This is a genomic window from Streptomyces sp. NPDC002888 (assembly GCF_042888465.1).
In the GTDB taxonomy this organism is placed as follows: domain Bacteria; phylum Actinomycetota; class Actinomycetes; order Streptomycetales; family Streptomycetaceae; genus Streptomyces.
Map to the genome: position 1 here is coordinate 115,344 of NZ_JBIAPU010000013.1, position 112,447 is coordinate 227,790.

Genomic DNA, 112,447 nt, shown 5'->3' on the forward strand with positions numbered 1-112,447 from the left:
TTGCGGCCGGCGATCATGGCGGCGTTCGCGGCGAGTTGGGTCGTGCCGTCCGTTGTCGGGCCGCTCGCCGCGGGTGTGGTGACCGAGCAACTCGGGTGGCGGTGGGTGTTCGTCGGGATTCCGGTTCTGGTGGTGTTCCCGCTCGCGCTTGCCCTGCCTCAGATACGGCGGCGGGCCGCGGGGCCCGTGGACGCAGGCCGGGAGGCCGGCGCCTTCGACCGGCGTCGGATTCGGCTCGCGCTCGCCATCTCCCTCGGCGCCGGGCTCCTGCAGTACGCAGCCCAGGACCTGCGGTGGGTCTCGCTCGTGCCCGGTGTCGTGGGCGCCGCGCTGCTCGTGCCGGCCGTGCTGGGGCTGTTGCCGCGGGGCACCTACCGGGCCGCGCGTGGTCTTCCGTCGGTCGTGCTGCTGAGGGGCGTGGCGGCGGGGTCCTTCATCGGTGCCGAGTCCTTCGTACCGCTGATGCTGGTCACCCAGCGGGGCCTCGCGCCGACGCTCGCCGGGCTCTCGCTCGCGGCGGGTGGAGCGACCTGGGCGCTGGCTTCGTGGGTGCAGTCACGCTCGCGGGTGGAGCCGTACCGGGAGCGCCTGATGACGGTGGGGATGCTGCTGGTGGCGGCGGCCATCGCCACCGCGCCCAGCGTGCTGCTGCCTGCCGTGCCCGTGTGGACGGTCGCCGTGGCGTGGGCGTTCGGGTGCTTCGGGATGGGGCTGGTGATCTCCTCCACCAGTGTGTTCCTGCTCCATCTGTCCGCCCCGGAGGAAGCCGGTACCAACTCCGCCGCCCTTCAGATTTCCGACGGACTCTCCAACATCCTGCTGCTCGCGGTCGGGGGTGCCGCCTTCGCCGCGCTCGGCGGCGGCGACGTCACTCACAGCGTCACCCACAGCGCCGCGGAGGCCGCCACCACCTCCCACCCCGCTGCCTTCGCGGTCGTGTTCCTGCCGATGGCGTCAGTCGCTCTCCTGGGGGCTTGGGTGACGACCCGACTGCGCGAACGGGAGAGCTGAACCGGGCGACCCCACTCCGGCCCCGGTCCCCGCCCGCTCCCGCAGCACCAGCCCCACGAACACCACCGCGATGGCGATGGCCACGCCGTGCGCGACCGCGACGACCGCCAGCGGCGAGTACGCCTCCAGCGCCGCGCCCACCGCGACCATGCCGACGCCGAAGCCGAGGCTCTCCACCGTGGCCGACAGCCCGAAGGCGTGCGTGCGCAGGGTGTCCGGCAGGGTCTGGAGGTGCGAGGTGTACGACACCTCGGTCAGGCCGTCGGCCGCGCCCGCCACCAGCGCCACCAGCACGGTCACCGCCCACGGCAGCCCGGCGAAGGCCAGGATGAACCCGGCGGACATCGCGATCGTGCCGAACCCGAAGCCCAGCGCGCCCACGGCCCGGCCCGAGCGGCGCGTCCAGCGCTGGATCACCTGCTGGACCAGGACGTTGCCGACCGCCCACACGCACCAGAAGACGCTCACGAACACCGCCGGGCTGTCGGTGTCCAGCTCGGTCGAGTACACGGGCAGCGCCGCGTTGTGGGAGGACGAGCCCAGCGCGTCCACCGCCCGCAGCAGCACCATCAGGCCGAGCACGGGGGCGGCGGCCAGGGCCACGACGGCACGGGGCACCCGACGCCGCTCACGGACCTCGCCGTCGTCCCCCGACGCCGCCGGCTTCCCCGAGGACGCGGGCAACTGCGCCACCGCCACCGCGCACACCAGGAACGTCACCATGTCCACCAGGAACGCCGCCGTGTACCCGAGCAGCGACACCACGACACCGGCCGACGCGAACCCGGCCACCATGGCCAGCGAACGCCAGCTCACCATCAGCGAGTTGGCCCACGTACGGCGCTCCTTTGCCACCATCTCCGGGATGACCGAGCTGCGCAGCGCGACCACGAACACCGTGCCCGTGACCCCGCCCACCGCCGAGACGACGAACAGCGTGGCCGTGCGCAGCCCGTCGGGCACCGTCACCAGGACCACCAGCACCGCCGCCTGCACCACGTTCACCCAGAACATGACGCCCCGCGCCGACCACCTCGCCAGCACGGGACCGACGACCAGCCCCGCCACGAACCCCGCCGCGAGCCGTACGGCCATGAACGCGCCGACGGCCACGGCCCGTTCGGTGACGGCGTACACGTACAGGTTCAGCGCCACCATGTTCAGGTAGGTGCCGTACGAGGAGAGCGCGTAGCCCCCGATCAGGATCCGGTACCTGCGTTCACTCGTCACTCCCGAACGCTAGGCGGGCCGTCGCTGCCTCGTCCATGCGATCTTTGGACAGCTTCGCCGCCCCCGGCCGGCTTCGGCTGTGACGTGTGTGACGTGAATCCCACCTCCCCCGGGCCGGGCGTTGTTCGCGCGTTGACGCCCGCGCACCGCCGGTAGGGTGGCCCGGTTGTCATACGTAGCCGACCCCACCCCCGAGCCGCCCGACCCCCGTACGGAGACCGTGACTACCACCGCCGCTTCCTCCACCTCCCACTCCCACCACCTCTCGCCCGCCTTCCCGGGCCGGGCCCCGTGGGGTACCGCCAGCAAGCTGCGCGCCTGGCAGCAGGGGGCGATGGAGAAGTACATCCAGGAGCAGCCGCGTGACTTCCTCGCCGTCGCCACGCCCGGCGCCGGAAAGACGACCTTCGCGCTGACGCTGGCGTCCTGGCTGCTGCACCACCACGTCGTGCAGCAGGTGACCGTCGTCGCGCCCACCGAGCACCTGAAGAAGCAGTGGGCGGAGGCCGCCGCGCGGATAGGGATCAAGCTGGACCCGGAGTACAGCGCGGGCCCGCTCGGCAAGGACTACCACGGCGTCGCCGTGACCTACGCGGGCGTCGGCGTCCGGCCGATGCTGCACCGCAACCGGTCCGAGCAGCGCAAGACCCTCGTCATCCTCGACGAGATCCACCACGCCGGTGACTCGAAGTCCTGGGGCGAGGCCTGCCTGGAGGCGTTCGAGCCCGCCACGCGCCGACTCGCCCTCACCGGCACGCCCTTCCGCTCCGACACCAACCCCATCCCCTTCGTGACGTACGAAGAGGGCAACGACGGCATCCGGCGGTCCGCCGCCGACTACACCTACGGCTACGGCAACGCGCTCGCCGACCACGTCGTCCGGCCGGTCATTTTCCTGAGTTACAGCGGCAACATGCGCTGGCGCACCAAGGCCGGGGACGAGATCGCCGCCCGGCTCGGCGAGCCCATGACCAAGGACGCGGTCAGCCAGGCCTGGCGTACGGCGCTGGATCCGCGCGGCGAGTGGATGCCCAGCGTGCTGCGGGCCGCCGACCAGCGGCTGACGGAGGTCAGGAAGGCCATCCCGGACGCGGGGGCCCTTGTCATCGCCTCCGACCAGGACTCCGCCCGCGCCTACGCCAAGCTGATCCGCGAGATCACCGGCAACAAGGCGACCCTCGTCCTCTCCGACGACGCCGGCGCGTCCCAGCGGATCGACGACTTCAGTGGCAACAACGACCGGTGGATGGTCGCCGTCCGCATGGTGTCCGAGGGCGTCGACGTGCCCCGGCTCGCGGTCGGGGTGTACGCCACCACCATCTCCACGCCGCTCTTCTTCGCCCAGGCCGTCGGCCGTTTCGTACGGTCCCGGCGGCGCGGCGAGACCGCCTCCGTCTTCCTGCCGACCGTCCCCGACCTCCTCACCTTCGCCAACGAGATGGAGGTCGAGCGCGACCACGCCCTCGACAAGCCGAAGAAGGAGGGCGAGGAGGACCCGTACGCCGAGTCCGAGAAGGAGATGGAGGAGGCGAACCAGGAGCAGGACGAGGACACCGGCGAGCAGGAGCAGTTCTCCTTCGAGGCGCTGGAGTCCGAGGCCGTCTTCGACCGGGTCCTCTACGACGGCGCCGAGTTCGGCATGCAGGCCCACCCAGGGAGCGAGGAGGAGCAGGACTACCTCGGCATTCCCGGCCTCCTCGAACCCGACCAGGTACAGCTGCTGCTCCAGAAGCGGCAGGCCAAGCAGATCGCGCACAGCAAGAAGAAGCCGGACGCCGAGGCCGACCTGCTGGAAGTGCCCGCCGAGCGGCGGCCGGTCGTCTCGCACAAGGAGATGATGGAGCTGCGCAAGCAGCTCAACACGATGGTCGGCGCGTACGTCCACCAGAGCGGCAAGCCGCACGGCGTGATCCACACCGAGCTGCGCCGCGTGTGCGGTGGACCGCCGAGCGCGGAGGCGACGGCGGGGCAGCTGCGGCAGCGGATCGCCAAGGTGCAGGAGTGGGCGACGCGGATGAAGTGACGCCGGGGGCGCGAGCACACCGGCGCACCAGCGCACAGCACGCGGTCACACGCCGTACGTATCGGGACAAACGACGGTAGTCCCTCCCGGCCACTGCCCGGATTCTGGACGGAGCCTTCCGCTCAGCGAACCTGCTTCGCTACTGTCCCGCTACGCACACGCCCCGTGGCAGCGCCGCCGCGGAGCGCAGCCGTGAAGCGACTCGGCCCGGGCGAACCGGGGCCGCAGACCGATCGGCGGCCTCTGAAGCGCGTCGCTGACGGGACTCGGCGACGCATCGTTCGCGAGGGGGCTTGCCGACCTCACCACTTGGAGGAGTGGGCGTCGTGACCGCGGAGACCTCTCAGACGCTCGACCGGGGCCTACGGGTCCTCAAGCTGCTGGCCGACACGGACCATGGGCTGACCGTCACCGAGCTATCCAACAAACTGGGCGTGAACCGGACCGTGGTGTACCGGTTGCTCGCCACCCTTGAACAGCACGCACTCGTACGGCGTGATCTGGGCGGCCGAGCCCGGGTCGGCCTCGGGGTGCTGCGACTGGGCCGACAGGTGCATCCACTGGTGCGGGAGGCCGCGTTGCCGGCGCTGCGTTCGCTGGCGGAGGACATAGGGGCGACGGCACATCTGACGCTGGTGGACGGGGCGGAGGCGTTGGCCGTCGCCGTTGTCGAGCCGTCCTGGACGGATTACCACGTGGCGTATCGGGCGGGGTTCCGGCATCCACTGGACCGGGGAGCGGCGGGGCGGGCGATTCTCGATGCGCGGCAGCGGCCTTCGCAGGAGCCGGGGTACACGTTGACGCACGGGGAACTGGAGGCGGGGGCCAGTGGGGCGGCGGCGCCGTTGCTGGGGGTCACCGGTGTGGAGGGGAGTGTGGGGGTCGTGATGTTGGCTGATGCGGTGCCGGAGAGGGTGGGGCCGCGGGTTGTGGATGCGGCGCGGGAGGTGGCGGAGGCGTTGCGCTGAGCGCTGCGCTGAGCTGGTGCCGCGGGCTGGTGCTGGCGGGGGGCGGGTCGCGCAGCCCGGCGCTTACTGGGTGCCGCCTGCGCCCACCCTCCCTCACTCTCGGCTTCGCTCGAGCGGGGGGACCCCCATCGCCCCCAGGAGGCACGCATGCCCGCAGGGTGCGGGCGTATGGCTGAAACGCCCCCTCCGTTAGATTGATTCCGTGCTCTCTCGTCTCACGCGTCCCCAGGCTCTCGCCGTCTGTGCTGTGCCCTTCGTGGCGCTGGTTGCCACGGCGGCCTTCGTGCCGTTGCCGTTTTCGGTGGCGGAGCCGGGGATGACGGCGAACGTGCTCGGGGCGAACCAGGGGGAGCAGGTGATCACGATCTCCGGTGCGCCGACGCGGAAGACCAGCGGGCAGTTGCGGATGACGACGATCGAGGCGACCTCGCCGGACGCGGACGTCTCGCTGGGTGATGTGATCGACGGCTGGTTCCGTTCCGACCAGGCGATCATGCCGCGCGACTCGGTGTACCCCAGCGGCAAGAACACCAAGGAGATCGAGCAGCACAACACCGCGCAGATGAAGGAGTCCCAGGACACCGCGACCGAGGCCGCGCTCGACTACCTGGACCTCGACGGCAAGAACGTCAAGGTCACGCTGAAGCTCGCCGACGTCGGCGGCCCCAGCGCCGGACTGCTGTTCACGCTCGGCATCATCGACAAGCTCGACGGCGACGGCAGCGGCGGCGATCTCACCGGTGGCCGCAACATCGCCGGTACGGGGACGATCGACGCCGACGGGAAGGTGGGCGCGGTCGGGGGCGTGGCGCTGAAGACGCAGGCCGCCCGCCGGGACGGCGCGACCGTCTTCCTCGTACCGAAGGACGAGTGCTCCGACGCCCGGTCCGACCTGCCGAAGGGGCTGCGCCTGGTCCCGGTGACCACGCTGAAGAGCGCGGTCGACGCCCTCGTGTCCCTGGAGAAGGGCAAGGGCTCCGTACCGAGCTGCTAGCTCCGGAGTCAGGCGGGAGTTCCTTACTTCACGAACCCCTCCTCCTTCAGCCAGTCCAACGCCACCTGGTGCGGATCCTCCCCGTCGACGTCCACCTTCGCGTTCAGCTGCTGCGCCACCCTGTTGTTGAGCTTCTTGGTGATCGGGTTCAGGACCTCGGCGATCGCCGGCCACTTCTTCAGGGTCTTGGTGTTGATCTCGGGGGCCGCGTTGTAGTTGGGGAAGAACTTCTTGTCGTCGTCCATCACCACCAGGTCCATGGAGGTGATCCGCCCGTCGGTGGTGAACACCTCCCCGTAGACGCAGCTCCCCTTCGCGGCCTGTGTGTAGATGATCCCGGTGTCCATCTGGGTGATCCGGCCCGTCGGCAGGTTCATCCCGTACGCCTTCTGCATGCCCGGCAGGCCGTCCGCGCGGTTGGCGAACTCGCCCTCCACGCACAGCGTCACCGCCTTGGGGTCCCGCTGGGACAGCTCGGCCACGTCGGACAGCGTCTTCGTGCCGTACTTCTTGTAGTTGGCCTGGTTCATCGCCAGCGCGTACGTGTTGTTGAGCCGGGACGGCGGCAGCCAGGTCAGCCCGTTCTTCAGGTCGGCGTCGCGCACCGCCTCCCACTGCCGGTACGGGTCGGCGATGGGTTCGCTGTTGCCCTGGTACGTGATCCAGGCGGTGCCCGTGTACTCGTACATGGCGTCCGCGTCGCCCTTGAGGACCGCCTCGCGTCCGCCGATGGAGCCCTGGATGCCGGTGCGGTCCAGGACGTCCGCGCCGGCCGCCTGGAAGGCGATGCCCATGATCGCGCCCATGATGAGGCTCTCGGTGAACGACTTGGACGTCACGGTGAGATGGGCGCCCTCAAGCGGCTTGCCCCGCCCGATCGAGCCGGGTTGGACGTCGTCGACCATGGGGGAGCCGCTGGTCAGCCCGCAGCCGGACAGCAGCACCAGAGCCGCCGCCGGCCATGCGAGCCGCCTCACCTGTCCACCTCCAGCCCCCGCGGCCGCAGCAGCACCTCGGCCAGTGAGGCCAGCCAGTCGACGAGCAGCGCCAGGGCGACGGTGAGGACCGAGCCCAGCACCAGTACCGGCATCCGCTGGTTGGTGATGCCGGCGGTGATCAGCACGCCCAGGCCGCCGCCCCCTCCGAAGGTCGCCAGGGTCGCGGTGCCGACGTTCAGGACGAGAGCTGTGCGCACGCCCGCCAGGATCAGCGGGACGGCCAGCGGGAGTTCGACCTTCCTGAGCACGCCCGTGGGGGACATGCCGATGCCCCGCGCCGCCTCGAGCAGTGTGGGGTCGTTCGCCTTCAGGCCCGCGATGGTGTTCGACAGCACGGGCAGCACGGCGTAGGCGATCATGCCGATCAGGGCCGACCTGCGGCCGATGCCCAGCCAGATCACCAGCAGGGCGAGCAGACCGATCGCCGGGGCCGCCTGGCCCATGTTGGCGAAGGTCATCGCGATCGGGGTCGCCTTCCGCAGCGACCCGCGGGTCAGCAGGATGCCCAGCGGAATGGCGATGATCAGCACGAAGAAGGTCGAGATCACGGTGAGCTGGACGTGCTGCCACAACGCCTTGGACACCTGGCCGTTCGACAGCGCGTTCTCGGAGATCTGGTCCAGGTCCGCCTGCCGGAACCACAGCCAGGTCGCGAGCAGCAGGGCCACCAGGAACAGGGGCAGGAACGTCAGCTTCTGCCAGGTGATCCGTCTGCGCGCCGGGCCCGGCGGAGGAGGGGGCTCCTCCTCTTCCTGGTAGGCCGGATCCTCCGTCGCACGGTCCTGAAGCTCGGGGACGGTCACGCCTTCTCCTCCCCGCCGACACCCTCCTGCTCCGCGTGCGTCTGTGCGGCCCGCAGCTCCTCCAGCGCGTGCCGGTGCTCGGCGGCCTCCAGCCGGTCTGCCTCCATCAGCCCGTGCACCGAGTTCATGAGCGTCTCCACGTCGACGACCCCGGTGTACTCCCCGCGCCGCCCGGTGACCGGGACACGCCCCGCGCTGTCCGTGAGCACCGCCTCCAGCGCGTCCCGCAGGGTCGCGTCCCGGGTCACCGTGCCGGTCACCAGCGTGCCCGCCCGTGCCAGCGAGCCCCTGGCGCGCATCAGGTCGCCGCGCCGCAGCCACTTGTAGGGCCGGCCGCGCCGGTCGAGGAGCAGGATCTCGTTCGTCAGGCTGTCCCGGAGCCGGCTGAAGAACTCCTGGAGCGGGTCGTCGATGGTCACCGTCGCGTAGTCGGTGATCTCCACGTCCCGTACACGGGTGAGGTTGAGCCTCTTGAGGGCGGCGCCCGCGCCGACGAACCCGGACACGAAGTCGTCCGCCGGGTTGGTGAGGATCGCCTCCGGGGTGTCGAACTGCGCGATGTGCGAGTGCTCGCGCAGCACGGCGATCCGGTCGCCCAGCTTGATCGCCTCGTCGAAGTCGTGGGTGACGAACACGATCGTCTTGTGCAGCTCGTGCTGGAGGCGGATCAACTCGTCCTGGAGGTGGTCGCGGGTGATCGGGTCGACGGCCCCGAACGGCTCGTCCATCAGCAGCACCGGCGGATCGGCCGCGAGCGCCCGGGCCACGCCCACGCGCTGCTGCTGGCCGCCGGAGAGCTGGCGGGGGTAGCGGCCGTGGAACTCGCCGGGGTCGAGCCCGACGAGGTCCAGCATCTCCTCGACCCGCGCGGCGATCCGGTCCTTCGGCCAGCCGACCATCCTCGGGACCAGCGCGATGTTCTGCGCCACGGTCATGTGCGGGAAGAGCCCGGAGGACTGGATCGCGTAGCCGACCTTGCGGCGCAGCTTCACCGGGTCGATGTGGGTGACGTCCTCGCCGTCGATGCGGATGCGGCCGCCGGTCGGCTCGATCAGCCGGTTGATCATCTTCAGGGTGGTCGACTTGCCGCACCCGGACGGGCCGACGAACACGACCGTCTCACCCGCCCCGATCTCCATGTTCACGTTGTCGACGGCCGGGCTCGGGTTGCCCGGGTATCTCTTGGAGAGGTTCTCCAGCTCGATCGTGGCGCCCGTCGCGGTCGTCTCAGGCACGGATCCCCCTCGGAATGGTCAGCCGGCCGATGAGGACGTAAGCGGCGTCGAACAGCAGCGCCAGCACGACGATGCCGAGGGTGCCCGCGAGGACCTGGTTGAGCGCGTTCGCGCTGCCCAGGGAGGCGAGTCCGCGGAAGATCTCGTTGCCGAGGCCAGGCCCGGAGGCGTAGGCGGCGATGGCCGCGATGCCCATCAGCATCTGGGTCGCGACCCGGATCCCGGTCAGGATCGGCGGCCACGCCAGCGGCAGCTCGACCCGCGCCAGCCGCGCCGGCCGGGACATCCCGATGCCGTTGGCCGCGTCCACCAGCGAGGGATCGACGCCCCGCAGGCCCACGATCGAGTTCCGCACGACCGGCAGCAGCCCGTACAGCGTCAGCGCGATGACGGTGGGCGGCACACCGAGGCCCACGACCGGGATCAGCAGACCGATCATGGCCAGCGAGGGGATGGTGAGGAAGGTGGCCGTGGTCGTGGTGGCGAGGTTGCCGGCCCACTCGCTGCGGTAGGTCACCACACCGATCAGCACGCCGATCGCGGTGGCCAGGACCATGCACTGGAAGACGACGCTGGCGTGCTGGTAGGCGTCGGTGAGCAGCTGCTGGTGCCGGTTGCCCAGGTACTCCCAGAAGTTCACACGCGCTCACCCCGCTCCGCCGCGGCCCGCTACGTCGTCCTCGCCGAGTCCTCCTACGACGGCTCGCTCCCCTCCGGGGCGCTACAGCCTGGGACGAGAGACCGATCGTGCTCAGCCCTTCGGGCCTGCGCTCGGTCGGCCTCTCGTCCCAGGCGCGCCCCTTCGGCTCACTCGCGAAGCGCCGCCTGCTCCACCAGCGGGATGATCCGCAGCGGAACGGGGTTCTCCATCACGATCGCGGTGGAGGCCCGGACGATCCCATCAAAACCGACGACCAGGTCGATGACCCGCTGGAGATCGGCGTTCGAGCGGGCCACCAGGCGGCACAGCATGTCCCCGCTGCCGGTGGTCGTGTGCAGCTCCAGCACCTCAGGCACAGTCGCCAAGTGCGCCCGTACGTCGGCCCCTTGCCCCTGCCGGATCTGGAGCGTCGCGAACGCGGTCACGGGGTAGCCGAGCGCCGCCGGGTCCACCTCGGGCCCGAACCCGCGGATGACTCCATTCGACTGAAGCCGGTCGAGCCGCGCCTGCACGGTCCCGCGGGCCACCCCGAGCCGCCGCGACATCTCCAGGACACCCACGCGTGGCTCACGCGCCAGCAGCACGATGATCCGGCCGTCCAGCTGATCGATCGCCACGGCACCCTCCAGAGATGGTCATCATGTACAGAAAGCCCGGCATTATCGGTTCTTCACTGAGCAGGTTGCCCAGCGAATCCACGAACTATTGCGCACCTTGCCGCCCGGCGCGACGCTTTCGTCATGACCCAGACCACACACCACACTCCCGACACCGCCCGGCAGGCAGACCCCTTCCCGGTCAAGGGAATGGACGCGGTCGTCTTCGCCGTGGGCAACGCCAAACAGGCGGCGCACTACTACTCCACGGCCTTCGGCATGCGGCTGGTCGCGTACTCCGGACCGGAGAACGGCAGCCGCGAGACCGCTTCGTACGTCCTGGAGAACGGCTCCGCCCGCTTCGTGTTCACCTCGGTCATCAGGCCCACCACCCCCTGGGGCCGCTTCCTGGCCGAGCACGTGGCCGAGCACGGCGACGGCGTCGTCGACCTCGCCATCGAGGTGCCGGACGCCCGCCGCGCGTACGCCTACGCGATCGAGCACGGCGCCCGCTCCGTCGCCGCGCCGTACGAGCTGAAGGACGAGCACGGCACGGTCGTCCTCGCGGCCATCGCCACCTACGGCACCACCCGGCACACCCTCGTCGACCGCAGCAACTACGACGGCCCCTACCTGCCCGGCCACGTCGCCGCCGCCCCGCTGGTCGAGCCGCCCGCCCACCGCACCTTCCAGGCCGTCGACCACTGCGTCGGCAACGTCGAACTCGGCCACATGAACGAGTGGGTGGAGTTCTACAACAACGTCATGGGCTTCACGAACATGAAGGAGTTCGTGGGCGACGACATCGCCACCGAGTACAGCGCGCTGATGTCGAAGGTCGTCGCCGACGGCACGCTCAAGGTCAAGTTCCCGATCAACGAGCCAGCCCTCGCCAAGAAGAAGTCCCAGATCGACGAGTACCTGGAGTTCTACGGCGGTGCGGGCGTCCAGCACATCGCGCTCAACACCAACGACATCGTCCAGACGGTACGGACCATGCGGGCCGCCGGCGTGCAGTTCCTGGACACGCCCGACTCGTACTACGACACCCTCGGCGAGTGGGTCGGCGACACCCGCGTCCCCGTCGAGACCCTGCGCGAACTGAAGATCCTCGCCGACCGCGACGAGGACGGCTACCTGCTGCAGATCTTCACCAAGCCGGTCCAGGACCGGCCGACGGTGTTCTTCGAGCTCATCGAACGCCACGGCTCGATGGGCTTCGGAAAGGGCAACTTCAAGGCCCTGTTCGAAGCGATCGAACGCGAGCAGGCGAAGCGCGGCAACCTGTAAACAGGCGGTCACTCCTCCTCGGGCTCCGTCCCCTCCGCCGTCTCCTCTTCCGCCTCCGGCTCCTTCTCCGTCTCCTCCTCGTCGTCCACCACCGGCACGTCCGTCCACGGCGGCTCACCCAGGTCCGCCAGCGCCGTCCGTGCCGCGGGCGCGCCCAGCAGCGAGAAGTACGGGTTGATCCGCAGCGCCTCCTCCAGGTGTCTGCGGGCCGGCCCGTCCAGCCGCAACCGCCGCTCGATCATGCCCCGGTGGTACATGTACAGCGCGCTGCGCACCATGCCCCCGTGCGCCTTGTCCGTCGCCACCGTCGCGAAACGCAGTGCCTCCTCGCTCTCCCCGGCCCGGTGCAGCGCCCACCCCAGCGCGTCCGCCACCTCGATCCCCGGCTGGCGCGCCCACTCCTCCCGCAGCAGCCGCACCGCCGTCCGCGGGTCGCCGTGGTCCGCCTCGAACACCCCGAGGACCAGATCCCCGTCCACCCCGACCGCCGCGTCCTGCCGGACCCGGTCCCGCAGCAGGTCGTACTGCACCTTCGCCGCCTGCGTCAGCCCCAGCGACTCGTACAGCTCACCCAGCTCCAGCGCGTAACCCGGCACCGGCTGCTTGGCGAGCGCCACCCGGTACGCGCTCAGCGCCTCCGACGTCCGCCCCAGCGCCGCCAGCGCCCGCCCCTGCCCCGCCTGCGCGGCCCGCTGGTCCGGGTCGAGCCGCACCGCCTCCTCGAAGTGCCGCAGGGCGACCTCCCGCTCACCTCGCTCCCACGCCAGCTGCCCGGCCCGCTCCAGCCACGCCGCCCGCTCGGCCGGCGCCTGCGCTCCCGCCACCGCGTCGGACAGCGCGGCCGCCGCGTCCTCCCGCCGGCCCTGGTCCCGGTAGACAGCCGCGGCCCGCGCCAGGACGGCCGGCCCGGAACGCAGGCCGAGCAGCCGGTCCAACGCCCGCTTCGCCCCTTGGTGGTCACCCAGTCCCGTGTACGCGTCGATCAGCGGGGGATACGACGTCCACCGCTTCGGGTCCGCCTTCAGCGCGGCCTCGCCCAGGACCCGCGCCGAACGGAAGTCCCGGCACGCGTCGGCCAGCGCCGCCATGGCGTCCAGCGCCTCGGGGTTGCGCGCCGGGCCCACCCTCAGCGACGTCCGCAGCGCCCGCTCCGCCTTCGGGTAGTACGCGGCGGCGTCGGCGGTCCGCCGGCCCTGCTCGACGTACGCCGCCCCGAGCACCGCCCACGACCGCGCGTCCCGGGGATGCTTGCGCAGGTGCGCCTCCCGCTGACCGATCAGCACCGCCAGGTCGGGCAGCGCCGCCGGCACCCCGGCCCGTACCGCCGAACCCGCCATCGCGCCCGGAGCCGGCCCCACCGGCCCGCCGACCTGCCGTCCCCCGAACGGGAACACCATCACGCCGCCCACCACGGCGCCACCCGCGAGCAGGCCGACCAGCACCCGCCTGAGAACCCGCCCGCGCCCCTGCCTCACCGCGCCCACTTCGTTCTCCATGGCGCTCACTGTGCGTCAGTACGACGAGCACACCGCGACGGCCCAAGGGTGCCGCGGACGGGGTTCACACCGATGGCCCCGGGTGCGAGGCTGTGATCATGAGCCGTAGGGAAGCACCCCCCACCGAAGACACGGCGGTGACGGGCAACCTCGTCGACCGTCTGCTGAGCGGCCTGCCCGCCGAGGCGGTCCTCACCGACCCCGACGTCACCGCCTCCTACGCCAACGACATGGCCAGCTTCTGCCCGGCAGGCAGCCCCGAGGTGGTTGTCCTGCCGCGCACGGTCGAACACGTCCAGCACGTCATGCGCGTCGCGACCGAGCTGCGCGTCCCGGTCGTCCCGCAGGGCGCCCGCACCGGCCTGTCGGGCGCCGCGAACGCCTCCGACGGCTGCATCGTGCTGTCGCTCACCAAGATGGACCGCATCCTGGAGATCAACCCGGTCGACCGCATCGCCGTCGTCGAACCGGGCGTCGTCAACGCCACCCTCTCCCGCAAGGTGGCCGAGCACGGCCTCGCCTACCCTCCCGACCCCTCCAGCTGGGAGATGTGCACCATCGGCGGCAACATCGGCACCGCCTCCGGCGGGCTGTGCTGCGTGAAGTACGGGGTGACGGCCGAATACGTCCTCGGCCTCGACGTGGTACTGGCCGACGGCCGGCTGATGTCCACCGGCCGCCGCACCGCGAAGGGCGTCGCCGGGTACGACCTCACCCGCCTCTTCGTCGGCTCCGAGGGCTCCCTCGGCATCATCGTGGGAGCCACCCTGGCCCTCAGGCCGCAGCCGCCCGGGCAGCTGGTGCTGGCCGCCGAGTTCGCCTCCGGCGCCGCCGCCTGCGACGCGGTGTGCAGGATCATGGCGGGCGGACACGTCCCGTCCCTCCTCGAACTGATGGACCGTACGACGGTCAAGGCCGTCAACGAGCTGACGCACATGGGCCTGCCCGAGACCACCGAGGCCCTGCTGCTCGCCGCCTTCGACACCACCGACCCGGCCGCCGACCTCGCCGCCGTCGGCGCGCTGTGCGAGGCCGCCGGCGCCACCCAGGTCGTACCGGCCGAGGACGCGGCCGAGTCCGAACTGCTCCTGCAGGCACGGCGGTCGTCGCTGGTCGCCCTCGAGGCGGTCAAGGGCACCACGATGATCGACGACGTGTGCGTGCCCCGCTCGCGGCTCGGCGACATGCTCGAAGGGGTCGAGCGCATCGCCGAGAAGCACCAGTTGACCATCGGCGTCGTCGCCCACGCGGGTGACGGCAACACGCACCCCACCGTCTGCTTCGACGCCCAGGATCCCGACGAGTCCCGGCGCGCCCGCGAGTCCTTCGACGAGATCATGGCGCTCGGCCTGGAACTCGGCGGCACCATCACCGGCGAGCACGGCGTGGGCGTCCTGAAGAAGGAGTGGCTGGCGCGCGAGATCGGCCCGGTGGGCGTGGAGATGCAGCGGGCCGTCAAGCACGTCTTCGACCCGCTGGGCATCCTCAACCCGGGCAAGCTGTTCTGACTCACCGCGCGAGCAGCTGGGCCAGCGCGTCGTCCATCCCCAGCTGCTCGCCCTCGCTCCCCGGCGGCACCACCCGCAGCGTCCTCTCCAGCCAGGCCGACACCTGTGCGGCGGGTGCCTGAAGGAGGGCGTCACCGTCGGGTGAACTCAGCGCCATCAGGACGACGCTGCGCCCGTCCACCTTCGTCGGCCACACCCGCACGTCCCCGTTCCCGCACGGCCGGAACACCCCTTCCACCAGGAGCTCACGGGCGAACGTCCACTCCACCGGGTGGTCGGTGTTGATGTGGAAGGTGACGTGGACGGCGAAGGGGTCGTCGCTGCGGTAGCTCAGCCGGGCCGGAACCGGGACGCTGCGCTCCGGCGACAGGACGAGTCTGATCTCCAACTCGCGTTCCACCACGGTGTGCTGCATGGTCGTACGTCCTCTCTCCCGTGGCCCTGTGGGCGGGCCCGTACCGAGGGAGAGAGGGCTCGGCACCGGGCATTACGCGGGTTCGCGGAACTTTTTCCGCGCCACTTTCTTCCGTTGAGGTTCCGAGGAGGTTCCGCTTGGGGTTCCACTCGTGTGAAGTACGTGTACGAGGTTGCCCGGAAAGGAGTGGGTAGGACAGGACCGGCGTTGGCGTGTGCGCCGGGATGATAGATGTGGAGCCCTCCAAACGACCCCCGAGCAGATACGGGACGACGGACATGAGCGCCCCAACCCCGGCCCCCGGCGACGACAGGCCCCGCGAAGGGTATTACCCGGACCCGTCCATTCCTGGATACGTCCGGTACTGGAACGGTGCCTCCTGGGTGCCGGGCACCAGCCGTCCGGCCCCGTCGGACGGCGAACCGCTCGGGCCGCCGGCCTCCGTGGAGGAGACCGGCCCGCACTTCTTCGACGAGGACCCGCAGCAGCCGCCGGCCGCGGGCGGCGATCAGCAGTACGGCAGCCGTCCCGAACCGGCGTCCGCGTGGGGCGCCAACCGCTCCCGGCAGTCCGGCTTCGGCGGCGACCAGGACCGGCGGGTGTCGTGGGGGTCACCGCAGGGGGCCGACCCCAGGGTGCCGGCCGACACCCCGTCCCAGCCCGACGGCCACTTGGCCCACGCGGACGGCACGGCGACGATCCCACCCCAGGACCCCGAACCGGCCCCGGACTCCGGCGACCTGGCCTCCGGCGGCACCTTCGTCTTCCGCCGTCCCGACACCGGCACCGCCCCCTCCCGTGACGACGGCACCATGACCTTCCGGCCCCAGGGGCTGCGCGGGGGTCAGCAGGGCGGGGCGTCGGCGGCACCCCAGGGGGACGCGGCAGGCTTCGGCGGACAGGGTGCGGCCGGGGCCGCGGGGGCCGGCGGTGGGGCCGGGGCCGCTTCCGGTCCGGGGTTCGGTGCGGGCAAGGCGGCGGCTGAACGGGCGGCGCAGGCGCAGGCTCAGGCGGGGCCCGACGCGGGTGCTCAGGCGGGCCCGGCCGTCGGCGTCCCACCTGCCGCGGGGGCCCAGTCCGCAGCCGCCGCCTCCGCTCCCTTCGCCCTCTCCGGCCCGCAGCAGGCCACCCCGGCCGTCCCCGCGCAGTCCACCCCGAGCGCCGCCCCACAGGGCGCCGGCATCCCTGCGCAGTCCACCCCCGCCCAGGCGGCCGCCGCCCCCGTCTCCTCCTCCACGCCCCCCATGGCCGCGGGCGTCGGTGGTGGGCAGCAGTCCTGGGCGCAGCAGGTGCACCGGCTGGCGGGGGCGGGTGAGGACGAGCAGCCGGTGACGCCCTGGAAGCCGCCCGTGGAGGACCTGTTCCAGGCGGCCGCGCGCCGGCAGGCGGCGGCCCGTCCCGCGGGGATGGGCAGGAGGCTCCTCGCCCGGCTCGTCGACACCGTCGTCCTCGGGGCCGTCACCGCCGCGGCCGCCCTGCCGCTCGGCGTCAAGGCGCTCGACCACGTCAACGAGAAGATCGACGAGGCCAAGCTCTCCGGCCGCACCGTCACGGTCTGGCTGCTCGACGGCACGACGTCGACCTACCTCGGCATCGTCCTCGCCGTCCTGCTCGTCTTCGGCGTCCTCTACGAGGCGCTGCCCACCGCCAAGTGGGGCCGCACCCTGGGCAAGAAGCTGCTCGGTCTGGAGGTGCGGGACATCGAGGCGCACGAGCCGCCGACATTCGGCGGTGCCCTGCGCCGCTGGCTCGTCTACAGCGTCCCCGGCCTGCTCGGCATCGGTGTCCTCGGAGTCGCGTGGTGCCTGTTCGACCGGCCGTGGCACCAGTGCTGGCACGACAAGGCCGCCCGCACCTTCGTGGCGGGCCGCACCTGAGCGAGTCAATACTCCGGACGGCGGCCCGCCGGATGCGGAGACGGAGGGTTCGCGGTGCACTCGGGCCATGACCACCGAACCGCCTCCCGGCTCCGGAGACCAGCCACCGGAGGACGATCGCTTCAGGAAGCGGCCCCCGCAGGGCGAGGGCGCCGGTTCGCCGTACGACGGCCCGTACGGCGGGGGGCCGCCGCCTCCGCCGCACGGCGAGGGCCCGGGCGGCCCCTACGGCGAGGGCCAGGGCGGCCCCCACGGCGGTGGCCCGTACCCGGGCGATCCGCTCGCCGGCATGCCCCCGCTGGCCGACAGCGGCAAGCGCACGCTCGCGCGCATCATCGACATGATCCTCGTCGGCATCGTGGTCTGGCTGGTCACCTGGGGGTTCGACGTCCACGAGTGGGAGGTGGACAGCGACCGGATCGAGGTCGGCAAGTCCCTCGCGCAGTCCCTGATCGCCGCCGTGCTCTACGTCACCTACGACACCTTCCTGATCAGCAGGTCGGGGCAGACGCTGGGCAAGAAGTGGCTGGGCATGCGGGTCGCGAACCTCGACAACGGCTCCACCCCCTCCGTGCAGACCTCACTGGTGCGCGCGTTGGTGCTGTGGCTGCCCTTCGCGTTCTGCTGCGCCTGCGTCTGGACCATCATCGCGGGCGGCTGGAGCTTCTTCGACAAGCCCTACAAGCAGGGGCTGCACGACAAGGCGGCGAAGACCGTGGTGGTCACGACCTGAGGGTGGAGGAAGCCTCGCGCACTGGCTTTGTCGCGCCCGCCGCGACCGAGGCCGCCACGGGCTGCTGTGCCGGAGCCGGGGCGGGGGCCACGGCCGGCGGTGTCTGCTTCGGCACGGGCACCGTCATGGCGACGAGGAGCCCGAGGGCGAGTGCCGCCACGGCGATGACCGCGATCCCCGCGCCCGAACTCGTCTGCGACAGCAGCAGCATGGCGAGTGTCGAGAAGATCACGGTGCACGAACCGTAGGCGATCTGTGCGGCAGTCGGACGCGGCATGGCAATCGTGTCCTCGAAGTGGGGGTAGCAAATCTATTCGCCTGCATGCCCGAACCGGGCGAACACTAAGCGTGACCTAACCAACAGTACTGGTGCACAGGGGGCGCACGGAGTCACGGCGTCCAACACGTGGACGAACCCGCGCGCCTGCCATGTGAAGGTCGCGTGTCCGCAATACGAACACCAGCTCCTAATAATGCACTTGTCCTGCTCAAGTCAAGGTCTGTCTTTTCTCGCCAACCAGTAGTCAAATGTCGTCACTTGACTACACGCGTATAACCGCGCGCGGACTTCCATGACCGGGATTCCCCCCTCCGCGCGAACGGACGCGTCAGGGGAGGACAGCAAGTGACCAGCAGAACCTGGACCTTCAGGGCCGCCGCGACGGTTGTCGCGCTCGCGGCGGCCTCGGCGACGTTCTCGACGTTCGCCGTGGCACAGGCCGCCGACGACACGTCGGCGCGGACCCCCGCAGCGGACCGGCACGACCCACAGCCGGCCAAGATGAAGGAACACGACTTCGACGGGCCGCTGAGCAAGACTCAGGAGGCCCAGCGGGAAGAGGCCCTGAAGCAGGTCATATCCGGCAAGGCCAAGGTCAAGGACCGCGAGGGCTCGAAGGTCGTCCAGCTCAAGAGCACCAAGGGCGACAGCAAGTACGTCGAGCTCGGCCGCGAGAAGACCGACAAGATCTTCACGATCCTCGTGGAGTTCGGCAACAAGGTCGACAGCCGCTACGGCGGCACCGCCGGCCCGCTGCACAACAAGATCGCCAAGCCGGACCGCAAGAAGGACAACAGCACCGCCTGGCAGGCGGACTACGACCAGAAGCACTTCCAGGACCTGTACTTCGGCGCCGGCAAGAACACCGAGTCGCTGAAGAAGTACTACGAGAAGCAGTCCTCGGGCCGCTACTCGGTCGACGGCGAAGTGACCGACTGGGTCAAGGTCCCCTACAACGAGGCCCGCTACGGCTCCAACGACGCCTCCACCGGCGCCTGGTACGCGGTGCAGGACGGCGTCAACGCCTGGGTCGCCCAGCGCAAGGCGGCCGGCGACACCCCCGCCAAGATCAAGAAAGAGCTCGCGGCGTTCGACCAGTGGGACCGTTACGACTTCGACGGCGACGGCGACTTCAACGAGCCCGACGGCTACATCGACCACTTCCAGATCGTGCACGCCGGTGAGGACGAGTCCGCCGGCGGCGGCGCACAGGGCGAGGACGCCATCTGGGCGCACCGCTGGTACGCCTTCGGCACCGACGCCGGCACCACCGGCCCGTCCACCAACAAGCTCGGCGGCACCCAGATCGGCAAGACCGGCATCTGGGTCGGCGACTACACCATCCAGCCGGAGAACGGCGGACTCGGCGTCTACGCCCACGAGTACGGCCACGACCTCGGCCTGCCCGACGAGTACGACACCTCCGGCGGCGGTGACAACTCCACCGGCTTCTGGACCCTGATGTCGTCCGGTTCCTGGCTCGGCACGGGCAAGGAGACCATCGGCGACCTGCCCGGCGACATGAACGCCTGGGACAAGCTCCAGCTCGGCTGGCTCGACTACGACGTCGCCAAGGCCGGCGTGCGGTCCAACCACAAGCTGGGCGTCGCGGAGTACAACACCAAGAACCCGCAGGCCCTCGTGGTCACGCTGCCGGACAAGACGGTCACCACCAAGGTCGTCACCCCGGCGCAGGGCGCCACCCAGTGGTGGAGCGGCAGCGGCAACGACCTGCGCAACTCCCTGTCCCGCTCGGTCGACCTGACCGGCAAGACCACCGCGAGCCTCACCCTCGACGGCTGGTGGGACATCGAGAAGGACTTCGACTACCTCTACGCCGAGGTCTCCACCGACGGCGGCGCCAACTGGACGCCGGTCGACGGCAAGCTGGCCGACGGCAGCGCCATCACCCGTGACGGCAGCGGCAAGCCCGCCCTCACCGGCACGGTGGACGCCTACCAGAAGCTGACGTACTCGCTGGACGCCTACGCGGGCAAGAAGGTCGACCTGCGTTTCCGCTACCAGACCGACGGCGGTGTGGCCCAGCAGGGCTTCGCGGCCGACGAGATCACCGTCACCGCGAACGGCTCGACCGTCTTCTCCGACAACGCCGAGTCCCAGGACGCGGCCTGGACGGCGAACGGCTTCACCCGCATCGGCGCGTCCATCACGGACGACTACCCGCAGTACTACATCGCCGAGAACCGCCAGTACGTGTCGTACGACAAGACCCTCAAGGTCGGCCCGTACAACTTCGGCTTCTCGACGACCCGTCCGTCCTGGGTCGAGCACTACCCGTACCAGAACGGCCTGTTGATCTGGAAGTGGGACACCTCGCAGGCGGACGACAACACCAGCCAGCACCCCGGCACGGGCCTGATCCTTCCGGTCGACGCCCACCCGCAGGCGCTGAAGTGGTCCGACGGCACGTTCATGCCGAGCCGGATCCAGTCCTTCGACTCGACCTTCAGCCGCTTCGCGACCGACGCGTTCACGCTGCACAAGGCGGACGTCGCGACGAAGGTCAAGTCGCGGATCGGCATCCCGGTCTTCGACGACGGCACGTCGACGTACTACGACCCGAAGACCCCGCTCGCCGGCGTCAAGGTCACTGACACCAACACCAGGATCAAGATCGCCCAGGAGCCCGCGGACGGCTCGACGATGACGCTCCAGGTTGGACCTTCGTCCAAGTAGTTGACGTTTTAGCAGGTCAGAAGCGTATCGGCGGCGACCCCCTGGCGGGTTGCCGCCGATCGTGTTTAGGTGCGTCCTGTGGTTTTCTTATTGACACCGACGCACACGGGGGCGTGACCGCATGGCCGCAGGAGGCTTTTGCAAGCTGCCGAACGGCATGGTGGTGGTGGCACTCAACCTGCCCAGCCCCGCCGCCGACGGCTTCGCCGGGAGCACCGCTCCCGGGGGAGTGCGCGTGCTCGTCCACGCGCACAACCGCGCCCGGGCCCTGACCAGGCTCCGCAACCTCGGCATGCGCGCCATCTACCTGCGGGGCAACGCCGCCCCGCCGACCCCGGACGAGATCACGGCCGTCCTGCACCACCCCGACGGCCTGATATGGCGCACCGCCCCCGACAACGGGGTCACGGTCATCGAGCTGTGGCGCCCGATCCGCTCCCTGCTGAGGAGGCCCACGGCCCAGGCATGAGCCCCGTGAGCTCCCGGTGAGCCCCCTGCGGAGCGGCTACACCACGGGCTTCCCGGAGAGCTCCACCCCGGCCCCGCGCAGTTCCCCCAGGGCCCGCTCGGTGGTCTCCTCGGCCACTCCGGCGGTGAGGTCCAGCAGGACCTGGGTGCGGAAGCCCTCGCGGGCCGCGTCCAGGGCGGTGGCCTTCACACAGTGGTCCGTCGCTATGCCTACGACGTCCACCTCGTCGATCTCCCGGGCGCGCAGCCAGTCGCCCAGCTTCACCCCGTTCTCGTCGGCGCCCTCGAACCCGCTGTAGGCGGCCGCGTACGCCCCCTTGTCGAAGACGGCGTCGATCGCGCCGGACGCGACCGCGGGAGCGAAGTTCGGGTGGAACCCCACGCCCTCCGTGCCGGCGACGCAGTGTGCGGGCCAGGAGTGGACGAAGTCGGGGTTGTCGGCGAAGTGGCCGCCGGGCGCGATGTGGTGGTCGCGGGTGGCGACCACGTGCCGGTAGCCGGCGGGCGCCTGCCCGATCAGCTCGGTGATGGCGGCGGCGACGTCGGCACCCCCGGCCACCGCGAGACTGCCCCCCTCGCAGAAGTCGTTCTGCACGTCTACGACGATCAAGGCGCGGCGCATGGTCGGTGTCCTTCGACTATGGGATCTCGGCGATGAGGCTGCGGGCCCGGCCGCAAGCTTTTGAGCCTACGGACTTCCGGGGCGGTACGGGAGAGGGCGTCAAGGGGGCGTACGCGGGCACGTGGTCTAGCTACCCGACCGGCCCGGGACGTACTCCGTCGGAAGGACGGGTTCCCCGCGCGAGAGCTGGGTTGCCGAGAGCGGCAGGCCGGCGAGGGCGGCCGTGTGCCGGTCGCGGACGACGTCCAGCGGCTCGCGTGCGACGACCTCGCCGCCCTTGACCAGCTCGACCAGGAGCTGCCGGTCGCCAAGCTCGGGGGGCACCGCTCCGGTACCGACGACCTCGGCCTCCGCCACTCCGTACGCGTCCGGCCGCCGCGCGGCCCACTTGCGGCCGCCGATGGAGGTCTTGCCGCCGGTCGACTTCTTCGCCACCGGGACCAGCGGGGCCTTCGGGTCGGCCGACTCGGCCCGGGCGACCAGCTTGTAGACCATCGAGCAGGTCGGGTGCCCGGACCCGGTCACCAGCTGCGTACCGACGCCGTACGCGTCCACGGGCGCGGCGGCCAGCGAGGCGATCGCGTACTCGTCCAGGTCGGACGTCACGATGATCTTCGTGTCGGTGGCGCCCAGCTCGTCCAGCTGCTGGCGCACCCGGTGCGCGACGAGGAGCAGGTCGCCGGAGTCGATGCGGACAGCGCCCAGCTCGGGCCCGGCCACCTCGACGGCCAGCCGGACGGCCTCGGCGACGTCGTAGGTGTCCACGAGCAGGGTCGTGCCCCGGCCCAGCGAGTCGACCTGGGCGACGAAGGCGTCCCGCTCGGTGTCGTGCAGCAGGGTGAAGGCGTGGGCGGACGTGCCGACCGTCGGGATGCCGTAGCGGAAGCCCGCGGCCAGGTCGGAGGTGGTGGCGAAGCCGCCGACGTACGCGGCGCGGGAGGCGGCCACGGCGGCCAGCTCGTGGGTGCGGCGGGCGCCCATCTCGATCAGCGGCCGCTCCCCGGCGGCCGAGGACATGCGGGAGGCGGCGGCGGCGATCGCCGAGTCGTGGTTGAGGACGGAAAGGATCACGGTCTCCAGGAGCACGCACTCCGCGAAGGAGCCCTCGACCCGCATGATCGGGGAGCCGGGGAAGTACACCTCGCCCTCGGGGTAACCCCAGATGTCACCCGAGAAGCGGTACGAGGCCAGCCAGTTCAGGGTCTCCTCGTCCACGATCTGCCGTTCGCGCAGGAAGCCGAGGACGCCGGCGTCGAAACGGAAGTTCTCCACGGCGTCCAGGACACGCCCGGTGCCCGCGACGACGCCGTAGCGCCGGCCCTCCGGCAGCCGCCGGGTGAAGACCTCGAACACCGACCGCCGCCCGGCGGTGCCCGCCTTCAGCGCGGCCTGCAGCATCGTCAGCTCGTACTGGTCCGTGAAGAGCGCCGTAGAGGGAACGTCCACCGGCAGCCCAAGGTCCGCTGTGTTCATGGCAACTGATCGTACTCCCTTTTCGTCGGTGTGACGATTTCTGGGATGCGTGGCAGCATGGCCATGTGACGTCACCCGCACCCCTGGAGATCGAACGTACCGAGTCGGCGGAGGAGGTCTTCGCCGTACCCGAGCCGGACGTCCCGTGGGTCACCATCGTCCACAACGACCCGGTCAACCTCATGAGCTATGTGACGTACGTCTTCCAGACGTACTTCGGCTACACCAAGGACAAGGCCACCAAGCTCATGCTCGACGTCCACCACAAGGGCCGGGCGGTCGTCTCCAGCGGCTCGCGCGAGGAGATGGAACGCGACGTGCAGGCCATGCACGGCTACGGCCTGTGGGCCACCCTCCAGCAGGACCGGAAATGACCCGACCCCGCCCGCAGGACCGGAAGTAGCGACAGCCCCTGATGCCAGGAACCTTCGAACCGCTCCCCGGCGGCGGCGCGGCCGTCGCCCTCGACGACGTCGAGATCTCCATCATCCGGTCGCTGGCCGTCCAGCTCCTGGAGCTCATCGGCCCAGGACCCGCCGAGGACGCCCCCGACGACCCGCTCGCCGAGCTCTTCGCCGAGGGCCCGAGCGAACCGCCCGCCGATCCGGTCCTGCGCCGGCTCTTCCCGGACGCCTACAGCGACCCGGAGGGCACCCCGGGCCCCCAGCAGGCCGAGGAGGAGCGGGCGCACTCCGCCGAGTTCCGCCGCTACACCGAGAACGACCTGCGCGCCGGCAAGCGCGACAACGCCCTCGCCGTGATCCGCTCCCTGGACGGGCTGGCGTCGGCGGCGGGGGAGGGCGGGGCGGTCCTGAAGCTGTCGCCCGCCGAGGCCCAGCAGTGGCTCAGTGCCCTCAACGACCTGCGTCTGGCGATCGGCTCCCGCCTGGAGATCACCGACGATGACGACACCGATCTGCTCTACCGGCTCCCGGACGAGGACCCGCGCAAGCCGATGGTCATGGCGTACCTGTGGCTGGGCGGGCTCCAGGAGACACTGATCGCGACGCTTCTGACCTGATATGTGACGGTTCTGTGTTCGCTCAGAGGACGCTCAAATCCGGATAACGATCACGTCACCGTAGCGACGTTCTTTGACCCCTACGGGTCCTCTTTGCCCACTTCTCCCTGTGTGCTGCGCCACACGCCACGCAGGCGATCACCATTGCGGCCGTGATAAATCTTCACGACCGCCCGGCCGACACCACCCGAATGTTCGGCCGGGTGCGCCACCGAGCCGACGGATCGTCGGCCAGGCACGAGCGGGCTCGCGAAACCCGCTCAACTCCATCAATCCGGGGGGATCGAGACCCGATCCGAGGCCGACGAGAGGCCCGGGTCGGCATGGAGAAAGGCGCACCACACATGACCTCAGCGCAGGTCGACAAGGACACCACCCCCGAAGAGGGGTACGAGCGCGGACTCGGCAGCCGCCAGGTCCAGATGATCGCGATCGGCGGCGCCATCGGCGTCGGCCTCTTCCTGGGCGCCGGGGCGAACATCGCCAAGGCCGGTCCCAGCCTCATCTTCATGTACGCCCTCGCGGGCGTGATCATCTTCTTCATCATGCGGGCGCTCGGCGAGCTTCTGCTCTACCGCCCCGTCTCGGGCTCCTTCGCCGAGTACTCGCGCGAATTCCTCGGCCCGTTCTTCGGCTACTTCACCGGCTGGACGTACTGGCTGATGTGGGTCGTCACCGGCATGGCGGAACTCACCGCCGCCGCGATCTACGTCAACTACTGGTTCCCGGCCATCCCCCAGTGGGTGACAGCCCTGGTCTTCCTGGTGATCCTCTTCGGGGTGAACCTGATCTCCGTGAAGCTCTTCGGCGAGCTGGAGTTCTGGTTCTCGATGGTCAAGGTCACCGCCCTCATCGGCATGATCGTCATCGGCCTCGGCGTGCTCACCTTCGGCTTCAGCTCCGCCGGCGACACCGCCGCCGTCTCCAACCTCTGGGCCTTCGACGGCTTCTTCCCCAAGGGCGTCGGCTCGTCCCTGATGACCCTCCAGGGCGTCATGTTCGCCTACCTCGCCGTCGAACTGGTCGGCGTCACGGCCGGCGAGTCCGAGGACCCCGAGAAGACCCTGCCCAAGGCGATCAACACCCTGCCCTGGCGCATCGCGCTCTTCTACGTCGGCGCCCTCACCGTCATCCTCTGCGTGGTGAAGTGGACCGAGTTCGCGCCGGGCGTCAGCCCCTTCGTCGCCGCCTTCGCCAAGATCGGCATCCCGGCGGGCGCCGGCATCGTCAACTTCGTGGTGCTGACCGCGGCCCTGTCCTCCTGCAACTCCGGCATGTACTCCACCGGCCGCATGCTGCGCAACCTGGCCGACAGCGGCGAGGCCCCCGCGGTCTTCAAGAAGCTGTCCGCGTCCAAGACCCCGGCCTTCGGCATCACGGTCTCGGTCCTCTTCATGGGCATCGGCGTGGTCCTGAACTACATCGTCCCGGAGAAGGCCTTCGGCTACGTCACCTCCGTCGCCACCGCGGCCGGCATCTGGACCTGGCTGATGATCCTCGTCAGCCACGTCCTCTACCGCCGCGCCGTCGACGCCGGCCGCCTGCCCGCCTCCTCCTTCCCGGCACCGGGCGGCGCGAAGTGCTCGTACGTCGCCATCGTCTTCCTGCTCTTCGTCACCGGCCTCATCGCCTACGACGCCGACTCGCGCGTCTGTCTGTACGTCATGGCCGGCTGGGCCGCCGCCCTCGCCATCGGCTGGTTCGCCCTCAAGACGCGCAACCCGCAGGTCGCCCAGCGCCGCGACCCGGAGCTCGAGAAGGTCGGCTGACCAGGCCGGCCCACGGACAGGACGTCCAGCCGTAGGGAGTTCTCGTGGCACCCCCTCCGGCTGCCGCTCAGGACGTCCGGCATATGGGCCGCCCCGTACCATCCCTCGGTACGGGGCGGCCCTCATGCTTATCCTGACCAGCATGCTGACCATCACCCAGGCCCTCTACGACCAGATCGTCGCCCACGCGCGCGAGGACCACCCCGACGAGGCGTGCGGCGTCGTCGCGGGCCCGGCGGGCTCCGGCCGCCCCGAGCGCTTCATCCCCATGCTGAACGCGGCCCGCTCGCCCACCTTCTACGAGTTCGACTCGCAGGACCTCCTCAAGCTCTACCGCGAGATGGACGACCGCGACGAGGAGCCGGTGGTCATCTACCACTCCCACACCGCGACCGAGGCCTACCCCTCCCGCACCGACATCTCCTACGCCAACGAACCCGGCGCCCACTACGTCCTGGTCTCCACCGCGGACACCGACTCGGCCGGCGAGTTCCAGTTCCGCTCCTTCAGCATCGTCGAGGGCGTGGTGACCGAGGAGGACGTCAAGGTCGTCGAGGCATACTGACCGTCGTACGCACATCGTCGTACGCACGGACAACTCGCCGTATCGGAGAAGGTGTTGACGCGACGGCCCAACGGACAGCGCCCCACGCTCGAGGACGTCGCACGCCAGTCGGGAGTGTCGAAGTCCACCGTGTCACGGGTGATCAACGCCGAGCCCAAGGTGCGCGCCGAGGTCGTCGAACGCGTCCGCGAAGTGATCGCCGAGCTCGGCTACGTGCCCAACCAGGCCGCCCGCCAGCTGGTCACCCGCCGCACGAACGCCGTCGCCCTCGTCGCCACCCAGCCGCAGGACCGGCTCTTCCTCGACCCCTTCTTCGACTGCCTCCTACGCGGCATCCGCCGGGAACTCGGCCGGCACAACGCCCAGCCGGTCCTGCTGTTCCTCGACGATCCCGACGACTACGCCCGCGTCGCCGACTACCTCGGCGGCGGCCATGTCGACGGCGCCCTGCTGTTCTCCCTGCGCCCCGGCGACCGGCTGCCCGAGATGATCGACCGGGTCGGCCTGCCCGCCGTCTTCGGCGGCCGCCCGCTCCCCGGCGAGGCCGACACCGGGCGCCGCCACCCCTACGTCGACGGCGACAACCGCGGCGGGGCCCGGCAGGCCGTCCAGCACCTCGTCTCGCTCGGCCGCACCCGCATCGCGACCGTCACCGGCCCCTACGACCAGGAGAACTCCGCCGCCCAGCGGCTCGCCGGCTACCAGGACGTCCTCCCCGACACCTCGTCCCACCTCGTCGAGCGCGCCGACTACACCCGCCAGGGCGCCGCCGACGCCATGGCAGCGCTGCTCGACCGCCGCCCCGACCTCGACGCCGTCTTCGTCGCCTCGGACCTCATGGCCTCCGGCGCCCTGCAGACACTGCGGGAGCGCGGGCGCCGGGTCCCCGACGACGTGGCCGTCGTCGGCTTCGACGACCTGGCCGACATCGCCGAGTCGACCGACCCGCCCCTGACCACCGTCCACCAGGACGTCGAGGAGATGGGCCACCTGATGGCCCGGCTGCTCTTCGACCGCACCACCGGGACCGCCGCGACGGACGTGGCCTCCGTGGTCGTACCGACCAGGCTGGTGCGACGCGCGTCCGCCTGACCCACAGGGCCCCGCTGGCCCGGCTGAACAGTACGGTCTCACTCCACGGCCGGAATCCGTCCGCCATGTGGGATCACATTCCGGAAGCCGGACCGGGAATCGATACGATGAGCCCATGGTTTTCCACGACGTGAGCGACAAGACGCCGGAGCCCTTGTGGGCGTCGCTGCTCGTCGCGCGGCTGCACGTCGACCTGTGCAGGCTCGCCAGCGCCATCTGTTGACGCCGGCCCTGCCGCCGTACGGCCCGTGAGCCGCGGCGCGACACACTGCATAACCCGCTGTACCTGCGCTGGCGCGCGCCCACCGACCCGACACCATCCGACAGGAGCCCTGAGCCATGGCCATCGAGGTCCGCATCCCCACCATCCTCCGCCAGTACACCGACGGTCAGAAGGCGGTGGAGGGCAACGGCGACACCCTCGCCGAGCTGTTCGCCGACCTCGAGACCCGGCACGTGGGCGTCCAGGCCCGCATCGTGGACGGCGACCAGCTGCGCCGCTTCGTCAACGTCTACCTGAACGACGAGGACGTCCGCTTCCTCGACGGCATCAACACCAAGCTGTCCGACGGCGACAACGTGACGATCCTGCCGGCCGTGGCCGGCGGTATGGCCTGATCACCCATGCGCTACGACTCCCCGCTGGCCGCGGTGGGCAACACCCCTCTGGTGCGCCTGCCGCGGCTGTCGCCGTCCCCCGAGGTCCGCATCTGGGCCAAGCTGGAGGACCGCAACCCGACCGGCTCGGTCAAGGACCGCCCGGCCCTGCACATGATCGAGCAGGCCGAGAAGGACGGCCGCCTGACGCCCGGCTGCACCATCCTGGAGCCGACCAGCGGCAACACCGGCATCTCCCTCGCCATGGCGGCCAAGCTCAAGGGCTACAGCATCGTGTGCGTGATGCCCGAGAACACCTCCCAGGAACGCCGCGACCTGCTCGCCATGTGGGGCGCCGAGATCATCTCCTCCCCGGCCGCGGGCGGCTCCAACACCGCCGTACGCGTCGCCAAGGAGCTCTCCGCCGAGCACCCCGACTGGGTGATGCTCTACCAGTACGGCAACCCCGACAACGCGGGCGCCCACTACGCCACGACCGGCCCGGAGATCCTCACCGACCTCCCCTCGGTCACCCACTTCGTCGCGGGCCTCGGCACCACCGGCACCCTCATGGGCGTCGGCCGCTACCTGCGCGAACACAAACCGGACGTCAAGATCGTCGCCGCCGAACCCCGCTACGACGACCTGGTCTACGGCCTGCGCAACCTCGACGAGGGCTTCGTCCCCGAGCTGTACGACGCCTCCGTCCTCACCACCCGCTTCTCCGTCGGCTCCGCGGACGCCGTCACCCGCACCCGTGAGCTGCTCCAGCAGGAGGGCATCTTCGCGGGCGTCTCCACCGGCGCCGCCCTGCACGCCGCGATCGGCGTCGGCAACAAGGCCGTGAAGGCGGGCGAGAGCGCCGACATCGTGTTCGTCGTCGCCGACGGCGGCTGGAAGTACCTCTCCACGGGCGTCTACACGGCGGCCACCACGGAGGAAGCGATCGAGACCCTCCAGGGCCAGCTCTGGGCGTGAGCCCGGGTCACCTCGTCAGGTGACGGACCTGGTCCCACAGGACCGGGTCCACCACACCCACCCGGCGACGGAAGTCACCCACCGGGACCCGGCGCAGCTCGTCCGTCTCCAAAAAGCTCGCCCGGCCCTGCGCGTCGCCCACGGCGCCCGGCGGCAGCGGGATCACCCCGGCCCGGCCACTGTGGTTCTTGCTGGTGATCTTCGCGACGGTCGCATGCCGACCCCGCACCACCAGCACCAGACACGGCCGGTCCTTGGCCCCCGGACCATCCTCGAACGGCACGTTCGCCCACCAGATCTCCGCCGGCTGCGGCCGCCCGGAAGGCCGCCGCTCGGGCCGCCCCGGCGGCCGTGTCCTGCGCCCCTCGGGACGCCGCCCACGCCCCCACCCGTCGACGAGCGTGGCGACCACCGCGAGCAGTACCACCGCCGCGACCGCGAGCCACCAGGACGTGTTCATAGCGGACGACGTTACAAGATGCCCCGAACCGGTGACAGCACAGGTGAGTTCGCCCACAACAGCCCTAGGCGGAGGAGCGACCGGGGGTTTTGCGCCTTACGCTCGACGGACCGCACGACCCCCGACGCCCCTTCTCTCGTTTCCCCGCCAGCGGAGGTTTCTGTTCCATGAAGCTCACCGTCGTCGGCTGCTCGGGGTCGTTCCCGTCCGCGGAATCGGCCTGCTCGAGCTACCTCCTAGAGGCCGACGGCTTCCGGCTGCTCCTCGACATGGGCAACGGCGCCCTGGGCGAGCTGCAGCGCCACTGCGGTCTCTACGACCTCGACGCGATCTTCCTCAGCCATCTGCACGCCGACCACTGCATCGACATGTGCGCCTACTTCGTGGCGCGCTACTACCGGCACGACGGCGGACGCTGCGACCCCCTACCGGTCTACGGCCCGGAGGGCACCGAACACCGTCTGACCACCGCCTACGCCGACACCCCCTCGGCCTCCTCGATGAGCGAGGTCTTCGACTTCCACACCGTGAAGCCCTCCACCTTCGAGATCGGCCCGTTCACGGTGCACACGGAACGCGTGGCCCACCCGGTGGAGGCGTACGGCATCCGCGTCGAGCACGGCGGGAAGGTGCTGACGTACTCCGGCGACACCGGCGTCAGCGCGCACCTCGACGAACTCGCCCGCGACGCCGACCTGTTCCTGTGCGAGGCCGCGTTCACGCACGGCAAGGAGAACATCCCCGACCTGCACCTCAACGGCCGCGAGGCCGGCGAGACGGCCCGCCGCGCGGGCGCGAGACGCCTGGTCCTCACCCACATCCCCCCGTGGACCGACCCCGAGGTCAACCTCGCCGACGCCCGCGCGACGTACGACGGCCCGGTCGAACTGGCGGTGCCGAGGGTGTCGTACGCGGTCTAGCTCTCCATGCGTGCACGAAGGCCCCGGAACCTTCTCGGTTCCGGGGCCTTCGTGCACGTCGTACGGAGCGGGACTCACGCCTTGGTGAGATCCTCGACCTCCTCTTCGGGCTCGCGGCCCGGGGTGGGGAGGTTGAACTTGGTGATCGCGAAGCGGAAGAGGACGTAGTAGATCGCGCCGAAGACCAGGCCGACGGGGATCAGCAGCCAGGGCTTGGTGGAGATGCCCCAGTTGATGAAGACATCGGTGAAGCCGGCCGAGAAGCTGAAGCCCATGTGCATGCCCAGCGCCCACGTCACGGCCATCGAGATCGCGGTGAGGACGGCGTGGATCGCGTACAGCACCGGGGCGATGAACATGAACGAGAACTCGATCGGCTCGGTCACACCCGTGAAGAACGAGGTCAGGGCCAGCGACGTCATCATGCCCAGCACGGCCTTGCGGCGCTCGGGACGGGCGGAGTGCGCGATGGCGAGGGCGGCGGCCGGCAGGCCGAACATCATGATCGGGAAGAAGCCGGTCATGAACAGACCGGCGCTCGGGTCACCGGCGAAGAAGCGCGGCAGGTCGCCGTGGAAGACGGTGCCCGCGGAGTTGGTGAAGTCGCCGATCTGGAACCAGGCCACCGAGTTCACGAACTGATGCATGCCGATCGGGATCAGCGCGCGGTTGATCAGACCGAAGAGGGCCGCGCCGAAGGAACCGAGGCCGGTCATCCACTCGCCGAAGTTGGTGATGACGTCACCGATGGGCTGCCAGCCGAGGACGACCAGGACACCGAGGGCCGTGCCGACGACAGAAGTGATGATCGGCACGAGCCGGCGGCCGTTGAAGAAGCCGAGCCAGTCGACGAGCTGCTTACGGTGGTAGCGCTGCCACAGCACCGCCGTCAGCAGACCGAGGATGATGCCGCCGAGCACGCCGGGATTCTGGAAGGTCGCGGCCGTGGCGGCCTCGTTGCCCTTCTGCCAGAAGCCGCCGAACGGGGTGACGGGCGTGTAGGTGGCGCCCTCGTGGCCGTCCTTGATCGGGAACTGGTGAATCACCGCGTAGTAGGTGAGGAAGCCGACCACGGCGGCCAGTGCCGTCGAGCCGTCGGCCTTCTTGGCGAAGCCGATGGCCACGCCTATGCAGAACAGCAGGGGGAGCCCGAGGGAGCTGTCCAGCAGGGCGCCGCCGGCTCCGGCGAACACCTTCGCGACATCGGCGGGGATGTGGAACTTCTCCTGGACGTCCGCCTGGCCGGCCCGCAGCAGGAGGCCCGCCGCCGGCAACACGGCGATCGGGAGCTGCAGGCTGCGGCCGACCTTCTGCAGGCCCTGGAACAGACCGGAACCCCGCTTCTTTGCGGGGGCCGCCGTTGCGGTGGCGGTGCTCATACGTCCTCCATCGGTGGTGGTCTACACCACTGAGTGGTGTAGACCTGTTTGTAGCACGATGAAGGCGGGATAAGGAACCCACTGATTCCGCTACCGAAGCGCTACCCGCCGTGGCCTGTCCCGAACGCTCGACGGGGCCGGGCTTGGCGACCGTCCGCCGGGTGGTGTAGACCAGTTTTGGACGGTTCCGTTGTCGTGACGTCAGCTTCGGCACGGACGGCATGAACGCTCGCGAAGACGGGCCGACTGTGGGTTACTGCGACCAAGCGGTTCGGATCAGGGAGAAGGAACATGGCCAGCAAGGCTGAGAAGATCGTCGCCGGGCTCGGCGGCATCGACAACATCGAAGAGGTCGAAGGCTGCATCACCCGCCTGCGCACCGAGGTCGTCGACGCCGGCAAGGTCGACGAGGCCGCCCTGAAGGCCGCCGGCGCCCACGGGGTCGTCAAGATGGGCACCGCGATCCAGGTCGTCATCGGCACGGACGCCGACCCGATCGCCGCGGAGATCGAAGACATGATGTGACATCCCGGGTCACCCGGGATCACCCGCGGTCACTCGCGGTCACCCGGGTCGCCCTGGCGCTCGTCGGCTGAGGCCTTTCCCCACCGTGGGAGAGGCCTCTCCCCTTGTGCGGCTAGGCTCAGAGCCATGTCTCGAATCGACGGCCGCACCCCCGAACAACTCCGCCCGGTCACCATCGAACGCGGCTGGAGCAAGCACGCCGAGGGCTCCGTCCTCGTCTCCTTCGGCGACACGAAGGTCTTCTGCACCGCCTCCGTCACCGAAGGCGTCCCCCGCTGGCGCAAGGGCAGCGGCGAGGGCTGGGTCACCGCGGAGTACTCCATGCTGCCCCGCGCCACCAACACCCGCGGCGACCGCGAATCCGTCCGCGGCAAGATCGGCGGCCGCACCCACGAGATCAGCCGCCTCATCGGACGCTCCCTGCGCGCCGTCATCGACTACAAGGCACTCGGCGAGAACACCATCGTCCTCGACTGCGACGTCCTCCAGGCGGACGGCGGCACCCGCACGGCGGCCATCACCGGCGCCTACGTGGCACTCGCCGACGCGGTCTCCTGGGCCCAGGGCAAGAAGCTGATCAAGGCGAACCGCCAGCCCCTGACCGGCACGGTGTCGGCGGTCTCCGTCGGCATCGTCGGCGGACTGCCCCTGCTGGACCTCTGCTACGAGGAAGACGTACGCGCCGAAACGGACATGAACGTCGTCTGCACCGGCGACGGCCGCTTCGTCGAGGTCCAGGGCACGGCGGAAGCCGAGCCGTTCGCCCGCGAGGAGCTCAACTCCCTCCTCGACCTGGCCGTTTCCGGCTGCACCGAGCTGGCCGCACTCCAGCACAAGGCCCTTGACGCGGCCCTCGAAAGGTAAAGAAGGTAAAGGGCGCGCCAAAAGAAGTGATCGGCGGCGGGCAACCACGCCGACCGCCACCACGTCTCCAGGAGTACGGGCGCACGGCTCACCGCCGTGCGCCCGGCCATTACAAGGGGCCCCGACCGGGCCCGAACGAGGGAGGGACCGTTCCATGGCCGCGAGCCGTCGACGCGGACGCCGCACCGCCGCCGTTGCCGCCACCCTGGCGGCCGTCGCACTCACCGCCGGTCTCACCACCGGCTGCGACGCCGTCAGCAAGGCACTCGACTGCGTCCAGACCGCCGACGCGATCGCCGACAGCGTCACGGACCTCCAGCAGGCCGTCAACAACGCGGCCAACGACCCGACGCAGCTGGAGGAGTCCCTCACCTCCATCGACAACAACCTCGACCAGATCGGCGACAAGACCGACAACGCCGACGTCAACAAGGCGGTCGACGACCTCGGCAAGGCCGTCGACAACGTCCGCGCATCGGTCGACAACGGCGACAAGACCCCCGACCTCACCCCGATCACGGACGCGGCGGGCGAACTGACGAAGGTGTGCACGCCGTAGGGCTTGTCTCAGGGAAGACGGGCTGTGGGTCGGGCCGGCCGGTCGGGATACTGGACGCATGACCCGCCTGATCCTCGCCACCCGTAACGCCGGAAAGATCACCGAGCTTCGGACGATCCTCGCCGACGCAGGTCTGCCGCACGACCTCGTCGGCGCGGACGCGTTCCCCGACATCCCGGACGTCAAAGAGACGGGAGTCACCTTCGCCGAGAACGCGCTCCTCAAGGCCCACGCCCTCGCCCAGGCCACGGGCCTCCCGGCGGTCGCAGACGACTCGGGCCTGTGCGTCGACGTCCTGAACGGCGCCCCCGGCATCTTCTCCGCCCGCTGGTCCGGCAAGCACGGCGATGACCGCGCCAACCTGGAACTGCTGCTGGCCCAGCTCTCCGACATCGCCGACGAACACCGCGCCGCCCACTTCGCCTGCGCGGCGGCGTTGGCGTTGCCCGACGGCCGACAGGAGGTGGTCGAGGGCCGCCTGCACGGCACCCTCCGCCACACCCCCGTCGGCACCAACGGCTTCGGCTACGACCCGATCCTCCAGCCGGAGGGCGACACCCGCACGTGCGCGCAACTGACCCCGGACGAGAAGAACGCGATCAGCCATCGGGGGCAGGCGTTCCGGGCGCTGGTGCCGGTGGTGCGGCAGCTGTTGGGCTGAGACGGCACGGTGAAGGGCGCCGAACTCATCAGTGCGGCGCCCTCTCGCTGGGTGGGCCCGGTGGGACTCGAACCCACGACACACCGCACCTAAAGCGGCGCCCTCTTGGCCAGCTGGGGTACGGGCCCAGGAGGCTTACTGTACTGTGCCTGGCTCGGCGGCGAGGCAATGACGTCCTCGCGCCTGCGGTTTGAGAAGGTGTCTGTCTGACTGTGGCATGACGGGCACAGGTACCTCAGGTTGTTCCGCCGGTTGTCCAGGCGGTCACCATTGACGTGATCGATCTCCAGGACGAGCCTTCTGCCTTGCCATGTGTCTCCTGTACCGCACTCCCCGCAAACATGCGGTACACCGAGGTCATCCAGGGCCCGCCTGAGCATGTGTGTCTTGGTGCGAGGGCTTCCCGGAGCGAGGAGCACCAAGATCTCGACCGACGTTCTGCGGTTCGGGGAACGGGTGCCGCGAAAGTGGCCTTGTCCTGTGAAGTGGGTGGTCGACAGCCCATGGAACTCGATGCTGCGCTTCACGAGTGCCCGAGCTGCACCGGTGTTGCTCCGGCCAAGGGCGGCCAGGACTCCGGTCAGGCTTGCGGCGGCCTCTACGACAGGTGCCAGTTCTTCACGCGGATGAGTGCCGGGGCCGTATCTGCGCCCTCCGGTGAAGTGCGAGGTATCGATCCCGAACTTGTCCAGCTTCTTTCTGATGTGACCGTACGGGCTGTCGCGCGGGGGAAAGCCCATGTATTCCAGCATCTCTTTGATGCTGTGAGAACGGGCGGCAGCTTCCCGCAGGAGGTCCTCCGGGTAGCTGCGCCGCTCACGTTCCGGCAGTGGTTCCTCGCGGAAGTGCGAGATGTCGATGCCGTAGTGCTGGAGCCGCTGGCTGAGATAGCGGCGAGGGCCGCTGCCCATCGGCACGCCCAGCTCACGCATCAGGTCGACCAAGCTCGTGGCTGTGGCGGCAGCCCGAGTCAGTACGTCGCACGTGAATTCCGGCTTGGTCATGCGGTCCTCCTGCGCCTGCGACCTCGGTATGTATCCGTTACCGCATGGCAGTTGGGGCACAGCAGCTGCAGGTTCTCCGGGCGGTTGTCCCACCAGTCGCCGTTGACGTGGTCGACCTCCAGCCGAAGGGGCTTGCTGTTCCACTGGGGGCCGGTGTCGCACACTGCGCAGGCTTCCTCGACTCCGGTTCGGAGCAGGTGCTGTCGTAGCCGTTTCCCAGGGATTCTGCCGTCCTCTGGTGCTCCCAGGGTGAGTGGATTGCCACGCGAACCCTTTGGCCTGCCTCGTCGCACCGTGAAGTGAGATGTGTCGATGCCGAGCGTTGTGATGCGGCGGCTGATGTGGGTGTGGTTGCCCCCCACCGGGCTGATTCCAAGGCGGCGGACCACTTCCTTGATGCTGGTCGAGGCGGCCACGGCCTCTTGGAGCTGCGCTGTGCTGTGGCGTACCCACTGGGTGGGGAAGTGTGAAACGTCCACACTCGCATCCGCCATCTTCTGGCGCAGATAGCGTCTGCTGCCCGGCGTTGGCGTCCCTCCACACCATCGCACGGCGTCGTCCCAGTTCGTTGTCGTACGAGCTGCCTCGTGGAGCAGTTCATGGGTGTACCTGGCCCCCACCGTTCCCCTCCGCCTCCGGTCACACGTTCGTGACCTCGTACGGAATAACGAAGCGGTTATCGGACAGTCGCGCCCGAAAAGCGTGAAGCGGCTCACACCAGGACACCCCGGTGTGAGCCGCTCCCCTGCGGTGCGGCAAACGCGGCCTCAGGCCCCAAGGTCCTTGATGATCTTGGCGACATGGCCCGTCGCGCGGACGTTGTACAGGGCGCGTTCGACCTTGCCCTGTTCGTCGACCACGATGGTGGAGCGGATGACGCCCATGTAGGTCTTGCCGTAGTTCATCTTCTCGCCGAAGGCGCCGTACGCGTCGAGGACCGTCTTGTCGGGGTCGGCGAGGAGGGTGACCTTGAGGGACTCCTTCTCGCGGAACTTGGCGAGCTTCTCGGGCTTGTCGGGGGAGATGCCGATGACGTCGTAGCCGGCGCCGGCGAGGAGGTCGAGGTTGTCGGTGAAGTCGCACGCCTGCTTGGTGCAGCCGGGGGTCAGGGCCGCCGGGTAGAAGTAGACGATGACCTTGCGGCCCTTGTGGTCGGCCAGCGACACCTCGTTGCCGTCGGCGTCGGACAGGGTGAACGCGGGGGCCTCGTCCCCGGGCTGAAGTCGCTCGGACATCGGTGTCGTCTCCTCGTGTGCGCGGCTGGGCGGTATCGGTCCGAGCCTAACGGGGGGTCCTGACGGCGCGAGCGGGCATGAAGCTGACAGACTGTCCAGAACAGCATCAGCAGACCTTCGGAGGCCGTACGGTGGCGGACACGTCGGACACCAGAACCCCGGCGCAGATCGAGGCGGACATCAAGCGTCGCCGCGAGGTGCTGGCCGAGACGCTCGACGAGATCGGGGTGCGGGTGCACCCGAAGACCATCGTCGGGGACGCGAAGGCCAAGGTGGCGGCCAACATCGATCACACGGTCGGGCGGGCGTATGTGCAGGTCAACCGGGCTGTGACTCAGGCGCGGGCGCAGTTCGTGGACGAGGAGGGCGGGCCCCGCCTGGAGCGGGTCGTGCCTGTCGCGCTCGCCGTGGTCGGTGTGGTCACGCTGCTCGCCCTGAGTACGCGGCGCCGCAGGGGCTGACCCGGCGGCGTACGGATCCGTTTCAGGCAGGTAGGTTCAGAGGCGTGAGCGCCAACAGAAACGACCACAGCACCCACCAGGACAAGCTGCCCATCCGGATGCTGCACGACCGTGTACTCGTGCGGCAGGAAGCCGGTGAGGGCGAGCGGCGTTCCGGCGGCGGCATCCTGATCCCCGCCACGGCGGCCGTGGGCCGTCGGCTGGCCTGGGCGGAGGTCGTGGCGGTGGGGCAGAACGTACGGACCGTGGAGCCGGGCGACCGGGTTCTGTACGACCCGGAGGACCGCGCCGAGGTGGAGGTGCGTGGCGTCGCGTACGTGCTCATGCGTGAGCGTGATCTGCATGCCGTGGCCGCCGACCGCTTCGAGGGGTCGGAGGACTCGACCGGGTTGTACCTGTAGAGCAACGCGCAGCGCATGTCATAGCGAAAAGGGCTGGTGGCCATCGCCACCAGCCCTTTCTTGTGCCTGCCGGTCAACCCGGGTGCCGTTCTCACTCCCTGCGCGTCGGCAAGAACGGGTTGTCGCCGTTCGACGTTCCCGTCGTGGTGCCGTTGCCCGCGGTCGTGCCGGTGGTCGTCCCCGCGTCGGTGGTGCCGCCGTCGGTCGTGCCGTCGGTGGTTCCGCCGTCCTGCGTGCCGCCCGTGGTGGGTGTGCCGGCGGTGGTGCCGCCGTCCTGGGTGCCGCCGGTCGTGGGCGTCGCGGGCGTGGTGTTGCCGGTGGTGCCGCCGTTCGTCTGGCCCTGGGTCCGGCCTTCGGTCCGGCCGTCGGGGTCCTCGTCGCCGGAGGGCTCGTCCTCGTCCTCCTCCTCGCTCGTGCTCGGGTCGGGGCTGGTTCGGGCCGGGGGTTCCTGGATCTGGTCGGCGCCCTCCTCCAGGACCAGGTCGAAGTCGGTGACCGGCTTGCCCTTGAGGGCGGTCTTGGTGAACTGGGCCCAGATGTCGGCGGGCGCGCCGCCGCCGTTGATGCGGGGCAGGCCCAGCGCGTTGTAGAGCGGCTTGTGGGCGGCCGTGACGGGGTCCTGGCCCATGACGGAGACGACGGTCACCAGGTCGGGCGTGTAGCCGGCGAACCAGGCGGCGGTGTCCTTTTCGGCGGTGCCGGTCTTGCCGGCGGCGGGGCGGCCGGCGGCCTGTGCGCCGGTCGCGGTGCCGTTCTGGACGACGCTGCGCAGGATCGAGGTCGTGGTGTCGGCGGCCTCGCGGCTGACGGCTTGGCGGGTGCTGCGCTTAGGCAGCTCCACCACGTTCTTGCCTTCCTTGGTGATCTTCTCGATCAGGGTGTATGTGCCGTGCTTGCCGTGGTTGGCGAGTGTCGCGTATGCCTCCGCCATGTCGAGGACGCTGGCGGTGGCGGTGCCCAGGGCGATGGAGGGGTAGGGGTTGAGGTCCTTGGTGTTCGCGGGGATGCCGAGGTCGATGGCGGTCTCCCGGACCTTCTCCGAGCCGACGTCGACCGCCATCTGTGCGTACACCGAGTTGACGGACTTGTCGGTGGCGGTGCGCACCGAGGTGTCGCCGTAGGAGTACTGGTCCTCGTTCTCGGGGGCGTAGGTGCCGCCGCTCCAGCCCTGGACGGGGCGCTTGTTGGTGCCGTCGTAGATCGTGTTCGGGGTGATGGTGCGGCCGTCCTGGGTGACGGAGCCGTTCTGGACGGCGGAGGTGAACACGAAGGGCTTGAAGGTGGAGCCGACCTGGAAGTCTCCGCGGGTGGCGTTGTTCGTGTACTGCTTGACGTAGTCGACGCCGCCGTACAGAGCGACGATCTTGCCGGTCTTGGGGTCGACGGAGGCGCCGCCGGCGCGGACGTAGTTGTCGACCTTGCGGTTCTTCTTGTCCAGTTTGGACATCAGTTGGTCGTTGACGGCGTCGACGAAGGCGTTCTGCTTGCTCTTCTGGATGCTGGTGGTGATGCGGTAGCCGCCGGACTTGAGCTCGTCCGCGGTGAGGATCTTGTTCTTGCTGAGGTCGTCCTTGATGGCTTCGACGAGGTAGCCGCGCTGGCCGGACAGGCCGATGGAGACGGTCTGTTCCTTCGGCATGGGGAACTTCATGCCGGCGCGCTTGGACTCGGTGAGCCAGCCCTTCTTGACCATGCCGTCGAGGACGTAGTTCCAGCGGGCCTCGGCTGCGGCCTTGTTCTGCGGGTGGGCGACGATGTCGTACTCGCTGGGCGCGTTGAGCAGGGCGGCGAGGTAGGCGCCCTGGGCCGGGGTGAGGTCGATGGCGTCGACGCCGTAGTAGGCCTGGGCGGCGGCCTGGAGGCCGTAGGCGTTGCGGCCGAAGTAGCTGGTGTTGAGGTAGCCCTGGAGGATCTGGTTCTTGCTCTGGGTGCGGTCGAGCTTGATCGCGATGAAGAACTCCTTCACCTTGCGGGTGACGGTCTGTTCCTGCGCGAGGTAGTAGTTCTTGACGTACTGCTGGGTGATGGTGGAGCCGGACTGTTTGCCCTTGCCGGTGGCCGTGTTCCAGCCGGCGCGCAGCATCGCCTTGGGGTCGATGGCGGACTCGGTGTAGAAGTCGCGGTCCTCGGCGGCGAGGACGGCGTGCTGGGCGTCCTTGGAGATCTGCGGGAGGGTGACGTTCTCGCGGTTGAGCTCGCCGTCGCGGGCGATCTCGCTGCCGTCCGCGTAGAGGTAGACGTTGCTCTGCATGGTGGCGAGGGCGTTGGCCGGCGGGATCTTGACCATCGAGTAGCCGAGGAAGAACAGGCCGGCGAGGAGCAGTGTGCCGAGGACGAAGGTGGCGAGCACCATGCGCCAGGTCGGGATGATGCGGCGCCAGCCGGTGCGCTTGGGTCGCTTTGCCTTCTTGCCGTCCCCCTCGGGCTCGCTCGGTGCCCAGCCCTCTGTCGGCTGCTGCGGCTGCGGCTCGTCACTCATCTCGTGCACGGACTCCTGTTTCGCGTCGTACGTTCCCGTACGCCCTCGTACGCCTTCTGCGCCCCTGGTTGAAGACTGTCGCACCATGCGTTCCGTTCCCGGCAATCGGCACGTGTTGTGCTCGGAATGGGCCCGGAAAGGTCCCGGAAAGGTCCCGGAAAAGGCGTGGCACGCCATGTCACCTGCGGGCTAGGCTCCTGCGCTTCGGTGTCGGGCAGGCTTCGGGCGGGCGAGGAGGGCGGTTGCCGTGGGTTCGGCGCGGTTGTACGCGGCCGTCGCGGCGGGTGGTTTCCGACGGTACGCGACGTATCGGGCGGCGACTGCCGCCGGGGTGTTCACCAACACGGTCTTCGGCCTGATCCTCGTCTACACGTATCTCGCCCTGTGGGACGAGCGGCCGCATCTGGGCGGTTACGACCAGGCGCAGGCTGTCACCTACGTGTGGCTGGGGCAGGCGTTGTACTCGACGCTGGCCGTCCAGGGCGGCGGCTTCGAGAATGATCTCATGGAACGCATTCGCACCGGGGAGGTCGCCATCGACCTGTACCGGCCGGCGGATCTCCAACTGTGGTGGCTGGCGGGCGACTTGGGGCGGGCGCTGTTCCAGCTGCTGGGGCGGGGTGTGGTCCCCTTCGGTTTCGGGATGCTGGTCTTCCCGATGGCGCTGCCGGGCGACTGGCTGACCTGGGTGGCGTTCCTGGTCGCGGTGGTGCTCGGGATGGTCGTCAGTTTCGCGATCCGGTATCTGGTGGCGCTGAGCGCGTTCTGGCTGATGGACGGCACGGGCGTGACGCAGACGCTGATGATCACCGGGTTGTTCTGCTCGGGGATGATGCTGCCGCTGAACGTGTTTCCGGGGGTGCTCGGGGAGGTCGTACGGGCGTTGCCGTGGTCGGCGCTGCTTCAGATGCCCGCCGACGTCCTCATGGGTGAGGCGGCTCCGCTGGGTACGTACGTCTTTCAGGTGACCTGGGCGGCGGTGCTGCTGACGGCGGGGCGTCTGCTGCAGTCGGCGGCGACGCGGCGGGTGGTGGTGCAGGGTGGGTGAGAGCAGCCGGCTCGCCGAAGGGCTGCGGGCCTACCGGTTGATCGCCGCGATGTGGATCCGCTCGACGATGGCCTACCGCGTCTCCTTCGTCCTGACCGCGCTCGGTGGTCTGGTCGTGACGGGGCTCGACTTTGTGGCGATCTTGTTGATGTTCTCGCGGATCGACGCGCTCGGCGGCTACTCGCTGCCCGAGGTCGCCTTCCTCTACGGCCTGTCCGCGACGGCGTTCGGCTTCGCGGACCTGGCGATCGGCTCGATGGACCGGCTGGGCAAGCGGGTACGCGACGGCACTCTGGACACGCTGTTGGTGCGGCCGGCGCCGGTGCTCGCGCAGGTCGCCGCGGACCGCTTCGCGCTGCGCCGGGTCGCCCGGATCACCCAGGGCGTGCTGGTGCTGGGTTACGGGCTCGCCGGGTGCGACATCGCGTGGACGCCGCTGAAGGTGCTGCTGATGCCGGTGATGCTGGCCAGTGGCGCGGTGATCTTCTGCGCGGTGTTCGTGGCGGGCGCGGCCTTCCAGTTCGTGGCGCAGGACGCGTCGGAGGTGCAGAACGCGTTCACGTACGGCGGGACGACGATGCTTCAGTACCCGCCGAGCGTGTTCGGCAAGGAACTGGTGCGTGGGGTGACCTTCGTGCTGCCGCTGGCCTTCGTCAACTGGGTGCCCGCGGCGTACGTGCTGGGGCGGTCGTACCCGCTCGGCCTGCCGGAATGGGCGGCGTTCGCGCCTCCGCTGGTGGCGGGGGTGTGCTGTGCGCTGGCGGGGGTGGCGTGGCGGGCGGGGCTGCGGTCGTATCGGAGTACGGGGAGTTAGGACATATGGACGAGGCTTTCATCGAGGTGGACCGGGTCGAGAAGGTCTTCGACGTCCGCAAGAAGAGCGGGTTCCTGAAGCGGGAGCGGCGGCAGGTGCGGGCGGTCGACTCGCTGTCCTTCACCGTGGCGCGCGGCGAGATGGTCGGCTATATCGGCCCCAACGGCGCGGGCAAGTCGACGACCGTGAAGATGCTCACCGGGATCCTGACGCCGAGCGGTGGCCGGGTGCGGGTGGCGGGCATCGATCCGTCCCGTGAGCGCACCCGTCTCGCGCACCGCATCGGGGTGGTGTTCGGGCAGCGTACGACCCTGTGGTGGGACCTGCCGCTGATCGACTCCTACCGGCTGATGCACCGTATGTACCGCATTCCCGACGGCCGTTACCGCGAGAACCTCGACCGGCTCGTGGAACTCCTCGCCCTGGGCGAGCTGTTGGACGTGCCGGTACGGCAGCTCTCCCTCGGCCAGCGGATGCGCGGCGACATCGCGGCGGCTCTGCTGCATGATCCCGAGGTGCTGTACCTCGACGAGCCGACGATCGGCCTGGACGTGGTCTCCAAGGCCAGGGTGCGGGAGTTCCTGCGGGAGTTGAACACCGAGCGCGGCACGACGGTGCTGCTGACCACCCACGACCTCCAGGACATCGAGCAGTTGTGCTCGCGCGTGATGGTCATCGACCACGGCCGGATGATGTACGACGGGCCGCTCGCGGGGCTGCACGAGGCGGGGGAGAGCGAGCGGACGCTGGTGGTGGACCTGGAGCGGGAACTGCCGCCCATCGAGGCGCCGGCGCCCGCGCGCGTGGTGCGGGTGGAGGGGCCGCGGCAGTGGCTGGCGTTCCCGGCGTCGCAGTCGGCGGCGCCGCTGGTGGCGCGGATCGCTGAGGCGTATCCGCTGGTGGATCTGTCGGTGCGGGAGCCGGACATCGAGGCCGTGATCGCCAAAATGTACGCGGAGCGAGCGAGCGCGTAGTGCCCTGCGGCGGGAACTCGTAGGCTGCTGTACATGACCGACAACACTCCGGAACTGCGGGCCTCCGACGCCGATCGTGAGCGAGTCGCCGAGGTCCTGCGGGACGCCCTCGCGGAGGGGCGGCTCGACATGGCGGAGTTCGAGGAGCGGCTGGACGCGACGTACCAGGCGCGTACGTACGGTGAGCTGGCGCCGATCACGCGTGATCTGCCGGCCGCGGGGGTCGTGCCGCCGTCCGTGTCCCTGGCGAAGGAGCCGGAGGGCGGGGCCGGTTGGGGTCGGCGGATCGTGGGCGGCGAGGGGTCGTCGACGTGGGCGGTGGCCGTCATGTCGGGGTTTCAGCGCAAGGGGCGCTGGACCGTGCCGAGGCGGTTCAACTGCTTCGCCTTCTGGGGTGGCGGGGAGATCGATCTGCGCGAGGCGAACTTCGCCGGCGGCGATGTGGAGATCAACTGCGTCGCGATCATGGGCGGCGTGAACATCGTCGTGCCGCCCGGGGTCGAGGTCGTGGTGCGGGGGATCGGTGTGATGGGGGGCTTCGACCACCGTGAGGTGGGCGTGCCGGGGGAGCCGGGGGCGCCTCGGGTGGTCGTGACCGGGTTCGCCTTCTGGGGCGGGGTCGGGGTCGAGCGCAAGCGGACGAAGGCGGAGCGGCGGCAGGAGAAGCTGGACCGCAAGGCCGCGATGAGAGAGCTGCACGAGTCCTTCCACGAGGACATCCAGGAGGCCCACCGCAAGATGCTGGACGGGCATCGGGACGTGATGCGGGAGCGGCGCGAGGACCGTCGCGAGAAGCGGCGCGAGGACCGTCGCGAGGAACGCCGGGACAGGTACCGCCACCGGGAGTACTGACCCGGCGTTGCCGCCGGGCAGAGGGGCGTCGCGCGGCCCGGCGCCGACGGGTTGCCGCCCGCGCCCACCCTCCCCCACTCTCGGCTTCGCTCGAGCGGGGGACCCCCATTGCCCCAGGCGGCACGCATGCCCGCGGCTCGCGACGATGCCGTCCATCCCGCGGGCAGTCGTGCCGCTGGGGCGGCACGGGTGGGCGCGGACGGTGCCCTGACAGCGCCGGGCTGCGCGACCTCTGCCCAGCGGCAACCCGCCCGCACTGACATCGCTACCGCTTGGCGCGGAGCGTTACAGCTCTGCCGGGGCCGAGCCCTTCAGTGCGGGCAGGTTGAAGACTTCGGCCATGCGGGCGTAGCCCTCGTCGCTGGGGTGGAGGTGGTCGCCGGAGTCGTAGTCGGGGCGGGAGCGGCGGGGGTTGTAGGGGTCGCGGAGGGCCTTGTCGAAGTCGGCGACCGCGTCGAAGACGTCGCCGTCGCGGATCGCGGCGTTGATCTCCTGGCGGACGGCCTCGCGGGCCGGGGTGTAGCCGCGGTGGCCCTGGAAGGGCATGAGGGTCGCGCCGACGACCTTGATGCCGCGGGCGTGGGCCTGCCTGACCATGAGGCGCAGACCGGTGAGGATCCGGTCGGGATCGGCGAGCCGGCGGTTGCGCAGGATGTCGTTGACGCCGAGGTCGATGACGACGACCTTGACGTTGGTCCGGCCGAGCACGTCACGGCTGAAACGCTTGAGCCCGCTGGGGTTGTCGGCGGGCCGCCCCCGCCCGTCGGTGAGGATCTGGTTGCCGCTGATGCCCTCGTTGACGACGCTGTAGCGCGGCACGTCCTGCCGCTGCTCGACCGCCGCGCGCAGCCGGTCCGCGAGAACGTCGGGCCAGCGGCGGTTGGCGCCCAGGGTGGAGGTCACGCCGTCGGTGATGGAGTCGCCGAAGACGACGACCGTGCCGTCGGACTCGTTGCTGAGCACGTCCAGCGCGGTGAGGTACCGCCAGTACTCGGCGTGTGCGGTGTACGCGGTGGCGTCGGCGTCCTCCGTGCGGTCGCCCTCGGCCAGGTAGGACAGCTGACGGGCGTGCGGGTGGTAGGTCACCGGCCCGGACGGGGTGGGGGAGTAGGTGGTCACCAGCACGTCGGTGTCGCGCGGGATGAGCACGGTCACCATGTCGCTGATCACCTGGTCGCCGGCCGGGATGACGACCACGGGGTTGCCGCCGAAGGTGAGGCGCCGCATGGTCTCCGCGGCCGCCGAGGCGGTGTTGTCGGCGGCGGCGACGGCGACGGAGGCGTGCGTGATGGTCAGCGGCCGGGTGCCGTAGAGGTTGGACAGCGTGATGCGGGCACTCGTACCGCCGACGCTCGTGTGGACGACGTTGCGGACCGAGCGGCCCGCCAGGCCGTTCACCTCGGTGCCGGGTTCGGCCCCCACGGGGGACGCGGACCAGGTGCCGACCCAGACGCCGGTCGAGGCGGGGGCGGCGGAGTTGTGGGGAGTGCGGGGTGCGGCGAGGGTGTCCTCGCTGTTGCCGTCGTCCGCTGCGACCCCGACGTATATCGCGGCGGACAGGGCCACGATCACGGCGATGATCGCGGACAGCAGGGCATAACCGTGACGCTTGGTCATGCGGGTGTGCGTCTCCTAGAGGAGGGGAGCCCAGGGCTCCGAAAGTGATCACCTCATGATGCGACACGAGGCGGAGGGAGGATTGAGCAGGACCCCCCATTGGGCCCCCGGTACACAGACGCTGGGAACTCTCGTTCTGTTCCAGGAGTAAGGCAGGAAGGGACAATGTGTGCGGAATAACGTGACGGGTGGAGCGGATGAAGCGTATGAATCCGAGTGAACCGGACGTGGTGGGAGCGGGGCGGCCGGGATCGCCCGCGCGCACGATGACCGTTTTCAGCGCCGCAGACGAGGAGAAGCAGCGCGGTGTGCGCCGGATGAAGCTCACCGCCGCCGGGCTGCTGCTGTTCGTGGCGGTGGTGTACGTCCTCGCGGAGTGGGCCGGCCACCAGGGCGCGGGCCCCTGGGCGGGATACGTCGCCGCGGCGGCCGAGGCCGGCATGGTCGGCGCGCTCGCCGACTGGTTCGCGGTCACCGCCCTCTTCCGTCACCCGCTCGGCCTGCCCATCCCGCACACCGCGATCATCCCGAACAAGAAGGACCAGCTGGGCGTCTCGCTCGGCGAGTTCGTCGGCGAGAACTTCCTCTCCGAGGACGTCGTACGGCAGCGGCTGCGGGCCGTGGGCATCGGCAGCCGCCTCGGCGCGTGGCTGGCGGAGCCGGAGCACGCGGACCGGGTCACCGCGGAGCTGTCGACCGCGCTCAGGGGCGCGCTGACGGTCCTGCGCGACTCGGACGTGCAGGCGGTGGTCGGCGAGGCGATCACCCGCCGTGCCAATGCGCAGGAGATCGGGCCCGGCATCGGCAAGATGCTGGAGAAGATCGTCCTCGACGGGGGCCACAAACGGGCCGTCGACCTGATCGTCTCCCGCGCGCACGACTGGCTGGTGCTGCACGGAGACTCCGTGATGGACGCCGTGCAGGGCGGCGCGCCCGGCTGGACCCCGCGGTTCGTGGACCGGAAGGTCGGCGAGCGCGTCTACAAGGAGCTGCTGCGCTTCTGCGCGGAGATGCGCGACATGCCCTCCCACCCCGCCCGCGGCGCCCTCGACCGCTTCCTCACCGACTTCGCCTCCGACCTTCAGTCCGACACGGAGACGCGCGCGCGGGTCGAGCGGCTCAAGGGCGAGGTGCTGGGCCGCGGCGAGGTCCAGGACCTCATCGCCTCCGCCTGGACCGCCGTACGATCCATGATCGTCTCGGCGGCCGAGGACGAGCGCAGCGAGCTCCGCCTGCGCGCGCGGGCCTCGTTCCTCTCCCTCGGCACCCGCATGGCCACCGAGCCCAAGGTCCAGAGCAAGGTCGACAGCTGGGTCGAGGGTGCGGCCGTCCACGTCGTGACCACCTACCGCAAGGAGATCACCTCCCTCATCACCGACACCGTCGCCGGCTGGGACGCCGAACACACCACCCGCAAGATCGAGGCCAACATCGGCCGCGACCTCCAGTTCATCCGCATCAACGGCACGGTCGTCGGCTCACTGGCGGGCCTGTTGATCTACACGGTGGCGCGGGTGCTGGGAGCGTAGGCCCGCTGCCCGAGGGCACTCGCCCGGGGTTCCGCTCAGTGAGGAGGGAGCCCCATGACAACCGCTGACGCCGCGACCGGCAGTACGGTGACCACGAACATCCCCGCCCGCCTGGACCGCCTTCCGTGGTCCCGCTGGCACTGGACGATCGTCTTCGGACTCGGCACCGTATGGATCCTCGACGGCCTGGAGGTCACGGTCGTCGGCAACATCGCGAGCCGTCTTTCGGAGCCCGGCAGCGGACTGCCGATCACATCCGGGCAGGTCACCGGCATCGCGGCCGCGCTGTACGTGGCGGGTGCCTGTGTCGGCGCCCTCTTCTGGGGCCGCCTGACGGACATCTGGGGCCGCAAGAAGCTCTTCATGGTCACCCTCGCGGTGTACCTCGGGGCCACCGCCCTGACCGCGGTCTCCTTCGACACCTGGTGGTTCCTGCTCTTCCGCTTCCTCACCGGTTTCGGTATCGGCGGCGAGTACGCGGCCATCAACTCCGCCATCGACGAGCTGATCCCCGCCCAGTACCGCGGCCGCGTCGACCTGATGATCAACGGCAGTTTCTGGCTGGGCGCGGTCGGCGGTTCGCTGCTGTCGATCGTCGCGCTGAACACGGACGTCTTCGCGGCCGACGTGGGCTGGCGGCTGACGTTCGCCCTGGGCGCCGTACTGGCCCTGGTGATCCTCCTCGTACGACGGCACGTCCCCGAGAGCCCGCGCTGGCTGATGATCCATGGCCGTGACGGCGAGGCGGAACGGATCGTGTCCTCGATCGAGCGGAGGGTGGAGGAGGAGAAGGGCGAGCCGCTGCCGCGGGCGGAGGACGAGATCACCATCCACCAGCGCCGCAGTGTCACGTTCCTGGAGATCGGCCGCACGGTCTTCTCCGACTACCGCAGGCGGGCCGTCCTCGGCTTCGCCCTCTTCATCGGCCAGGCGTTCCTCTACAACGCGATCACCTTCGGCTTCGGCGCGATCCTCACCACGTTCTTCGACGTGCCGAGCGGCCACACCGGCTACTACTTCGCCGTCATCGCCGTCGGCAACTTCGTCGGCCCGCTGCTGCTCGGCAAGCTCTTCGACACCGTCGGCCGCCGGGTGATGATCTCGTCGACGTACCTCCTCTCCGGCCTGCTGCTCTTCGGCACGGCCTGGCTGTTCGACCGCGGCTCGCTGAGCGCAGGGACGCTGACGGCCTGCTGGTGCGCGGTGCTGTTCTTCGCCTCGGCGGGCGCCTCCAGCGCGTACCTGACCGTCTCCGAGGTCTTCCCGATGGAGACGCGCGCGATGTCCATCGCCTTCTTCTACGCCCTCGGCACCGCCGCCGGCGGCACCAGCGGCCCCCTGCTGTTCGCCGACCTCACCGGCACGGGCAAGGTCGGCGACACGGTCCTCGCCTTCCAGATCGGCGCGACGCTGATGTGCGTGGCCGGAGTGGTGGCCGCGCTGCTGGCCGTGAACGCGGAGCGGCGCTCCCTGGAGGACGTCGCCAAGCCGCTGACGGCGGCGGCGACGAAGGCGAAGTCGAGGTCGAGGTCGAAGTCGGCGACGGCGCGGGAGAAGGGGGACTCGAGGACGGCGACGGCCTGACCCCGACAGAGCCCTGACCCGACAGGGCCCTGACCCCGACAGAGCCCTGACCCGACAGGGCCCTGACCCCGACAGAGCCCTGACCCGACAGCGCCCGCCTTCTGACAGAGCAAGGGGTGCCCCCTTGGGCGGAGGGGGCACCCCTTGCGGTCTACTGCGACTCGCGCTGTCCCCGGCCGCGCCGCCGCAGCAACAGCAGCCCCCCGGCGAGGGCGGTGATCCCCGTGGCGGCGGTCCAGCCGACGACGTCGGCGGATCCGGTGGCCGCGAGGTCACCGCCCTTCGAGCCGCCCTTCGAGCCATCCGTCGAGCCGCCCTGCGCGGCGGCGGCCGAAGCGGCCGGCGTGGACGCGCTCTGCGGCCGCGGATCCGAAGCGCCCGGTGCCGAGGACGGCGCCGAGGCCGCCGGACGCGGCGCCGCCGACGTGTCCTTCGCCTTGTCCCGCGTGAACGCCAGCGTCCCGAAGCCGAGCTGGTCGTAGCCGCCGCTGTTGGGCCCGTAGTCCCCGCCGCCGCCCTCGGGCGCGGCCTTGGCGGCGGCGCGGGTGAGGTACGACGCCGAGAGGCCCCGGCGCTTGGTGTAGTGGTTGGCGATCATCGCCCAGATGGGACGCGTCATCGCCGGGTCGACGCCGGCGGCGTCGGAGGCGGTCTCCGTCCCCGACCAGCCGCCGATCGCACCCTTGCGGCGCGTGTTGGCGGTGTACGACACGTCACCGCCGAGGCTCCACTTGGCGACGTACTGGGCGCCCTTGAGGAAGCGGCTGTCGTCGTAGCCGTAGAGGTCGATGCCCTGGTTCCAGGCCATCTCGCAGACGGTGCCCATCAGGCCGACGCCGAGCAGCGCGTGCCCCTGGTCGCGGCCGGCCTCCAGCCACTCGCCGAGCCCGTCGTCGTGTACGACGGGGATGGCGTTCTTGACCGCGCCGAGCCCGGCGCCGTGCTTGAAGTACTCCACCGCCTGGTCGACCTTGGCGCTGTCGTCGCAGAAGATGCCGACGGCGAGGACGCAGGCGAGGGCCGTCAGGTCCCAGTTGGGCCAGTAGTTGGTGACGACGGCGTTGTTGTGGTCGGTGAGGAAGGACTCGCTGAGCGGGGCGAAGACGTCGCGCAGCACCTTCTGGGTGCGGGCGAGTTCGAAGCCGTCGTGGTCGCGGACGAGTTCGGCGGCGTTGGCGAACTGGTAGCCGTACAGCCCGGCCGCGAGGAACCGGTCGGCGGAGCCCTCGATCGACGTGAGCTTCGCCGACCAGGCGTTGAGGATCGCGACGGCGGTGTCGGCGTGCGCGGTGTCGCCGCTGATGTGGAAGCGCAGGGCGTTCTGGTAGGCCGCGTGGATGTCGTTGTAGAGGCCCACGTAGTTCTGCGGGCTGCCCGCACCCCGGTACACCGTCGCCTGCGGATTGGGCGCCCAGCCGCTCTGCGCGTGCCGGTTGGCGGTCAGCTTGGCGAACCCGGCCGTGTAGGGCGCGGCGCCCGCCTTCACCTTGGCGGCCATACGGGCCAGGTCGTCGTGGGTGTGCAGCAGGCCGGGGTGCGCGTAGGCGGAGCCGGCCGCTGCGGCGGGGGTGGGAGAGACGGCCGTACCGATGCCGACCGCTCCGGCTGCCGCGCCCGCGGCCTTCATCATGCTTCGGCGGCTGATCTGTCGTGTCACGTCTTCGTACCTCAGCGTCGTAAGTCGCGTACCTGTGGAGGGGGACGGTGAGGAGACGTGCGGGAGTGGGGGCGGATAACAAAAACTGAGGACCCGTCGAATGTGGTGAACGTGCCGGGGCATCTCACGCCCCGGTGGTGGACCCCGGCCGGATGATCATCAGGACCGTCACCGTTGCCCACAGCAGGTTGAACATCCCGGTGAACATGGCCAGTCGTACGGTCGCCTCGCGCGTCCCGCCTCCTTCCAGGAGCGCGCCCTGGCGGGGCAGGACCAGGGCGACGAGGACGAGCGCGGCGAGCGCGGTCAGCCCGATCGACACGATCAGCCAGGTGTCGCCGAGCACGCCCATCGCGCTCGCCGTGCCGAAGCCGAAGACGGGGCGGCGTGGTGCTCGGGCCCGCAGGTCGGGCAACGGCGTGGTGCTCACGCCCGCCGTTCGGGCAACGGCGTGGTGCTCACGCCCGCCGGTCGGCCACCGCCCATGACGCGAGGGCGACGGCGCCCGCCACACCGAAGACCGACGGCCAGGCGCCCACCTTCTTGGCCAGCGGGTGGGACCCGGCGAAGGCGGCGACGTAGGCGGCGGTCAGCGCGCCCGCGGCCTTCCCACCGGCCCGCTGCCGCCACTGCTGCGCGGCCGCGGCCCCCGCGACGGCCAGGACAACCCCGCCGAGCTGCCGCTTCCTGGTCCAGCGGGCCACACCGTACCCGCCGACGAGCCCGCCCGCGGCGATCACCGAGCTGGGAACCTTCGCCATGTCTGTCTCCTCGTTCCTCGTGATGACGCCGAGGCTAACGCCCGGACGACCTGCCCCTTCAAGGGACCCGAGCCGTAGGGCTTCGGCGCGCGCCGAGGGCACATCCGGCCGAGGCGAGGGCGAGCCCGAAGGCGGCGGGGTTGACGTATCCGGGGACGTCACCGGTGTCGTAGCTCCCGCCGTCACTCGTCTCGCAGACGAACCCGAGGGGCACGAAGTCCACGGTGTAGTCGACGATCTCGATCCCTTGCTGGTGCCGCTCCCACCACCCGGGCGTACGACAGGACTGGGGCGGCGCCGAGTCCGTGCCGCCGTCCTCCGCCGTCAGCACCGCCCCGCTGACGATGAGCAGCCCCCACGCGTACACGGCGACGGCGGCGGCCCCGGTGAGCGCGGCGAGGACGCGGAGCCCGGTCGCCGCCCCGGCACGGCGTACGCCGGTCCGTGCCAGTTGCCCGAACCCGAATCCGGTGAGGCCGAAGGCGGTGACGGCCGCGGCGATGACGAGCAGCAGGAGCAGGTACAACATCGCGTCGCGCCCCCCGGTTTGCGAACGATCGGTTGATCGTCGAGCGGTCCGCCGAGTCCAACACGCCAGGCCCGCCCCACCTGTGGTGGAGCCCACAGTTCCGGCAACAGGAGTGTCACAGCCGGTGCCACGGCAATTCGCTGGCGGTGACCGGCCGCCGGGGGAGAACCTGATGACTCTCACCCAGCCTCTCCGTAGCCTCTCCGTACGACGGGAAGAAACAGGCCAGTTGACGACCACGACCACCGCCCACCTCACCACCCCCGACGGCACCCGCATCGCCTACCGCGACCACACCCCGCCGGCGGGCCCCGAGCGCCGGCCCCCCGTCCTCCTCCTCCACGGCCTGGCGGGACACATGGCCGAATGGGACGCCCTGATCCCGCGCCTCCTGGCGGACGGCCACCGCGTGGTGGCGTACGACGCCCGAGGCCACGGCGAGAGCACGCGCGTGCCGGATGACATGACGAGAGCGGCGGCGGTACGGGACGCCGTAACCCTGATCGACGCCCTGTCCCTGCGGGGCGTGATCCTCGTGGGCCAGTCCCTGGGCGGCCTGACGGCCCTGCTGACGGCGGCGGCCCACCCGTCCCGGGTCGAGGCCCTGATCGTGGTGGAGGCGGGCCCGGCCGGCCGCAATCCGAACCTCCCCGCCGACATGGCGTCGTGGCTGGACAGCTGGCCGGCCCCCTTCAAGACCCTGGCCGACGCGACAATCTTCTTCGGTCACGAGGCCTGGGCGAGGGGCCTGGACTGGCGGGTGGACGGCGGTTGGGCGCGCGTGGACCGGGCCACGATGCTCGCGGCGGTGGCGGAACTGGCGACGGACGACTACTGGGCGCAGTGGTCGCGGATCACCCGCCCCACGTTGGTGATCCGGGGCGAGAACGGCACGATGCCGGAGCGGGAGGCGGCGCAGATGCGGGCCCGCCGCCCCTCCACGCAGGTCACGGTCGTGGCGAACGCGGCCCACGACGTCCACCTGGACCAGCCGGACGTGCTGTACGAGGCGATCGCCGGGTTCGTGAGCGGGGAGGAAGACGGCACGGTGAACGAGGACGAGCCGCCGGAGCACGCGAGATTCGCGACGTACGTGAGGGAGCTGCGGCAGGTGACGGCCGCCGAGGAAGTCGCCCTGATCCGCGGGATCCTCACGGACCCGGACCAGGTGATGGCCCGGTCGGCCGTACTCCGTCACCTGGACGAACGGGCGACGGCTCTGCACCTGGCCCCGGCCTACGCGCCCTGGGCGGAGTCGATGACGCAAGCGACGGCCGACCACCCCTTCCTGACGACCCGCCTGCGCGAATGGACCCTGCTCAGGTCCCTCGCCCTCGCCCACCCCTGGGCCCCGCAGTCGCTCACGCAGGCCTCCGACTGGCTGCAACGCAAGGTCGCCGAGACGTCGTCACAGCCCGAGGCGCTGTCACTCCTCGCCGAGCAGGGCCGCACCAAGCGCGTCCGGCACACGGCCAGGACCCGTCTGCTCGACCTCAACCGCAGCCGAGGCTGAAACCCTCGGCGTGGCGATCCAGGCTCCTAAGGCCGCCGCAGCAGCCCCCTCTCCATGGCCACCACCACCGCCCGCGTCCGGTCGTTCACGTCGAGCTTGGCGAACATGCGCAGCAGATGGGTCTTGACCGTGGCCTCCGTGATGACGAGGCGTCTGCCGATCTCGGCGTTGGTCAGCCCGTCGGCGACCGCGTCGAGGACGTCGGTCTCGCGTGGGGTCAGCGGCTCCTGGGCCGGGCGCCGCATGCGTGCGATCAGCCTTTCGGCCACGCGGGGCGCGAGGACGGTCTCGCCGCGTGCCGCCGAGCGGATCGCGTCGGCGAGCTGTTCACGGGTGGTGTCCTTGAGGAGATAGCCGATCGCGCCGGCCTCCACCCCGCGTTCGATGTCCTGGTCGGTGTCGTACGTCGTCAGGATCAGGACCCGGGTGCGCGGGTGCCGGGCGACGATCTCGGTGGTCGTCCCCACCCCGTCGAGCACCGGCATCCGCAGGTCGACGAGCGCGACATCGGGCTCGTACCGCTCGACGAGTTCGAGCGCCGCCCTGCCGTCCCCGGCCTCTCCGACGATCTCGATGCCGTCCTCTCCGGCGAGCAGCGCGACCACGCCCGCCCGCATCACGGTGTGGTCGTCCACGACGACCACCCGGATTCGTCCGCCGCTCATTCCGCCCCCTCGTTCCCCTGGTCCGTGTCCATGGGCATGCCCAGCGGAATCATCGCCAGGACCCGTGTGCCGTCGCCGACCGAGCTGGTCACCGTCAGCCGGCCGCCCAGCTCCGCCAGGCGTTTGCGCATCCCGTCCAGGCCGAAGCCGGTCGACTCCTCCGGGACGAATCCGGCGCCGTCGTCGGTGACCTCCAGCTCCACCCCGTACGGCCTCCGGGTAAGGATCACACCGACCGTCGACGCGCGGGCGTGCTTGCGGACGTTGGCCAGGGACTCCTGGGTGCAGCGCAGCAGCGCGATCCGGGTCTGCTGGTCGCACGCCACGTCCGCCAGGTCGGCGACCACCGTGATCGCCGTGTCCTCCGCGAAGCGGTCGAGGATGCGGCGCAGCGTCACGCCCACGGACCCGGCCGCCGCCCCGCCCTGCCGCTGCGCCTGTGCCTGCGCCTGCGCCTGTGCCGAGCCCACCAGTTCCCGCGCCTCGGCGAGGTTCTCGCGGGCCGTCGACTCGATCGAGCGCAACTGCCGGGCGCTGCGCGCCGGATCGGAGGCGAGCCCCGCCCGGACCGCCTCCGCGAGCACGACGATCGACGCGAACCCCTGCGCGAGCGTGTCGTGGATGTCCCGTGCCATCCGCTCCCGTTCGTCCGCCGCGCCCTGCCGCTGGTGCGCCTCGGACAGTTCCGCCTGGGTCCGCTCCAACTCGGAGATCAGCCGGGCCCGTTCGGTGCTCTGCGCGACCACCGAGTGCGCCCACAGCCCGATCAGGACGCCCACGGCCACGACGATCAGCGTGGACATCAGCGTCTCGCTGAAGAACTCCAGCGACGAGTCCCGCCGCGACCAGGTCCCCGCCAATGTGGCGACGGTCGCCGCCCCCAGGAACCCCATCGAGGCCCGGGGAGTCCGCCCGAACATCCAGTAGTGCGGCAGCGTCACCATGAACAGCGCCGCGTAGCTGCTGCGCAGATACGCGATCCCACCGAGCGCGAGCACCAGCACGGAGAGATACACGTGCGGCCGTACGACGGGGTTGTCCGGGAACCGGTCGAGCAACGCGTAACAGAGCACCACACAGCCGAGCAGCGCCAGCGCCCCGTACTTGCTCCCGCCGGGCCGGTCCATCGCGGCGAGCCCGACGGCCATCGCGGCGAACAGCACCCAGCACACCGCGTTCCAGCGGCGCAGCGAAGCGGCCCAGAAGGCGTCGGCGGAGGGCCCGGCGAGAGCGGTCATACCGATCAACGTACGTCGACCACGGGCTGCTCGTGGGCCGCACGGCCCAGCTCGTCCGCAGCGCCCCGCGGTGCACGTGACGGCCACCAGGTCGCCTCGCCCAGCAGCAGCATGGCCGACGGCAGCACCATGATCCGCACGACGAACGCGTCGAGGAGCACGGCCGCGGCCAGGACGAAACCGATCTGCTTCATCTCGATGATGTGCAGGAAGACGAAGCTCACGAACACGGTCGTCATCACGACCGCGGCACTGGTCACCACGCTCGCCGACGTGCGGATCCCGTCGAGCACCGCCTGCCGCGTCGGTACGCCCGCGAGCACGGCCTCCCTGATCCGGCTGACCACGAACACCTGGTAGTCCATGGAGAGTCCGAAGAGGATCACGAAGAGGAAGAGCGGGACACGCGACCCGATCGAGCCGGTGGAGTGGAAGTCCAGCAGCCCCTCGGCCCAGGTCCCCTGGAAGACGAGGACGAGCAGCCCGAGCGCGGCCGCCGCCGACAACACGTTCAGTGCGACGCCGACCAGACCGAGCACCACGGAACGGAAGGCGTACACGGTCATCGCGAACGTCACCAGCAGCAACGCCCCGAGCACGAGCGGCAGTTTGCCGTTCTGGTGGGCCGGATAGTCGGCGTAGCGGGCGACGTCACCGCTCACGCCGTACTCGGCGCCCTCGACCCGGCCGACGGTGGCGGGCAGATAGTCGTGACGCAGGTGGTCGAGGGAGTCGTACGCCTCGTCGGAGTTGCCGAGATACGGCACCTTCAGCCGCAGGACGCTGATCCGCCCGTCGGTCGAGGTGCGGATCGTCGAACCGTCGGCGAACAGCGGGTCCCGGTCGGCGAGTTCGGCGATCCTGCGCAGTGCCCCGGTGACCTCCCCGGTGCGCGAGGCGTCGGCGCGTACGACGATGTCGTGGGTGACCCGATGCTCGGGGAACGCCTCGTTGAGGCGGTCGTACACCCGCATCGCGGGGATCTCGCGGGAGTGGGTGTCGCGGCTCATCTCCGTGATCTTCAGCCCGGCCAGCGGAAGGACGAGGGCGAGCAGGGCGAGAACCGAGACGCAGAGCGTGGCGAGGGGGTGCCGGGCGGCGGGCTTGAGCAGTGCCGTCCAGATCCGGCCGCCGTCCTGCCTGCGCGTCCGCCGGGCCGGCTTCCCGCGTTCCGCACGGCGCCGGGCCCTGCGTTCGGCGCGCTTGCCGAGCGCGGCCAGCAGCGCGGGCAGCGCCGTCAGGGAGCTGGCCACGGCGACCAGGACGACCACGATGGTGCCGGTGGCGAGCGAGGAGAAGATCACGTCGGAGGCGAGGTACAGCGTCGCGGTGGAGGCGACGACCGCCATCCCCGACACCACGACGGCCCGGCCCGACGTGGCCGCCACGATCTCCGTCAGGGCCTCGGTACTCAGCCGGCCCCCGCTGCGGGCCCGCTCCTCCCGCTCCCGCTTCAGATAGAAGAGCGTGTAGTCCACTCCGACCGCGAGACCGATCATCAGGATGACGTTCGTGCCGACCCCGGCGTCGGGGGAGACGTGCGAGACCACCATCGACAGCCCGATCGCCGCCGCGATCGACGACAGCGCGAGCACCAGCGGCACCGCGGCCATCACGACCGAACCGAAGACGACGAACAGCGTGACCAGCGTGACCGGAAGCGTGATCTTCTCGGACAGCGCGAGGTCGTCACCGCGCTGCTGCTCGACCCCCTTGCTGATGGAAGGGGAGCCGGTCTCCTGGAGCAGCAGCCCGGGGTTGGCCTTCTGGACGGCCGCGGTCTGCTCCGTCAGCGCGTCGACCTTGTCCTTCGCGTCCCGCTCCTCGCCCTTCAGGGCCACCTCGACCATGAGGATCCGCCCGTCGCCGGACCACTGCGGCGCGGCCACGTCGGCGACGTCGGGCAGTGACGTCATCCGGGCGGCGAGGTCCCGAGCGGCGCCTTCGGCGGCCTGCTTGTCGAGCGGGTTCTCCGACCGCGCGGAGATCAGTACCTGCTGGGTGGAAAGGCGCTCCAGATGCCCCTCGGCCGCCATGGCCTCGGCCCGTCCCGCCTCGCCGACCCGGTAGTCCGCGGTCCTGGCGCTGTTGGTGCCGACGGCCCCTCCGACCACCAGGCACAGCACCACGAACACCAGCCATCCGATAACCGCCCGCCAAGGGTGCCGGGCGCTCCAGCGCGCCATGCGCACAGTGAGTGAGTTCATGCGCAGAAGCCTTGTTGAGCAAAGCAGTTGCCGGACAGAGGCGTCCGACTGAACCCGCCGTCAACCGATCGGTGGACCCGCACCCCGCTTGGTGGGGTGCCGTTGACGAGCGGCGAACCAGGTGACAAGTAACCCGACAATAGCCTTCGGATCGAAGGGGGCGAGCTCACCGCACGGTCGCGGGCTCGGCCCGCGGACCCGGGAACTCGCTGGCCTGGAGGGCGGCGAAGTCGGCGTGGGCCGCCTCGACGGCCTCGGGATATGCCTCGTGCTCAGGCCCTGTTCTCCGACCGCGCCGCCGCGCGAGCGGCACGGCGAGCCGGGCTGGGCGTCACACTTCGGACAGGCATGCTGTTCGACGTCGTCCGCGTCCGACCGGGCGGCGCGCGCGACGGCGGCTTGCTAGCCGCGGACGGCGCGCGGGGGAGGGTCAGCGGGTGCGTTCGTAGTGGCGACGTGCTTTTTCGCGGTTGCCGCAGACGGCCATCGAGCACCAGCGGGCACGGTTGGCGCGGCTGCGGTCGAGCAGGAACAGCCGGCACTCAACGTTGGCGCAGGGGCGTAGTCGGCCGGGCATTTGCTTCTCGGTGGCAGCCCAGGCGAGAACCACCTCGACGGCCAGCCGGGCGTGCGGGGGAGTCTTGACCATCCACTGAAGACCATCCGAAGTGATCTCCGGGATCTGGTGGACCCCTTCGAGCAGCGGCCTCAACGCGGCGGGCGAGCTTTCTCCGCGCACCATGTCCCGCAGGATGTCCCGCGTCTCGCGCAGCAGCGCCAGTTCCGCGAGGCTGCCTTCACCGCCGTGCTCCCGCGCCCAGCGTCTACCTCCGGCCGGGTCGCCGAGCGTGTCCCGTTCCTCGCCGTTGACCAGTGGCCTGCTGTTGAGCAGGTCCAGCAGCGTGTCCATCGGATGCCACTCCCTCTCTAACCAGATCGAGTCGTTTGACAGGTTAGCTCACTCCGTGCTTGCATGACGAGGAACTGGCCGGATCAAACATTCGAAGGGGTTAGAAATGGGCTCGGTGCACCACCGGACCGCCACTGTCGACGGCCATGAGATCTTCTACCGCGAAGCCGGCCCCGCCGACGCCCCCGCGATCGTCCTGCTGCACGGCTACCCGACCAGCTCGTTCATGTTCCGCGAGCTCATTCCGCTGCTGGCCGACGACTACCACGTCATCGCGCCGGATCACCTCGGCTTCGGCCACTCCGACGCCCCCCTTGTAGGGGAGTTCACCTACACCTTCGACGCCCTCGCCGAACTCACCTCCGGACTGCTCGACCAACTGGGCCTGGACCGCTACGCCCTCTACGTCCAGGACTACGGCGCCCCCATCGGATGGCGCCTCGCGCTCCAGCACCCCGAACGGATCTCCGCCCTCGTCACCCAGAACGGCAACGGCTACGAGGACGGTTTCGTCGAGTCGTTCTGGACCGACGTCTGGGCCTACGGGGCGAGCCCCGGCCCCGACACCGAACCCGCCGTCCGTGCCGCGCTGAATGTCGACGCCATCCGCTGGCAGTACGTGCACGGCGTGCCCGACCCGAGCCTGGTCAGCCCGGACACCTGGGAGCACGACTTCGCCCTCGTCTCCCGCGAGGGCAACGACGAGGTCCAGCTGGCGCTGTTCCGCGACTACCAGAACAACCGCCCGCTCTACCCGCTGCTGCACGAATTCCTGCGCACCAGCGAGGTCCCGGTGCTCGCCGTGTGGGGCCGCAACGACGAAATCTTCGGCCCGGCGGGCGCGCGGGCCTTCGCCCGCGACGCCAAGGACGCGGAGGTGCACCTGGTCAACGGCGGTCACTTCCTTCTGGAGAGCCACCTGGACGTCGTCGCGGGTTACCTGCGCGGCTTCCTCGGGCGGGTGTTGGGATGAGTAGGGTCGGGGGTTGGAAACGGAGCCTTCGCAGGCCATCGCGCCAGTCCCCGACCCTACTGAGCCGCACGTCGTACTACGGCGAGGTACGGCTGAACACGGGCAGCCGCCTCCAACTCGCGGTACCCCGCCCCCACCGACCCCGAGCCGGAACCAGAGCCGGCCGCGGCCTGAACGCAAGCGCACACCACTCGGTCCCTCGCCACGTCGACGGCGAGGGGCCGACCATCGATCCGAGAGCTACCGGCGGGCTACTTGTCATCTGGTTCGCCGCTCGTTAACGGCTCCCCTTGGTGTGGGCTTTGCCGGGATGGCGAACGCTTGACGTGGGCTTTGCCCGACAGGGCCCATCGTTCGTCTGATCTTCGCTCACGTCGCGCGGCCGGGTCCCCCCGCACACACTTAGGGTTACGGCGCCCACCCCCCGTACGCCCGTCGCTTCTGTCCGGAGGACAGTTATGACCGCCGTCAAGGCACCCAAGCGCGACAGACGTCCCCTCGCCGCTCTGGCCGGGGCTGTAGCCCTCACCGCCGCATCGATCGGGCTGTGGGCCGCCACGGCCACCACCGCCCAGGCAGCCTCCCTCCCCACCCCCGACCACGTGGTGGTCGTGGTGATGGAGAACCACGCCTACTCGCAGGTGATCGGCAGCTCCAGCGCCCCCTACATCAACAACACCCTGAAGGCGGGTGGCGCCAACCTCACGCAGTCCTTCGGCCTCACCCACCCCAGCGAGCCGAACTACTACATGCTGTTCTCCGGCTCCAACCAGGGCCGCACCGACGACAGCTGCGTCTCGGTCGGCTCCCTCTCCGCCCCCAACCTCGCCTCCGAGCTGATCGCCGCCGGCAAGACCTGGGCGAGCTACAACGAGTCGCTGCCCAGCCAGGGTTCCACGACCTGCAGCAGCGGCAACTACGCGCAGAAGCACAACCCGTGGTTCGGCTTCTCCAACGTGCCCACGAGCACCGCGAAGACGATGACGCAGTTCCCGACCGACTACACCACCCTGCCGAAGGTCTCCTTCGTCACCCCGAACCTGTGCAGCGACATGCACGACTGCTCGGTCTCCACGGGCGACACCTGGATCAAGAACAACCTCGGCGCCTACGCCACCTGGGCCCAGACCCACAACAGCATCCTCGCCGTCACCTTCGACGAGGACAACAAGCTGTCCGGCAACCGCATCCCCACCGTCTTCTACGGGCAGCACGTCACCCCCGGCAGCTCCAGCTCCACCACCTACAACCACTACAACGTGCTGCGCACCGTGGAGGACCTGGCGGGTCTGAGCGCGCACGCGGGCAACGCCTCCTCGGCCGCCGACATCAGCGGCATCTGGAACTGACGCCTGTGTATCTCGCGGACTCCCGCGGCACGAAGGCCGCCGTCGTCCCGGACTCCGGTCCGGTGCGGCGGTCGGCCGCCGTGCCCGGCACGGTGCTGGCACTGGGCGCGGTCAGCCTGATCACGGACGTCTCCTCCGAGATGGTCACGGCCGTGCTGCCCCTCTACGTGGTCACGGCCCTCGGCCTGTCCCCCCTCGGCTTCGGACTCCTGGACGGCATCAACAACGGCGTCGGAGCCCTGGTCCGGCTGGCGGGCGGCCACCTCGCCGACCGCGGAGGCCGCCGCCACAAGGTCGTGGCGGGCGTCGGCTACGGCCTGTCGGCGCTGTGCAAACCCCTCCTGCTCCTGGCCCACACCCTCCCCCTCATCAGTGCCGTACTCGCGGCCGACCGCACCGGCAAGGGCCTGCGCACCGCCCCCCGGGACGCGATGATCTCCCTGGCCACCGAACCCGAGCACCGGGGACGGGCGTTCGGCGTGCACCGCGCCATGGACACCACCGGCGCGCTCCTCGGCCCCCTCGTCGCCTTCGCCGTACTGCGCGCCACCGTCGACGGCTACGACGCCGTCTTCGCGGTCAGCGGCTGCGTGGCCGCACTCGGAGTCCTGGTGCTGGTGCTGTTCGTGCCGCGCCACATCGCCCCGGCCGATGTCGTACGGCTGCCCGAACCCGAGGCACCCCGGCCCGCGCTGCGTGACTCCCTCGGACTGCTGCGCCGCCCGGAGCTGCGCCGGCTCACCCTGTGCGCGACCCTGCTGGGCCTCACCACCGTCAGCGACTCGTTCCTGTACCTGCTGCTCCAGCGCGAGGGGAACCTGCCCGCCCACCTGTTCCCGCTCCTGCCGCTCGGCACGGCCGCCGTCTTCCTCCTCCTCGCCGTCCCGCTCGGCGCACTCGCCGACCGCGTCAACCGCCGCCGCCTGTTCCTCGCCGGCCACGTCGTCCTGCTGCTGGGCTACGGCCTGGTGCTCTCCCCCTGGCACGGTGTCCCCGCGGTCATCGCCGTCCTGGTGCTGCACGGCACCTTCTACGCGGCCACCGACGGCGTACTCGCGGCCGCCACGGCAGGAGCGGTCCCCGCCCGGCACCAGGGCGCCGGCCAGGCCCTGGTGGGGACCGGCCAGGCGCTGGCCCGCTTCGCCTGCTCGCTCGCCTTCGGCGCGGCCTGGAGCCTGTGGGGCGGACGAACGGCCCTCGCGGTGACCGCCGCCGCACTGGCCGTCAGTGCGCTGGTGGCCACATACCTGCTCCGTACGACCGACGAGGTGCTGCCCGCATGACGAGAAGATCCCGCCTGCTGATCCTCCTCCTCGCTGTCGTGCTGCTCGGAGCGGTCGGCACGGGAGCGGTGCTGCACGCGGCCCACCGCTCGGGCATGCGCGACGAACAGCAGGCGGACGGCCCGAAGGTAAGGGCAGGTACGGTCTCACTGCGGGTCTCTGGGCGCCAGTTGCTGTTCCGCAACCTGGCATGGGGCCCGCACAGGGACGAGATCGCCACAGTGCCCGCCGGTGATCCGCAGGGACCGCGCACGGCGTCCGGCGTCAAGTGCCTGCGCTTCCACGCGGCAGCCGGAACCGCCATCTGCCTCCAGGCCGTCCACGGCGCCCTGGAGGACACCTACCGGGCGGTGGTACTCGACTCCCACCTCCACGAACTCCACCACTTCCCGGCCGCGGGCATCCCCACCCGGGCCCGCGTCTCGCCCTCCGGCCACCTGGTCGCCTGGACCGTCTTCGTCAGCGGCGACTCCTACGCCGGCACCGACTTCTCCACCCGCACCGCCATCGTCGACACCCGCACCTGGACGATCGACGACAACCTGGAGACCTTCCACATCACCAAGGACGGCCACCCCTACCACGCCGCCGACACCAACATCTGGGGCGTCACCTTCGCCGACGACACCCGTTTCTATGCCACGCTGGCGACGGCCGGCCACACCTACCTGGTCCGAGGCGACGTCAAGGCCCGCACCCTCACCACCCTCCACGCCAACGTCGAATGCCCGTCGCTCTCTCCGGACGGCACCCGCATCGCGTACAAGAAACGCGTCAAGGGAGCCTCCCCGGACGCCCCCTGGCGCCTGTACGTCCTGAACCTCCGCACCATGAAGGAAACGGCAACGGCCGAGCACCGCAACATCGACGACCAGGCCCTGTGGTCCGACAACTCCACCCTGGTCTACGCCCTCCCGGGCGACTACGGCTCGGACCTGTGGACGGTCCCGGCGAACGGCACGGGCACGGCACGCCGGTTGACGCCCTCGGCTGTGGCTCCGGCCTACCTGGGGTGACAGGGAGGGGCGTCCGGAGCGCCCGTGCCCTGCCCGTGCCCTGCCCGTGCTCGTGCGCCTGCTACCTGGCGAGCTCGGCCGGCTCCTCCAGCCGCGTCAGCTTCTGCGGGTTGGCCACCGCGTGGATCCGGGTGACCCGCCCGTTCTCCACCACGAGGCTCACCGCGGCCAGTCGACCGTCGGCCTCGATCCGGCCCGCAGGCGCGCCGTTGAGCCACACGGCCGACACCACCCGGCCCGGGCGCGCGAGCAACGCCGCCACGAGTTCAGCCCCGTGGACGGGAGCCGGGGCGGCCGCCGCGACCCCGCCGCCGTCGGCGATCAGGACCACGTCCGGCGCCAGAACCTCCATCAGCTCCTGCACCTGCCCGGTGCGCAACGCGGACAGGAACCGCTCCACCACCGTGTGCTGCTCCGACCGGCTCACCTGCATACGGGGCCGCCGGGCCGCCACGTGCTCGCGTGCTCGTCGCGCGATCTGCCGTACCGCGGCCGCGGACTTGTCGACGGCCTCGGCGATCTCGCCGTACGGCATCTCGAAGACCTCGCGGAGCACGAACACCGCCCGCTCCGTCGGCCCGAGCGTTTCCAGCACGGTCAGCAGCGCGATCGAGACGCTCTCCGCGAGTTCGACGTCCTCGGCGACATCAGGGCTGGTCAGCAGCGGCTCCGGCAGCCACTCGCCGACGTAGTCCTCGCGGCTGCGCGACAACGTCCGCAGCCGGTTGAGCGCCTGCCGCGTGACGATCCGCACCAGGTAGGCCCGCGGGTCACGCACCTGCGAGCGGTCGGCATCGGCCCACCGCAGCCAGGACTCCTGCAGCACGTCCTCCGCGTCGGCCGCCGACCCGAGCATCTCGTAGGCGACGGTGAACAGCAGGCTGCGGTGGGCCACGAACGGGTCGTCGATCATGCCGTCGGTCACGCCGTCGACGCCGCGCGGGACGTGCCAGGACGCTCGGCCAGCGGAATCTCGCAGGCATCGGAGAAGCCCTGCGACTCGACGCCGTTCGCCACGTTGGCCCTGGTCGCCAGGTTCACATAGGCGATGTACGCGGTGAGCTCGACCATCGCGGCCGGGCCGAGCCGCTCGAGCAGGCCTGCGTACTGTTCGTCGGTGACGGTCAGGGGCGTGTTCGTCATGGCCTCGGCGTACCCCATCACGTCCCGCTCCAGCGAGGTGAACACCTCCGACTCCCGCCAGCGCGGCACCTGGCTCGCCTTGACCAGGTCCAGCTTCTCGTTCTGCGCCTGGAAGTAGCCGACGTCGAGGCACCAGCTGCAGCCGACCTGTGCCGCGACAGCCATGTGCGCGAACGACTTCAGACTCGCGTCCGCCGCATCCCACGCGCCCACCTTGCCGCCGAACTCCAGGTTGTCCTGGGCGAGCTGGGGGCTGTGCCACAGCACCTCGACGTTCTCGGGCACCGCACCGAGCTGCTTGACCATGTTTTCCTTGAGCTCGGCAGGGAGCTCGGCCTTCGGGAGACGAAGCGTCACGGCATTCTCCTTGTACGTATATCGGTTTGACTGTTCGGCATGAAGACACCGCCGCCCCCGCGGATGTGACAACAAGGCTCGGCACCGGTCCGGTTGCCGACGCGCCGGCCGTTCACAGGACGCCTGCGGCGAGACGGCGTATGCGTACCGGTGGCCAGGGCCCCAGGGACACACAGCCGGCACCCCGATCCGCCGTTGGCTCAAGCCGTGATCAGCCCGTTTCCAGCGCTTCTGCCCGCCTCGTCAGCTCTTCAGCGATGCCGTCCCAGTCCGGCCCGTGCAGCCACAGGCTCTTCGCGGCCTCCCGCATCAGCCCCGGTTCGTCCGGTCGCTGCAAGAGCACCAGCCGATACGCCAGATTGCGGACCCAGACCGGCAGCCGGCCGTCCACCATGTGCGGGCACAGCTCACGCAGCATGGCGAGGATCGAATCCGCGTCAGCGAAGGTCAACTCCTCGACGAAGTAGTGCTCCCGGTGCTCGAGGCCGCACTCCGGCGTGGGCCGGTACTCGTCTCCGTACAGACACCGGGCGTGCTCCGTCAGAGTGCTGTGCATGTCCTTGAGCCTACGGAATCCGGCACTAGGAGACGGGCGCATCGACAATGCGGCGGTACTCCGCCTCGGCCCATGCTGACAGACCGTGGGCGCCGCGCGCCCCGGACAGGGATTGCGCCTGTTCGAGCTGGGCCAGGCCATCCAGCCTGCGTTCGGACGACGCGGCCAGCGCGATGCCGGCCTTGATGCGCGCGAGTGCCTCGTAGAGCGGCATACGGCAGCTGTGGAACCCCTCGGCGGCCTCCTGTGCGAACCGCGCCGCAACCGTGGTGTCCTGCCGGGCGAGGTGGAGCTCGGCGCGGGAGAGCGCGATGAAGGCCCGCTGGTGGTGTGGCCCGTCAGGACTGGCCGCCAAGACCGCCCGATCCGTCCAGGAGCCGGCGGCGGCGAGGTCGTCCCTGGCCAGCTCCGCGCTGGTCAGCAGCCCGAACCACAGGGCGCGCGTGGGAGCTTCGAACCTGGGCAGATCAGGGCCGCCGCCCGCGCGGGTGACCGTGCGGACGCAGCCGTCCGGGTCACCGTTGAAGAGCATGGCCTGGCCGAGGATCCCGAGCGCGACCGACCTGACCCGTCCGGGCTCGGAGTCATCGGCCGTGTGCAGCGAGGTCACCAGCTTCTCGAAGAGGGAATCGGCTGTGGCGTAGTCCCCTCGCCACAGGCGAGTCGCGGCGAGCACACCGGCGGCGAAGGAGGATGCCTCCTCGCTGCCGACCATCGACGCGGCTTCCAGCGCCTCCTCCGCGCATCTGCTCGCTTCGTCCAGGTTTCCCAGGAGCAGGTGGACGTGTGCGGAGGCGGCGAACAGGTCGCTGAGCAACAGGCTGTTGCCCGTACGGCGGGACAACTCGAGTCCCTGGTCGAGATGGTGCAGGGCCGAGTCGTAGCGGGCGTGCAGCAGTTCCGTCCAGCCGATCATGGAAAGGGCCTCGATGTACTCCGGCTGCTCGCTCCGCGCTCCGCTGAGGGACTCGAGCAGTCGGGTGAGGTGGGAGCGGGAGCGGGCGTGTTCGCCGGTCGAAGCGTACGCAAGTGCCAGCAGCCCTCGGGCCATGGCGAGCCGCGGGGGGTCTCCCGCTCTCTCCGCCGAGGCAAGTGCCCGTTCGCTCCAGCGGACCGCTGTGGAGAACTCGTCCGTGCGCTGTGCGATGGCGGTGAGCGCCATCTCCAGCTCCGCGATGTCATGATCCGACCGGCCGTCCCGGTCCTCCAACTCCACGAGCAGCAGGCGCATTGCCTGCTGGTAGTCGCCGAGCATCCACTCCATCGTGGCTTGGGAGACGACGACTCGGACCCGCAGGTCCCCCGCCTGAGGAGGCAGCAGCGAGGCCGTGGCACGCAGCAGGTCACGACTTTCTCGCAGCCGTCCGGCCGCGCCGAGCGCGCTGGCCCTCTGGAACCACAGTTCCGGCCTGAGGCGGCCCTCGTCACCCAGCAGCCGGAGGGCTTCCTCCGTCCACTGCGCGGCGGTCGCCGGAGCGATGGTCAGCACGTCGCGGGCAGCCCCCGCCAGCAGCTCCGCGGCCTTCTCGTCACCCGGATGCGCCGATCGCTGGACGTGCGAGGCCTGGGCGGCCGACGAGGCCCCGCGCGCCGCCAGGCACCGCGCGGCGCGGCCATGCGCGCTGATCAGCCAGCCGGCGCCCGCTCCTTCGTAGACGGCGGCACGCACGAGCGGATGGCGGAACCCGAACTGGCCCGGGGCTCCCATGGGCCGCACCAGGTCGTGTGCGGTGAGTTCGTCGAGGGCTGCCAGAGTGAGGGCCTGATCGGACCCGGCGACGTCCGCGACCATCGTGGCCGAGAAGGAGTCGCCGAGAACCGCGGCCCCCCGCGCGCAGAGCCGCGCCGGCTCCGACAGACCCTGTAACTCCGCCAGGAGCGAGTCCCGCACGGGGCGGGGCACGTCTCTCATGGAGGCTGCCGGATCCAACGGGACGGACGCCGCGAGCTGCTCGCAGGGCATCCGGGTCAGCGCTTCCAGGTAGAACGGATTGCCGCCGCTGACGTCATACAGCTGCCGCCAGCGCCCTGGGCCCATGTCGGCTGCGAACAGCCGCGCCGCGTCCGTGGACGACAGGGGACTCAGCTCCACCCGGGACACGCGGCTGTCCGCCCCGGCCCGGGTCAGGGCTGCCGACAGACGAGGCGGAATCTGCCGAGGACGGTGGGCAAGCGCGAGCAGCACCCGTACCTTCGGCGGATGCCGTATCAGGTGGTCGATCAACTCGGCGGTCGCGTCGTCCGCCCAGTGCAGATCGTCCAGGCTGAGTACGAGCCCCTGGCCGGCCCCGCCCACGGCTTCCAGCAACGACCGCACCGCCCGGTGGAGCCAGTACCGCTCAGCCCGCACCGGCCCCGCCGCCACGCGGTCGTCCCACAATGCGGGAAAGACGGCGGCGAGTTGACGCACGGCCGCCTTCGGCAACGCGTCCACAGGGTTCTCGCGCGGGGCCGCGGAAGCGAGGTGGTCGTCCAGCGCGTCCACGAAGGCGCCGTACGGAGCCTGATCGAACTGCACGCTGCGCCCGGTCAGCACCAGCAGCCCACGCCGCCTCGCCCGCTCGCCGAGTTCGGCGAGCAGCCGCGTCTTGCCGATACCCGGTTCGCCGGCGAGCTCCACCACGTGTGCCTGCACGCCGGACTCACCGGTGGTCACGTCCTCGAGGGCGCGGTCGAGCATCGCCACCTCTTCGGTACGTCCCACCAGCCGGCCCAGCTGGCCCAGCCGACCCAGTCGGCCGCCCGTCGCGGGACGCGTCTCAACGGCGGCGGGCACCGCTGGGGGGCGGGCGCCTCCCGAACCCTCGTCCCGGTCGGCCCGGCCGGGGGCGGTGTCCTCACCGCGAAGGATCGCCTGATGCAGCCGCTGCACCTCGGGTCCCGGCTCGGTGCCGAGTTCCTCGGCCAGCCGCTCCCGTAGGGCGGCGAAACGGGCCAGGGCTTCCGGGCCGCGTCCGCAGATGTGCAGCGCCCTCATCAACGCTGCGGCGAGCGGCTCGACCAGCGGGTGCTCGGCGACCAGATCGGGCAGCCGACCGACCACCGCCGCATGGTTGCCCGCTTCCAGCTCGCAGTGGGCCCAGGCGACCAGCGCGGCGATGTACTCCTGCTTCCAGCTGTCCCGGGCCCGGGCCGCCCAGGGCCCGGGCAGCCCGGCCATGGGTTCTCCCCGCCACAACGCGCATGCCTGACGCAGCGCCAACGCGCGTTCCCCGTCCGTGCGGGCAAATCCGCGGGCTTGCTCGACCAGATGCCGGAACCGATGCAGGTCCACCTGGTCCGGGGCCACGTCGAGCAGGTATCCGTCGGCGCGGCGCAGGACACGCGGTGACGCGGTGAGGTCGCCGTGCTCAGGAACCGGGGCGCCCGGCTTCACCTCCAGGAGCCGACGGATCCGGGCGATGTGCGCATAGAGCGAGGCGCGGGCCTCGGCGGGCGGACGCTCACCCCACAGCCGGTCGACCAGCGCGTCGACCGGGACCGGCCGCCCGGCATCCGCCAGCAGGAAGGCGAGCACGGCCCGCCGCTGCGGCGGGCCGGGCTCCACGGCACGGCCGGCCACCCGCAGCTCCAACGGGCCCAGCAGTCGAAAATCCGTCATGCCAACCCGTCTGATCGGTCCACTCCACCACCTCGGGTGCGGATCCATCACAGCAGGCGTGTGCGGGGTGGACAAGCTTTCGACAAGGTCGTCACCAGGTCGGCTCGCCAGCATCGACACGAGAACGGGGGCTTCGAAGAGCTACGGGGCCTTCAAGGAGCTAAGGAGAGCACACGCATGAACATGATCAAGAACGGCAAGAAGAAGATCGCCGTCGGCGCCGCCCTCACCGTGGCCACGGCCGGCTTGGTCACGGTCGGCCTGGGCACTCCGGCCAGTGCCGTCACGTGCAACAAGACGGTCAACGCGAATGTGTCCGGGGGACAGGCCAGCTGGTCCACCAGCTGTTCCGCCGGCAAGATGCGCATCGCCGGGTGGGTGAAGGACACCAGGGCCGACGGGAAGTGCGCCCAGGTGAAGGCCATGTACTCGGGCGGCACGCAGTGGAGCGCCAAGGCCTGCCCGGCGGACACCGACAACCCGACCCACATCAGGTACTTCGACTTCAACGGCGCGGGCAGCGACGTGCCGGTCTACCTGTTCACCGTCTGAGACGACCGCGATGCGGGGCCGGACGTAAACCGGCCCACGACGGACGGTGTGGACGGCAGCCCCGCTGACTCCGGCGCAGGAGTCACCGCCTGATCTCCGCACAGATCAAGGGGTGCGCTGACGTGTGGCCCACTCGGCAGAGCCGGCAGGACCTTGGTGATTCGGGTCAGCCGTCTCCGCCGGGTGGGTTCGGTTCGGCCGGACTGAGGGGACGCCCTCCCACGGAGAAGCACTACCGCCGGCGAGGTGAGTCAGCTACGTCGCCCCAGGCCGTTCGGATCAGCGGCCGACCGCGATGCCGGTACGCACGAGGCGGCTGCCGAACGGCCGCAGACATTGAGGGAGGCTGCTCAGTGCCGTGGCCGGCGGCGGCCATGGCGGGTTGACCGGGATCTCCCGACTCCGCCTTCGTGGGTATTGTTCGTCGCGGGGGCGACGGGGCGAAGTGCCTGCTACGAAGGGGGAGTTGTGGCGACACGAGGTGAACGCAACCGGCTGGTCGCGACGGAGGACGGGCACCGCGTCACGCCCGCTGAACTGTTCTTCGACCTCGTCTTCGTGTACGCGATCACGCAGGTCACCGCGTTGATGGCGGGCAATCCGACCGCGCTGCGGCTGCTCGGCGGGATGGTCGTGCTCGCGCTGCTGTGGTGGTGCTGGTGCTGCTTCGCCTGGCTCGGCAACGTCGTCCGGGCCGACTCCGGCGCGATGTTCACGGTGCTGGTGTCGGTGATGGCGGTCGTCCTGGTCGTCTCCCTCACGGTCCCGGAGGTCTACGACGACGTACCCGGCGGCCTCCCGGCACCCCTCCTCTTCGTCTTCTGCTACGGCGCGGTCCGCGTCCTGCACCTGGCGACGTACTGGATCTCCAGCCCCGGCGACGACGCCCTGCGCACGACCCTGCGCCGCACGGCCCTGCTCTCGGTGGCCCCGCCGTTCGCCCTGCTCCTGCTGGGCGCGGCCTTCGAGGGCGCACCGCAGATTCTGATCTGGCTGACCGCGGTCGCGATCGACTACCTGAGTATCTACGTCACGGGCAGGACGGGCTGGCGCGTCTTGTCCCCCGGCCACTTCGCCGAACGCCACGGCCTGATCGTCATCATCGCCCTGGGCGAGTCGATCGTCGCGATCGGCGTGGGCGTGACGGGCTTCGCGGTGAGCGCCCCGGTGGTGGCCGCCGCCGCCGCGGGCCTGCTCGTCTCGGCGGGTCTCTGGCGCCTGTACTTCCGCGAGGTGAGCGCGGCCGCCGAGCACCGTCTGGCGGAGCTGACCGGCGACGACCGCACGGTGTTCGCCCGCGACACCTACACCTTCCTGCACCTTCCGCTCGTGGCCGGAGTGGTCATCACGGCCCTCGGTATGAAGAAGACCCTCCATCAGGTCGCCGACACGGACCACTACGACCTGGCCGAGCCCCTGCACGGCCTGACGGCCTGGGCTCCGGCGGGCGGAGTGGGCCTGTTCCTCCTGGCCTGCGCAGCGATCCTCCTGCGCACCGCGGGCCACCGCTCCCCGGTCCTGCTCACGGGCGGGGTGGCCTGCCTCGCGGTGGGCCCTCTCGTCGCCATGGTCCCGGCGCTCCTGGCGCTGGGCATGCTGGCGGGGGCGGTGACCGGGACGCTGGTGCTGCACGGGCGGACCGGCCACGCCGGCGGCGGACAGGCCACAGGGGCGTCGGTGGTCTCGATCCGGCTCAGGCGGGGATCCGCACACGAGCACGAGGACCACGCGGCTGCCGACGAACGCGCCGGCGAGTGACGTTCCTTGCGCGGGACCGCCGGCCCCGCAAGGTGTTCCTCGAACGTCCGCCGCGAGCACTCCGTAACTGAGCAGGTGAACGGCCGTACGCGTAGAGCCAACACCACGGGCCTGCCGACCAGGATCAATTGCCACTCCAGTGATCCAATGCTGTCGAGATCAGGTCCTTTGCGTCGTCCCCGTAGCAGGCGGCGCTGCTGATGGCCTCGAATGCCTTGTCGTGGAGGGCGAGTTCGGCGGGGTCGGTGATCGTCCCTGGCTGCCGGCGCGGGCAGCCTGCTGGGAGCGAATCGGGCCACCCCTCGGATCACCCTGTGCGGTGAGGCGAGTTATGTGAGCATCGCTTGTCCGCCTTGAGGATCAATTGCCTCGGACCGTCGCGGAGGAAGTCTCCTGCTTCTCGGCGTCGGCGAAGAGGAGGGTGGGCTCGGCGAGGATGTCACGGCCGGCCTCGCTCTTGTAGATCTCATCGACGCTGCCGAACCGGGCCTCGGAGTAGTCAAGTTCGAGGAGAGCGGCGGCCTGTCGCACGGATGCCTCGTCGGGACCTTCGATCTCGACGAAGGTGGGGAGGTCGGGCCAGGTGTCGAAGTCGAAGGCGACCTCACCCAGGCGCCACTCCTCTCGGTAGTTCTCCTGGTAGCGGACCTCGGTGAGTCCGAGCCGGCGGAGGATGTCGGCCGTGGCGTGCAGGTCGGTGACCTCGGTCTCGATCTCGGTCGTGCCGTCGATCGTGGTGGCGTCGGTGACCTGCTTGAGCGTGAGCGTCGACCGGGTGCCCTCGTCCCGCAGGCGAAGCCACGCGCCGCCGTCGAGGGCGTCGTTGTCGAAGATCTTCCGGGTGAGGAGGGTGCGCGGGAACGCCTGGACGGCACCGAGGGCAGTGAGCTTGTTCTGAAGGTCGGCGACGTCGATGGCCAGGAACTTCGCCTCGTACTCGTGCTTCATGAGTCCTTCTTTCCGTATCGGTGGTGAGGGGCGGGCGTTCGGGCCGCGAGGAACAGGCCCATGCGGTGGGTGTGGTCATGAGGTCGGCCGATGTGCGCCCGCTCGATGAACTCGTTCGTGCGCAGCGTGAGCAGCACGTCCCAGTCGCCGATGAACTGGTGTCGCAGGCGCTCGGGGGACGTGTAGTGCTCGACCAGGTGGTGGCGCTTCTCGACGGGCATCATGAACTCCGCGCCGAACAGCCCGCCCGGGCGGACCAGGCGCTGCATGCGATCGACGAACTCGGCGAGCGGGCGGTGGTGGTTGGCACTGTAGTGCCACGAGCAGCTCGTCCAGATCGCGTCGCACGGGGCGGCCGGCGGCGCGCTCTGCAGGAAGTCCTCCTCCACAACGTGCACTTGGTTGTAGAGCTCGTCGAGTTTGAGCCTGTCGATCAGGCCCATCGCGTGGGCTCGCGTGTCACCCGGGAGACTGACCTCGCCACCGTGCAGGGCGAGCGCGTCGCGTTCGATGGCGATGACGCGGTACCCGGCGGCGGCGAGCGGCAGGACGAACCTGCCGTCGCTCGCGCCGACCACCGCGACGGTGGCGTCAGGGGCGACCCGCTCCCTCAGGGCGGCGAGGAACTGGGGGAAGAAGGTGAGGGTGTGCTCCCACAGGCTCTGTGTCTGCACGGGAGTGCTCCTTGCGTGTCGGTGGCGAGGACCGCCTGGAGGACCTCGTCGGGGCTGAGGTCCGTGGTGTCCACGCGGTGCATCGGGAACGGGGCGTAGGCCTCCGTCACCCGTTCCGAGACGGTCTCGACGAGGACGTCCCAGCGGGAGACCGGCTTGTCCCGCGACGAGAGGCGGCGTCGGCGCTCGTCCTCGGCGCAGACAAGGTGGTAAGTGACGGGCTGGGGCAGGCCGGGCGGCAACGTGATGCCGAGGCCGGCGCCGAGGGCGCGGTGGTTGGCCAGGCATCGGGCGAAGTAGCTCTCCACGACTACGGGGACGCCGGCCGCCAAGTGGCGCCGTATCTCGTCGGCCGCGGTGAACAGTGCGGAGAGGTAGAAACACATCCGTGCCTCGACATTCGCCCGCTTGTCGACCTCATGCCTCAAGGGCTGGTAGACGGCTGGCACGGTGGATACGAGAACGGCTTGACGTGCCTTGGCCAGCATCGGCGCGATGGTCGACTTGCCGGTGCCCCGTAAGCCTTCGAGGCTCTCGAACAGCGGGTGGTCAGGCACGGGCGTACACCACGGCCGGTACCCCGAGCGTGAGTTCGTCCGTGGCGGAGGGCCGGTGGACGATGCGGTTGGCCGACTTCTCGTACCAGAAGGCGTGCGAGTCCTTGCCGACAGCATTGCAGGACATGGTGAGCGCGCCGCGCGGGTCTGCCTCGATCCGCTCGATCTCGCCCGGGCCGGCGGCCGGCGCGCAGATCTCCGGGGCACCGTGCTCGGACAGGTCTTCGTCGACGACGACCTCGATGGACAGTTCGGCTGTCCGGAGTTCCTCGCGGAGCCTGCTGTAGGCGGCCGGGTCGGTGACCAGCAGTTCCGGGTGGTCTGCGGCGTTGCCGACCGCCCGTAGGTGGTGCAGCTTCAGCTGCTGGACCCCGAACGTCTGCAGGATGCGGGCCAGCGGCAGCACCTCGTCGATGTTCCGCGACGTCACGGTCATGGTCGCGCCCGTCGTCACGCCGAGTTCTCGCGCGAGATCGAGTGCGCTGAGCGCCGCCTGGTAGCTGCCGAACCTGCGGATGCGGTCGTTGGTCGAGCCGACGCCTTCCAGCGAGACTCGCAACAGGTCCAGGTGGGGAGCGATTTCGGTCAGGCGGCGCTCGATGCGGTACCCGTTGGTACAGATCTCGACGCGCTGCCCCAGCTCCTCCTTGGCGTACCGGACGACCTGGGCGAGGTCCCGGTAGACGAACGGCTCCCCGCCGAGCAGAGTGACGGCCTCGGTGCCGTACTGCTCGCGCATCAGGGTGAGGAGGCTGACGGCCTGCTCCGCGCTGAAGGCGTCGGCGTGCTGAAGCCTCTTGCCGTGGAAGCAGTGCAGGCACTCGAAGTTGCAGCGGTACAGCAGCTGGAGGTACAGCATCCGGATCTTCCGGATCCCGGTGACTTCGCCGATCACGTGGGCTCCTTGGCTGGTTGCCTGATGAGAGCCCTGATCGTGGCCGAGCCGCCAGGGACGGCGTCACCGCGTCCAGGGACAGCTCGTGGACGTCCTGGGACGTTTTCCGTGCGCCGCGAAGGTCTCCAGGATCCCGAGAAGCTGAGCGGTGTCGGACAGATCGGGCAGCACCACGGACGCGCCGGCGGCGGTCAGCTCTTCGGCGCTGTGGATGCCCGAGGCGACCGCGATGATCTCGGAGTCTGTGACGAGGGCGGCCTCGACGTCTCGCGGTGTGTCCCCAACCAGCACCACGGGCACATCGGCTGGCACATTGTGGAGCCGGCCTGCGCGCTCCCGTGCGACGGCCACAAGGTCAGGACGAAGCTCTGCGTCCGCGCCGTACGCCCCTGCGGAGAGGTCCAGCAGGGGATCCAGACCGAAGGCGGACAGCTTCACGCGGGCGTTGGCCGTGATGTTGCCGGTCAGGACGGACGACACCCAGTCGTCGTGTGCCGAGGCCGCCTTGAGGGCCTCGCGTACGCCTGGAAGAGCGGTCCCCCGTACCCGGAGATCGATGAGGCGCTGCTCTCCCGCGTGGGCAAGGGCGGTCTCGACAGTGGGCCAGTCCGGCTCGGGCAGACGGTCTCGAAGGAACATGTCGCGCATGATCAGGCGATCCGTGCGCCCCTCTGTCCGCGCCGGCCCGGTCGGTCGGCGTCCCGCGAGTGCCGAGAAAGCGGCTGTGTAGATCTCCTTGCTCACCCCCGCGTTCTCGATGAGGGTGTGGTCGATGTCCCACAGGACGATGAGCTCCATGCCGCCAGGGTAGGTACTTGATGCGCCAGGGGTCCCGCAAGAACGTCCCACAACGTCCTTGCGTGATCAGGCCGATCGCCGCTTCGATGGCCTCTGTGAACGAGCGACTGCACTCCGTGCTCGCCCAGCGTGGCGTCTCACCCGAATCGCTCGCGGAAGTCTGCGAGGTGGACCCCAAGACTGTAAGTCGCTGGCTCGGCGGGCGCGTTCCCCACCCACGGCATCGTTTCAGGGTCGCCCGCCACCTCAGGGTCGAGGACACCTTCCTCTGGCCCGCCCCGCCGCGGCGGGGCGGGCGATACGGTGACGGGTTAGGCAGCGAGCTTGTGGGCACCTACCAGGACCGCGCGAGTGTCCCGCGGGACATGTGGCTCTCTTTGCTGCGGGAGGCCAGGGAGGAGATCAGCGTCCTGGTCTTTTCCGGCACCTTCTTCGCCCAGTCCAACCCTCATGTTGCCAAGATGCTCGCCGAGCGTGCCGCCGGCGGCGTCCGAGTACGGATGTGCTTCGGCGACCCGGAGGGCCAGGCGGTCGTCGTCCGGGGCCGAGAGGAGGGCATCGGCGACACCCTGGCCGCCAAGATCCGAGCCTCCCTGACGTACTACCGCCCCCTGCTGGCTGAGGCTGGGTGTCAAGTGCGCCTGCACGACACCACGCTCTACACGTCCATGTTCCGCTACGACGACAACCTGCTGGTCAACCCCCACGTGTGGGGCCAGCCGGCCAGCGCCAACCCCCTGTTCCACCTCAACAGGACTGTCGGCACAGGGTGGTTCGACAACTACGCTCAGAGCTTCGAAGCCGTCTGGGCCACTGCACGGCCCTGGACGCCCGACCAGGAGGGGACCGCCGCACATGGGCAGGACTGAGTACTACAACGACCCCGAAGCGCCCAAGGCCAACACCCTCATCCCCGCCAGCAACCTGCTCGTCGTCGACGACAACGGCGCCATCCTCCTCCAGCGCCGCCGCGACACCGGCCAGTGGGCCCTCCCCGGCGGCGCACAGGACATCGGCGAGACGGCGGCCCAATGCGCGGTCCGGGAATGCCGGGAAGAGACCGGCATCATCGCCGAGATCAGCGGATTCCTCGGTGTGTACACAAACCCGAACCACATCGTCGCCTACACCGACGGCGAGATCCGCCAGCAGTACGAGAACACCTACATCGGCCGCCCCATCGGCGGCGCGCCCACCATCAACGACGAGGCCGACGGGGTCCGCTTCATCCAGCCCACAGACCTCGACCAGTACGACATCCACCCCAGCATGCGCCAGCAGATCGGCGACTACCTCGCCGGCACCTACCCCTACCTGGGCTGAGCCGCCAGCGCCGCCGTCACCCGCTCCACGGCGGCGAAGATCTCCGGCGACGCTCGACGGATGAACCGCCCGACGATGCTGTCGGCACCGTGGCGGCCGACGATCTCGGCTACCCGCTCCTGCGCGGTGGTCGGGTTGCCGTCGGGCGTCGTCGTCATGTCGCAGTAGACCAGCGCGTCCACCAGGAGAGGCTCCTCAAGCAAGGGGAACTCCGCCGCCAGCTCCTCCCACAGCCCACGCTCCTCAGCCTCCAGCAACGCAAACGAGTGGTTGGCCACCAACCGCACCAGCCTCTGGTCAGCGCCATGTGCATCGCGCAGGAACCGAGCGCCGTCGAGCGGGTGGAACCCCGTCACGGCCAACCGGGGCGCGTAGCCCACGTCATGCAGGGTGGCAGCTGCGGTCAAAAGATCAGCGTCCTTCCCCAAGATCCGCCCAATCTCGGACGCCTTTGCTGCGACTCCCTGGCTGTGCGCCCACCGCCGGGGGAGCGCATCAGCGAGCTCAGCCTCCGCGACCCGCCTGGCCATGTCCACGCGTACCTCATCCATGGCCCACTACATGCCCGGAAGGAGGGGCGGCGAGTCTCCTGGCCCGGTGGCTGCCATCCCGATGCTGACCTTAAGACCCTGCGCATAACGAGAACACTCAGGCAGGCGACAGTGAACCTCCACTCATGAGGCCGGATCATGGCTTGCGCGTCAGACAGGTATGGGCAGATCAACAGCCCACCCTTCGCGACTACAGCGCACTTACGCCGAGCAAAGATCCCGACCGCCATACCGACGGGCCAACTAGTCTGCGAAACTGTGTTAGTTGGGAGAGGCTTGAGAGGCCCTTGGGACCACCCTGTGAGAGGTACGGAGTAGCGTGGCGAACGATGACCTGCCCGACTGGGACGACGTGGACGGCGAAGAAGAGGACACCGCCGCATCGGTGACCTCTGAGGAAGTTACTCGGGCCGTCGTTACGGACACGGACTGGACCGCCGAAACAATCCTTAGCCAGCTGCGTCGAGGGAACATTCAGCTTAATCCGCGATTTCAGCGTCGAGACGCGTGGAATAAGCCCAGGAAGAGTCGTTTCATCGAATCGTTGATCCTCGGGCTGCCAATCCCTCAGATTGTTCTGGCGGAAGATAAGAATCGGCGCGGAAAGTTCATTGTGCTGGATGGAAAGCAGCGGCTGCTGGCTCTACGTCAGTTCGCGGCGGGCTCGTCCTTCGCGGCATCGGCAGAGGAAGAAGACTTCAAGGGATTCTCACTCACGGGACTTGAAGTCCGTGAAGATCTACGACTTGCTACGCTTCGAAAGATGGAGGAGGACGATAGTTATGTAGACGATCTAAACTCGCTTCTTAACGAAACCATTCGAACTGTTGTTGTGCGCCGTTGGCCAAACGAGGATTTTCTAAATCTCGTATTTCTTCGGCTGAACACGGGTAGCGTGAAGTTGTCCCCTCAGGAACTTCGGCAAGCCCTTCACCCCGGCCCGTTCACTGACTTCCTGGATGATTGCGCGTCTGAGAGCGAATGGCTACGAGCGGCTCTGCGCATTGACAAGCCGGACTTTCGAATGCGCGATGTGGAAGTGTTGCTACGATATTTTGGGTTCCAGTTCACCCTGGATGATTATACGGGGAACCTTAAGAAGTTCCTCGATGACACCGTAAATCTCCTTAATGCCCAGTGGGCAAAGGAGGACGTTCGCATCAAGCAGGTTGGAGATAACTGTAACAAGGCCATCGAGGCTACCTTCAAGGTTTTCGGGGATAATGCGTTCTATCGCTGGGCCGGTGGTAAGTATGAAGGGCGCTTTAATCGTGCCGTTTTCGATGTGATGACTTACTATTTCTCCGAGGAATCCGTTCGAGCTAAGGCCTTCTCGCGCACGTCTGTCGTCGAATCAGCTTTCCGCGGTCTCTGTGATACTAATCAACGTTTTGTTGAATCAATCCAGACCACCACTAAGACTCCGCTTGCTACCCATCGTCGTCTGTCCCTTTGGGGTGAGGCCCTTGGTGAAGCGATCGAGATGCAGTTGCGCGTACCTGAATTGCGCGACAATCGCCTTGTTCCGTAGGAGTTCGGATGGTTTCTTCACGGTTCGAGGAATTGGAGAGGCGGATCGGGGAACTGCGGCAGAATTTCTTGCCGCAGGATTTTGATCCTACGGGGGATTATGAGGACCTCGTCTACGAGCAGACTCGTGCCTTCAGGGTGCTAGCGCATGCAGAGTTCGAGTCGTTTATCGAGGATCGCGTCATCGATGTTATAGATCAGGCGGTTGCTGGATGGAAGGTCAGCGGCTCAATTGCGATTAGCCTGCTGGCCGTCGTAGCCTACAGGGAATCTGCTCCAGCTATCCCTGAATCTCTCAGTGAGGCTGCTGCTAGGCCTAGTAAATATCCTGCGTTAGCGGCGCGGATAGAGGCTGCGCGAGCCGATATGCATCGCTATGCGCGAAAACAGAACCATGGAATAAAAGAGAAGAATCTTCTCCGGCTACTTCTGCCGATAGGCCTGCAGGAGACAGATATCGACTCCGGGTGGCTGAGTGCCACCGAGACTTGGGCGACGGCTCGCGGTGATGCGGCTCATAAGGGAGCAAAGATGCAGGTCAAGCCTGATCCGCAAAACGAGTTGAAGACAGTAAACGTGGTGCTGGACGGATTTCGCGATCTCGATATCCAGATGGAGGGCAAGTAACTCACGGCAAAAGGTCAATGGGGGGCGCGATGTCCGACGTGACTACGGCACGGCTGCAGCGGGAGTCGTGAGAATCACGTTGAGGAGTCGGCCGGCCTTAGGGGGCTCGTGACTGAGGTTCCTTCTAAGTCGCAACATCTGCCCGTCTCGTAGGGCTTGTGTGAAGGCGTACCAGGCCTGGTCCTGGACAATGACCACGGGGCCGCTGATGTTCTTCGAGTCGCGTACGAGGGCCTCGTCCCTCGTACGCGCGCACTCGACGCACTCTGTCCCGCTGCCCCCGCTGTAGGAGGACTTGAACCACTGGTGCGTCGAGGGCGCTGCCATCAGAACTCCTTGCTTATGCGGTGGACGATCTCCGTTGAGGACTCGAAGTCGAGTGCCTGAGCGCTGAGGTACTCGAACGCCAACCTATATCGGTCCAGCTCTTGTGGCTTCTCCATGAAGAGTCCACCGCCGATCAGGTCTACGTAGACCACGTCCAGCTCTCGGGTTGGGCCTCGAAGGACGGCGAAGCTGCCCACCGCGGCTGCGTGAGCCCCCTTGGAGAACGGCAGCACCTGGATCGTCACATGAGGGCGTTGGGACACCGTGAGTAGATGACGCAACTGCTCCTGCATGACCTCGCTGCCGCCCACCCGGCGGCGAAGCGCTGCCTCGTCAATGACGCACCAGAGATGGGGTGGCTCGTCTCGATCGAGCAGTTCCTGCCGCTTCATGCGAATGTCGACCATGTACTGGACTTCCCGTTCCGAGCACTGCACCTCTGAGGCCCGGTGCACAGCCTCGGCGTAGGCGCGCGTCTGAAGGAGCCCAGGGATATACATGCACGCGTAGTGGTCCTCGCGAACGACCTCGTCCTCAAGTGTGAGCATGAGATTCATGGACTCGGGGATGGGGTCGGCGAGTGAGCGCCACCAACCCTGGATCTTGGCCCCCTTGGCGAGTTCGACGAGCGCGAGTCGCTCTTCGTCTGACGCGCCGTACTCGCGGCACAGGGCATCTACGGCCGGCCACTTGACGGTGCCTTCCTTGGTCTCGTAGCGGCTCAGTGTTGCCTTGGAGATGCCCACAAGGGCACCCGCCTCTTCCAGGGTGAGGCCCGTCGCCTCGCGGAGGCGACGGAGGTCGGCGCCCAACTGGCGCCTGCGAGTGGTGGGTCCGACTGCCATTCAAGGCCCTTCCTCTAGATCAGTCAGATCGTGCGGGGCGGCGGAGGCGACGGCAAGGTGGTGTGCGCCGGGGCGCGTTCACAACTGCCGTGCTCCTCCTGCTCGGTTATGAGAGTTCCATTTTGAGAGTTTCAATGCAACTCTCAGTGCATCTCACGTTGCGCGGTGCAACTGGGCGTCGACGGGAAGGAACTGACGGGATGTACAACGCCACGGGCAGGCCAAGGAAGCCATGGACCCTCCCTTTTGTGGCGCAAGCCGAGGAAGTGGCCGCTCTGCGCCGGGTCATGCGCCTACACCTAGGGATCTGGGGCATGCCCGACCTCGTCGAGGCGGCTCAGCTCTGCGTGACTGAGCTGGTCTCCAACGTCATCACGCATGTGGGCGCCGGTACTCCGACCACGCTCGTCGTCGCCATGAACGGCTCTCACTTGAGAATCGAAGTTCATGATCCGGACACCCGTGCCTTGCCTACGTTGCTTCAAGCGGGAGTTGACTGCGAAGGAGGCCGCGGGATGGCTCTCGTCGAGGCCACCGCCGCGCGCTGGGGCGTAGAACTCTGTGCTGACCGGAAAGTGACGTGGTGCGAGTTGGCGCCGGAGCCGGCCTTGTCTGCGCCGACCCATGATGGCCCCAGTTTGAGCAGAGCCGAGGGCTTGTTGGACCTCTACAGGGCGGAACCCACGTCGCGTGAGGTGAGTGGTGGCGTGAACCGGCTGAGCCTGGCCCATGCGGAGGAGGCAGTGATCGACATCATCGCTGACCTCCTCCACTGGCTTCAGGCGCACGGCCGTGACGTGGACGAGATGCTCGACAGGGCCCAGGCACACTTTGAGGCCGAAGCAGACGTGCCTGCTTAGCTCTTGCCTGAGCCCCTCATCCGCTAGTGATCGCGGCCGCGTACGACCACACATCGGCAGGAAGCTCGTGGTGCAGATCCCACGTGATGGCCATGGGCTTGCTGCCAGTGTGCTTCACGAACGTGGCAGGGCCCAGGAACATCCAGGGCTCGGACTTGCCGATGCCGTTGCGCTTGTAGCGGCGCAGGAAGAGCAGGACATGGCTGCCTTGCTCGGCGTGCTGTTGGTAGCGCAAGCCTGTCGGGGAGTTCTCCGGGATCATGCCCTGTGACTCCCAGTGGAACCTTGTGGGGCTGATCGCGTAGTCCTTGTAGCGAACGCTGGGGGAGAAGTCCCGCTCGTTCTTCTCCAACGTGATGAGTAGCGCGTCGGTCTTGATCTCCTCGACCCAGGTCACTCCTTGGCTGAAGATTCCGGGCATCTGGCCGCCCAGCCGTGCTACGCCGAGGGCTGCGAGGACCTCGGATCGGTTGTAGGCACTGTGGATCTTCAAAGGGAGGTGGCTGAGCTGGCCCTCCACGGCGATGGGGAAGTGGTCGGTTCGGTCGAGGACGTAGGACAGCACTTGCTGCAATTCGTTGCGGACGGTTCGTTGTTCCCGCAGCGACTCGAGTCCCTCTCGGTAGGTGGAGAAGCCGCCGGCCTTGTCCCACAGGTTGAAGAAGAGCATCCGGGCGTATGCCTGCTCCGTCGGCGCGAGCGCGTCATAGTCGGGAGCGTCGTCCGCGAGGAGGCGGAAGTATGTGCGGGCTCGCTCGGGGTCGTCCACATGCAGGAATGCGTGGACGCGCTTGAGGAGCTCCTCTTCGCCCCGTACAGCGGCTACCTTGAGGACCCTGGCCTTTCGCAGGACCTTTGTCCAGGAGTTGTCGTTCTTGTACAGCTCCTTGATTTCCCGCCTGCTCTCACGCAGGTAAGCCGCCAGATGGTGCGTGCTGTAGTCCCTGACCTCTTTTGCCAGCGTGTTGATCGTGGCGTTGATCTGCGTACGAATGTTGTCGAGAACGAGCTTCTTCGACTTGCCCTCCAAGATGATCTGGCAGCCGGAGGGGAGCTGCGGGAAGTCGCGCTCGATGTTGTCGACCAGACGGTTGCGAGAGAGGTTCGTCAGGGCGCGGAATTGCTCTTCGAAGCGGAACTCAGCCCGGTGCTGACCGATGAAGTCGAGCACGGTCAACACAGGCTTGTTCGCCGTACGGCGGAGTCCGCGTCCCAGTTGCTGGAGGAAGACTGTCGCGCTGTTCGTGGGGCGCAGGAGGAGCAGCGTGTCGACGTCGGGGATGTCCAGGCCCTCATTGAACAGGTCCACGGAGAAGATCACCTGGACCCTGCCGAGCTTGAGGTCGTCCAGCGTCCGGGCACGCTCAGCGGGCGACGAGTCGCTGTCGAGCGCGGCGGCCTTGATACCTACCTCTAGGAACTGCTCAGCCATGAAGTGCGCATGAGCCTTTGTCACACAGAACCCCAAGGCCCGCATGCTGCCAGGGTCAGGGATCTTGTCCTTGACCTGCTTGATGACGATACGAGCCCGAGCATGGCTAGCGGTGAAGAGGTTGCCGAGCTCGTCTCGGTCATAGGAACCGGCTCGCCAGTTGAGCTGGGTCAGGTCGGTGCCGTCGGGGATCCCGAAGTAGTGGAAGGGGCACAGTAGGTCGTTCTCCAGGGCCTCCCACAGCCGCATCTCAGCGGCGATCCGTCCCTCGAAGAACTCGTCCTGCACATTGAGGCCGTCCATCCGTTCCGGTGTCGCGGTGAGCCCGAGCAGTTCGGTCGGCTTGAAGTGATCGAGAACGCGGCGATACGTGTTGGCCGTAGCGTGATGGAACTCGTCGATCACAATGACGTCGAAGTGGCTGGGATCGAGCTGCTCCAGGCGCTGAAGGTTCAGGGATTGGACGCTGGCGAAGACATGCGTCCACGCATCTGGCTCCTGACCGTTGAATAGCATCTCACCGAATGAGGCGTCGTCGAGCACCTCCCGATAGGTGCGCCGCGACTGATTCAGAATTTCCTTGCGGTGAGCCACGAACAGCAGCCGGGGAAGCTTTCCGCCGAGCCGGTCGCGCATGCTGCGATAGTCCAAGGCCGCCATGACCGTCTTGCCGGTGCCGGTCGCCGCGACCAGGAGATTCTCGTGGTGGCCGCGGATCTCTCGCTCGACACGGAGACGCTCCAACATGTCTCGCTGGTGCGGGAACGGGCGTACCTCCAGCCCCGACAGATTGATCTTCTGTCCGTCACCAGAGCTCTTTCCGCCGGCCCGAGCCAAAGCCTCGGCGAGTCGCTTCCCGTCGTGCTCGGGATCGTACGGCTCGAACGCTACGTCGTCCCAGTACGAGTCGAACGTCGCCTCGAACTTGTCGAGCACCCTCGGGGTGGCGATCGAGGACAGCCGTACGTTCCACTCCAGTCCGTCGAGCAGCGCGGCCTTCGACAGGTTGGAGCTTCCCACGTAGGCCGTGTTGAAGCCGGTGTTGCGGCGGAACAGCCACGCTTTGGCGTGGAGTCGCGTCGACCGAATCTCGTAGTTGACCTTTACCTGGGCGCCGAATTCGCGGACCAGTCGGTCCAGAGCGTAGCGGTCGGTGGCTCCGATGTAGGTCGTCGTGATGACCCGGATGGGGACGCCTCGCTTCTTCGCCGAGCGCAGGGAGTCCTCCAGCACCCTTATGCCGTGCCACTTCACGAATGCGCACAGCAGATCGATACGGTCGGCCGTGGCCAACTCCGCGCGCAGTTCGGCGCCCAGGTTGGGATCGTCTGGCGCGTTGGTGATCAGCGCCGTTTCGGAGAGGGGCGTGAGCGGGCGCACCGCGTAGACGCCCGGTGCCTCTTGCTCAGCAAGGGCGAGCAACTGTCGAGGGCCGTCAGCGATGGCGCTTAGGGCCTCGTCAGCGTCCGCATCCGGAGCGCTGGCGGCCAGTGACCTCATGATCTGATTGGCTGCCGCCACCTGTTTCTTGTGCGGCAGCTGACTCAGGTGCCGTCCCACGGCCTCGGCGATGTGGCGGGCCAGTACGTGCGGTGAGGACTCGGCACTGACCTCCGCGTTGATGGCCTTCCAACCTGAGGCTTCGAGTCCCTCTATCTGATCGTGCAGGTCCTGAGTGATGAGCTGCTCGTAGACGCCCGCGACCGGCTGCCTGCGGTCCCCCGCTTCCGCCACGCCCGTTCTCCCCCCTGATCCCTCGTGGTGACCTTGCCGGACTCCACGTATCACTGTGGATCAGTTCTAACAGCAACTACTGACAATCGAAGGTCGCGTGGCGAAAGGCGTCGGTTTTAAGGCAGCCACATCAGCCGCTGTCAGATAACGGCCCACACTCCCAACCCCACTCCGAACAAGCACAACCCCACCCCACACACCAGGTACGTATAAGGACTGAACGACGCCTGTGTACGGACCACCACCATCCGCCGCGGGTCCGCAGGGTCGTACCGCACGATCACCTCGTAGCCGACCCACAGTTCCTCGCGGTCCGCGTTGAGGGGTGCCCGGCGATACGTCTGGTCGTTCGGGTTCGCCCGGTAGCGGATCTGGGCGGGGCGGACGGTCGTGCCCTCACGGCGGGGGCCGTGGACGACCTCACCCTGGGTGCGTACCCCGCGGACGCCGAGGAGGCGAAGGCCTTGGCGGCCGCGGAGGGCGCGGTGGGTGATGCGGAAGCCCCAGCAGAACCACAGCACCGCGAAGATCAGGGCGAAGGTGAGCCAGGGTTGGGTCACCTTCGCCCGCCCCGCGCATGGGCCGTGCTACGCCTCGGTACTCCCGTGGCACCCCTCATAACCCCGCCCCGTCCCACACCAACACTCCGCCCCCCGCTGCGGAGGCCAAGCCACCGCCCGCCCCCGCGCCGCCAACGTCGTCGCGTACTGCGGCAGCAGCGTCACGTCCTCCGGCGAAGTCCCCTCCGAAGCAGCGAACGCCTCATAGGACGGGACTGTCCCCGTGACGATGCCCAGATTCGGCGTCCCGGAAGCCGCCAGCTCTCGCAGGGACGCCTCTATCGTCGCGAGGTGGTCCGCGTGGGTGGGGTACTCCGCGGTGAGGGAGGGATACGCGGTCACCAGTTCCGAGAGTTCATCCGCCGGCCAGTGCAGCACGGCCACGGGGAAGGGGCGGGACAGGGCTTCCCGGTATGCCCCCAGCTCGGCACGGAGGCGGGAGATCTCCGCCTCCAGCTCCGCGGGGTTGTCCGAGCCGAGGGACCACACGCGCTTGGGGTCGTGGAGTTCGTCCAGGGAGATGGGGGAGGAGTGGAGGGTGTCGGCCAGCATGTCCCACTCGTCGTGGCCGATGCCGAGCATGCGCCGTACGCGGTGGCGGCCGAAGATCAGGGAGTGGGTGGCGTACGGGGGCTCCGTTCCTTCAGGGATGAGCAGCTGCGCGCCCTCCGTGAACGTTTCCGCTGCCGCCTCCAGCTCGTCGTGGGCTTCCAGCGCCTCCGCGACGATCACCCAGGGGGCCGGGTCGCGGGGTGCGGCTACGCGGATGCCCTCGATGATCGCGCGGGCCTCCGCCTCGTGGCCGTACTCCCAGAGGTTCGAGGCCTTGAGGGCTCGGACCAGGTGGGGGTTCTCCAGGTCGGCATCAGAGGAGAGCAGGCGGTCGTAGAGCGTGGTCGCGGCGGGGCGGTCGCCGGACAGTTCCAGGTGGGCCGCGGCGCGCAGGAGCAGGGCCTCGGCGTCCGCGGGGTGCAGGCCGGCGGTCCGCTCCAGGCGTGCCGCTTCGGCGGGATGGTCGACGTTTTCGGCAGGCGTGTCGGGGCGCATGGGGGACACCGTACTGCCCACGACTGACAGAGAAGAGAACGGAGACGAGAAACAGAGACGAGATACGTGCAGGTCGACGTGGGGCTTACGGCGCATACGCCGCCAACCCCACGTCCCCCGTCCCCGTCCCGTGCCGTCCCTCACACGATCGCCTACACGCTCACGCCATCCACCTGCAACGTCTGCACCGACTGCGCCGCGAACGGCACCGCCACGCTCTTCCCGCTCAGCTTGATGTCCGAGTGGGAGGTGTAGAGGTCGCCGCCGCCCGTGGTGAGGGTGTTCCAGCGGGGGACCAGGCCGCCCGAGCCGCCGGTCACCGTGGAGAAGCGGGAGAGGTCGAAGGTGAGGGTCTGGGCGGAGGTCGACGTGTTCACGGCGACGATCACCAGGCGCTTGGCCGAGGCGTCGTAGCCGGCGGCCGCGTAGCTCACGCCCGTGTCGAGGATTTTCATGCCGGGGCGGATGTGGCGGCTGAACTGGGCCATGACGTAGTACTTCGTCTGTACGGCACCGGCCTGGAGCGTGTTCTGGTCGTACGCGATCATTGCCCAGCCCGCGCTCGGGTCCATGACCTGCCAGTAGACCCAGGCCGTGGGGTGCAGCCAGCGGAAGTCGTAGCAGAGGTTGCTGGCCATGGTGAGGCCCGTGCCGTCCTTGTCGCCGGTCTCGGAGTTCCACAGGGCCTTGCCGGACGTCGTGACCACGTCCGTGTAGAGGAGGTCCCTACGGCCGCCGGAGCCCTGGTAGCCGTGCACGTTCACCCGGTTCACCAGGGCCTTCGTCGACGAGCTGAACGAGCTCCACGTCGTACGGGCCAGGTCGTAGCTCGTCTCGTCCGATGCCGAGATCTTGGTGCCGGTCAGGCCGCGCTTGTCCAACTCGCTTCTCATGTACGGCAGGACGGCCGACTGCACCGACGCGTCCATGTGGCAGCCCTCCTGGGTGCCCGTCGCCGTCCACCAGCTGGAGCTCGGCTCGTTGAAGGGGTCGACCGTCGCGAAGTTCACGCCCCAGTTGTTCTTGGCGCGCAGGGCGACCGCGGCCAGGTGGGAGGCGTGCTGGCGGTAGTTCCAGGTCTGGAGGTTGTTGCCGCCGCCCGAGGCACCCGACGGGTTGTGGTTCTGGCACATCCACCACATGGGGGAGTTGGCGAACAGTTCGCTGGTCGCGCCGCGCTGCGTCGCCTTCACCAGCATCGCGCGCTGGGTCGCGTCGGCCGTCCAGTCCCAGGCCGAGGAGGCCGGGTCCTCGTTGTTCCAGTCCTGCCAGTAGCCCTCGATCTGCTTGAAGGCGGGGATGTTGGGGGAGGCCACCATGGTCTGGCCGCCCACGCTGTTCGAGCTGCACGCGCCCAGGTTGTAGCGGGCGATGTTCAGGCCCAGGCCGGGGAGCGTCCGGCCGCCGTACGACACGGACTTCGTGGTGAAGAAGATGTCGGCGAAGTCGTCGCGGTTGCCGAAGACGTTGCCCCACCAGGCCAGGGAGGTGCCCCAGCCCTCCCAGGTGCCGTACGCCGTGCCGGGGTTGACGGCGATCGTCGCGTCCGCGCGCGCGGTGCCCGTCGCGAGCGCGCTCCCGAGGATCGCTCCGCCGGTGGCCGTCAGCAGTGTCCTGCGTCGGATCATGGCTTCTCCGCTTCGATGATTCGACCGACGGCCGGCCGTCCAACCGGCGTCGTGGCCTGTCCGTCCCGTCCAGGTCGACACGAAGCATCGGGTGTGGCGTGCGAGGTTGTCGAGAGTTCTGACATCCCTTTCTCAAACCTATGGAAGAAGTGAGGGAGGGGGTGTTCGGGGGTGCGAACGCGGGGCCCACGCGCGCGTGGCTCTGGAGACCTCGCGGCCCTCCCCTTATCGTGCGGTCGGCCCCGGTGAAGGAGGCGTCCGCGTGCGGATTCCCGTCGTACGGCACAGCACCCGGCGGCGACGCGCCCTGCGGCGGCGCGTGTTGTGGAGTGGGGCGGAGGTGCTCGTCACGGTCGGCGTCGTCCTCCTGCTGTTCGTCGCCCATCAGCTGTGGTGGACCAACCGCGAGGCCAGGGAGAGGGCCGGACGGACCGTCGAGGCGCTGGAGAAGCAGTGGGCCGACGACGACCGTTCCCGTACGTCGTCCACCGAGGCGGGCACGCGCGCGCGTACGTCCCCCACGCCCGACCCCACCATCGGCGACACCTTCCGGTCCGACGGCAAGGGCAACGGCAACGGTGACGCTGATGGTGACGGCAACAGCAAGGGCACCGGCGCCACCGCCGCCCGCAACAGCTCCTCCGCCTACGCCATCCTCACCATCCCCCGCCTTCACCTCCGCGTCCCCGTCGCCGAGGGCACCAGCAAGCGTCGCGTCCTCGACAAGGGATACGTCGGCCACTACACCGGCACCCAACAGCCCGGCCAGGCGGGCAACTTCGCGGTCGCCGGGCACCGGAACACCCACGGCGAGCCCTTCCGGTACGTCAACCGCCTGCGCAAGGGCGACACGGTCGAGGTCGAGACGCGCGGCGCGGTCTACACGTACGCCGTCGACCGGACGCTCCCGCGCACCTCCGCGCGGGACGGCACCACCATCGCGCCCGTGCCGAGAAGCACCACGCACCCCGCCTACGGCTACACCGACCGCGGCTACTACCTCACGCTCACCACCTGCACCCCGGAGTACACCTCCACGTACCGCCTGGTGGTGTGGGCCAAGCTCACCTCGATGCGGCCACGTTGAGCCGCGTGTCGCGGGGGATGTCGAATGCGCCGGTTCCCGATCGACGTGAGGGTGAAGGCAGCACATCCCAGGACTTCAGGAGCACCCCATCGTGACCGTGACCGTGACCGCGGACCTGGCCATCTCCCTCGACGGCTACATCGCCGGCACCGACGTCTCCGTCGACAACCCTGGAGGCGACGGCGCCGAGCCGCTCTTCGAGTGGATCCACAACCTGGCGAGCTGGCGGCAGCGCCAGGGCATGGCCGGCGGAGAGGAGAACCGCGACTCCGAGCTGATGCGAGAGTGGTTCGATGCCACCGGGGCGGTGGTCATGGGGCGGATGATGTACGACACGGGCGAGGAGTTCTGGGGCGACAACCCGCCGTTCCGGACCCCGGTGTTCGTACTCACCCACCGCCCCCGGCCGACGCTGGTCAAGGAGGGCGGCACCACCTTCGCCTTCGTCACCGACGGCATCCACAGTGCTCTCGACCAGGCGAAGGCCGCCGCCGGGGACCGCGACGTCGACATCGCGGGCGGGGCGAGCACGGTGCGGCAGTACCTCAGGGAGGGGCTCATCGACGAGCTGCAACTGCACGTGGTGCCCGCGCTCCTCGGGGAGGGGCTGCGGCTCTTCGAGGGGCTGGGCGCCAAGCGGCGGAACGTCGAGCCGGTCAGGGTGGTCGCCACGCCCCTTGCCACCCACCTGAAGTACCGCTTCGTGAACAGGTCACGCTAGGATATGACGGTCGTTATGGGACAAGGGGAGTGCGCAGGTGCCCAACAGCAGTACGCCGTCGCGTGAGCGGATCGTGGCCGGTGCGGCCGACATGATCAGCCGGCGCGGGCTGAGTGCCACGAGCATCCGGGAGATGGCCAAGCACGCCAAGGCGCCGCTGGGCTCTACGTACCACTACTTCCCCGAGGGCAAGCAGCAGTTGGCCACGGAAGCGGTCCGTTTCACCGGGGAGTGGGTGGCCCGCGGACTGCGCAAGGAACTCGAGGCGGGCCCCGTCGCCGGGCTGCACGCCTTCCTCGCCCTGTGGCGGAAGATCGTCGTCGAGAGCGACTTCCACGCGGGCTGCCCCGTCCTGGCCGTCTCCATCGAGGAGCCCCCGAAGGACGAGGTGCCGCCCGCCCTGGCGGCCGCCGCCGAGGTCTTCGAGCAGTGGGAGAGCCTGCTCGCCGATTCGCTACGGGAACACGGCGTCGAGGACGGGCAGGCGGCGCAGCTCGCGACGCTCGTCGTCGCCGCCGTCGAGGGCACGGTCGCCATGTGCCGAGCCAAGCGCAGCACGCAGCCGCTCGACCACACCGCCGAGCAACTCCAGGCGCTCATCACCGGCGCGATCAAGAGCTGAGCGCGTCGGCGCGGGCGGCTGGTGGCTCAGGCGTCGAGTGCCGCTCTCGGGTGTCGAGTCGCTCTCGGGCGTCGAGTGTCGCTCTCGGGTGTCGAGTCGCTCTCGGGCGTCGAGTGTCGCTCTCAGGCGGCGAGGTCGCTCTCAGGCATCCAGTGCCGCACTCACGCATCCAGTGCCGCGCGGATGGCCTTGGCCTTCTCCTCCGTGAACACGCCGCTGTCGAGGAGCGAGAGGACGGACTGGACGCCGCCCCGCGAACCCCAGCTGCCCTCGTCGATGACGCGGAAGTTGACCCACCAGGTGGGCGAGGGTTCCGTGAGACCGCAGGCGTCGGCCATCGCGGCCAGGGCGCGCTCGATGACCTCGGTGCGGACCTCCTGGCGCCAGTCGGCGTCCATGACCGTCACGTCGATCACCATGACGTCGAGGTCCTGCGGGGCGTCTGCCAGCAGTCGGCCGCCGATCGCCATCATGTCGGGCTCGCGCTCGACGAAGTGCACCTGGAACCCGATGCGGGCGGCCGGGGCCAACTGGCCGACCTCGGGCACGAGTACCGCGTCCGTGAGGGTCTCGGCCAGCTTGCGGCGCTGTTCCTGGCTCAGGCGGCCCTTCGGGGCGTTGACGGTGATGACGGTCACTACTGCCTCCTATGACACATGTTATAGAGCGAGCGTACACCGGTCTATAACGAGTGTCATAGGAGCTGACGGGTGTCATGGGAACTGATGTGGCGGGGCGGGAACCGTCGTGCCGGTCCGGGGCGTTGTGGATGGTGCCGGGCGTGCTCGGTTCCGGTATAACCGAGTACGACCAGGGGGCACGCGTGTACGAGAGGGGGGCGTCGATGATCCAGAACCGGGCGAGGCTGCGCCCCGCCGCTGTGCTGCTGTTCCTGGTCCTGCAGACCGCGCTGCTCGACACCGGCAGCCTCACCGCCACCGTCGCGCTCGCCGCGACCGCCGCGGTCGGCTCCGCGCTCGTCGTCTGCTCCCTCCTCGCCGCCCGCAGCGCCCCCGCCGTGCCGCCCACCCGCGTGCGCACGGCGATACGCGACCGAGCCCGCCGTACGGCGTTCCTGCCCCAGCGCGACCCCGACGCCAAGGGGCGCATACGGCCCCGGGCGCCCGGACACGCCCTTCCGGCGATCACCGCGTAGGCACGTACTCCCTCAGAAGCAACACGAAGCAGTTCGTGACCCCGCGCGGGTCGTCATGCCGCCATTCCTTACTTCGGCACGACGAGACCCCCGGAGGGCTCACCCATGTCCGTCTTCGCCCACCTCGTCGAGCAGCTCGCCGAGCTACTCCGACCCCTCTTCGGCGCCTCTGCGGCCGCCGCCGCGATCGTCCTGTTCACCGCGCTCGTACGACTGCTCGTGCACCCGCTGTCCCGGGCCGCCGCGCGCGGACAGCGGGCCCAGGCCGCGCTGCGGCCGCGGATCGCCGAACTGCGCAAGAAGCACGCGAAGAACCCCGAGCGACTGCAGAAGGCGGTCCTCGAACTGCACACGCAGGAGAAGGTGTCGCCGGTGGCGGGCTGCCTGCCCAGCCTGTTCCAGCTGCCCGCGTTCTTCCTGCTCTACCACCTCTTCTCCAACTCGACGATCGGCGGTGAGGCCAACGCGCTGCTCTCCCACGAGCTGTTCGCCGCCCCACTCGGCGACCGCTGGGCGGACGCGCTGTCCGGCGGGGGCGTGCTCGGGGAGGCGGGAGTCGTGTACCTCGCGCTGTTCGCGGTCGTCGCCGCCGTCGCCTGCTTCAACTACACGCGGACGAAGCGGATGATGGCCGCCGGCGGTGCCGGGTCGCTGCCGATGGCCGACGGCGCCGAGCAGATGCCCGGCCTCGGCGCGGTCAGCAAGTTCATGCCGTTCATGTCCTTCTTCACCCTGATCACCGTGGCGGTCGTCCCGCTCGCCGCCGCGCTGTACGTGGTGACCAGTACGACGTGGAGCGCCGTCGAGCGGGCCGCGCTCTACCGGACCGGTCCAGTACGTGAACCGGCCCTTGCGGACTGACCACCGAGCTTGGAGGATCCGACCAGACCTCCGATGGCTGCGCCCCGGCCGCACTCCGGCCGCACGCATCGGGCGGGTGCCCGCGATCTAGGGAGACTGTGATCATGAAGCTGCTGCGAGTCGGTACGGCGGGGGCGGAGCGGCCCGCGCTGCTCGACGCCGAGGGGACGCTGCGGGACCTGTCCGGCGTCGTGCCGGACATCGACGGGGCGCTGCTCGCCGACGACGCCGCACTCGGCCGGGTGCGTGCCGCCGCCGACGCCGGGGAGCTGCCCGCGCTCGACCAGGTGGGACTGCGGGTCGGGCCGCCGCTGGCCCGCATCGGCAAGATCGTGTGCATCGGGCTCAACTACCACGACCACGCCCGCGAGACCGGCGCCGAGCCGCCCGCCGAGCCGGTGATCTTCTTCAAGGCGGCGGACACCGTGGTCGGCCCGAACGACACGGTGCTGGTCCCGCGCGGGTCGGTGAAGACCGACTGGGAGGTCGAGCTGGCGGTCGTCATCGGGCGTACGGCCCGGTATGCGGAGTCCCGGGAAGCGGCGCTCGCGTGCGTCGCCGGCTACGCGGTGGCGCACGACGTGTCCGAGCGGGAGTTCCAGATCGAGCGGGGCGGGACCTGGGACAAGGGCAAGAACTGCGAGACGTTCAATCCGCTGGGGCCGTGGCTGGTGACGGCCGACGAGGTGCCGGATCCGCAGCGGCTGGGGCTGCGGTTGTGGGTGAACGGGGAGTTGAAGCAGGACGGGACGACCGCCGAGCAGATCTTTCCCGTGGCCGAGGTCGTGCGGTACGTGAGCCAGTTCATGACCCTGTACCCCGGGGACGTCATCAACACGGGTACGCCTGCGGGCGTGGCTCTGGGGGAGCCCGAGCCCAAGCCGTTCCTGCGGGCCGGGGATGTGGTCGAGCTGGAGATCGACGGGCTCGGTCGTCAGAGGCAGGAGTTCAAGGACGCGTAAGCGCTCCGCTGGGGGGGCCGGGGAACTGCGATGCGTTGTCGGCTGCGGGTTCGTCGTGGCTTGTCGCGCAGTTCCCCGCGCCCCTGAGGGCGCTGCCCCTTGCGCCAGTTGAAGGCGCTGACCCTTGCGCCAGTTGAGGGCGCTGCCCCTTACGCCAGCAGGGAGGCCAGGGTGCGCCAGGCACCCCTCGGGAGGGCTTCTCGTGAGCCGTCGTCGATCACCTGCAGGGCGAGGTGGTCCGCGCCCGCTTCCTGGAAAGCGTTGATCCGCTCCCGGATCCGGTTCTCGTCGCCCCAGGCGAACAGGGCGTCGACCAGGCGGTCGCTGCCGCCGTCGGCCAGGTCGTCCTCGGTGAAGCCGTGGCGGAGGAAGTTGTTGGTGTAGTTCGGCAGGGGGAGGTAGATCGCGAGGAACTCGCGGGCCAGCCCGCGGGCGCGGGTCGGGTCCGTCTCCAGGACGACCCCCAGTTCGGGGGCGAGGAGCGGGGCCTCGCCGAGGATCTCGCGGGCGTACGCGGTGTGCTCGGGGGTGACCAGGTACGGGATCGCGCCGGCGGCCCGGTCCCGGGTCAGCTCCAGCGACTTCGGACCGAGGGCGGCCAGGACGCGGCGGTCCGCGGACGCGCCCGCCGCGTCCAGCTCGTCGAGGTAGGAGACCAGGGACGAGTAGGGGCGCCGGTACTGCTCCGCGAGCCGGGCGTGGCTCACCCCGAGGCCCTGGACGAAGCGGCCGGGGTGGGCCGCCTCCAGGTCGGCGAGAGCGGCCGCGCTGTCGTCGGGCTCGTGCTGCCAGATGCTCTGGATGCTGGTGCCGACGGCGACGCGCGAGGTCGCCTCGATGAGCGGGGCGGCGTGGCGGGCGGCGCTGTTGCCGCCCAGCCAGAGCGCGCCGTAACCGAGTTCCTCCAGCTCCGCGGCGGCCTCGGTGAGTTCGCCGCGGCGGGCCGGGGCCTCGGAGCGCAGACCGACGCTCCAGATGCCGTACCGTCCGACGGTCTCCTTCAGTGCCTTGCTCATCGGTTACCGGTCCCTCCGGTAGGGGCGCTGTGCCCATGATCATCATGCGTACTGCACGTGCCAACGGGAGGGACCCCGTCCGTCATTCCCGCTACCGGGATTCATTCGCAGTGCTCCGGCCTTCAGGCCGGGGGTGAAGCGAATCTCGTGGTGGCGACGCGGAGCGTCGCGGTGTTGTTCCGGCGGAGCCGGGCAGCGCACGAGCCGGTGACATCTCGCGCACATGTTCCTGGCGACAGTGGGTGTTCGATCTTTCTAGAGTGATGGTCATGCAGCTCAGGTACAGCTTCCGCCTGTACCCGGACACTGGCCAGCAGCAGGCGCTGGCGCAGGCTTTCGGGTGCGCCCGGGTGGTGTTCAACGACGCGGTCCGCGCCCGTGAGGACGCCCGTGAGGCCGGGCAGCCGTTCCCGACGGCCGGTCAGCTGTCCACGCGCCTGATCACCGAGGCCAAGCGGACAGCGGAACGGTCCTGGCTGGGTGAGGTGTCCGCGGTGGTGCTGCAGCAGTCCCTGCGGGACGCCGAGACCGCTTACCGCAACTTCTTCTCCTCCCTCAAGGGCACCCGCAAGGGACCTAAGGTGGGAACACCACGGTTGAAGTCCCGGAAGGACGCCAGGCAGTCGATCCGGTTCACCGCCAACGCCCGCTGGAACATCACCGACAGCGGCCGTCTGAACCTGCCGAAGATCGGCGCGGTGAAGGTGAAGTGGTCCCGCACCCTGCCCACCACCCCCACCTCCGTCACCGTCATCAAGGACGCGGCCGGCAGATTCTTCGCCTCCTTCGTCATCGACACCGACCCGGCCGCCGACCAGGCCCGGATGCCCGAAACCGACCGCACCACCGGCATCGATCTCGGCCTGACCCACTTCGCGGTCCTCTCCGACGGCACGAAAATCGACTCCCCGCGCTTCCTGCGGCGCGCGGAGAAGAAACTGAAGAAGGCCCAGAAGGAACAGTCCCGCAAGCAGAAGGGATCAAAGAACCGTGCCAAGGCCCGCCTGAAGGTCGCCCGCGCCCACGCCAAGGTCGCTGACGCGCGCCGCGAGTTCCACCACCAGCTCTCCACGAAGCTGATCTGCGAGAACCAAGCAATCGCAGTGGAGGACCTGTCGGTGGCGGGACTGGCCCGCACAAGGCTGGCCAAGTCCGTGCATGATGCCGGATGGGCATCGTTCATCAGCATGCTGGAGTACAAAACGGCACGGTACGGCCGCACCCTGGTGAAGATCGGCCGCTTCACACCGACCTCCCAGACCTGCTCCACCTGCGGCGTCAAGGACGGACCCAAACCCCTGAACGTCCGGGAATGGACCTGTAGCGCCTGCGGCACCGTCCACGACCGGGACACCAACGCCGCGATCAACGTGAAGACGGCCGCCGGACTGGCGGTATCGGCCTGCGGAGCGCCGGTAAGACCAGAACCCGTTCTGGCACAGCGCGAAGAAACAGGAAGCCGCGGATTCCCGACCGGAAACCGTGCCGCGTAGCGGCACAGCAACGATCGAGAAGGCCGGAATCCTCGCCCTTCAGGGCGAGGAGCATGTCAAACCTTCAGGAACTGCTCCAGCGCCTCCACCACGAACCGGTGGTCCTGCAGCTGCGGCAGCCCGGACACCGTGACCGCGCCGATCACACCCGCGCCCTCGACGTGGATCGGGAAGGAGCCGCCGTGGGCCGCGTACACGTCCGGGTCCAGGCGCGAGGAGTCCTCGAACGTCGTGCCCTTCGCCCGGAAACGGGCGCCGACCAGGTACGACGAGTGGCCGTAGCGCTCCACGACCCGGCGCTTGCGGGCGATCCAGGCGTCGTTGTCGGGGGTCGAGCCCGGCAGGGCGGCGTGGAAGAGCTGCTGCCCGGCGCGGTGGATGTCGATGGCGAGCGGCGCCTGCCGCTCCCGGGCCAGGTCGACGAGGAGCGATCCGAGGGCCCAGGCGTCGTCGTACGTGAACTGCCGGAAGACCAGGTGGCGTTCCTGGGCCTCCAGTTCCTCCAGGGGCGGGGTGAGCTCCGGGTGGAACTTCGGGGTGATTTCCTGGTTGTGCGTCACAGCGTCACCGCCACCTTCTCCTGGGCCGAACGGCGGGCCGCCTCCAGTACGTCGAGAGCGGCGGCCGCCTCCAGGGCGGTCACCGGGTTGGGGCCGCCGTCCAGCAGTGCCTTCGCCACGGCCGCATAGTAGGCCGGGTAGTCGCCGGGGACGGTCGGTTCCGGGCGGCCGCCTCCGGTCAGCGGGGACTCTCCGGCGCCGACGCGGCCCCACAGGTCCTCGGGTTCCGTGCCCCAGTCCGACGTCGTGCCGGGCCGCCGCCCTTCCCGCAGCGCGGCCTCCTGCGGGTCCAGGCCGTACTTGACGTAGCCCGCGCGCGAGCCCAGCACCCGGAAGCGGGGGCCGAGTTGGGCGGTCGTCGCCGAGACGTACAGGTGAGAGCGGGCGCCGCCGGCGTGGGTGAGCGCGATGAAGGTGTCGTCGTCGGCCTCGGCGCCGGGGCGGCGGACGTCCGACTCGGCGTACACGTGGGTGACGGGACCGAAGAGGACCAGCGCCTGGTCGACGACATGGCTGCCGAGGTCGTAGAGCAGACCTCCGATCTCTGCGGGGTCACCGGACTCTCGCCAGCCGCCCTTCAACTGCGGGCGCCAGCGCTCGAAGCGGGACTCGAAGCGCCATACGTCGCCCAGCTCGCCGTCGTCGATCAGCTTGCGCAGGGTCAGGAAGTCGTTGTCCCAGCGGCGGTTCTGGAAGACGGAGAGCAGCAGGCCGCGCTCCTCGGCCAGGGCGGCCAGGGTGCGCGCCTCGGCTGCCGTACCGGCGACGGGCTTGTCGACGACGACCGGGAGGCCGGCCTCGAGGGCGGTGGTCGCGAGCGGGACGTGCGTCTTGTTCGGGGACGCGATGACGACGAGGTCCAGGTCACCGGCCCGCTCGAACAGCTCGTCCGGGGTGGCGACCGTGCGCACGTCCGGGAACTCGGTGCGGGCCTGCTGCTGCCGCTCCGGGTTCGAGGTGACCACCGTGTCGAGGACGAGGCCCTCGGTGGCCGCGATCAGCGGGGCGTGGAAGACGGAGCCGGCGAGGCCGTAGCCGACGAGGCCCACGCGGAGGGGGGTGTCACCAGTCTTGCGTCCAGTCATGCCCTCCACTTTCACAACGCTGTTGCCAAAGTGCAAGCGCGGAGGACAATGGGGGCATGAAGGGCTCTTCCGTCGGTGCGAACCTGTTCGCGCTGCGCAGTCACAACACCGCGCTCGTCCTCGATCTGCTGCGTACGGCGGGAGACCGGGGTATCAGCCGGCTCGAGCTCGCCGAGCGGACCGGGCTCACCCCGCAGGCGGTCAGCAAGATCACGGCGCGGCTTCGGGAGGACGGGCTGGCGGCGGAGGCGGGGCGCCAGGAGTCCACGGGGGGCAAGCCGCGCACGACGTTGCGGCTGGTGCCGGAGGCGGGGCATGCGGTGGGCATGCATCTCGACCGGGACGAGCTGCGGACGGTGCTCGTCGACCTCACGGGGACGGTGGTGGGGGAGCGGCGCGCCGCGCTGGACCTCGGGGCAGGGGCGGATGCGGTTGTCTCGGCTGTGGCCCGGGAGGCGGAGAGGCTGGTGGGCGAGGCGCTCGGGCCCGCCGCCGACCCGGAGCCGGACTCGGACTCGGGCTCTGGCTGGAGCCTGGGCTCAGGCTGGGGTCTGGGCTCGGGCTCCGGCTCGCTGGCTGCTTACGGGTCCCTTCTCGGGCTTGGCGTCGCGCTTCCCGGGCCGCTCGACCACACGCGCGGGGTGCTGCATCGGGTGACCGGTTTTCCCGAGTGGGACGGGTTTCCGCTGCGGGACGCGTTGGCGCCGCGGCTGGGGGTGCCGGTGGTGGTCGACAAGGACACGAACGCGGCGGCGTTGGGGTTGGCGGTGGAAGGTGAGGGCGGGTCCTTCGCCTATCTGCACCTCGGTACGGGGCTGGGGGCCGGGTTGGTGATCGGTGGGGCGCTGCATCGGGGGGCGCGGACCGGGGCGGGCGAGTTCGGGCACCAGGTGATTCAGCTGGACGGGCCTGTGTGTCCGTGCGGGAACCGGGGCTGCATCGAGGTGCTGTGCCTGGGGGCCGTGGGACGGGAGGACATGGAGGAGGCGGCGCGGGTGCTGGGGGCGGGGGCGGCGAATCTGGTGGCCCTGCTGGACATCGATCTGGTGCTGCTCGGCGGGCGGACGGTGGAGGAGGCGCCGGAGCGGTTTGTGCGGGGGGTCGCGGGGGTGCTTGAGGAACTGGCTCGGCGGGAGGGGGCGGCCGGGGGCGCGGTGCCCGTGCGCGTTGCCTCCGGTGGGGTGTGGGGCGTTGCGGTGGGAGCGGCTCAGCTGTTGTTGGGGCCGTTGTTCGGGCGGGGGGACGGGTAGTCCTACCGGGTCGTCAGACGGTCAGGACGATCTTTCCCGTGGTGCGGCCCGCCTCGCCCAACTCGTGGGCCCGAGCGGCCTGTTCGAGGGGGAACACCGTGTCGACGATCACCCGTAGGCGGCCGCTCTCGACCAGGTCGGTGATCTCGCGCAGCCCCAGATGGTCGGGTTCGACGAGCATGAACACCGCCCGCACACCGGCTTCCTCGGCCTGACGCGCGGGGAAGGTGTCGTCCGGCGGCAGCAGGGAGACGAGGGTGCCGCCTCGGCGCAGGGTGCGCAGGGAGCGCGCCCAGCTGGATCCGCCGATGCTGTCGAGGACGACGTCGACGTCACGGACGGACTCGGCGAAGTCCTGGGTGCGGTGGTCGACGAGCTCGTCGGCGCCGAGCGAGCGCAGCAGGGCGTGCTTGGCGGCGCCGGCGGTACCGATGACGTACGCGCCACGGGCCTTGGCGATCTGCACGGCCAGGTGACCGACGCCGCCGGCCGCGGCATGGATCAGGACGCGCCGGCCGGGCTGTACATCAGCGGTGTCGACCAGGGCCTGCCAGGCGGTGAGCGAGGCCAGTGGCAGGGCGCCGGCCTGGACGTGGTCGAGGCCGCGGGGGCGCGGGGCGAAGTGGCGGGCCGGTGCGGTGATGTACTCGGCGTACGCGCCCGCGGGGTACGGGAAGCGGGGCATCCCGAACACCGCGTCGCCGGGCCCGAACAGCGTCACACCCGCGCCGACGGCTTCGACGACTCCGGCCACGTCGAAGCCGAGGATGAAGGGAGGCGTCGCCCCGGTGGCGAACACGCCGCGCTCGCGGGTCTTCCAGTCGGCGGGGTTCACGCCCGCCGCGTGCACCCGGACCAGGACCTCGCCCCGGCCCGGCTCCGGGCGCCGCGTCTCGACGACCTTGAGGACGTCGGGGGCTCCGGCCCTGTCCTGGGACACGGCACGCATGGTCGCGGGGGCGGCGGGGGCGGCGGGGGCGGCGGGGGCGGCGGGGACGGCAGGGGCGGTGGGGATGGCAGGCGTCTGGGGCATGAAGGCGTTCCTTCTCGCGGGGCGGGTGCGTTCGGTCCTCGTGCCGACCGGTGCCGGCACAGCCCACGACGGTCCGGTCGGGCTCAGCCCACGACGGTCCGGTCGGGCTCAGCCCACGACTGTCTGGTCGGGCTCAGCCCACGACGGTCCGGTCGGGGACAGCCCAAGACCGTCCGGTCGGGCACAGCCCAAGACTGTCCGGTCGGCCGAGCCCCCGGTGGTGGCCTGATGGCCACGTCCTGAAAGGATCCGGCCATGCATCGTGTCGGTGTTCTCGCCCTGGACGGAGTCGTCCCGTTCGAACTCGGCATCCCCGCCCGCATCTTCAACGCCGCCCACGACGGCGACGGCAACCCGCTCTACTCCGTCACCACCTGCAGCCTGGACGGCGGCCCCGTGCGCGCCGAGGCCGACTACGACCTCGCCGTCTCCCAGGACGCCTCCCTGCTGGCCACCGTCGACACCGTCGTCGTCCCGCCCTCCCACCGGCTGGGACCGATACGGGCGGAAGGCCGCCTGCCCGGCCCGCTGCGTGACGCCCTCGCCGCCATTCGGCCCGGCACACGGATCGTCGCGATCTGCACCGGCACCTACGTACTGGCCGCCGCCGGACTCCTCGACGGCCGCCCCGCCACCACGCACTGGCGTGAAGCGAGCCGCCTCCAGCGGATGTTCACCACCGCCCGCATCGACCCCGACGTCCTCTACGTCGACGACGGCGACATACTCACCTCCGCAGGCGTGGCCGCCGGTGTCGACCTGTGCCTGCACATCGTCCGCCGCGATCACGGCAGCCGCGTCGCCAACGAGGTGGCCCGGTCCTGCGTCGTGCCGCCCTGGCGCGACGGCGGTCAGGCCCAGTACATCCAGCGCCCCGTGCCCGACCCGTCCGCCGGCGGCACGGCCCCCACCCGGGCCTGGGCCGTGCAGCGTCTTGCCGAACCGCTCACGCTGTCCGACCTCGCCGCCCACGCCAACATGAGCGTGCGCACCTTCAGCCGTCGCTTCCGCGAGGAGGTCGGCACCAGCCCGGGGCAGTGGCTCACCCGACAACGTGTCGACCTCGCACGCCACTTCCTCGAGACCACCGACTGGCCCATCGACGTGGTCGCCCACCGGGCCGGCTTCGGCACCGGCACCTCCCTGCGCCAACACCTCCACACCGCCATCGGGGTCAGCCCCCAGGCATACCGCCGCACGTTCCGCCCTCAGCAGGCGGCCGGCTAGACGGACGTACGGCCGAACGAGCGGATCCATGCGCCCAGTGGAGCCCTTTTCCGGCTCGGCACCTCCCCATCGCCCGTCCCTGCCGTCAAGCTCATGTGTTTATGCGACTGTGCACTCCCGCCGCCCCCCTCTGCCTAGCCGCAGCCGCCCTCCTCCTCCCCGTGGCCGCGTCGCCCGCGCACGCGGCGCGGGTGGCTGTCTGCGCGGGTGGTGAGGGCGACGGCTTCCCCCTCACCACCCGCATTCACGGTGGCCCGGACTCCTACGAGGCCGGGGGCGGGTACGGCACCTGGTACCTGGACCTCACGAACACCACCCGCCGTACCTGCTCCGGTGTTCACCCGGTCGTCGTGCTGATCGACGGGAAGCGCGTGCTCGCGCCCTCGCAGCCGCGGCTGGAGTTCTACGACGGGGCGCGGCCCCACCCCGTCCGCTTCGTGACGACCGACCAGGACGAGCTGGTCGGGGCCTTCGACGACGGTTTCCCGGGGTTCACCGTCGGCCCCGGAGCGACGCTCAGCGTGAAGGTGCGCCTAGCGCTCACCTCGGACACCGTGCCGAACGACGTCACCGTGAACGCGGCCGTCGTGCAGCGCCACGAGAAGGACGGCGACTGGGTCGGGCAGTCGAACGACTATCGGTTCGCCGTCGAGGGCGAAGCGGCCCCCGTGCCCGAGGTCTCGCCCTCCGAGGTCTCGCCCTCCGAACGGATCGACCGACTGCCCTTCGCCGACGAGCTCGCCCGCACCGGCCTCGCGACGGCCCGCGGAGCCGTCACCGCGACCCTCGTCCTGCTCCTCGTCGGGGGAGCGCTGCTGGTGGCGCGCAGACGGCGCTGATTCCCGGCATTTCCAGCATTCGCTGCATTCCCTTCATCGGGATTCCTCCGTGGATACCCCCGCCTTCAGGCGGGGGAGGAAAGGGACTCCTGCGGAGCAGGGCAGGGAGGCCGATTCGCCCTCTGGGCGGATCGGCGTCCATCGCCAACTGTAAGCAGATGGTCACACATTGTTGTGCTAGTTTGTGAGATGTGGCCACTCACGTGAAGCGGCCCTTCAAGTACCGCTTCTATCCGACCGATGCGCAGGCAGCCGAGCTGTCGCGCACCTTCGGGTGTGTGCGCAAGGTCTACAACCTGGCACTCGCCGCCCGTACCGAGGCCTGGGCGCGGCAGGAACGGGTCAACTACAACCAGACCTCGGCCCTGCTGACGGCGTGGAAGAAGACCGGGGAACTGGCCTACCTCAACGAGGTCTCCTCCGTCCCGCTGCAGCAGGCGCTGCGGCACCTGCAGACCGCCTTCGCGAACTATTCCTCCAAACGCGCCAGGTACCCGCGCTTCAAGGCGAAGAAGAAGTCCCGTGCGAGCGCGGAGTACACGTCCTCGGCGTTCCGGTTCCGCGACGGCCGTCTGACACTGGCGAAGATGGCTGATCCGCTGGACATCGTCTGGTCCCGTCCCCTTCCCGAGGGGGCATCGCCGACGACGGTGACCGTGAGCCGGGACAGCGCGGGACGCTGGTTCGTCTCCCTGCTGTGCGAGGACCCGTCCGTCAAGCCGCTCGCGGCCACGGGTACGGCGGTCGGCATCGATGTCGGCCTGGACCACCTGCTGACCCTTTCCACCGGGGACAAGATCGCCAATCCCCGGCATGAGCGCCGCGACCGCGAGCGTCTGGCCAGGGCCCAGCGGGAGCTGTCCCGCAAGGCCGGGGGTGATGGTGCCAACCGGCGCAAGGACCGCCAGAAGGTCGCGAAGATCCATGCCCGGATCGCTGATCGCCGGCGGGATGTGCTGCACAAGCTGACCACTCGACTCGTGCGTGAGAACCAAACGCTCGTGATCGAGGACCTGTCCGTACGCAACATGGTCAAAAACCGGAGCCTGGCCCGTGCCATCAGCGATGCCGCGTGGGCCGAGTTCCGGAGCATGCTGGAGTACAAGGCCGACTGGTACGGGCGGGAAGTGATCGCGGTGGACCGCTTCTTCCCCTCGTCCAAACTGTGCTCCCACTGCGGCAGCCTCGCCCAGGCCATGCCGCTGAACGTCCGTACCTGGACGTGTGACAGCTGCGGCACGACCCATGACCGGGACGGGAACGCGGCGAAGAACCTTCTGGCCGCCGGGCTGGCGGTGTCTGTCTGTGGAGCTGGTGTAAGACCTCAACGGAGAACTCCGGACGGGCGGTCGGCGATGAAGCAGAAAACCCCACGGCGCGAGCCGTAGGAATCCCCCTCGTTCACGAGGGGGAGGAAGTCAATCCCTGCATTCCCTCAAAATCCCGCCTGTGTCTAGGCTGGGGCTCACGCAGCACGGCGTACGGCAGGAGATCCCGCACATGGCAGAACGCAGGCCCATCGAGTCGTGGCTCACCGACATGGACGGTGTGCTCATCCACGAGGGCGTCCCGATCCCCGGCGCCGACGCCTTCCTGAAGAAGCTGCGGGAGTCCGGCAAGCCATTCCTGGTCCTGACCAACAACTCGATGTACACCCCGCGCGACCTGCACGCACGGCTGCGTCGCATGGGTCTGGACGTGCCGATCGAGAACATCTGGACCTCCGCCCTGGCCACCGCCCAGTTCCTGGACGACCAGCGGCCGTGCGGTACGGCGTACGTCATAGGGGAGGCGGGGCTTACCACCGCGCTGCACGACATCGGCTACATCCTCACCGACCACGAGCCCGACTACGTGGTGCTCGGAGAGACCCGGACCTACTCCTTCGAGGCCATGACCAAGGCCGTACGGCTCATCAACGGCGGTGCCCGCTTCATCTGCACCAACCCGGACGAGACCGGCCCCTCCCAGGAGGGCCCGCTGCCCGCGACCGGCGCGGTGGCCGCGCTGATCACCAAGGCGAGCGGCAAGAAGCCGTACTTCGCGGGCAAGCCGAACCCGCTGATGATGCGCACCGGGCTCAACACGATCGGCGCGCACTCCGAGACCAGCGCGATGATCGGCGACCGCATGGACACCGACGTCCTGGCCGGCATGGAGGCCGGGATGCAGACCTTCCTGGTGCTCACCGGCCTGACCATGCCGGAGCAGGTCGAGAACTTCCCGTACCGGCCGTCGAAGGTCGTCGACTCGATCGCGGACCTCGTCGACCGGATCTGAGACCGCGGGGGAGCACGGGAGTAGTGGCGTACGTGGCGTAACCCGTACGGAGCAGTGGTCCGGCTCAGCGGATGCGTGGGAGGGCCGTGCGGGGGAGTCTCCAGAGAGCTGGAGGTTTCACGATGCGTTCACTGAAAGTCACCTTCTGTGCGGGTGCCGCCGTCACCGTCGCCGCCCTCGCCCCGGCCGTGTACGCGGCCGACGGACACGGCGTCTCGGCGACCCCCTCGACCCCCGCCCCCGGCACCGACATCGCGCTGCGGGTCAGCGGCTGCACCGGTACGACGGCCACCGCGGCGTCGGCCGCGTTCGTCTCGGACGCGCACCTCTCCGTAGCCGGCACCGGAGCTCAAGCCGGCACCGGAGCTCAAGCCGGCACCGGAGCTCAAGCCGGCACCGGCACCGGCATCGGCGCCGCAGCCGCCGCCGACCGCACGCTCGTCGGCGAGACCCGCGTCCGCACCTCGGCACGGGCCGGCGCGTACGACGTCAAGATCACCTGCGCCGGGTCCGCCGGGTCCGCTGTCAAGGGCAGCGTCACCGTCGCGGCCAGGTCCTCCGGGCACGGCCCCCACCCCTCCACCCCCTCCGCCCATGCCTCTCCCGTCGCCCCGGTCCACGCGGGCGGCGGCGGCACCGCCCACCTCTCCTCCTCCGTGGCCGACTCCTCGGTGGCCGGCTCCTCCGTCGCCGACACGCGCGCGGCCGGCCCCGGCACCGCCCAGGCGGTGACCGGTCTCGTCCTCGCCGGTGTCGCCGCGGTGGCCGTCGCACTGCGCAGCGTCCGGCGGGGCCGAGGGACGGACTGACCCCGTGTCCGACGCCGAGCGCTCCTCCGGTACCGGACGGCTGCTCACGGGCCTGACCTGGGCGCTGCTGCTGCTCGGGCTGTGGCTGTGGGGCCGCGAGGTGACCGAGTTACGGCAGGGGACGTCGGGGTCGGCCACGAGAGACATGGCCGCGGTCGGCCGTCCCCCGGAGCCCGGCCTGCCGCCCGCCGCGAGGCCACTGCGGGACGCGCTCCCGCAGCGCGTCGACATCCCCGACCTGAACGTGCAGGCGCCGGTCGTGGGACGCGGCCTGGACGGGCGGGGCGCGATCGATCCACCGCCCTTCGACCAGGCGGGCGTCGTGGCCTGGTACGCGGCCGGAGCGAAGCCGGGGGCGGCCGGCACCGCGCTGATGGTGGGCCACGTCGACACGCGGACCCGGCCCGCCGTCTTCTACCGGATCGGCACGCTCCACCCGGGGAACAGAATCCGCGTGGCCCGCGACGACGGCAGGATCGCCGAGTTCACCGTCGACGACGTCGAGGTCGTCGACAGCGACCGCTTCGACGCCCATCGTGCCTACGGCCCCCGTCGGCCGGGCCGCGCCGAACTGCGGCTGATCACCTGCGGCGGCACCTTCGACCGCGCGAGCGGCGGCTACACGGCGAACGTGATCGTGTCGGCGTACCTGACGGGAACGGGCGTGTGAGCCCGAAGCCGCCGACCGGGCCGGTCCTCAACCGCGCGCACGCTGTAACAGCTCTCCGACAACGCCTCGGTGACCTCGTAGGCATGATTGGGTGTATGTCAGGATTAGTACTTGAACTGGCGTGAGCCAAGGGGGAGTTGGATGTACGTCAGCAGGGGGGTCATGGCTGCGCTGGGGGCGGCGCTGCTGATCACCGGGTGTTCCTCGTCGGGAGAAGGGGAGGACAACAAGCCTGACCGGCCCGAGCAGGGCGCCCGGATCACTCAACAGCCCAAGGGGACCAACCCGTTCTGGGTCAACCCGGACGGCAACGCGGCACAGCAGGTCGCCGCCTACGAGAAGACCGGCGAGAAGACGGACGCCGGGGAGATCCGCAAGATCGCCGAGCAGCCGACCGGCGAGTGGATCCTCCCGGAGAACGCGGAGCAGCAGGCCCGCGGCTTCACCGAGGCCGCCGACCAGGCCGGCCGCACCGCGCTTCTCGTCCTCTACAACATCCCGCACCGCGACTGCGGCCAGTACTCGCAGGGCGGCGCCGCCGACGGCAACGCCTACCGCGCCTGGATCGACGACGTGGCCAAGGGCATCGGCGACCGTCCCGCCACGGTGATCCTGGAGCCGGACGCCGTTCTGCACCTGGTCGACGGCTGCACCCAGGACGCGTTCCACGAGGAGCGCTACAACCTCCTGGACGGCGCCGTCACCGCGCTCAAGTCCCTGAAGAACACGAAGGTCTACCTCGACGCCGGAAACGCCGGCTGGAACGACCCCGACCGCATCCACGACCCACTGCGACGCGCGGGCATCGAGCAGGCCGACGGATTCGCCGTCAACGTCTCGAACTTCTATTCCACCGAGGACTCCATCGCCTACGGCAAGGAACTCTCGGCGAAGGTCGGCGGCAAACACTTCGTCATCGACACCGGCCGCAACGGCAACGGCCCCTACACCGAGGGCGACCAGAACGAACGCTGGTGCAACCCCCCGGGCCGCGCCCTGGGCGAGCCCCCCACGACCAACACGGCAGACCCGTTGGTGGACGCCTACCTCTGGGTCAAACGCCCAGGTGAATCAGACGGCGAGTGCAAGGGCGGCCCGAAGGCGGGCCAGTGGTGGCCCGCCTACGCCCTGAAGCTGGCCGCAGCCTCCGACTGACCCCAGTCCCCCGCGCCCCAAAGGGGCGCGGGGAACTGCGCGACCAGCCACACACAACCTGCAGACGAACTACGGCACCCGAACCCACTGCGCCTCACTGGGCGTCCCCTGATCGTCATCCACGAACAGCATGTACCACCCGCCCTGCACCAGATTCCTGCTCTTCGGCACAGTGACCGTCACCTTGTCCCCGGACGCGACGAAATCAAGCGCGATGGACCGCTGATCCACATCCGTCACATGCGTGGACGCACTGGGCCGGATCAACCGCACCTTCTTGACGGAAGACGCATGCTGCGAAGTGAACGTCCCCGACCCGCCCCGGGGAATGGTCTTCGGCCCGCCGGCCAACGACGGCCGGGAATCCCGGTACAGATAAGGCGGCGTGTAGATCTCGATCCGCTGCTCGAACTTCCCCGGCTTCGTGTTCGCCGCGTCCTCGTACAACGAGTCCGACCCGAAGAACATCACCCGCCCGTCCGGCAGCAGAATCGACCCGGAGTGGTAGTTCCGCCCCACCAGCGGATCGGCGACCCGATCGAGGGTGTTGGTGTCCGGGTGGTAGATCCGCGCCTCGAGGATGTTGGAGTCCCCACGGCCCCGATAGTCCTCGGAGCCCCCCGACACCAGAACCGTGTCGTCGGGCAGCACCGACGCCTGCGGATAGCGCGTCCCCTTCTCCAGTGACGGCCCGTCCACGAACCGTGGATCGTCCCTCTTGAGGTCGATGATCCGCGTCTTCTCACTCGACGACCTGGACTCACCGACCCCACCACCCCCGATCACCATGTACCGCTCGTCCTGCGCGGGCGCCAGCAACACCGTCCCGGAGGTCTCCATCAGCTTGGCGTCACCGAGCCCGGGCAGCTTGGTGAACTTGTTGGTGCCCACGTCCCAGATCCCCGGGTCGCGCCCCACGTCGTCCGGCCCGTATCCCGCGTTGGAACCCGAGTAGAAGACCTTCCCGTTCTGCATCAGGAACAGCGCCGGATAGGTCGGGAACTGACGCTCCTTCGGCGTGTACGTCCACTTCCGCGTCTTCGGGTCGAAGACCTCGTTCTTGCCCGGCACCAGCTGCCCGATGTCGTCGAGCCCGGAGACGCTCAGAATCTTGCCGTCGCTCAACGTCGTCAGCGTCGGATACCAGCGTGCCTCCTTCATCGGGTCGACCTTGATGTACTTCTCGGCTATGGGGTCGAACTCGTACGCGTCCCTGATCCCCTGGAAGTCCTTCTTGTCCAGCGCGAGCTTCTGCGCGATGCCGTACGTGTTGCGCGCGTCGACTCCGCTCAGGCCCTGGATGCGGTAGTTGTCCTGCGTACCCGTCTCGTACTTCGAGCCGCTCTTCTGCGCCTCGACGTAAATGCGGCCGAGACCCGGGGTGTTGCCGAGGAACTTGCCGGTCTTCTTGTCGAAGTTCTTCGTCGCCCGCTCGACGACCACCGGGTCCTTGGAGACGAAGGTCCTGCCGTTCTCCTTGCCCTTGAACTTCGTGCCGGCGGGCAGCGTGATCGGCTTGTCGGGGTTCTCGTTGTGGACGATCATCAGGCCGCCGGCCTTGGTGACGTCACCCTTCAGCTTCTCGTACCGCTTGGTGCCGCCCGCGATCAGCAGGTTGCCGTTGGCGAGCTGGGTGTGGCCGGTACAGAACAGGTCGCTCGGCGTGGGCACCTTCTTGATGGTGCGTTTCACCGGGTCCCAGATCCGGGTGTCGAACCGCTTGGCATCGAAGTTGTCCTGGTTGTTGCCGGAGCCCGCGACCAGCAGGATCTTGCCGGTGTGCAGGAGCGCCGCGTGGATGGTGTTCTGGCGGTACTCCTTCGGGAAGTCGACGATCTCCCAGTGGCCGTTGTCGGCCTTGTACTCCGGTCTGTTGATCTTGTACTGGTGGTACTGCTCCGTACTGAAGCGGTAGACCCACGGGCCGTTCATCCCGGCCAGCGCGAGAACCACCGCCGTGCCGATCGCGAGTCGACGGGCACGGCGGCGGCCGGCTCGGTCGTTCATTCCTTACGCCCTCCGAGTCCACCCAGGGCGATCTGCATGGTCTGGTCACCGCTCCCGTGCGAGGCGTTCGAGGCGTTCGAGGCATGGGAAGAGGCCCAGCTCGGCTTGTGCGCCGGCGCGTGGCCCTGCGGCGCGTACGACACCGCCAGGGCGGCGGCACCCACCGGCACCGCGTCCTGCGGCTCCGGTTCCGGCTCCGGCGTGGGCGCGGCGGGCTGCCTGCGGGCCTCCCGCAGCGTCCACCGCCAGGCGAAGATCGGCGAGGCGGTGACCAGCAGGGCGAACGAGGCCCAGATGATCATCGCGGGGTGGGCGTGCCCGAGCGTGAACCCGGCGGCGATGGACGCGCCGAAGACCATGATGAAGAACAGGTGGATCCGGAAGGTCCCGAACAGGGTGTCGGGGGAGGCGGAGTCGCCCTTGGGCGTCACCACGAAGCTGCTCTTGCGGCGCAGCACCGCGTCCATCAGCGAGCGGGCGTAGATCGGCGCGGACAGGGCCGACATGACCATGCCCGCCACACCGCCCGAACCCTCCGGCTCGTGCGGGGAGACGTTGTGCCGGCGGTTCCAGATGTACAGGCCGATCTGCAGCGCGGAGGCGTTGCCGTAGAGCATCAGCCACACGGTCGGGTCGATGTTGACGCCCGAGGCGCCCAGGCCCAGGAACAGGGCGCAGCTCAGCGCCGCGAGGATCCAGTTGAGGGCCGACATCGGGTAGAAGATGATCATCATCGTGTAGTTGAAGAGCTTGCCGGGCGGCAGTGAGTACCAGCCCTTCCAGTACTGCTTGAGGATGGTCTCGTAGGTGCCCCGCGACCAGCGCAGCTGCTGGGTGAAGAAGTCCGTCCAGGCGTTCGGGCCCTCACCGACGGCGAGCACGTCCGGCGTGTAGACCGACCGCCACTTCTTGCCGGTCGCCGGGTTCTTGTGGCGGTGGATCTCGAAGCCGGTCGCCATGTCCTCGGTGATCGAGTCGTACAGGCCGCCGATCTGCTTGAGCGCCTTGATGCGTACGGCGTTCGAGGTGCCCACGAACATGGGGGCGCCGTAGAAGTTGCCCGCACGCTGGATGAGGGCGTGGAAGAGGAACTGCTGGGACTCGGCGGCCTTGGTGACGAACGTGTCGTAGTTGCCGTAGACCTGCGGGCCGATGACGAAGCCGACGTCCGGGTCGCGGAAGAAGCCGAGCATCCGCTCCAGGTAGTTGGGCAGCGGCACGTGGTCGGTGTCGACGGAGGCGAAGTAGTCGTAGTCGTCGCCGTGCGCGTCGAGCCAGGCGTTGTAGTTGCCATGCTTGGTCTTGGCGCGGTGCGGGCCCGTGGGCCGGTTCCACTTCTCGATGCCCTTGCGGGAGAAGTGGTGCACGCCGAGGCGCTCGCAGACCGCCTTCACCTCGGGGTCGTTGCCCTCGTCGAGGAGCCAGACGTGCAGAAGCCCCCGGTGGCGCAGCCTGACGGCCGCCTCCAGGGTCTTCGTCACCATCTCCAGGGGCTCCTTGCCTGGCACGAAGGAGGTCAGGAAGGCGACTCTCGTGCCGGTCTCCGGGACCACCGGGATCGGGTCGCGGGCGACCAGCGTGGCGTGCGCGTTGGACAGCACGTTCATGCAGCGGAAGAACTCGATCAGGCCGATCGCGACCAGCATCACCATGTCGAGCGCGGGCAGCCAGTCGAAGGCCGGGTAGTCCCGTTCGGTCCAGTGCTCGGGCTGCAGCAGCCAGGCGAGCAGGACCAGGGAGAGCAGTGGCGCGGCGCCCAGCATCAGCGCGGCCCGGATCCGGTGCGGCTCCTGGGAGAGCAGCGAGCGGTAGCGCACCTTGTAGGGCTTGGTCGGGTCGGGCTGGGTGAGGGGGCCGGCCAGTCGGCTGTAGTGCTCGTAGTCGTATCTCGGCAGCGTCTTGCTGATCCGGCGGAACGAACCGGTCCCCCCGGTCCGGTTCGTGTCCAGCCTGAGCTGCCTGGTTTGTGACGGGTCGAAGTTATGCCGGGCGCCCGTCGGCGTCGACGTCATGAGTCATCCCCCCACACGCAGATTCCACCGCGTGTCGTCGTTGTCTTCCTACGCCTGCCGCAGCCCCCCTCGGCTTTTCGCAGGCGCCTCATCGGCAAAGTCACCTGTTCCGTGTCATTCCTCCCTGAAGACACGGAAGCGCGACGTTCCGGTTGCGGATGCCCCCCTCGGCATCTTGTTCGCGAACGGGGCCCCTCTCCCCGCAAGTCGCGCAACCGGATGCATGCCCCCAACTGCCGCGCATCCACAGCAGCTTGAGAGCCAGGGTTCTACGGTGTTCAGCATGATCGCAAGACGCGAAACGCGGTGTTTACCGGTCATACGCGCTCATTGTTGCGCGTGTGGGGCCCTTATAGCTGCGGTATGGACGGTAGTGGACAATCGTGCACGAATGTGATCGAAATGGTCTCTTATGGCGTTCTCTGCCCGAACGGAGTCGCCCGATCGAACGGCATCAACGATCTCTCGATGTTGCCGGCATGTGACCTTCGGATCCCGCGGAACGTCCACCAGATCAGTGCGTACGCGATGGAACGCGTCCCAGAACGCCTCCAGGACCTCGCTCAGCAGAGCGTTGTCCAGCCCCCGGTAGAGGGTGGCGTGAAAGGCGCGGTCGGTCTCCGCGAAACCGTCCCCCTGCGCGGCCCGCTCCTCCATGCGGTCGACGAGTGCGTCCAGCTCGCCGATGTCGCCGTCGGGGATCCGCCCCGCGAGCCGGGAGATCAGCCCCGTCTCCACCGCCTCACGCAGTTCGAGCAGCTGGAGCAGGCTGTCCTCGCCCCGGTAGTGCCCGGCGACCGTACGGAAGGTGAGGCCCTCGATCATGGGGGCGAACGTCATCGGGCCGACGTAGGTGCCGAAGCCGTGCCGGATCTCGACGATGCCCATGGCCTGGAGCGCCTTCAGCGCCTCCCGCACCGAGTTCCGGCTCGCCCCGAGGAACTCCATCAGTTCGGGCTCGGTCGGCAGCGGGGCCCCGGAGGCCAGCCGCCGGTCGACGATCAGCTTCTTGATGCGCTCCTGGAGGTCACGGGCTGCCATGGCGAGAGAGTATCCGGCCAAACGAGAAACGGGCCCCTCGTTCGTGCGAGGAGCCCGTCCTGTCGGGGGTGTGGGTGGCGGAGCCCCCACAGGGCGCGGCGCCAGCCGCGCAGAAGCAGCGATGGCGAGTCGCGTCCGCGCTTTTTGCGGACGTGCCTCGCCATCGCCATCGTGCGCCGCCAGGGACTCGAACCCCGGACCCGCTGATTAAGAGTCAGCTGCTCTAACCAACTGAGCTAGCGGCGCCTACTGACGCCGTAACTCTACCGGACGTCGAAGGGTGCTCCGGACCACCGTCCGGGGCCCGATCGCCCTCCGGTGACCCCCGTACATCATTCGGACCGTCAACATGCGCGTGGCGATACCAGTTGAGAAACTGGCGAACGTGTACAGGCGCGGACATTTCCACCTGGAGTGTGAAGGGAATCGCATGGAGACTCCGGTATTCGAGGAATTCGATCCCGAGAGCGACTGCGACTGCCCGGGACGCGCTTTCCGGCGTCGCGCCCTGCCGCATTCCCCGGTCGGCCGCACCGCCGTCCACCGCATTCTGATCATCGCGGCCGCCGCCTCCACGGCGCTCGGCGCGGGCCATGCCGTACCGGCTCTCGCCGCCCCGCACGCTCTCACCCGGTTCGGCTTTCCCGCAGGTGACGAGCCTGATACCCCGCAAGGCGGCAAGGCTCCGCTGCACGGCCGCGCCGGGACGTCGAGCCGGCCGACGGACCCGGTCAGGACGCCCCCGACGACCCGTGCGGAGATCATCACGCGGGCGAGGGAATGGGTCGCGGCGAAGGTGCCGTACAGCATGAGGGCCTACTGGTCCGACGGTTACCGGCAGGACTGCTCGGGCTTCGTGTCGATGGCCTGGAACCTGCCGGGAAACGAATGGACGGGCAGCCTCCATCAGTACGGCGAACGGATTTCCAAGGAGGAACTCCAGCCCGGCGACATACTGCTCTTCCATAATCCGGCGAACCCCCAGAACGGCTCGCACGTGGTCCTTTTCGGCGGCTGGACGGACTACAGGCACAGGTCCTACATGGGCTACGAGGAGGCGCGCCCCTACGCCCGCACGCGGGCCACTCCGTATCCCTATCGGAGCAACTCGCACCGGTATGTCCCGTACCGCTACAAGGGGCTCACGGCGGAGGCTGCGGGCGAGGAACCGGCCGAGGACGACGGGACAGAGGAGCCGACCGGGGGTGCCGGGCCGGCCGACGATGGTGTGACGGTCACGGCGCTCTCGGGGGACGCGGCATACGGGCCGGGGCGCGCCACGGCTGTGCGGGTCCCGGAGTACCCGGGCCGGGCCAAGTTCCGGCCCGGTGCTCGGAACGCGTATGTCACCCAGTTGGGCAGGCAGCTGGTGAAGAAAGGATTCGGCAGGT

At 69.5% G+C, this 112,447-nt stretch carries 107 protein-coding genes, 2 tRNA genes and 1 pseudogene (2 of these 110 only partly in view); 59 read left to right on the forward strand and 51 right to left on the reverse strand.

Going from position 1 to position 112,447, the window contains the following annotated elements; genetic code table 11:
- A protein-coding gene (locus tag ACFYWX_RS22050) for an MFS transporter (RefSeq protein ID WP_389425755.1) crosses the window boundary here: on the forward strand, positions 1-1,011 show its 3' portion. It extends 435 nt beyond the left edge of the window; only the last 1,011 of its 1,446 coding nucleotides appear in the window; its start codon lies off the left edge, out of view; it ends in the stop codon at positions 1,009-1,011.
- Here ACFYWX_RS22050 and ACFYWX_RS22055 read toward each other — a convergent pair.
- Positions 955-2,211, reverse strand: coding sequence for an MFS transporter (locus ACFYWX_RS22055; RefSeq protein WP_389425886.1), 1,257 nt, complete (start codon positions 2,209-2,211; stop codon positions 955-957). The genes ACFYWX_RS22050 and ACFYWX_RS22055 overlap by 57 nt on opposite strands.
- A gap of 250 nt (positions 2,212-2,461) precedes the next feature.
- Between ACFYWX_RS22055 and ACFYWX_RS22060 the strand changes: the two genes are divergently transcribed.
- From ACFYWX_RS22060 to ACFYWX_RS22070, 3 genes are all read left to right on the forward strand, one after another.
- On the forward strand, positions 2,462-4,264 hold the full coding sequence (locus ACFYWX_RS22060) for a DEAD/DEAH box helicase (RefSeq protein WP_389425887.1): 1,803 nt from the start codon (positions 2,462-2,464) through the stop codon (positions 4,262-4,264).
- Positions 4,265-4,590: 326 nt separating this feature from the next.
- Positions 4,591-5,232 carry an IclR family transcriptional regulator gene (locus ACFYWX_RS22065; RefSeq protein ID WP_389425756.1) on the forward strand — a complete coding sequence of 214 codons (642 nt, stop codon included), beginning with the start codon at positions 4,591-4,593 and terminating at the stop codon, positions 5,230-5,232.
- Between the two features lie 202 nt (positions 5,233-5,434).
- Positions 5,435-6,226 (forward strand): PDZ domain-containing protein, encoded by a 792-nt coding sequence (locus tag ACFYWX_RS22070; RefSeq protein WP_389425757.1) that lies wholly within the window; start codon positions 5,435-5,437, stop codon positions 6,224-6,226.
- A 23-nt stretch (positions 6,227-6,249) separates the two neighbouring features.
- Here the strand turns inward: ACFYWX_RS22070 and ACFYWX_RS22075 are convergent, their stop codons facing one another.
- From ACFYWX_RS22075 to ACFYWX_RS22095, 5 genes are all read right to left on the reverse strand, one after another.
- On the reverse strand, positions 6,250-7,131 hold the full coding sequence (locus tag ACFYWX_RS22075; protein WP_389425888.1) for a glycine betaine ABC transporter substrate-binding protein: 882 nt from the start codon (positions 7,129-7,131) through the stop codon (positions 6,250-6,252).
- Between the two features lie 68 nt (positions 7,132-7,199).
- Positions 7,200-8,027, reverse strand: a complete 828-nt coding sequence (locus tag ACFYWX_RS22080; protein ID WP_389425758.1) for an ABC transporter permease — start codon at positions 8,025-8,027, stop codon at positions 7,200-7,202.
- The gene (locus tag ACFYWX_RS22085) at positions 8,024-9,262 is read right to left on the reverse strand and encodes an ABC transporter ATP-binding protein (RefSeq protein ID WP_389425759.1); all 1,239 of its coding nucleotides are present in this window, start codon (positions 9,260-9,262) and stop codon (positions 8,024-8,026) included. The genes ACFYWX_RS22080 and ACFYWX_RS22085 overlap by 4 nt, the downstream gene beginning before the upstream one ends.
- A complete protein-coding gene (locus tag ACFYWX_RS22090) occupies positions 9,255-9,902 on the reverse strand; it encodes an ABC transporter permease (RefSeq protein ID WP_389425760.1) in 648 nt (215 codons plus the stop codon). Before ACFYWX_RS22090 ends, ACFYWX_RS22085 begins: the two co-directional genes overlap by 8 nt.
- Before the next feature lie 167 nt (positions 9,903-10,069).
- Positions 10,070-10,540: an Lrp/AsnC family transcriptional regulator gene (locus tag ACFYWX_RS22095; RefSeq protein ID WP_389425761.1), complete on the reverse strand. Its 471-nt coding sequence runs from the start codon at positions 10,538-10,540 to the stop codon at positions 10,070-10,072.
- Between the two features lie 123 nt (positions 10,541-10,663).
- Between ACFYWX_RS22095 and hppD the strand changes: the two genes are divergently transcribed.
- Complete coding sequence (gene hppD, locus ACFYWX_RS22100; RefSeq protein WP_389425762.1) at positions 10,664-11,809, forward strand: 4-hydroxyphenylpyruvate dioxygenase; 1,146 nt, start codon at positions 10,664-10,666, stop codon at positions 11,807-11,809.
- A gap of 8 nt (positions 11,810-11,817) precedes the next feature.
- Here the strand turns inward: hppD and ACFYWX_RS22105 are convergent, their stop codons facing one another.
- The gene (locus ACFYWX_RS22105) at positions 11,818-13,305 is read right to left on the reverse strand and encodes a tetratricopeptide repeat protein (protein WP_389425763.1); all 1,488 of its coding nucleotides are present in this window, start codon (positions 13,303-13,305) and stop codon (positions 11,818-11,820) included.
- 92 nt (positions 13,306-13,397) lie between these two features.
- Here ACFYWX_RS22105 and ACFYWX_RS22110 point away from each other — a divergent pair, with 92 nt between their 5' ends.
- Positions 13,398-14,813: an FAD-binding oxidoreductase gene (locus ACFYWX_RS22110; RefSeq protein WP_389425764.1), complete on the forward strand. Its 1,416-nt coding sequence runs from the start codon at positions 13,398-13,400 to the stop codon at positions 14,811-14,813.
- Position 14,814: 1 nt separating this feature from the next.
- On the opposite strand, the gene ACFYWX_RS22115 is transcribed toward ACFYWX_RS22110, so the two are convergent.
- Positions 14,815-15,228 (reverse strand): SsgA family sporulation/cell division regulator, encoded by a 414-nt coding sequence (locus ACFYWX_RS22115; protein ID WP_389425765.1) that lies wholly within the window; start codon positions 15,226-15,228, stop codon positions 14,815-14,817.
- A 278-nt stretch (positions 15,229-15,506) separates the two neighbouring features.
- On the opposite strand from ACFYWX_RS22115, the gene ACFYWX_RS22120 reads away from it, so the two are divergent.
- Both ACFYWX_RS22120 and ACFYWX_RS22125 read left to right on the forward strand, forming a co-directional pair.
- Positions 15,507-17,105 (forward strand): RDD family protein, encoded by a 1,599-nt coding sequence (locus ACFYWX_RS22120; protein WP_389425766.1) that lies wholly within the window; start codon positions 15,507-15,509, stop codon positions 17,103-17,105.
- A gap of 67 nt (positions 17,106-17,172) precedes the next feature.
- Positions 17,173-17,838: an RDD family protein gene (locus ACFYWX_RS22125; RefSeq protein WP_389425767.1), complete on the forward strand. Its 666-nt coding sequence runs from the start codon at positions 17,173-17,175 to the stop codon at positions 17,836-17,838.
- On the opposite strand, the gene ACFYWX_RS22130 is transcribed toward ACFYWX_RS22125, so the two are convergent.
- A complete protein-coding gene (locus ACFYWX_RS22130) occupies positions 17,828-18,115 on the reverse strand; it encodes a hypothetical protein (protein ID WP_389425768.1) in 288 nt (95 codons plus the stop codon). The genes ACFYWX_RS22125 and ACFYWX_RS22130 overlap by 11 nt on opposite strands.
- Positions 18,116-18,463: 348 nt before the next feature.
- Between ACFYWX_RS22130 and ACFYWX_RS22135 the strand changes: the two genes are divergently transcribed.
- Positions 18,464-20,815: an immune inhibitor A domain-containing protein gene (locus ACFYWX_RS22135; RefSeq protein ID WP_389425769.1), complete on the forward strand. Its 2,352-nt coding sequence runs from the start codon at positions 18,464-18,466 to the stop codon at positions 20,813-20,815.
- A gap of 121 nt (positions 20,816-20,936) precedes the next feature.
- A complete protein-coding gene (locus ACFYWX_RS22140; protein ID WP_389425770.1) occupies positions 20,937-21,284 on the forward strand; it encodes a hypothetical protein in 348 nt (115 codons plus the stop codon).
- 36 nt (positions 21,285-21,320) lie between these two features.
- Here the strand turns inward: ACFYWX_RS22140 and ACFYWX_RS22145 are convergent, their stop codons facing one another.
- Together ACFYWX_RS22145 and ACFYWX_RS22150 are read right to left on the reverse strand one after the other, a co-directional pair.
- Complete coding sequence (locus tag ACFYWX_RS22145) at positions 21,321-21,905, reverse strand: isochorismatase family protein (protein ID WP_389425771.1); 585 nt, start codon at positions 21,903-21,905, stop codon at positions 21,321-21,323.
- A 126-nt stretch (positions 21,906-22,031) separates the two neighbouring features.
- Complete coding sequence (locus ACFYWX_RS22150) at positions 22,032-23,378, reverse strand: nicotinate phosphoribosyltransferase (RefSeq protein ID WP_389425772.1); 1,347 nt, start codon at positions 23,376-23,378, stop codon at positions 22,032-22,034.
- A 65-nt stretch (positions 23,379-23,443) separates the two neighbouring features.
- On the opposite strand from ACFYWX_RS22150, the gene clpS reads away from it, so the two are divergent.
- The 8 genes from clpS (at position 23,444) to ACFYWX_RS22190 (ending at position 29,400) form a co-directional block, all read left to right on the forward strand.
- Entirely contained in the window at positions 23,444-23,752 is a 309-nt protein-coding gene (clpS, locus tag ACFYWX_RS22155) for an ATP-dependent Clp protease adapter ClpS (protein ID WP_189709637.1), read from the forward strand.
- A gap of 41 nt (positions 23,753-23,793) precedes the next feature.
- Positions 23,794-24,399 carry a DUF2017 domain-containing protein gene (locus tag ACFYWX_RS22160; protein WP_389425773.1) on the forward strand — a complete coding sequence of 202 codons (606 nt, stop codon included), beginning with the start codon at positions 23,794-23,796 and terminating at the stop codon, positions 24,397-24,399.
- A gap of 344 nt (positions 24,400-24,743) precedes the next feature.
- Entirely contained in the window at positions 24,744-26,168 is a 1,425-nt protein-coding gene (locus ACFYWX_RS22165) for an amino acid permease (protein ID WP_389425774.1), read from the forward strand.
- Between the two features lie 142 nt (positions 26,169-26,310).
- Positions 26,311-26,733, forward strand: coding sequence for a Mov34/MPN/PAD-1 family protein (locus ACFYWX_RS22170; RefSeq protein WP_389425775.1), 423 nt, complete (start codon positions 26,311-26,313; stop codon positions 26,731-26,733).
- 54 nt (positions 26,734-26,787) lie between these two features.
- Positions 26,788-27,825, forward strand: coding sequence for a LacI family DNA-binding transcriptional regulator (locus ACFYWX_RS22175; protein WP_389425776.1), 1,038 nt, complete (start codon positions 26,788-26,790; stop codon positions 27,823-27,825).
- A 115-nt stretch (positions 27,826-27,940) separates the two neighbouring features.
- Positions 27,941-28,048, forward strand: a complete 108-nt coding sequence (locus ACFYWX_RS22180; RefSeq protein WP_389425777.1) for a putative leader peptide — start codon at positions 27,941-27,943, stop codon at positions 28,046-28,048.
- A gap of 116 nt (positions 28,049-28,164) precedes the next feature.
- Positions 28,165-28,443 (forward strand): MoaD/ThiS family protein, encoded by a 279-nt coding sequence (locus ACFYWX_RS22185; RefSeq protein ID WP_389425778.1) that lies wholly within the window; start codon positions 28,165-28,167, stop codon positions 28,441-28,443.
- 6 nt (positions 28,444-28,449) lie between these two features.
- On the forward strand, positions 28,450-29,400 hold the full coding sequence (locus tag ACFYWX_RS22190) for a PLP-dependent cysteine synthase family protein (protein WP_389425779.1): 951 nt from the start codon (positions 28,450-28,452) through the stop codon (positions 29,398-29,400).
- Between the two features lie 7 nt (positions 29,401-29,407).
- On the opposite strand, the gene ACFYWX_RS22195 is transcribed toward ACFYWX_RS22190, so the two are convergent.
- Complete coding sequence (locus ACFYWX_RS22195) at positions 29,408-29,860, reverse strand: type II toxin-antitoxin system PemK/MazF family toxin (RefSeq protein WP_389425780.1); 453 nt, start codon at positions 29,858-29,860, stop codon at positions 29,408-29,410.
- A 167-nt stretch (positions 29,861-30,027) separates the two neighbouring features.
- Between ACFYWX_RS22195 and ACFYWX_RS22200 the strand changes: the two genes are divergently transcribed.
- Entirely contained in the window at positions 30,028-30,780 is a 753-nt protein-coding gene (locus ACFYWX_RS22200) for an MBL fold metallo-hydrolase (RefSeq protein ID WP_389425781.1), read from the forward strand.
- A gap of 74 nt (positions 30,781-30,854) precedes the next feature.
- On the opposite strand, the gene ACFYWX_RS22205 is transcribed toward ACFYWX_RS22200, so the two are convergent.
- Complete coding sequence (locus tag ACFYWX_RS22205) at positions 30,855-32,159, reverse strand: PTS transporter subunit EIIC (protein WP_389425782.1); 1,305 nt, start codon at positions 32,157-32,159, stop codon at positions 30,855-30,857.
- Positions 32,160-32,450: 291 nt separating this feature from the next.
- Between ACFYWX_RS22205 and ACFYWX_RS22210 the strand changes: the two genes are divergently transcribed.
- The 4 genes from ACFYWX_RS22210 to rdgB all read left to right on the forward strand — a co-directional run bounded on the left by ACFYWX_RS22210 (position 32,451) and on the right by rdgB (position 34,768).
- Positions 32,451-32,684, forward strand: coding sequence for a glucose PTS transporter subunit EIIB (locus tag ACFYWX_RS22210; protein WP_016438052.1), 234 nt, complete (start codon positions 32,451-32,453; stop codon positions 32,682-32,684).
- Positions 32,685-32,810: 126 nt separating this feature from the next.
- Positions 32,811-33,548 carry a ribonuclease PH gene (rph, locus tag ACFYWX_RS22215; protein ID WP_389425783.1) on the forward strand — a complete coding sequence of 246 codons (738 nt, stop codon included), beginning with the start codon at positions 32,811-32,813 and terminating at the stop codon, positions 33,546-33,548.
- 154 nt (positions 33,549-33,702) lie between these two features.
- Positions 33,703-34,107, forward strand: coding sequence for a hypothetical protein (locus ACFYWX_RS22220; RefSeq protein WP_389425784.1), 405 nt, complete (start codon positions 33,703-33,705; stop codon positions 34,105-34,107).
- A 58-nt stretch (positions 34,108-34,165) separates the two neighbouring features.
- A complete protein-coding gene (rdgB, locus tag ACFYWX_RS22225) occupies positions 34,166-34,768 on the forward strand; it encodes an RdgB/HAM1 family non-canonical purine NTP pyrophosphatase (RefSeq protein WP_389425785.1) in 603 nt (200 codons plus the stop codon).
- A 52-nt stretch (positions 34,769-34,820) separates the two neighbouring features.
- Here the strand turns inward: rdgB and ACFYWX_RS22230 are convergent.
- The 3 genes from ACFYWX_RS22230 to bcp form a co-directional block, all read right to left on the reverse strand.
- Positions 34,821-34,896, reverse strand: a tRNA-Leu gene (locus ACFYWX_RS22230).
- A gap of 872 nt (positions 34,897-35,768) precedes the next feature.
- Positions 35,769-36,266, reverse strand: a complete 498-nt coding sequence (locus ACFYWX_RS22235; RefSeq protein WP_389425786.1) for an HNH endonuclease — start codon at positions 36,264-36,266, stop codon at positions 35,769-35,771.
- Between the two features lie 273 nt (positions 36,267-36,539).
- Positions 36,540-37,007: a thioredoxin-dependent thiol peroxidase gene (gene bcp / locus ACFYWX_RS22240; RefSeq protein ID WP_389425787.1), complete on the reverse strand. Its 468-nt coding sequence runs from the start codon at positions 37,005-37,007 to the stop codon at positions 36,540-36,542.
- Between the two features lie 131 nt (positions 37,008-37,138).
- Between bcp and ACFYWX_RS22245 the strand changes: the two genes are divergently transcribed.
- Together ACFYWX_RS22245 and ACFYWX_RS22250 are read left to right on the forward strand one after the other, a co-directional pair.
- The gene (locus ACFYWX_RS22245; RefSeq protein WP_389425889.1) at positions 37,139-37,468 is read left to right on the forward strand and encodes a DUF3618 domain-containing protein; all 330 of its coding nucleotides are present in this window, start codon (positions 37,139-37,141) and stop codon (positions 37,466-37,468) included.
- Positions 37,469-37,512: 44 nt separating this feature from the next.
- Positions 37,513-37,869, forward strand: coding sequence for a GroES family chaperonin (locus ACFYWX_RS22250; protein ID WP_389425788.1), 357 nt, complete (start codon positions 37,513-37,515; stop codon positions 37,867-37,869).
- 91 nt (positions 37,870-37,960) lie between these two features.
- Here ACFYWX_RS22250 and ACFYWX_RS22255 read toward each other — a convergent pair whose 3' ends face one another.
- Positions 37,961-40,348 (reverse strand): transglycosylase domain-containing protein, encoded by a 2,388-nt coding sequence (locus tag ACFYWX_RS22255; RefSeq protein ID WP_389425789.1) that lies wholly within the window; start codon positions 40,346-40,348, stop codon positions 37,961-37,963.
- A 247-nt stretch (positions 40,349-40,595) separates the two neighbouring features.
- On the opposite strand from ACFYWX_RS22255, the gene ACFYWX_RS22260 reads away from it, so the two are divergent.
- Genes ACFYWX_RS22260 through ACFYWX_RS22275 form a run of 4 tightly spaced genes read left to right on the forward strand, consistent with a single transcriptional unit; the run spans position 40,596 to position 44,036 of the window.
- A complete protein-coding gene (locus ACFYWX_RS22260) occupies positions 40,596-41,396 on the forward strand; it encodes an ABC transporter permease (RefSeq protein WP_389425790.1) in 801 nt (266 codons plus the stop codon).
- Between the two features lie 49 nt (positions 41,397-41,445).
- A complete protein-coding gene (locus ACFYWX_RS22265; protein WP_389425890.1) occupies positions 41,446-42,210 on the forward strand; it encodes an ABC transporter permease in 765 nt (254 codons plus the stop codon).
- 5 nt (positions 42,211-42,215) lie between these two features.
- Positions 42,216-43,184 (forward strand): ATP-binding cassette domain-containing protein, encoded by a 969-nt coding sequence (locus tag ACFYWX_RS22270; RefSeq protein ID WP_389425791.1) that lies wholly within the window; start codon positions 42,216-42,218, stop codon positions 43,182-43,184.
- A 33-nt stretch (positions 43,185-43,217) separates the two neighbouring features.
- Positions 43,218-44,036: a DUF1707 domain-containing protein gene (locus tag ACFYWX_RS22275; RefSeq protein WP_389425792.1), complete on the forward strand. Its 819-nt coding sequence runs from the start codon at positions 43,218-43,220 to the stop codon at positions 44,034-44,036.
- Between the two features lie 285 nt (positions 44,037-44,321).
- Here ACFYWX_RS22275 and ACFYWX_RS22280 read toward each other — a convergent pair whose 3' ends face one another.
- Positions 44,322-45,653 carry an SGNH/GDSL hydrolase family protein gene (locus ACFYWX_RS22280; RefSeq protein ID WP_389425793.1) on the reverse strand — a complete coding sequence of 444 codons (1,332 nt, stop codon included), beginning with the start codon at positions 45,651-45,653 and terminating at the stop codon, positions 44,322-44,324.
- A gap of 197 nt (positions 45,654-45,850) precedes the next feature.
- Between ACFYWX_RS22280 and ACFYWX_RS22285 the strand changes: the two genes are divergently transcribed.
- Complete coding sequence (locus ACFYWX_RS22285; RefSeq protein WP_389425794.1) at positions 45,851-47,182, forward strand: DUF445 domain-containing protein; 1,332 nt, start codon at positions 45,851-45,853, stop codon at positions 47,180-47,182.
- A 54-nt stretch (positions 47,183-47,236) separates the two neighbouring features.
- Positions 47,237-48,766, forward strand: coding sequence for an MFS transporter (locus ACFYWX_RS22290; protein ID WP_389425795.1), 1,530 nt, complete (start codon positions 47,237-47,239; stop codon positions 48,764-48,766).
- A 151-nt stretch (positions 48,767-48,917) separates the two neighbouring features.
- Here the strand turns inward: ACFYWX_RS22290 and ACFYWX_RS22295 are convergent, their stop codons facing one another.
- The 4 genes and pseudogenes from ACFYWX_RS22295 to ACFYWX_RS22310 form a co-directional block, all read right to left on the reverse strand.
- The gene (locus tag ACFYWX_RS22295; protein WP_389425891.1) at positions 48,918-50,396 is read right to left on the reverse strand and encodes an alginate lyase family protein; all 1,479 of its coding nucleotides are present in this window, start codon (positions 50,394-50,396) and stop codon (positions 48,918-48,920) included.
- A gap of 151 nt (positions 50,397-50,547) precedes the next feature.
- Positions 50,548-50,805: pseudogene (locus tag ACFYWX_RS22300) on the reverse strand (hypothetical protein); the annotation flags it as partial.
- 76 nt (positions 50,806-50,881) lie between these two features.
- Entirely contained in the window at positions 50,882-51,184 is a 303-nt protein-coding gene (locus ACFYWX_RS22305) for a hypothetical protein (RefSeq protein WP_389425796.1), read from the reverse strand.
- 58 nt (positions 51,185-51,242) lie between these two features.
- Complete coding sequence (locus tag ACFYWX_RS22310) at positions 51,243-51,713, reverse strand: hypothetical protein (RefSeq protein WP_389425797.1); 471 nt, start codon at positions 51,711-51,713, stop codon at positions 51,243-51,245.
- Positions 51,714-51,942: 229 nt separating this feature from the next.
- Here ACFYWX_RS22310 and ACFYWX_RS22315 point away from each other — a divergent pair, with 229 nt between their 5' ends.
- Positions 51,943-53,226: an alpha/beta fold hydrolase gene (locus ACFYWX_RS22315; RefSeq protein ID WP_389425798.1), complete on the forward strand. Its 1,284-nt coding sequence runs from the start codon at positions 51,943-51,945 to the stop codon at positions 53,224-53,226.
- Between the two features lie 26 nt (positions 53,227-53,252).
- Here the strand turns inward: ACFYWX_RS22315 and ACFYWX_RS22320 are convergent, their stop codons facing one another.
- The 4 genes from ACFYWX_RS22320 to ACFYWX_RS22335 form a co-directional block, all read right to left on the reverse strand.
- A complete protein-coding gene (locus ACFYWX_RS22320) occupies positions 53,253-53,891 on the reverse strand; it encodes a response regulator (protein WP_389425799.1) in 639 nt (212 codons plus the stop codon).
- The gene (locus tag ACFYWX_RS22325) at positions 53,888-55,129 is read right to left on the reverse strand and encodes a sensor histidine kinase (protein WP_389425800.1); all 1,242 of its coding nucleotides are present in this window, start codon (positions 55,127-55,129) and stop codon (positions 53,888-53,890) included. The genes ACFYWX_RS22320 and ACFYWX_RS22325 overlap by 4 nt, the downstream gene beginning before the upstream one ends.
- Positions 55,130-55,134: 5 nt before the next feature.
- Positions 55,135-57,336 (reverse strand): MMPL family transporter, encoded by a 2,202-nt coding sequence (locus tag ACFYWX_RS22330; RefSeq protein WP_389425801.1) that lies wholly within the window; start codon positions 57,334-57,336, stop codon positions 55,135-55,137.
- 430 nt (positions 57,337-57,766) lie between these two features.
- A complete protein-coding gene (locus ACFYWX_RS22335) occupies positions 57,767-58,246 on the reverse strand; it encodes a CGNR zinc finger domain-containing protein (protein WP_389425802.1) in 480 nt (159 codons plus the stop codon).
- Between the two features lie 106 nt (positions 58,247-58,352).
- On the opposite strand from ACFYWX_RS22335, the gene ACFYWX_RS22340 reads away from it, so the two are divergent.
- From ACFYWX_RS22340 to ACFYWX_RS22355, 4 genes are all read left to right on the forward strand, one after another.
- Positions 58,353-59,219, forward strand: a complete 867-nt coding sequence (locus ACFYWX_RS22340) for an alpha/beta fold hydrolase (RefSeq protein ID WP_389425803.1) — start codon at positions 58,353-58,355, stop codon at positions 59,217-59,219.
- 458 nt (positions 59,220-59,677) lie between these two features.
- Positions 59,678-60,568: an alkaline phosphatase family protein gene (locus ACFYWX_RS22345; RefSeq protein ID WP_389425804.1), complete on the forward strand. Its 891-nt coding sequence runs from the start codon at positions 59,678-59,680 to the stop codon at positions 60,566-60,568.
- A 5-nt stretch (positions 60,569-60,573) separates the two neighbouring features.
- Positions 60,574-61,851 carry an MFS transporter gene (locus ACFYWX_RS22350; RefSeq protein ID WP_389425805.1) on the forward strand — a complete coding sequence of 426 codons (1,278 nt, stop codon included), beginning with the start codon at positions 60,574-60,576 and terminating at the stop codon, positions 61,849-61,851.
- Complete coding sequence (locus tag ACFYWX_RS22355) at positions 61,848-62,867, forward strand: TolB family protein (RefSeq protein WP_389425806.1); 1,020 nt, start codon at positions 61,848-61,850, stop codon at positions 62,865-62,867. The genes ACFYWX_RS22350 and ACFYWX_RS22355 overlap by 4 nt, the downstream gene beginning before the upstream one ends.
- 61 nt (positions 62,868-62,928) lie before the next feature.
- Here the strand turns inward: ACFYWX_RS22355 and ACFYWX_RS22360 are convergent, their stop codons facing one another.
- From ACFYWX_RS22360 to ACFYWX_RS22375, 4 genes are all read right to left on the reverse strand, one after another.
- On the reverse strand, positions 62,929-63,780 hold the full coding sequence (locus tag ACFYWX_RS22360) for an RNA polymerase sigma-70 factor (protein WP_389425892.1): 852 nt from the start codon (positions 63,778-63,780) through the stop codon (positions 62,929-62,931).
- 8 nt (positions 63,781-63,788) lie between these two features.
- Positions 63,789-64,367, reverse strand: coding sequence for a carboxymuconolactone decarboxylase family protein (locus ACFYWX_RS22365; RefSeq protein ID WP_389425807.1), 579 nt, complete (start codon positions 64,365-64,367; stop codon positions 63,789-63,791).
- A 211-nt stretch (positions 64,368-64,578) separates the two neighbouring features.
- A complete protein-coding gene (locus ACFYWX_RS22370; RefSeq protein ID WP_389425808.1) occupies positions 64,579-64,923 on the reverse strand; it encodes a hypothetical protein in 345 nt (114 codons plus the stop codon).
- A gap of 25 nt (positions 64,924-64,948) precedes the next feature.
- On the reverse strand, positions 64,949-68,524 hold the full coding sequence (locus ACFYWX_RS22375; protein ID WP_389425809.1) for a BTAD domain-containing putative transcriptional regulator: 3,576 nt from the start codon (positions 68,522-68,524) through the stop codon (positions 64,949-64,951).
- A 177-nt stretch (positions 68,525-68,701) separates the two neighbouring features.
- On the opposite strand from ACFYWX_RS22375, the gene ACFYWX_RS22380 reads away from it, so the two are divergent.
- Both ACFYWX_RS22380 and ACFYWX_RS22385 read left to right on the forward strand, forming a co-directional pair.
- Positions 68,702-69,076, forward strand: a complete 375-nt coding sequence (locus ACFYWX_RS22380) for a hypothetical protein (RefSeq protein WP_389425810.1) — start codon at positions 68,702-68,704, stop codon at positions 69,074-69,076.
- Positions 69,077-69,544: 468 nt separating this feature from the next.
- The gene (locus ACFYWX_RS22385; RefSeq protein WP_389425811.1) at positions 69,545-70,834 is read left to right on the forward strand and encodes a low temperature requirement protein A; all 1,290 of its coding nucleotides are present in this window, start codon (positions 69,545-69,547) and stop codon (positions 70,832-70,834) included.
- A 360-nt stretch (positions 70,835-71,194) separates the two neighbouring features.
- Here the strand turns inward: ACFYWX_RS22385 and ACFYWX_RS22390 are convergent, their stop codons facing one another.
- From ACFYWX_RS22390 to ACFYWX_RS22410, 5 genes are all read right to left on the reverse strand, one after another.
- Complete coding sequence (locus ACFYWX_RS22390) at positions 71,195-71,782, reverse strand: class IV adenylate cyclase (RefSeq protein WP_389425812.1); 588 nt, start codon at positions 71,780-71,782, stop codon at positions 71,195-71,197.
- Entirely contained in the window at positions 71,779-72,456 is a 678-nt protein-coding gene (locus ACFYWX_RS22395; protein WP_389425813.1) for a class I SAM-dependent methyltransferase, read from the reverse strand. The genes ACFYWX_RS22390 and ACFYWX_RS22395 overlap by 4 nt, the downstream gene beginning before the upstream one ends.
- Positions 72,393-73,013 (reverse strand): hypothetical protein, encoded by a 621-nt coding sequence (locus ACFYWX_RS22400; protein WP_389425814.1) that lies wholly within the window; start codon positions 73,011-73,013, stop codon positions 72,393-72,395. Before ACFYWX_RS22400 ends, ACFYWX_RS22395 begins: the two co-directional genes overlap by 64 nt.
- Positions 73,006-73,908 carry a radical SAM protein gene (locus ACFYWX_RS22405; RefSeq protein WP_389425815.1) on the reverse strand — a complete coding sequence of 301 codons (903 nt, stop codon included), beginning with the start codon at positions 73,906-73,908 and terminating at the stop codon, positions 73,006-73,008. Before ACFYWX_RS22405 ends, ACFYWX_RS22400 begins: the two co-directional genes overlap by 8 nt.
- Positions 73,909-73,971: 63 nt before the next feature.
- Positions 73,972-74,706, reverse strand: a complete 735-nt coding sequence (locus ACFYWX_RS22410) for an HAD family hydrolase (protein ID WP_389425816.1) — start codon at positions 74,704-74,706, stop codon at positions 73,972-73,974.
- 95 nt (positions 74,707-74,801) lie between these two features.
- Between ACFYWX_RS22410 and ACFYWX_RS22415 the strand changes: the two genes are divergently transcribed.
- Together ACFYWX_RS22415 and ACFYWX_RS22420 are read left to right on the forward strand one after the other, a co-directional pair.
- Positions 74,802-75,575 carry an XRE family transcriptional regulator gene (locus ACFYWX_RS22415; protein ID WP_389425817.1) on the forward strand — a complete coding sequence of 258 codons (774 nt, stop codon included), beginning with the start codon at positions 74,802-74,804 and terminating at the stop codon, positions 75,573-75,575.
- Positions 75,562-76,029 carry an NUDIX hydrolase gene (locus tag ACFYWX_RS22420; protein ID WP_389425818.1) on the forward strand — a complete coding sequence of 156 codons (468 nt, stop codon included), beginning with the start codon at positions 75,562-75,564 and terminating at the stop codon, positions 76,027-76,029. The genes ACFYWX_RS22415 and ACFYWX_RS22420 overlap by 14 nt, the downstream gene beginning before the upstream one ends.
- Here the strand turns inward: ACFYWX_RS22420 and ACFYWX_RS22425 are convergent.
- Complete coding sequence (locus ACFYWX_RS22425) at positions 76,017-76,580, reverse strand: HD domain-containing protein (protein WP_389425819.1); 564 nt, start codon at positions 76,578-76,580, stop codon at positions 76,017-76,019. The genes ACFYWX_RS22420 and ACFYWX_RS22425 overlap by 13 nt on opposite strands.
- A 319-nt stretch (positions 76,581-76,899) precedes the next feature.
- Here ACFYWX_RS22425 and ACFYWX_RS22430 point away from each other — a divergent pair, with 319 nt between their 5' ends.
- Positions 76,900-78,111 (forward strand): DUF262 domain-containing protein, encoded by a 1,212-nt coding sequence (locus ACFYWX_RS22430; RefSeq protein WP_389425820.1) that lies wholly within the window; start codon positions 76,900-76,902, stop codon positions 78,109-78,111.
- Positions 78,112-78,119: 8 nt separating this feature from the next.
- Positions 78,120-78,737: a HEPN domain-containing protein gene (locus ACFYWX_RS22435; RefSeq protein WP_389425821.1), complete on the forward strand. Its 618-nt coding sequence runs from the start codon at positions 78,120-78,122 to the stop codon at positions 78,735-78,737.
- Between the two features lie 42 nt (positions 78,738-78,779).
- Here the strand turns inward: ACFYWX_RS22435 and ACFYWX_RS22440 are convergent, their stop codons facing one another.
- Together ACFYWX_RS22440 and ACFYWX_RS22445 are read right to left on the reverse strand one after the other, a co-directional pair.
- Complete coding sequence (locus ACFYWX_RS22440) at positions 78,780-79,064, reverse strand: DUF397 domain-containing protein (RefSeq protein WP_389425822.1); 285 nt, start codon at positions 79,062-79,064, stop codon at positions 78,780-78,782.
- Entirely contained in the window at positions 79,064-79,909 is an 846-nt protein-coding gene (locus ACFYWX_RS22445) for a helix-turn-helix domain-containing protein (protein WP_389425823.1), read from the reverse strand. The genes ACFYWX_RS22440 and ACFYWX_RS22445 overlap by 1 nt, the downstream gene beginning before the upstream one ends.
- Positions 79,910-80,109: 200 nt before the next feature.
- Between ACFYWX_RS22445 and ACFYWX_RS22450 the strand changes: the two genes are divergently transcribed.
- The gene (locus tag ACFYWX_RS22450) at positions 80,110-80,769 is read left to right on the forward strand and encodes an ATP-binding protein (RefSeq protein ID WP_389425824.1); all 660 of its coding nucleotides are present in this window, start codon (positions 80,110-80,112) and stop codon (positions 80,767-80,769) included.
- Between the two features lie 16 nt (positions 80,770-80,785).
- Here the strand turns inward: ACFYWX_RS22450 and ACFYWX_RS22455 are convergent, their stop codons facing one another.
- The 4 genes from ACFYWX_RS22455 to ACFYWX_RS22470 all read right to left on the reverse strand — a co-directional run bounded on the left by ACFYWX_RS22455 (position 80,786) and on the right by ACFYWX_RS22470 (position 87,170).
- On the reverse strand, positions 80,786-83,935 hold the full coding sequence (locus ACFYWX_RS22455; RefSeq protein ID WP_389425825.1) for a DUF3427 domain-containing protein: 3,150 nt from the start codon (positions 83,933-83,935) through the stop codon (positions 80,786-80,788).
- Between the two features lie 140 nt (positions 83,936-84,075).
- Positions 84,076-84,495 carry a DUF3592 domain-containing protein gene (locus tag ACFYWX_RS22460; protein ID WP_389425826.1) on the reverse strand — a complete coding sequence of 140 codons (420 nt, stop codon included), beginning with the start codon at positions 84,493-84,495 and terminating at the stop codon, positions 84,076-84,078.
- A 27-nt stretch (positions 84,496-84,522) separates the two neighbouring features.
- Positions 84,523-85,542, reverse strand: a complete 1,020-nt coding sequence (locus ACFYWX_RS22465; RefSeq protein WP_389425827.1) for a hypothetical protein — start codon at positions 85,540-85,542, stop codon at positions 84,523-84,525.
- Positions 85,543-85,694: 152 nt separating this feature from the next.
- A complete protein-coding gene (locus ACFYWX_RS22470) occupies positions 85,695-87,170 on the reverse strand; it encodes a glycoside hydrolase (RefSeq protein ID WP_389425828.1) in 1,476 nt (491 codons plus the stop codon).
- Positions 87,171-87,432: 262 nt separating this feature from the next.
- Between ACFYWX_RS22470 and ACFYWX_RS22475 the strand changes: the two genes are divergently transcribed.
- From ACFYWX_RS22475 to ACFYWX_RS22485, 3 genes are all read left to right on the forward strand, one after another.
- Positions 87,433-88,257: a class E sortase gene (locus ACFYWX_RS22475; protein ID WP_389425829.1), complete on the forward strand. Its 825-nt coding sequence runs from the start codon at positions 87,433-87,435 to the stop codon at positions 88,255-88,257.
- A gap of 97 nt (positions 88,258-88,354) precedes the next feature.
- Positions 88,355-88,978 carry a dihydrofolate reductase family protein gene (locus ACFYWX_RS22480; RefSeq protein WP_389425893.1) on the forward strand — a complete coding sequence of 208 codons (624 nt, stop codon included), beginning with the start codon at positions 88,355-88,357 and terminating at the stop codon, positions 88,976-88,978.
- Positions 88,979-89,015: 37 nt separating this feature from the next.
- Positions 89,016-89,600: a TetR/AcrR family transcriptional regulator gene (locus tag ACFYWX_RS22485; protein WP_389425830.1), complete on the forward strand. Its 585-nt coding sequence runs from the start codon at positions 89,016-89,018 to the stop codon at positions 89,598-89,600.
- A gap of 161 nt (positions 89,601-89,761) precedes the next feature.
- On the opposite strand, the gene ACFYWX_RS22490 is transcribed toward ACFYWX_RS22485, so the two are convergent.
- A complete protein-coding gene (locus tag ACFYWX_RS22490; protein WP_389425831.1) occupies positions 89,762-90,238 on the reverse strand; it encodes a 4-oxalocrotonate tautomerase family protein in 477 nt (158 codons plus the stop codon).
- Positions 90,239-90,444: 206 nt separating this feature from the next.
- Here ACFYWX_RS22490 and ACFYWX_RS22495 point away from each other — a divergent pair, with 206 nt between their 5' ends.
- The 3 genes from ACFYWX_RS22495 (at position 90,445) to ACFYWX_RS22505 (ending at position 92,579) form a co-directional block, all read left to right on the forward strand.
- Entirely contained in the window at positions 90,445-90,756 is a 312-nt protein-coding gene (locus ACFYWX_RS22495) for a DUF6412 domain-containing protein (RefSeq protein ID WP_389425894.1), read from the forward strand.
- A gap of 105 nt (positions 90,757-90,861) precedes the next feature.
- Positions 90,862-91,617 carry a YidC/Oxa1 family membrane protein insertase gene (locus ACFYWX_RS22500; RefSeq protein ID WP_389425832.1) on the forward strand — a complete coding sequence of 252 codons (756 nt, stop codon included), beginning with the start codon at positions 90,862-90,864 and terminating at the stop codon, positions 91,615-91,617.
- Between the two features lie 104 nt (positions 91,618-91,721).
- Entirely contained in the window at positions 91,722-92,579 is an 858-nt protein-coding gene (locus tag ACFYWX_RS22505; RefSeq protein WP_389425833.1) for a fumarylacetoacetate hydrolase family protein, read from the forward strand.
- Between the two features lie 149 nt (positions 92,580-92,728).
- On the opposite strand, the gene ACFYWX_RS22510 is transcribed toward ACFYWX_RS22505, so the two are convergent.
- Positions 92,729-93,595, reverse strand: coding sequence for an LLM class F420-dependent oxidoreductase (locus tag ACFYWX_RS22510; RefSeq protein WP_389425834.1), 867 nt, complete (start codon positions 93,593-93,595; stop codon positions 92,729-92,731).
- 269 nt (positions 93,596-93,864) lie between these two features.
- Between ACFYWX_RS22510 and ACFYWX_RS22515 the strand changes: the two genes are divergently transcribed.
- Positions 93,865-95,088: an RNA-guided endonuclease InsQ/TnpB family protein gene (locus ACFYWX_RS22515; protein WP_389425835.1), complete on the forward strand. Its 1,224-nt coding sequence runs from the start codon at positions 93,865-93,867 to the stop codon at positions 95,086-95,088.
- 56 nt (positions 95,089-95,144) lie between these two features.
- Here ACFYWX_RS22515 and ACFYWX_RS22520 read toward each other — a convergent pair whose 3' ends face one another.
- Together ACFYWX_RS22520 and ACFYWX_RS22525 are read right to left on the reverse strand one after the other, a co-directional pair.
- Entirely contained in the window at positions 95,145-95,648 is a 504-nt protein-coding gene (locus tag ACFYWX_RS22520) for a heme-degrading domain-containing protein (protein ID WP_389425836.1), read from the reverse strand.
- Complete coding sequence (locus ACFYWX_RS22525) at positions 95,645-96,733, reverse strand: Gfo/Idh/MocA family oxidoreductase (RefSeq protein WP_389425837.1); 1,089 nt, start codon at positions 96,731-96,733, stop codon at positions 95,645-95,647. Before ACFYWX_RS22525 ends, ACFYWX_RS22520 begins: the two co-directional genes overlap by 4 nt.
- A gap of 56 nt (positions 96,734-96,789) precedes the next feature.
- Here ACFYWX_RS22525 and ACFYWX_RS22530 point away from each other — a divergent pair, with 56 nt between their 5' ends.
- Positions 96,790-97,983: an ROK family protein gene (locus ACFYWX_RS22530; protein ID WP_389425838.1), complete on the forward strand. Its 1,194-nt coding sequence runs from the start codon at positions 96,790-96,792 to the stop codon at positions 97,981-97,983.
- 13 nt (positions 97,984-97,996) lie between these two features.
- On the opposite strand, the gene ACFYWX_RS22535 is transcribed toward ACFYWX_RS22530, so the two are convergent.
- Positions 97,997-98,932 (reverse strand): NADP-dependent oxidoreductase, encoded by a 936-nt coding sequence (locus tag ACFYWX_RS22535; protein WP_389425895.1) that lies wholly within the window; start codon positions 98,930-98,932, stop codon positions 97,997-97,999.
- 339 nt (positions 98,933-99,271) lie between these two features.
- Here ACFYWX_RS22535 and ACFYWX_RS22540 point away from each other — a divergent pair, with 339 nt between their 5' ends.
- The 7 genes from ACFYWX_RS22540 to ACFYWX_RS22570 all read left to right on the forward strand — a co-directional run bounded on the left by ACFYWX_RS22540 (position 99,272) and on the right by ACFYWX_RS22570 (position 105,996).
- Entirely contained in the window at positions 99,272-100,243 is a 972-nt protein-coding gene (locus tag ACFYWX_RS22540) for a GlxA family transcriptional regulator (protein ID WP_389425839.1), read from the forward strand.
- A 95-nt stretch (positions 100,244-100,338) separates the two neighbouring features.
- A complete protein-coding gene (locus tag ACFYWX_RS22545; RefSeq protein ID WP_389425840.1) occupies positions 100,339-101,082 on the forward strand; it encodes a hypothetical protein in 744 nt (247 codons plus the stop codon).
- 191 nt (positions 101,083-101,273) lie between these two features.
- Complete coding sequence (locus tag ACFYWX_RS22550) at positions 101,274-102,470, forward strand: RNA-guided endonuclease InsQ/TnpB family protein (protein ID WP_389425841.1); 1,197 nt, start codon at positions 101,274-101,276, stop codon at positions 102,468-102,470.
- Positions 102,471-102,582: 112 nt separating this feature from the next.
- Positions 102,583-103,362: an HAD-IIA family hydrolase gene (locus ACFYWX_RS22555; protein ID WP_389425842.1), complete on the forward strand. Its 780-nt coding sequence runs from the start codon at positions 102,583-102,585 to the stop codon at positions 103,360-103,362.
- 122 nt (positions 103,363-103,484) lie between these two features.
- Positions 103,485-104,171 (forward strand): hypothetical protein, encoded by a 687-nt coding sequence (locus tag ACFYWX_RS22560; protein ID WP_389425843.1) that lies wholly within the window; start codon positions 103,485-103,487, stop codon positions 104,169-104,171.
- A gap of 4 nt (positions 104,172-104,175) precedes the next feature.
- The gene (locus ACFYWX_RS22565; RefSeq protein ID WP_389425844.1) at positions 104,176-104,841 is read left to right on the forward strand and encodes a class F sortase; all 666 of its coding nucleotides are present in this window, start codon (positions 104,176-104,178) and stop codon (positions 104,839-104,841) included.
- Between the two features lie 141 nt (positions 104,842-104,982).
- The gene (locus tag ACFYWX_RS22570; protein ID WP_389425845.1) at positions 104,983-105,996 is read left to right on the forward strand and encodes a glycoside hydrolase family 6 protein; all 1,014 of its coding nucleotides are present in this window, start codon (positions 104,983-104,985) and stop codon (positions 105,994-105,996) included.
- Between the two features lie 69 nt (positions 105,997-106,065).
- On the opposite strand, the gene ACFYWX_RS22575 is transcribed toward ACFYWX_RS22570, so the two are convergent.
- The 4 genes from ACFYWX_RS22575 to ACFYWX_RS22590 form a co-directional block, all read right to left on the reverse strand.
- Entirely contained in the window at positions 106,066-108,003 is a 1,938-nt protein-coding gene (locus tag ACFYWX_RS22575) for a galactose oxidase-like domain-containing protein (RefSeq protein ID WP_389425846.1), read from the reverse strand.
- Positions 108,000-110,015, reverse strand: coding sequence for a glycosyltransferase family 2 protein (locus tag ACFYWX_RS22580; protein WP_389425847.1), 2,016 nt, complete (start codon positions 110,013-110,015; stop codon positions 108,000-108,002). Before ACFYWX_RS22580 ends, ACFYWX_RS22575 begins: the two co-directional genes overlap by 4 nt.
- A gap of 327 nt (positions 110,016-110,342) precedes the next feature.
- Positions 110,343-111,056, reverse strand: a complete 714-nt coding sequence (locus ACFYWX_RS22585; RefSeq protein ID WP_389425848.1) for a FadR/GntR family transcriptional regulator — start codon at positions 111,054-111,056, stop codon at positions 110,343-110,345.
- 172 nt (positions 111,057-111,228) lie between these two features.
- A tRNA-Lys gene (locus ACFYWX_RS22590) sits at positions 111,229-111,302 on the reverse strand.
- A gap of 184 nt (positions 111,303-111,486) precedes the next feature.
- Here ACFYWX_RS22590 and ACFYWX_RS22595 point away from each other — a divergent pair.
- On the forward strand, positions 111,487-112,447 hold the 5' portion of the coding sequence (locus ACFYWX_RS22595; RefSeq protein ID WP_389425849.1) for a peptidoglycan-binding protein. It continues 140 nt past the right edge of the window; 961 of the gene's 1,101 nt are visible here — the first part of the coding sequence; it begins with the start codon at positions 111,487-111,489; its stop codon lies beyond the right edge, outside the window.

Bases quoted from the DNA above. Each gene is read 5' to 3' on its own strand.
- ACFYWX_RS22075 (WP_389425888.1), bottom strand. From the start codon at position 7,131: ATGGTCGACGACGTCCAACCCGGCTCGATCGGGCGGGGCAAGCCGCTT.
- hppD (WP_389425762.1), top strand. From the start codon at position 10,664: ATGACCCAGACCACACACCACACTCCCGACACCGCCCGGCAGGCAGAC.
- ACFYWX_RS22105 (WP_389425763.1), bottom strand. From the start codon at position 13,305: ATGGAGAACGAAGTGGGCGCGGTGAGGCAGGGGCGCGGGCGGGTTCTC.
- ACFYWX_RS22115 (WP_389425765.1), bottom strand. From the start codon at position 15,228: ATGCAGCACACCGTGGTGGAACGCGAGTTGGAGATCAGACTCGTCCTG.
- ACFYWX_RS22120 (WP_389425766.1), top strand. From the start codon at position 15,507: ATGAGCGCCCCAACCCCGGCCCCCGGCGACGACAGGCCCCGCGAAGGG.
- ACFYWX_RS22125 (WP_389425767.1), top strand. From the start codon at position 17,173: ATGACCACCGAACCGCCTCCCGGCTCCGGAGACCAGCCACCGGAGGAC.
- ACFYWX_RS22130 (WP_389425768.1), bottom strand. From the start codon at position 18,115: ATGCCGCGTCCGACTGCCGCACAGATCGCCTACGGTTCGTGCACCGTG.
- ACFYWX_RS22140 (WP_389425770.1), top strand. From the start codon at position 20,937: ATGGCCGCAGGAGGCTTTTGCAAGCTGCCGAACGGCATGGTGGTGGTG.
- ACFYWX_RS22145 (WP_389425771.1), bottom strand. From the start codon at position 21,905: ATGCGCCGCGCCTTGATCGTCGTAGACGTGCAGAACGACTTCTGCGAG.
- ACFYWX_RS22150 (WP_389425772.1), bottom strand. From the start codon at position 23,378: ATGAACACAGCGGACCTTGGGCTGCCGGTGGACGTTCCCTCTACGGCG.
- ACFYWX_RS22160 (WP_389425773.1), top strand. From the start codon at position 23,794: ATGCCAGGAACCTTCGAACCGCTCCCCGGCGGCGGCGCGGCCGTCGCC.
- ACFYWX_RS22165 (WP_389425774.1), top strand. From the start codon at position 24,744: ATGACCTCAGCGCAGGTCGACAAGGACACCACCCCCGAAGAGGGGTAC.
- ACFYWX_RS22170 (WP_389425775.1), top strand. From the start codon at position 26,311: ATGCTGACCATCACCCAGGCCCTCTACGACCAGATCGTCGCCCACGCG.
- ACFYWX_RS22180 (WP_389425777.1), top strand. From the start codon at position 27,941: ATGGTTTTCCACGACGTGAGCGACAAGACGCCGGAGCCCTTGTGGGCG.
- ACFYWX_RS22185 (WP_389425778.1), top strand. From the start codon at position 28,165: ATGGCCATCGAGGTCCGCATCCCCACCATCCTCCGCCAGTACACCGAC.
- ACFYWX_RS22190 (WP_389425779.1), top strand. From the start codon at position 28,450: ATGCGCTACGACTCCCCGCTGGCCGCGGTGGGCAACACCCCTCTGGTG.
- ACFYWX_RS22195 (WP_389425780.1), bottom strand. From the start codon at position 29,860: ATGAACACGTCCTGGTGGCTCGCGGTCGCGGCGGTGGTACTGCTCGCG.
- ACFYWX_RS22200 (WP_389425781.1), top strand. From the start codon at position 30,028: ATGAAGCTCACCGTCGTCGGCTGCTCGGGGTCGTTCCCGTCCGCGGAA.
- ACFYWX_RS22205 (WP_389425782.1), bottom strand. From the start codon at position 32,159: ATGAGCACCGCCACCGCAACGGCGGCCCCCGCAAAGAAGCGGGGTTCC.
- ACFYWX_RS22210 (WP_016438052.1), top strand. From the start codon at position 32,451: ATGGCCAGCAAGGCTGAGAAGATCGTCGCCGGGCTCGGCGGCATCGAC.
- rph (WP_389425783.1), top strand. From the start codon at position 32,811: ATGTCTCGAATCGACGGCCGCACCCCCGAACAACTCCGCCCGGTCACC.
- ACFYWX_RS22220 (WP_389425784.1), top strand. From the start codon at position 33,703: ATGGCCGCGAGCCGTCGACGCGGACGCCGCACCGCCGCCGTTGCCGCC.
- rdgB (WP_389425785.1), top strand. From the start codon at position 34,166: ATGACCCGCCTGATCCTCGCCACCCGTAACGCCGGAAAGATCACCGAG.
- ACFYWX_RS22235 (WP_389425786.1), bottom strand. From the start codon at position 36,266: ATGGCGGATGCGAGTGTGGACGTTTCACACTTCCCCACCCAGTGGGTA.
- bcp (WP_389425787.1), bottom strand. From the start codon at position 37,007: ATGTCCGAGCGACTTCAGCCCGGGGACGAGGCCCCCGCGTTCACCCTG.
- ACFYWX_RS22255 (WP_389425789.1), bottom strand. From the start codon at position 40,348: ATGAGTGACGAGCCGCAGCCGCAGCAGCCGACAGAGGGCTGGGCACCG.
- ACFYWX_RS22265 (WP_389425890.1), top strand. From the start codon at position 41,446: ATGTGGATCCGCTCGACGATGGCCTACCGCGTCTCCTTCGTCCTGACC.
- ACFYWX_RS22270 (WP_389425791.1), top strand. From the start codon at position 42,216: ATGGACGAGGCTTTCATCGAGGTGGACCGGGTCGAGAAGGTCTTCGAC.
- ACFYWX_RS22275 (WP_389425792.1), top strand. From the start codon at position 43,218: ATGACCGACAACACTCCGGAACTGCGGGCCTCCGACGCCGATCGTGAG.
- ACFYWX_RS22280 (WP_389425793.1), bottom strand. From the start codon at position 45,653: ATGACCAAGCGTCACGGTTATGCCCTGCTGTCCGCGATCATCGCCGTG.
- ACFYWX_RS22285 (WP_389425794.1), top strand. From the start codon at position 45,851: ATGAAGCGTATGAATCCGAGTGAACCGGACGTGGTGGGAGCGGGGCGG.
- ACFYWX_RS22290 (WP_389425795.1), top strand. From the start codon at position 47,237: ATGACAACCGCTGACGCCGCGACCGGCAGTACGGTGACCACGAACATC.
- ACFYWX_RS22295 (WP_389425891.1), bottom strand. From the start codon at position 50,396: ATGATGAAGGCCGCGGGCGCGGCAGCCGGAGCGGTCGGCATCGGTACG.
- ACFYWX_RS22305 (WP_389425796.1), bottom strand. From the start codon at position 51,184: ATGGCGAAGGTTCCCAGCTCGGTGATCGCCGCGGGCGGGCTCGTCGGC.
- ACFYWX_RS22310 (WP_389425797.1), bottom strand. From the start codon at position 51,713: ATGTTGTACCTGCTCCTGCTGCTCGTCATCGCCGCGGCCGTCACCGCC.
- ACFYWX_RS22320 (WP_389425799.1), bottom strand. From the start codon at position 53,891: ATGAGCGGCGGACGAATCCGGGTGGTCGTCGTGGACGACCACACCGTG.
- ACFYWX_RS22325 (WP_389425800.1), bottom strand. From the start codon at position 55,129: ATGACCGCTCTCGCCGGGCCCTCCGCCGACGCCTTCTGGGCCGCTTCG.
- ACFYWX_RS22330 (WP_389425801.1), bottom strand. From the start codon at position 57,336: ATGAACTCACTCACTGTGCGCATGGCGCGCTGGAGCGCCCGGCACCCT.
- ACFYWX_RS22335 (WP_389425802.1), bottom strand. From the start codon at position 58,246: ATGGACACGCTGCTGGACCTGCTCAACAGCAGGCCACTGGTCAACGGC.
- ACFYWX_RS22340 (WP_389425803.1), top strand. From the start codon at position 58,353: ATGGGCTCGGTGCACCACCGGACCGCCACTGTCGACGGCCATGAGATC.
- ACFYWX_RS22345 (WP_389425804.1), top strand. From the start codon at position 59,678: ATGACCGCCGTCAAGGCACCCAAGCGCGACAGACGTCCCCTCGCCGCT.
- ACFYWX_RS22355 (WP_389425806.1), top strand. From the start codon at position 61,848: ATGACGAGAAGATCCCGCCTGCTGATCCTCCTCCTCGCTGTCGTGCTG.
- ACFYWX_RS22360 (WP_389425892.1), bottom strand. From the start codon at position 63,780: ATGATCGACGACCCGTTCGTGGCCCACCGCAGCCTGCTGTTCACCGTC.
- ACFYWX_RS22370 (WP_389425808.1), bottom strand. From the start codon at position 64,923: ATGCACAGCACTCTGACGGAGCACGCCCGGTGTCTGTACGGAGACGAG.
- ACFYWX_RS22375 (WP_389425809.1), bottom strand. From the start codon at position 68,524: ATGACGGATTTTCGACTGCTGGGCCCGTTGGAGCTGCGGGTGGCCGGC.
- ACFYWX_RS22380 (WP_389425810.1), top strand. From the start codon at position 68,702: ATGAACATGATCAAGAACGGCAAGAAGAAGATCGCCGTCGGCGCCGCC.
- ACFYWX_RS22390 (WP_389425812.1), bottom strand. From the start codon at position 71,782: ATGAAGCACGAGTACGAGGCGAAGTTCCTGGCCATCGACGTCGCCGAC.
- ACFYWX_RS22410 (WP_389425816.1), bottom strand. From the start codon at position 74,706: ATGGAGCTCATCGTCCTGTGGGACATCGACCACACCCTCATCGAGAAC.
- ACFYWX_RS22420 (WP_389425818.1), top strand. From the start codon at position 75,562: ATGGGCAGGACTGAGTACTACAACGACCCCGAAGCGCCCAAGGCCAAC.
- ACFYWX_RS22425 (WP_389425819.1), bottom strand. From the start codon at position 76,580: ATGGATGAGGTACGCGTGGACATGGCCAGGCGGGTCGCGGAGGCTGAG.
- ACFYWX_RS22435 (WP_389425821.1), top strand. From the start codon at position 78,120: ATGGTTTCTTCACGGTTCGAGGAATTGGAGAGGCGGATCGGGGAACTG.
- ACFYWX_RS22440 (WP_389425822.1), bottom strand. From the start codon at position 79,064: ATGGCAGCGCCCTCGACGCACCAGTGGTTCAAGTCCTCCTACAGCGGG.
- ACFYWX_RS22445 (WP_389425823.1), bottom strand. From the start codon at position 79,909: ATGGCAGTCGGACCCACCACTCGCAGGCGCCAGTTGGGCGCCGACCTC.
- ACFYWX_RS22450 (WP_389425824.1), top strand. From the start codon at position 80,110: ATGTACAACGCCACGGGCAGGCCAAGGAAGCCATGGACCCTCCCTTTT.
- ACFYWX_RS22465 (WP_389425827.1), bottom strand. From the start codon at position 85,542: ATGCGCCCCGACACGCCTGCCGAAAACGTCGACCATCCCGCCGAAGCG.
- ACFYWX_RS22470 (WP_389425828.1), bottom strand. From the start codon at position 87,170: ATGATCCGACGCAGGACACTGCTGACGGCCACCGGCGGAGCGATCCTC.
- ACFYWX_RS22495 (WP_389425894.1), top strand. From the start codon at position 90,445: ATGATCCAGAACCGGGCGAGGCTGCGCCCCGCCGCTGTGCTGCTGTTC.
- ACFYWX_RS22500 (WP_389425832.1), top strand. From the start codon at position 90,862: ATGTCCGTCTTCGCCCACCTCGTCGAGCAGCTCGCCGAGCTACTCCGA.
- ACFYWX_RS22505 (WP_389425833.1), top strand. From the start codon at position 91,722: ATGAAGCTGCTGCGAGTCGGTACGGCGGGGGCGGAGCGGCCCGCGCTG.
- ACFYWX_RS22510 (WP_389425834.1), bottom strand. From the start codon at position 93,595: ATGAGCAAGGCACTGAAGGAGACCGTCGGACGGTACGGCATCTGGAGC.
- ACFYWX_RS22515 (WP_389425835.1), top strand. From the start codon at position 93,865: ATGCAGCTCAGGTACAGCTTCCGCCTGTACCCGGACACTGGCCAGCAG.
- ACFYWX_RS22525 (WP_389425837.1), bottom strand. From the start codon at position 96,733: ATGACTGGACGCAAGACTGGTGACACCCCCCTCCGCGTGGGCCTCGTC.
- ACFYWX_RS22530 (WP_389425838.1), top strand. From the start codon at position 96,790: ATGAAGGGCTCTTCCGTCGGTGCGAACCTGTTCGCGCTGCGCAGTCAC.
- ACFYWX_RS22535 (WP_389425895.1), bottom strand. From the start codon at position 98,932: ATGCGTGCCGTGTCCCAGGACAGGGCCGGAGCCCCCGACGTCCTCAAG.
- ACFYWX_RS22540 (WP_389425839.1), top strand. From the start codon at position 99,272: ATGCATCGTGTCGGTGTTCTCGCCCTGGACGGAGTCGTCCCGTTCGAA.
- ACFYWX_RS22555 (WP_389425842.1), top strand. From the start codon at position 102,583: ATGGCAGAACGCAGGCCCATCGAGTCGTGGCTCACCGACATGGACGGT.
- ACFYWX_RS22560 (WP_389425843.1), top strand. From the start codon at position 103,485: ATGCGTTCACTGAAAGTCACCTTCTGTGCGGGTGCCGCCGTCACCGTC.
- ACFYWX_RS22570 (WP_389425845.1), top strand. From the start codon at position 104,983: ATGTACGTCAGCAGGGGGGTCATGGCTGCGCTGGGGGCGGCGCTGCTG.
- ACFYWX_RS22575 (WP_389425846.1), bottom strand. From the start codon at position 108,003: ATGAACGACCGAGCCGGCCGCCGCCGTGCCCGTCGACTCGCGATCGGC.
- ACFYWX_RS22580 (WP_389425847.1), bottom strand. From the start codon at position 110,015: ATGACGTCGACGCCGACGGGCGCCCGGCATAACTTCGACCCGTCACAA.
- ACFYWX_RS22585 (WP_389425848.1), bottom strand. From the start codon at position 111,056: ATGGCAGCCCGTGACCTCCAGGAGCGCATCAAGAAGCTGATCGTCGAC.